The 114,276-nt window shown below is 51.2% G+C and carries 115 protein-coding genes and 2 tRNA genes (2 of these 117 cut by a window edge); 72 read left to right on the forward strand and 45 right to left on the reverse strand.

Features of this window, described 5'->3' with window-relative positions; genetic code table 11:
• From SE18_RS17885 to SE18_RS17920, 8 genes are all read right to left on the reverse strand, one after another.
• Positions 1–215: the beginning of a class I SAM-dependent methyltransferase gene (locus tag SE18_RS17885; protein WP_054535821.1), read on the reverse strand. The gene continues 556 nt to the left of window position 1, outside the view; only the first 215 of its 771 coding nucleotides appear in the window; it begins with the start codon at positions 213–215; the stop codon falls past the left edge of the window.
• Between the two features lie 25 nt (positions 216–240).
• The gene (locus tag SE18_RS17890; RefSeq protein WP_054535822.1) at positions 241–1,005 is read right to left on the reverse strand and encodes an HNH endonuclease; all 765 of its coding nucleotides are present in this window, start codon (positions 1,003–1,005) and stop codon (positions 241–243) included.
• 60 nt (positions 1,006–1,065) lie between these two features.
• Entirely contained in the window at positions 1,066–2,022 is a 957-nt protein-coding gene (locus SE18_RS17895) for an aspartate carbamoyltransferase catalytic subunit (RefSeq protein ID WP_054535823.1), read from the reverse strand.
• Between the two features lie 73 nt (positions 2,023–2,095).
• Positions 2,096–5,179: an AAA family ATPase gene (locus SE18_RS17900; RefSeq protein WP_083469992.1), complete on the reverse strand. Its 3,084-nt coding sequence runs from the start codon at positions 5,177–5,179 to the stop codon at positions 2,096–2,098.
• The gene (gene pyrR / locus SE18_RS17905) at positions 5,179–5,715 is read right to left on the reverse strand and encodes a bifunctional pyr operon transcriptional regulator/uracil phosphoribosyltransferase PyrR (protein WP_054535825.1); all 537 of its coding nucleotides are present in this window, start codon (positions 5,713–5,715) and stop codon (positions 5,179–5,181) included. The genes SE18_RS17900 and pyrR overlap by 1 nt, the downstream gene beginning before the upstream one ends.
• A 107-nt stretch (positions 5,716–5,822) precedes the next feature.
• Complete coding sequence (locus tag SE18_RS17910) at positions 5,823–6,539, reverse strand: dolichyl-phosphate beta-glucosyltransferase (protein WP_054535826.1); 717 nt, start codon at positions 6,537–6,539, stop codon at positions 5,823–5,825.
• A 364-nt stretch (positions 6,540–6,903) separates the two neighbouring features.
• Positions 6,904–8,202, reverse strand: a complete 1,299-nt coding sequence (fahA, locus tag SE18_RS17915) for a fumarylacetoacetase (RefSeq protein WP_054535827.1) — start codon at positions 8,200–8,202, stop codon at positions 6,904–6,906.
• The gene (locus tag SE18_RS17920) at positions 8,202–9,098 is read right to left on the reverse strand and encodes a hypothetical protein (RefSeq protein WP_054535828.1); all 897 of its coding nucleotides are present in this window, start codon (positions 9,096–9,098) and stop codon (positions 8,202–8,204) included. Before SE18_RS17920 ends, fahA begins: the two co-directional genes overlap by 1 nt.
• A gap of 227 nt (positions 9,099–9,325) precedes the next feature.
• On the opposite strand from SE18_RS17920, the gene SE18_RS17925 reads away from it, so the two are divergent.
• The 5 genes from SE18_RS17925 to SE18_RS17945 all read left to right on the forward strand — a co-directional run bounded on the left by SE18_RS17925 (position 9,326) and on the right by SE18_RS17945 (position 14,662).
• Positions 9,326–9,883, forward strand: coding sequence for an RNA 2'-phosphotransferase (locus SE18_RS17925; protein WP_054535962.1), 558 nt, complete (start codon positions 9,326–9,328; stop codon positions 9,881–9,883).
• A 129-nt stretch (positions 9,884–10,012) separates the two neighbouring features.
• Entirely contained in the window at positions 10,013–10,570 is a 558-nt protein-coding gene (locus SE18_RS17930) for a CvpA family protein (RefSeq protein ID WP_054535829.1), read from the forward strand.
• A gap of 42 nt (positions 10,571–10,612) precedes the next feature.
• The gene (locus SE18_RS17935) at positions 10,613–13,036 is read left to right on the forward strand and encodes an endonuclease MutS2 (protein ID WP_083469993.1); all 2,424 of its coding nucleotides are present in this window, start codon (positions 10,613–10,615) and stop codon (positions 13,034–13,036) included.
• A gap of 53 nt (positions 13,037–13,089) precedes the next feature.
• The gene (locus SE18_RS17940; RefSeq protein WP_054535831.1) at positions 13,090–13,470 is read left to right on the forward strand and encodes a hypothetical protein; all 381 of its coding nucleotides are present in this window, start codon (positions 13,090–13,092) and stop codon (positions 13,468–13,470) included.
• 91 nt (positions 13,471–13,561) lie between these two features.
• Complete coding sequence (locus SE18_RS17945) at positions 13,562–14,662, forward strand: sensor histidine kinase (protein WP_054535832.1); 1,101 nt, start codon at positions 13,562–13,564, stop codon at positions 14,660–14,662.
• Between the two features lie 33 nt (positions 14,663–14,695).
• Here SE18_RS17945 and SE18_RS17950 read toward each other — a convergent pair whose 3' ends face one another.
• The gene (locus SE18_RS17950; RefSeq protein ID WP_054535833.1) at positions 14,696–15,376 is read right to left on the reverse strand and encodes a deoxynucleoside kinase; all 681 of its coding nucleotides are present in this window, start codon (positions 15,374–15,376) and stop codon (positions 14,696–14,698) included.
• Positions 15,377–15,784: 408 nt separating this feature from the next.
• Here SE18_RS17950 and SE18_RS17955 point away from each other — a divergent pair.
• A tRNA-Thr gene (locus SE18_RS17955) sits at positions 15,785–15,860 on the forward strand.
• A gap of 30 nt (positions 15,861–15,890) precedes the next feature.
• Here the strand turns inward: SE18_RS17955 and SE18_RS17960 are convergent.
• The 3 genes from SE18_RS17960 to SE18_RS17970 form a co-directional block, all read right to left on the reverse strand.
• Positions 15,891–16,826 (reverse strand): YitT family protein, encoded by a 936-nt coding sequence (locus SE18_RS17960; RefSeq protein ID WP_201783510.1) that lies wholly within the window; start codon positions 16,824–16,826, stop codon positions 15,891–15,893.
• Positions 16,827–17,270: 444 nt separating this feature from the next.
• Entirely contained in the window at positions 17,271–18,824 is a 1,554-nt protein-coding gene (locus SE18_RS17965) for a sensor histidine kinase (RefSeq protein WP_054535834.1), read from the reverse strand.
• 112 nt (positions 18,825–18,936) lie between these two features.
• On the reverse strand, positions 18,937–19,419 hold the full coding sequence (locus SE18_RS17970) for a DUF2306 domain-containing protein (protein ID WP_054535835.1): 483 nt from the start codon (positions 19,417–19,419) through the stop codon (positions 18,937–18,939).
• Between the two features lie 199 nt (positions 19,420–19,618).
• Between SE18_RS17970 and SE18_RS17975 the strand changes: the two genes are divergently transcribed.
• Entirely contained in the window at positions 19,619–20,200 is a 582-nt protein-coding gene (locus tag SE18_RS17975) for an AhpC/TSA family protein (RefSeq protein ID WP_054535836.1), read from the forward strand.
• Between the two features lie 3 nt (positions 20,201–20,203).
• Here the strand turns inward: SE18_RS17975 and SE18_RS17980 are convergent, their stop codons facing one another.
• The 6 genes from SE18_RS17980 to SE18_RS18005 all read right to left on the reverse strand — a co-directional run bounded on the left by SE18_RS17980 (position 20,204) and on the right by SE18_RS18005 (position 26,192).
• On the reverse strand, positions 20,204–20,947 hold the full coding sequence (locus tag SE18_RS17980; protein ID WP_054535837.1) for a tetratricopeptide repeat protein: 744 nt from the start codon (positions 20,945–20,947) through the stop codon (positions 20,204–20,206).
• On the reverse strand, positions 20,944–21,957 hold the full coding sequence (locus SE18_RS17985; protein ID WP_054535838.1) for a vWA domain-containing protein: 1,014 nt from the start codon (positions 21,955–21,957) through the stop codon (positions 20,944–20,946). Before SE18_RS17985 ends, SE18_RS17980 begins: the two co-directional genes overlap by 4 nt.
• Positions 21,957–22,949, reverse strand: coding sequence for a vWA domain-containing protein (locus SE18_RS17990; protein WP_054535839.1), 993 nt, complete (start codon positions 22,947–22,949; stop codon positions 21,957–21,959). Before SE18_RS17990 ends, SE18_RS17985 begins: the two co-directional genes overlap by 1 nt.
• A 220-nt stretch (positions 22,950–23,169) precedes the next feature.
• Positions 23,170–24,090 carry a hypothetical protein gene (locus SE18_RS17995; protein WP_054535840.1) on the reverse strand — a complete coding sequence of 307 codons (921 nt, stop codon included), beginning with the start codon at positions 24,088–24,090 and terminating at the stop codon, positions 23,170–23,172.
• Positions 24,091–24,100: 10 nt separating this feature from the next.
• The gene (locus SE18_RS18000) at positions 24,101–24,988 is read right to left on the reverse strand and encodes a DUF58 domain-containing protein (protein ID WP_054535841.1); all 888 of its coding nucleotides are present in this window, start codon (positions 24,986–24,988) and stop codon (positions 24,101–24,103) included.
• Positions 24,989–25,214: 226 nt separating this feature from the next.
• Positions 25,215–26,192 (reverse strand): AAA family ATPase, encoded by a 978-nt coding sequence (locus SE18_RS18005; protein ID WP_054535842.1) that lies wholly within the window; start codon positions 26,190–26,192, stop codon positions 25,215–25,217.
• A gap of 314 nt (positions 26,193–26,506) precedes the next feature.
• Between SE18_RS18005 and SE18_RS18010 the strand changes: the two genes are divergently transcribed.
• From SE18_RS18010 to mtnP, 5 genes are all read left to right on the forward strand, one after another.
• Positions 26,507–26,989 carry a plastocyanin/azurin family copper-binding protein gene (locus tag SE18_RS18010; protein ID WP_054535843.1) on the forward strand — a complete coding sequence of 161 codons (483 nt, stop codon included), beginning with the start codon at positions 26,507–26,509 and terminating at the stop codon, positions 26,987–26,989.
• Between the two features lie 157 nt (positions 26,990–27,146).
• The gene (locus SE18_RS18015) at positions 27,147–28,226 is read left to right on the forward strand and encodes a PstS family phosphate ABC transporter substrate-binding protein (protein WP_054535844.1); all 1,080 of its coding nucleotides are present in this window, start codon (positions 27,147–27,149) and stop codon (positions 28,224–28,226) included.
• Positions 28,227–28,228: 2 nt separating this feature from the next.
• Positions 28,229–29,902, forward strand: a complete 1,674-nt coding sequence (locus SE18_RS18020) for a HAMP domain-containing histidine kinase (protein WP_054535845.1) — start codon at positions 28,229–28,231, stop codon at positions 29,900–29,902.
• Positions 29,903–29,928: 26 nt separating this feature from the next.
• Complete coding sequence (locus tag SE18_RS18025) at positions 29,929–30,321, forward strand: response regulator (protein ID WP_054535846.1); 393 nt, start codon at positions 29,929–29,931, stop codon at positions 30,319–30,321.
• Between the two features lie 98 nt (positions 30,322–30,419).
• On the forward strand, positions 30,420–31,280 hold the full coding sequence (gene mtnP / locus SE18_RS18030; protein ID WP_054535847.1) for an S-methyl-5'-thioadenosine phosphorylase: 861 nt from the start codon (positions 30,420–30,422) through the stop codon (positions 31,278–31,280).
• A 72-nt stretch (positions 31,281–31,352) separates the two neighbouring features.
• On the opposite strand, the gene SE18_RS18035 is transcribed toward mtnP, so the two are convergent.
• The 4 genes from SE18_RS18035 to SE18_RS18050 form a co-directional block, all read right to left on the reverse strand.
• Positions 31,353–31,508, reverse strand: a complete 156-nt coding sequence (locus SE18_RS18035) for a Flp family type IVb pilin (RefSeq protein ID WP_054535848.1) — start codon at positions 31,506–31,508, stop codon at positions 31,353–31,355.
• A 410-nt stretch (positions 31,509–31,918) separates the two neighbouring features.
• Entirely contained in the window at positions 31,919–32,074 is a 156-nt protein-coding gene (locus tag SE18_RS18040; protein WP_054535848.1) for a Flp family type IVb pilin, read from the reverse strand.
• Positions 32,075–32,174: 100 nt separating this feature from the next.
• Entirely contained in the window at positions 32,175–33,218 is a 1,044-nt protein-coding gene (locus SE18_RS18045; protein ID WP_054535849.1) for a sensor histidine kinase, read from the reverse strand.
• 64 nt (positions 33,219–33,282) lie between these two features.
• Entirely contained in the window at positions 33,283–34,479 is a 1,197-nt protein-coding gene (locus SE18_RS18050) for a beta-ketoacyl-[acyl-carrier-protein] synthase family protein (RefSeq protein WP_054535850.1), read from the reverse strand.
• Positions 34,480–34,585: 106 nt separating this feature from the next.
• Between SE18_RS18050 and SE18_RS18055 the strand changes: the two genes are divergently transcribed.
• The 36 genes from SE18_RS18055 (at position 34,586) to rpsI (ending at position 54,439) form a co-directional block, all read left to right on the forward strand.
• Positions 34,586–35,437, forward strand: a complete 852-nt coding sequence (locus SE18_RS18055) for a DUF72 domain-containing protein (protein WP_054535851.1) — start codon at positions 34,586–34,588, stop codon at positions 35,435–35,437.
• Positions 35,438–35,469: 32 nt separating this feature from the next.
• Positions 35,470–35,566 (forward strand) — tRNA-Sec (locus SE18_RS27240).
• A 267-nt stretch (positions 35,567–35,833) separates the two neighbouring features.
• Complete coding sequence (gene tuf / locus SE18_RS18060) at positions 35,834–37,036, forward strand: elongation factor Tu (protein ID WP_054535852.1); 1,203 nt, start codon at positions 35,834–35,836, stop codon at positions 37,034–37,036.
• 65 nt (positions 37,037–37,101) lie between these two features.
• Positions 37,102–37,410: a 30S ribosomal protein S10 gene (gene rpsJ / locus SE18_RS18065; RefSeq protein ID WP_041307187.1), complete on the forward strand. Its 309-nt coding sequence runs from the start codon at positions 37,102–37,104 to the stop codon at positions 37,408–37,410.
• A gap of 85 nt (positions 37,411–37,495) precedes the next feature.
• Positions 37,496–38,134, forward strand: a complete 639-nt coding sequence (gene rplC, locus SE18_RS18070) for a 50S ribosomal protein L3 (RefSeq protein ID WP_054535853.1) — start codon at positions 37,496–37,498, stop codon at positions 38,132–38,134.
• 10 nt (positions 38,135–38,144) lie between these two features.
• Complete coding sequence (rplD, locus tag SE18_RS18075) at positions 38,145–38,774, forward strand: 50S ribosomal protein L4 (RefSeq protein WP_054535854.1); 630 nt, start codon at positions 38,145–38,147, stop codon at positions 38,772–38,774.
• A 12-nt stretch (positions 38,775–38,786) separates the two neighbouring features.
• Positions 38,787–39,083 (forward strand): 50S ribosomal protein L23, encoded by a 297-nt coding sequence (gene rplW, locus SE18_RS18080; protein ID WP_012192435.1) that lies wholly within the window; start codon positions 38,787–38,789, stop codon positions 39,081–39,083.
• An 11-nt stretch (positions 39,084–39,094) separates the two neighbouring features.
• Positions 39,095–39,922 (forward strand): 50S ribosomal protein L2, encoded by an 828-nt coding sequence (gene rplB, locus SE18_RS18085; RefSeq protein ID WP_054535855.1) that lies wholly within the window; start codon positions 39,095–39,097, stop codon positions 39,920–39,922.
• Positions 39,923–40,070: 148 nt separating this feature from the next.
• Positions 40,071–40,358, forward strand: a complete 288-nt coding sequence (rpsS, locus tag SE18_RS18090; RefSeq protein ID WP_041304992.1) for a 30S ribosomal protein S19 — start codon at positions 40,071–40,073, stop codon at positions 40,356–40,358.
• A gap of 10 nt (positions 40,359–40,368) precedes the next feature.
• Positions 40,369–40,710: a 50S ribosomal protein L22 gene (gene rplV / locus SE18_RS18095; protein ID WP_012192438.1), complete on the forward strand. Its 342-nt coding sequence runs from the start codon at positions 40,369–40,371 to the stop codon at positions 40,708–40,710.
• A 75-nt stretch (positions 40,711–40,785) separates the two neighbouring features.
• A complete protein-coding gene (gene rpsC / locus SE18_RS18100) occupies positions 40,786–41,496 on the forward strand; it encodes a 30S ribosomal protein S3 (RefSeq protein ID WP_054535856.1) in 711 nt (236 codons plus the stop codon).
• A gap of 3 nt (positions 41,497–41,499) precedes the next feature.
• The gene (gene rplP / locus SE18_RS18105) at positions 41,500–41,937 is read left to right on the forward strand and encodes a 50S ribosomal protein L16 (protein ID WP_012192440.1); all 438 of its coding nucleotides are present in this window, start codon (positions 41,500–41,502) and stop codon (positions 41,935–41,937) included.
• Entirely contained in the window at positions 41,927–42,130 is a 204-nt protein-coding gene (rpmC, locus tag SE18_RS18110; protein WP_054535857.1) for a 50S ribosomal protein L29, read from the forward strand. Before rplP ends, rpmC begins: the two co-directional genes overlap by 11 nt.
• Positions 42,130–42,468, forward strand: coding sequence for a 30S ribosomal protein S17 (gene rpsQ, locus SE18_RS18115; protein WP_054535858.1), 339 nt, complete (start codon positions 42,130–42,132; stop codon positions 42,466–42,468). The genes rpmC and rpsQ overlap by 1 nt, the downstream gene beginning before the upstream one ends.
• Complete coding sequence (gene rplN, locus SE18_RS18120; RefSeq protein ID WP_054535859.1) at positions 42,465–42,833, forward strand: 50S ribosomal protein L14; 369 nt, start codon at positions 42,465–42,467, stop codon at positions 42,831–42,833. The genes rpsQ and rplN overlap by 4 nt, the downstream gene beginning before the upstream one ends.
• A gap of 72 nt (positions 42,834–42,905) precedes the next feature.
• Entirely contained in the window at positions 42,906–43,214 is a 309-nt protein-coding gene (gene rplX, locus SE18_RS18125) for a 50S ribosomal protein L24 (protein ID WP_054535860.1), read from the forward strand.
• Between the two features lie 165 nt (positions 43,215–43,379).
• Positions 43,380–43,919 carry a 50S ribosomal protein L5 gene (rplE, locus tag SE18_RS18130; protein ID WP_054535861.1) on the forward strand — a complete coding sequence of 180 codons (540 nt, stop codon included), beginning with the start codon at positions 43,380–43,382 and terminating at the stop codon, positions 43,917–43,919.
• Between the two features lie 63 nt (positions 43,920–43,982).
• Complete coding sequence (locus tag SE18_RS26865; protein ID WP_083469995.1) at positions 43,983–44,168, forward strand: type Z 30S ribosomal protein S14; 186 nt, start codon at positions 43,983–43,985, stop codon at positions 44,166–44,168.
• Between the two features lie 18 nt (positions 44,169–44,186).
• Entirely contained in the window at positions 44,187–44,585 is a 399-nt protein-coding gene (gene rpsH / locus SE18_RS18135; protein ID WP_012192447.1) for a 30S ribosomal protein S8, read from the forward strand.
• 55 nt (positions 44,586–44,640) lie between these two features.
• Positions 44,641–45,180: a 50S ribosomal protein L6 gene (gene rplF, locus SE18_RS18140; protein ID WP_054535862.1), complete on the forward strand. Its 540-nt coding sequence runs from the start codon at positions 44,641–44,643 to the stop codon at positions 45,178–45,180.
• Positions 45,181–45,249: 69 nt separating this feature from the next.
• Positions 45,250–45,615: a 50S ribosomal protein L18 gene (gene rplR, locus SE18_RS18145; RefSeq protein WP_054535863.1), complete on the forward strand. Its 366-nt coding sequence runs from the start codon at positions 45,250–45,252 to the stop codon at positions 45,613–45,615.
• A gap of 17 nt (positions 45,616–45,632) precedes the next feature.
• Complete coding sequence (gene rpsE / locus SE18_RS18150) at positions 45,633–46,181, forward strand: 30S ribosomal protein S5 (RefSeq protein ID WP_054535864.1); 549 nt, start codon at positions 45,633–45,635, stop codon at positions 46,179–46,181.
• Between the two features lie 2 nt (positions 46,182–46,183).
• A complete protein-coding gene (gene rpmD / locus SE18_RS18155) occupies positions 46,184–46,381 on the forward strand; it encodes a 50S ribosomal protein L30 (RefSeq protein ID WP_054535865.1) in 198 nt (65 codons plus the stop codon).
• Positions 46,381–46,833 carry a 50S ribosomal protein L15 gene (rplO, locus tag SE18_RS18160; RefSeq protein WP_054535866.1) on the forward strand — a complete coding sequence of 151 codons (453 nt, stop codon included), beginning with the start codon at positions 46,381–46,383 and terminating at the stop codon, positions 46,831–46,833. Before rpmD ends, rplO begins: the two co-directional genes overlap by 1 nt.
• Positions 46,834–46,938: 105 nt before the next feature.
• Positions 46,939–48,258: a preprotein translocase subunit SecY gene (gene secY, locus SE18_RS18165; RefSeq protein ID WP_054535867.1), complete on the forward strand. Its 1,320-nt coding sequence runs from the start codon at positions 46,939–46,941 to the stop codon at positions 48,256–48,258.
• A gap of 86 nt (positions 48,259–48,344) precedes the next feature.
• Positions 48,345–49,001 (forward strand): adenylate kinase, encoded by a 657-nt coding sequence (locus tag SE18_RS18170; protein ID WP_054535868.1) that lies wholly within the window; start codon positions 48,345–48,347, stop codon positions 48,999–49,001.
• A gap of 195 nt (positions 49,002–49,196) precedes the next feature.
• Positions 49,197–49,418: a translation initiation factor IF-1 gene (gene infA / locus SE18_RS18175; protein ID WP_012192455.1), complete on the forward strand. Its 222-nt coding sequence runs from the start codon at positions 49,197–49,199 to the stop codon at positions 49,416–49,418.
• 80 nt (positions 49,419–49,498) lie between these two features.
• Positions 49,499–49,615 carry a 50S ribosomal protein L36 gene (gene rpmJ / locus SE18_RS26870; RefSeq protein WP_083469996.1) on the forward strand — a complete coding sequence of 39 codons (117 nt, stop codon included), beginning with the start codon at positions 49,499–49,501 and terminating at the stop codon, positions 49,613–49,615.
• 12 nt (positions 49,616–49,627) lie between these two features.
• Positions 49,628–50,011: a 30S ribosomal protein S13 gene (gene rpsM, locus SE18_RS18180; RefSeq protein ID WP_054535869.1), complete on the forward strand. Its 384-nt coding sequence runs from the start codon at positions 49,628–49,630 to the stop codon at positions 50,009–50,011.
• Positions 50,012–50,053: 42 nt separating this feature from the next.
• Positions 50,054–50,467, forward strand: a complete 414-nt coding sequence (gene rpsK, locus SE18_RS18185) for a 30S ribosomal protein S11 (protein WP_012192457.1) — start codon at positions 50,054–50,056, stop codon at positions 50,465–50,467.
• A 158-nt stretch (positions 50,468–50,625) separates the two neighbouring features.
• A complete protein-coding gene (gene rpsD / locus SE18_RS18190) occupies positions 50,626–51,261 on the forward strand; it encodes a 30S ribosomal protein S4 (RefSeq protein WP_054535870.1) in 636 nt (211 codons plus the stop codon).
• 42 nt (positions 51,262–51,303) lie between these two features.
• Positions 51,304–52,299 carry a DNA-directed RNA polymerase subunit alpha gene (locus SE18_RS18195; protein ID WP_054535871.1) on the forward strand — a complete coding sequence of 332 codons (996 nt, stop codon included), beginning with the start codon at positions 51,304–51,306 and terminating at the stop codon, positions 52,297–52,299.
• A 14-nt stretch (positions 52,300–52,313) separates the two neighbouring features.
• Positions 52,314–52,661, forward strand: a complete 348-nt coding sequence (gene rplQ / locus SE18_RS18200) for a 50S ribosomal protein L17 (protein ID WP_054535872.1) — start codon at positions 52,314–52,316, stop codon at positions 52,659–52,661.
• 9 nt (positions 52,662–52,670) lie between these two features.
• Positions 52,671–53,498 carry a tRNA pseudouridine(38-40) synthase TruA gene (gene truA / locus SE18_RS18205; protein WP_054535873.1) on the forward strand — a complete coding sequence of 276 codons (828 nt, stop codon included), beginning with the start codon at positions 52,671–52,673 and terminating at the stop codon, positions 53,496–53,498.
• 102 nt (positions 53,499–53,600) lie between these two features.
• Positions 53,601–54,035, forward strand: a complete 435-nt coding sequence (rplM, locus tag SE18_RS18210; protein WP_054535874.1) for a 50S ribosomal protein L13 — start codon at positions 53,601–53,603, stop codon at positions 54,033–54,035.
• A 5-nt stretch (positions 54,036–54,040) separates the two neighbouring features.
• Complete coding sequence (gene rpsI, locus SE18_RS18215; protein WP_054535875.1) at positions 54,041–54,439, forward strand: 30S ribosomal protein S9; 399 nt, start codon at positions 54,041–54,043, stop codon at positions 54,437–54,439.
• Between the two features lie 346 nt (positions 54,440–54,785).
• On the opposite strand, the gene abc-f is transcribed toward rpsI, so the two are convergent.
• Positions 54,786–56,471 (reverse strand): ribosomal protection-like ABC-F family protein, encoded by a 1,686-nt coding sequence (gene abc-f, locus SE18_RS18220; protein ID WP_054535876.1) that lies wholly within the window; start codon positions 56,469–56,471, stop codon positions 54,786–54,788.
• A gap of 321 nt (positions 56,472–56,792) precedes the next feature.
• Between abc-f and SE18_RS18225 the strand changes: the two genes are divergently transcribed.
• The 4 genes from SE18_RS18225 to SE18_RS18240 all read left to right on the forward strand — a co-directional run bounded on the left by SE18_RS18225 (position 56,793) and on the right by SE18_RS18240 (position 61,736).
• Positions 56,793–57,611, forward strand: coding sequence for a sugar phosphate isomerase/epimerase family protein (locus SE18_RS18225; RefSeq protein WP_054535877.1), 819 nt, complete (start codon positions 56,793–56,795; stop codon positions 57,609–57,611).
• Positions 57,612–58,204: 593 nt separating this feature from the next.
• On the forward strand, positions 58,205–59,737 hold the full coding sequence (locus SE18_RS18230; RefSeq protein WP_054535878.1) for an aldehyde dehydrogenase family protein: 1,533 nt from the start codon (positions 58,205–58,207) through the stop codon (positions 59,735–59,737).
• A gap of 424 nt (positions 59,738–60,161) precedes the next feature.
• Positions 60,162–61,163 carry a hypothetical protein gene (locus tag SE18_RS18235; RefSeq protein ID WP_054535879.1) on the forward strand — a complete coding sequence of 334 codons (1,002 nt, stop codon included), beginning with the start codon at positions 60,162–60,164 and terminating at the stop codon, positions 61,161–61,163.
• Between the two features lie 9 nt (positions 61,164–61,172).
• Positions 61,173–61,736, forward strand: a complete 564-nt coding sequence (locus tag SE18_RS18240; protein ID WP_054535880.1) for a cob(I)yrinic acid a,c-diamide adenosyltransferase — start codon at positions 61,173–61,175, stop codon at positions 61,734–61,736.
• Between the two features lie 35 nt (positions 61,737–61,771).
• Here SE18_RS18240 and SE18_RS18245 read toward each other — a convergent pair whose 3' ends face one another.
• The 4 genes from SE18_RS18245 to SE18_RS18260 all read right to left on the reverse strand — a co-directional run bounded on the left by SE18_RS18245 (position 61,772) and on the right by SE18_RS18260 (position 66,860).
• Positions 61,772–62,383, reverse strand: coding sequence for a hypothetical protein (locus SE18_RS18245; RefSeq protein WP_054535881.1), 612 nt, complete (start codon positions 62,381–62,383; stop codon positions 61,772–61,774).
• 297 nt (positions 62,384–62,680) lie between these two features.
• Positions 62,681–63,823 (reverse strand): cytochrome P450, encoded by a 1,143-nt coding sequence (locus tag SE18_RS18250; RefSeq protein ID WP_054535964.1) that lies wholly within the window; start codon positions 63,821–63,823, stop codon positions 62,681–62,683.
• Positions 63,824–63,885: 62 nt separating this feature from the next.
• Complete coding sequence (locus tag SE18_RS18255) at positions 63,886–65,007, reverse strand: hypothetical protein (RefSeq protein WP_054535882.1); 1,122 nt, start codon at positions 65,005–65,007, stop codon at positions 63,886–63,888.
• Between the two features lie 296 nt (positions 65,008–65,303).
• Positions 65,304–66,860: a Gmad2 immunoglobulin-like domain-containing protein gene (locus tag SE18_RS18260; protein WP_054535883.1), complete on the reverse strand. Its 1,557-nt coding sequence runs from the start codon at positions 66,858–66,860 to the stop codon at positions 65,304–65,306.
• Between the two features lie 515 nt (positions 66,861–67,375).
• On the opposite strand from SE18_RS18260, the gene SE18_RS18265 reads away from it, so the two are divergent.
• The gene (locus SE18_RS18265; protein WP_054535884.1) at positions 67,376–67,870 is read left to right on the forward strand and encodes a ferritin; all 495 of its coding nucleotides are present in this window, start codon (positions 67,376–67,378) and stop codon (positions 67,868–67,870) included.
• A gap of 46 nt (positions 67,871–67,916) precedes the next feature.
• Here the strand turns inward: SE18_RS18265 and SE18_RS18270 are convergent, their stop codons facing one another.
• The 11 genes from SE18_RS18270 to SE18_RS18320 form a co-directional block, all read right to left on the reverse strand.
• Positions 67,917–68,471 (reverse strand): hypothetical protein, encoded by a 555-nt coding sequence (locus SE18_RS18270; protein ID WP_054535885.1) that lies wholly within the window; start codon positions 68,469–68,471, stop codon positions 67,917–67,919.
• A 123-nt stretch (positions 68,472–68,594) separates the two neighbouring features.
• Entirely contained in the window at positions 68,595–68,993 is a 399-nt protein-coding gene (locus tag SE18_RS18275; protein WP_054535886.1) for a MaoC family dehydratase, read from the reverse strand.
• Between the two features lie 260 nt (positions 68,994–69,253).
• Complete coding sequence (locus SE18_RS18280; RefSeq protein ID WP_054535887.1) at positions 69,254–70,753, reverse strand: acyl-CoA synthetase; 1,500 nt, start codon at positions 70,751–70,753, stop codon at positions 69,254–69,256.
• A gap of 178 nt (positions 70,754–70,931) precedes the next feature.
• Positions 70,932–71,954, reverse strand: coding sequence for a 3-oxoacyl-ACP synthase (locus SE18_RS18285; RefSeq protein ID WP_054535888.1), 1,023 nt, complete (start codon positions 71,952–71,954; stop codon positions 70,932–70,934).
• Entirely contained in the window at positions 71,951–72,982 is a 1,032-nt protein-coding gene (locus tag SE18_RS18290) for a branched-chain amino acid ABC transporter permease (protein ID WP_054535889.1), read from the reverse strand. Before SE18_RS18290 ends, SE18_RS18285 begins: the two co-directional genes overlap by 4 nt.
• A 12-nt stretch (positions 72,983–72,994) precedes the next feature.
• The gene (locus tag SE18_RS18295; protein WP_054535890.1) at positions 72,995–74,050 is read right to left on the reverse strand and encodes an alpha/beta fold hydrolase; all 1,056 of its coding nucleotides are present in this window, start codon (positions 74,048–74,050) and stop codon (positions 72,995–72,997) included.
• Between the two features lie 563 nt (positions 74,051–74,613).
• Positions 74,614–75,666 carry a branched-chain amino acid ABC transporter permease gene (locus tag SE18_RS18300; protein WP_083469997.1) on the reverse strand — a complete coding sequence of 351 codons (1,053 nt, stop codon included), beginning with the start codon at positions 75,664–75,666 and terminating at the stop codon, positions 74,614–74,616.
• Positions 75,667–75,678: 12 nt separating this feature from the next.
• A complete protein-coding gene (locus SE18_RS18305; protein ID WP_054535891.1) occupies positions 75,679–76,383 on the reverse strand; it encodes an ABC transporter ATP-binding protein in 705 nt (234 codons plus the stop codon).
• Positions 76,367–77,170 (reverse strand): ABC transporter ATP-binding protein, encoded by an 804-nt coding sequence (locus SE18_RS18310; RefSeq protein WP_054535892.1) that lies wholly within the window; start codon positions 77,168–77,170, stop codon positions 76,367–76,369. Before SE18_RS18310 ends, SE18_RS18305 begins: the two co-directional genes overlap by 17 nt.
• Positions 77,171–77,438: 268 nt before the next feature.
• Positions 77,439–78,788: a substrate-binding domain-containing protein gene (locus SE18_RS18315; RefSeq protein ID WP_054535893.1), complete on the reverse strand. Its 1,350-nt coding sequence runs from the start codon at positions 78,786–78,788 to the stop codon at positions 77,439–77,441.
• Positions 78,789–78,863: 75 nt separating this feature from the next.
• A complete protein-coding gene (locus SE18_RS18320; protein WP_054535894.1) occupies positions 78,864–80,135 on the reverse strand; it encodes an AfsR/SARP family transcriptional regulator in 1,272 nt (423 codons plus the stop codon).
• 485 nt (positions 80,136–80,620) lie between these two features.
• Between SE18_RS18320 and SE18_RS18325 the strand changes: the two genes are divergently transcribed.
• Together SE18_RS18325 and msrA are read left to right on the forward strand one after the other, a co-directional pair.
• Positions 80,621–81,166 (forward strand): DUF1697 domain-containing protein, encoded by a 546-nt coding sequence (locus SE18_RS18325; protein ID WP_054535895.1) that lies wholly within the window; start codon positions 80,621–80,623, stop codon positions 81,164–81,166.
• A 22-nt stretch (positions 81,167–81,188) separates the two neighbouring features.
• Positions 81,189–81,644: a peptide-methionine (S)-S-oxide reductase MsrA gene (gene msrA / locus SE18_RS18330; protein WP_083470004.1), complete on the forward strand. Its 456-nt coding sequence runs from the start codon at positions 81,189–81,191 to the stop codon at positions 81,642–81,644.
• On the opposite strand, the gene SE18_RS18335 is transcribed toward msrA, so the two are convergent.
• Together SE18_RS18335 and SE18_RS18340 are read right to left on the reverse strand one after the other, a co-directional pair.
• Positions 81,631–82,548 carry an NAD(P)/FAD-dependent oxidoreductase gene (locus tag SE18_RS18335; protein ID WP_054535897.1) on the reverse strand — a complete coding sequence of 306 codons (918 nt, stop codon included), beginning with the start codon at positions 82,546–82,548 and terminating at the stop codon, positions 81,631–81,633. The genes msrA and SE18_RS18335 overlap by 14 nt on opposite strands.
• Before the next feature lie 148 nt (positions 82,549–82,696).
• Complete coding sequence (locus SE18_RS18340; protein ID WP_054535898.1) at positions 82,697–83,269, reverse strand: 2'-5' RNA ligase family protein; 573 nt, start codon at positions 83,267–83,269, stop codon at positions 82,697–82,699.
• 157 nt (positions 83,270–83,426) lie between these two features.
• On the opposite strand from SE18_RS18340, the gene SE18_RS18345 reads away from it, so the two are divergent.
• Positions 83,427–83,852 (forward strand): hypothetical protein, encoded by a 426-nt coding sequence (locus tag SE18_RS18345; RefSeq protein ID WP_054535899.1) that lies wholly within the window; start codon positions 83,427–83,429, stop codon positions 83,850–83,852.
• Positions 83,853–83,908: 56 nt separating this feature from the next.
• On the opposite strand, the gene SE18_RS18350 is transcribed toward SE18_RS18345, so the two are convergent.
• Positions 83,909–86,290, reverse strand: a complete 2,382-nt coding sequence (locus tag SE18_RS18350) for an aldehyde dehydrogenase family protein (RefSeq protein WP_054535900.1) — start codon at positions 86,288–86,290, stop codon at positions 83,909–83,911.
• Between the two features lie 117 nt (positions 86,291–86,407).
• Between SE18_RS18350 and SE18_RS18355 the strand changes: the two genes are divergently transcribed.
• A complete protein-coding gene (locus SE18_RS18355; RefSeq protein WP_054535901.1) occupies positions 86,408–86,632 on the forward strand; it encodes a hypothetical protein in 225 nt (74 codons plus the stop codon).
• Positions 86,633–86,754: 122 nt separating this feature from the next.
• Here SE18_RS18355 and trxB read toward each other — a convergent pair whose 3' ends face one another.
• Together trxB and SE18_RS18365 are read right to left on the reverse strand one after the other, a co-directional pair.
• Positions 86,755–87,705, reverse strand: a complete 951-nt coding sequence (trxB, locus tag SE18_RS18360; protein WP_054535902.1) for a thioredoxin-disulfide reductase — start codon at positions 87,703–87,705, stop codon at positions 86,755–86,757.
• 115 nt (positions 87,706–87,820) lie between these two features.
• A complete protein-coding gene (locus SE18_RS18365; protein ID WP_054535903.1) occupies positions 87,821–88,729 on the reverse strand; it encodes a DMT family transporter in 909 nt (302 codons plus the stop codon).
• Positions 88,730–89,369: 640 nt separating this feature from the next.
• Between SE18_RS18365 and SE18_RS18370 the strand changes: the two genes are divergently transcribed.
• The 3 genes from SE18_RS18370 (at position 89,370) to SE18_RS18380 (ending at position 93,652) form a co-directional block, all read left to right on the forward strand.
• Positions 89,370–90,761, forward strand: coding sequence for a cystathionine beta-synthase (locus tag SE18_RS18370; RefSeq protein ID WP_083470005.1), 1,392 nt, complete (start codon positions 89,370–89,372; stop codon positions 90,759–90,761).
• A gap of 194 nt (positions 90,762–90,955) precedes the next feature.
• Positions 90,956–92,080 carry a galactokinase gene (gene galK / locus SE18_RS18375; protein WP_054535904.1) on the forward strand — a complete coding sequence of 375 codons (1,125 nt, stop codon included), beginning with the start codon at positions 90,956–90,958 and terminating at the stop codon, positions 92,078–92,080.
• A gap of 444 nt (positions 92,081–92,524) precedes the next feature.
• Entirely contained in the window at positions 92,525–93,652 is a 1,128-nt protein-coding gene (locus tag SE18_RS18380; RefSeq protein ID WP_054535905.1) for a hypothetical protein, read from the forward strand.
• A 41-nt stretch (positions 93,653–93,693) separates the two neighbouring features.
• Here SE18_RS18380 and SE18_RS18385 read toward each other — a convergent pair whose 3' ends face one another.
• Positions 93,694–95,235: an FG-GAP repeat domain-containing protein gene (locus SE18_RS18385; protein ID WP_236706900.1), complete on the reverse strand. Its 1,542-nt coding sequence runs from the start codon at positions 95,233–95,235 to the stop codon at positions 93,694–93,696.
• Positions 95,236–95,449: 214 nt separating this feature from the next.
• Here SE18_RS18385 and SE18_RS18390 point away from each other — a divergent pair, with 214 nt between their 5' ends.
• The 7 genes from SE18_RS18390 to SE18_RS18420 all read left to right on the forward strand — a co-directional run bounded on the left by SE18_RS18390 (position 95,450) and on the right by SE18_RS18420 (position 105,033).
• Complete coding sequence (locus tag SE18_RS18390; RefSeq protein WP_152976684.1) at positions 95,450–95,695, forward strand: hypothetical protein; 246 nt, start codon at positions 95,450–95,452, stop codon at positions 95,693–95,695.
• 498 nt (positions 95,696–96,193) lie between these two features.
• On the forward strand, positions 96,194–97,396 hold the full coding sequence (locus SE18_RS18395) for a 30S ribosomal protein S1 (RefSeq protein ID WP_054535908.1): 1,203 nt from the start codon (positions 96,194–96,196) through the stop codon (positions 97,394–97,396).
• A gap of 331 nt (positions 97,397–97,727) precedes the next feature.
• Positions 97,728–98,942 carry a glycosyltransferase gene (locus tag SE18_RS18400; RefSeq protein WP_054535909.1) on the forward strand — a complete coding sequence of 405 codons (1,215 nt, stop codon included), beginning with the start codon at positions 97,728–97,730 and terminating at the stop codon, positions 98,940–98,942.
• Entirely contained in the window at positions 98,939–100,054 is a 1,116-nt protein-coding gene (locus SE18_RS18405; protein WP_054535910.1) for a glycosyltransferase family 4 protein, read from the forward strand. The genes SE18_RS18400 and SE18_RS18405 overlap by 4 nt, the downstream gene beginning before the upstream one ends.
• Complete coding sequence (asnB, locus tag SE18_RS18410) at positions 100,018–101,907, forward strand: asparagine synthase (glutamine-hydrolyzing) (protein ID WP_054535911.1); 1,890 nt, start codon at positions 100,018–100,020, stop codon at positions 101,905–101,907. Before SE18_RS18405 ends, asnB begins: the two co-directional genes overlap by 37 nt.
• Positions 101,885–103,255, forward strand: coding sequence for a glycosyltransferase family 39 protein (locus tag SE18_RS18415; protein ID WP_054535912.1), 1,371 nt, complete (start codon positions 101,885–101,887; stop codon positions 103,253–103,255). Before asnB ends, SE18_RS18415 begins: the two co-directional genes overlap by 23 nt.
• Before the next feature lie 446 nt (positions 103,256–103,701).
• Positions 103,702–105,033, forward strand: a complete 1,332-nt coding sequence (locus tag SE18_RS18420; protein ID WP_083469999.1) for a heme o synthase — start codon at positions 103,702–103,704, stop codon at positions 105,031–105,033.
• 54 nt (positions 105,034–105,087) lie between these two features.
• Here SE18_RS18420 and SE18_RS18425 read toward each other — a convergent pair whose 3' ends face one another.
• Positions 105,088–106,644: a choice-of-anchor Q domain-containing protein gene (locus SE18_RS18425; RefSeq protein WP_054535913.1), complete on the reverse strand. Its 1,557-nt coding sequence runs from the start codon at positions 106,642–106,644 to the stop codon at positions 105,088–105,090.
• Positions 106,645–106,768: 124 nt separating this feature from the next.
• Between SE18_RS18425 and SE18_RS18430 the strand changes: the two genes are divergently transcribed.
• The 5 genes from SE18_RS18430 to SE18_RS18450 all read left to right on the forward strand — a co-directional run.
• On the forward strand, positions 106,769–107,374 hold the full coding sequence (locus SE18_RS18430; protein WP_054535914.1) for an MBL fold metallo-hydrolase: 606 nt from the start codon (positions 106,769–106,771) through the stop codon (positions 107,372–107,374).
• Between the two features lie 220 nt (positions 107,375–107,594).
• Positions 107,595–109,454, forward strand: a complete 1,860-nt coding sequence (gene malZ, locus SE18_RS18435; protein ID WP_054535915.1) for a maltodextrin glucosidase — start codon at positions 107,595–107,597, stop codon at positions 109,452–109,454.
• Between the two features lie 543 nt (positions 109,455–109,997).
• Positions 109,998–111,383, forward strand: coding sequence for an MATE family efflux transporter (locus SE18_RS18440; protein WP_054535916.1), 1,386 nt, complete (start codon positions 109,998–110,000; stop codon positions 111,381–111,383).
• Between the two features lie 410 nt (positions 111,384–111,793).
• Positions 111,794–113,533, forward strand: coding sequence for a peptidoglycan D,D-transpeptidase FtsI family protein (locus SE18_RS18445; protein ID WP_054535917.1), 1,740 nt, complete (start codon positions 111,794–111,796; stop codon positions 113,531–113,533).
• Positions 113,534–113,554: 21 nt separating this feature from the next.
• On the forward strand, positions 113,555–114,276 hold the 5' portion of the coding sequence (locus SE18_RS18450; RefSeq protein WP_054535918.1) for a M20/M25/M40 family metallo-hydrolase. The gene runs 361 nt beyond the window's last position; only the first 722 of its 1,083 coding nucleotides appear in the window; its start codon is at positions 113,555–113,557; its stop codon lies off the right edge, out of view.

Here is a 114,276-nt window from a genome sequence, read left to right on the forward strand (position 1 = left end):
TGCAACTGGCCTAAATGGTTGCGCTGCTCGTGCCATAAGCGCCCAGTGCCGCCGCCAAGCTCCAACACTCGCCCTTGCTTGGGCAATTGCATGGTTTCCCACAGCCAATCGACCCAATCTTGTTGGTTGGTGCTGAATCGCTCGTGAATCGCAATGCGGGCTTGAAGATTATTGCTGGTGCCATATTGCTGGGCTAATTGTTGGCGCATAGTCATAATCACGCTCTCCCATTAAACAATCCTAGCCTTGGAAAATATGCTGATTGTGGTAGCGCAAAAAGGCTGGATCAGGCTGAAACCGCGCAGGCAGTTTGATCTGCCGTTGATCGTAGGCCAATAATAGATCGTTTGTAGCCGAATTAGCTGAGGATTTGATGAGGGTTGCGGCGACCTGAATGCGATAGTCAGGAGTAATGGTGATCAAACCGCGATCAAAAGCTCGATCGTGTAATGCATTTAAGCAAAGTCCATTGTGCGGATTAACTCGTTGCTCAGCAGCATGTGCCCAGGGCACAATGTGGCTCGTATTCAGCAAACTAGGAATATTTAAGCCAGTAATGCAACAACGCTGATCATAGGCAGCGAGGACTATTTTACGGAAAAAGTGCTGATTCATGCGCACACGACGAAGTTGCGCACGCTCTAAACCTTCAATAATTGGCAACTCAAATAAACTTGTTGCAGGCGCTATTGTTTCTGGCTGCAAGCTTGCCAACAATTGTTCACTTTCCAAGGCCAAGGCTTCCCAATTATTATAGAACTCATTCCACACCAGCTCATCAGCTTTACTTCCATGGCTTGAACCAGTAATTCCACGTTGTTGTTCTTTGGGATCAAGGCTGGCGAAATTTCCTAGTTTGCGTGCAACTGCTCCTGGAGTACGCCCAATCAGCTGTGCTAGCTCGATAATTTGGGGATTTTTGGCATGCATCTTACCAAAGGGGATTTGGTAATAAAGATTGAGCACAATGATCAACTCATCACGCTGCCAAAGATTTTGGCTCATTGCGGTTATGCCCCCAAAAACAGCAGCCGCAAAGAAGCGTATTTACGGCTGCTTGATAACCTAAACCTGCTCGCTGCCAGTGGCAAGGTAGTAGAATAAGGCCATGCGCATGGCTACGCCGTTAGTAATTTGGGTTTCAATGACTGAGTGTGGGCCGGTCGCTACGTCGGGCATAATTTCAACGCCTTCGTTCATCGGGCCTGGGTGCATCACAATCACGTTGGAGTTGGCGCTGGCGACGCGAGTCGCATTCAAACCAAAGCGGCGGCTATATTCTCGCAACGATGGCAGCAAGCCACCTTCCATGCGTTCGTGCTGCAAACGCAAGGCCATCAGCACATCAGCGCCTTCGGCGGCGTGGTCGAGGCTATGCGAAATTTCGACCTTGGGCCAGGTGCTTTGCCAATATTTGGCTGGGCCAATTAGAGTTGGCGGGCCACAAACCACGACTTTTGCGCCCATTGTGGTGAGTGCCCACAAATTGGAGCGCGCCACGCGGCTATGTAAAATATCGCCAACAATCACGACTTTTTTATCGGCCAGCTCGCCCAGCCTTTCGTGCATGGTGAAGAGGTCGAGCAAGGCTTGGGATGGATGGGCGTGGCGACCATCGCCGCCATTAATCACCGAGCCACGGAAATGCTGGGCCACCAAGTAGGGCGCGCCACTTTGGCCATGGCGCATTACAATATAATCGGCGCCTAGCGCTTGCACCGTGCGCACCGTATCAACCAATGATTCGCCTTTTTTGACGCTGGTATCCTTGGCTCCAAGGCTCAGCACATTGGCCGAAAGCGCTTTGGCTGCTAGCTCAAACGATGAGCGGGTGCGGGTGCTATCTTCCCAAAACATATTGACCACAATTTTGCCGCGCAACGTTGGCACTTGCTTGACTGGGCGCTCCAAGATGTCTTTCATCTGGGTGGCGATGGTCAACAAGCTGCGTAGTTCGTCGGCACTCCAATCATCAAGATCAAGCACATGCCGACGGCGCGGAGTAGTGGTTGGCGAACTCATAGAAATTCTCCATCTATAGCAAGTTGCATATTAAGCAAAAGCGCTTAGGTTGTGGCCTAAGCGCCTTGACGATTTAGCGACGGGCTGGCAATGCTGCTCGCCAGCGTAACGCCGCTTCAATAAAGATATCAAGCTCGCCTGCAAGGGCGGCTTTGGGATTGGTATGCACGGTTTCGGTGCGCGGGTCTTTGATGGTTGAGCGTTTGCCCAAGTGGTAGCTGCGCACCACCGAACCCCAAGCATCGTCGCTTGGCTGAATAAAATCATCGAGCTTTTTCATTGCCAAGCGCGCTAGAAGCAGGCTGTGCAAGAGTTCGCGCACCGCTCGCTCGCTGCCTGCGCAGGCAAAGGCTGCCGTGCCACTATAGCGATGTAACGCTCGGCCAGTTACCCGCAGTTTGCGCAAAAAATAGCCGTCGGCGCGGGTATTATTAACCGTCGTTTCGATTTCGTTGCTCGCTGGGGCAGGCGTATCTTCGGTTGGTACTGGCAAGACCGTTATTTGCACTTGGGTCACGGTTTTGAGCCGTGGCTCGCCGCCAGTTTCGGCAATCCGATGGGTGCCTGCTTCGCTGCGCAATAAGCCAAAGGCCCCAGAGCCGCTAACTTGCAAGGTCACCCGAATCAGATTATCTTCTGCTGGCGTTTCGTCGATGACCTTGGCCTCAAAGCGCTTGCCCAGCGACCATTCCAAGTAGGCGTTGGCCAAGTTGCGTACCCAGCGCAAGCCAGCTTGGTCGCTCTCCAAAACGATATAGGCATCGTGCCAATCTTCTGGGTTGCTGAACAACATTTCTAGCTCAGCAAAGCGCAACTCGCGCTCAAGCCGTTTGGCCATGCGCATCAGTTCTGGGAACAAACGGCGTTCGTTGCGCTCGCGAATTCGTTGCAAAAGTTGATCTGCATCGTCATACAAACGCCGCAGATCGTCGCAACGGCCAACCCGCCGTGCTACATTGCTCAACTCAGCCAGCAAAAACTGCGCTTGATCGTGATCGTCCCAAAAGCTGGGGCTAGACATTTCGTCCATCAGCTCGGTTTGGCGTTCGCGCGCTTCGACCACATTCAACTGAGCGATCAGATGATTCAGTCGCTTGTGCAATTGCTCGATAAATAGCGCCGCTTCTTCGACGGTTTGGGGCAATTGTAGCGCTTGCTCCTCGGGCGAGGGCAACAGCGGCTCTTCATCATCATTCGCCACCCACGAAGCCTTGATTTGCTCGCGAGCTACGTATAAGCGCAACAAGCCATTGGTTTGCTCAGGGCGGGTCAGCAAGGCCGAAGCCAAGGGATAAGTGACCATCTTTTCGATTTGGCGTTTCAGATAGCGTGCGCCATAGCGAATGCTGTAGCCATGTTTAAGCAAAATATCCAGCACAGCATCGTCAAGCTCAACCTGCACATTGCGCCGCACCAAGCCTTCGCGTTCGAATAATTTGCGCATTTCGCGGGCGGCAATTTTGCGCATATCGCTTTGCGACAGTGGCTTGAAGAAAATCACCCCATCAAGCCGATTGATAAACTCTGGCGAGAAAAATTCTTCAGTTTCGCGCAAAACCCGCCGTTCGACTGCTTCGATGCCTTCGCGCGCTGCAAAACCCCAAGTTTCGCCTTGGACAATCGTCGCCCCAAAGTTGCTGGTCATAATGATGATCGTATTGCGCAGATTGATTTCCTCGCCCATTGCATTGACCAAAATACCTTCATCGAACAATTGCAAAAAGCGATTGAAAATCGAGCGATGGGCTTTTTCAAATTCATCAAGCAGCAGCACCGCAAAAGGCAAATTGATCAGTGCCATGGTCAGCTTGCCACGGCGCTCTGCGTCGCTATCGCCCCAGGTACGGCCAAATAATTGGGCAAAATCGTATTCGCCGCTGTAATCGGCCATATTGAAGCGCACAAAGCGTTCTTCGCTGCCAAATAAGGTTGAGGCCAAGGTTTTGGCGAGCTCGGTTTTGCCCACGCCAGTTGGACCAAGAAAGAAGTAAACGCCCATTGGCCGCGCCGGATCATGCAGCCGCGCTTTGAGCAAGGCCAACTTTTGGACCATGGCAATCACTGAGGGATCTTGGCCGAGCACGCGCTCGCTAAATGAACGGCGCAACGCAATTTCATCGAAGCGCTCATTTTCATCGAGCAATAATTTGGTGAGGCCAGTACGATTGCCAAAACATTCAACCACATGGCGCGGCAACACTTCTGGCTCCTGCTGGCGTTCAGCCAAGAGCAGCGAATCTTCGAGCAATTCAATTGCCTTGCCAGGGAAGGCTTGGTTGAGAATAAAGCGGCCAGCAATATCAATCGCGGTGGCTTGGCTGGCTGGCTCGATGGTTGCTCGGTTGCGATGGCGTTCGGCCACGTGTTGCACAATTTCGGCTACTTGCTCTGGCTTAGGAATCGCCAAATTTATCGCGGTAAACAAATCGGCGAACGATTCGCGATCGGCAGCGATGGCCTGCCAACGATCTGGCCGCGCTTCGGCGATAATTTTCAATTTGCCGTTGTGTAAATTTGATTCAAGTGCAGCAGCCAAATCATCATCATCATCATCGCCACGTTTAACCCCAGCCCCAACCGCTGCGTGAATATCGCGAATAAACAGCAACACAGCGCCTTGCTCAGCCAATTTGCCAAACAAGGTCGAGAGATTGGCGCGCCAGCCCTCGCCAAATTGCAAGCCCGCCAATAACGACGCAGGCGTCATCTCATACATTGGCAAATCGCGTAGTTTTTCGGGCATTTCTTGGGGCGTTTTGACCAAGCGCCGCACCAATTCATGCACCAAGGCGGTTTTGCCCGAACGTGCCTTGCCCAAGATAATTGGGTTGACATGATCCATCGAGGTTAATAATTGCTGGACTGCCAGCAAATCTTCTTCGCGCAAAAAGGCCGGACGCAACTCATCGCGTTCGGCGCGGGCGCGCAGATCGATGGTACAGCGGCTTAATAAATTGGCTAGTTCTTCATCTTCGACCATAATTCTCTGCTCATCTAACAATGGTGCAAGTTCATCAAGGGTCGCCAACAATGCAGCGGTTTCTGCGCGGCCATCTAATTGCAATGGTGCCACCGCTGCTCGTTTGCGCCGTGACCCAACGTGCTCCAAAAAGCGTGATGTCCGTCGCCGTCGTCGTGCTTGCCCGCTTCGCCCCATCAGTCCTCCTGCACAATTACAACACTATCTTGGGCTGAATCAATTTCACTGAGTTGCACATCAACCCGCTCATTTTTGGCGGTGGGAATATTTTTGCCCACAAAATCGGCGCGAATTGGCAACTCGCGGTGGCCGCGATCAACCAGCACTGCCAGTTGGATGGCGCTTGGTCGACCCCAATCGCTCAATTCGTTTAATGCGGCGCGGATGGTGCGTCCGGTATAGAGTACATCGTCGACCAAGACTACGACCCGCTTGCCCAATTCGGGCAAAATCGTGCGGCCTAAGATGGGTGCTGGCCCACGCGAATGTAAATCGTCGCGGTAGAGGCCAATATCCAGCTCGCCAACTGGCACTTGCACATGTTCGGTTTCGGCGATCATGGCGGCTAAGCGGCGCGCCAATGGCACACCCCGCCGATGAATCCCGACCAAGGAAACCAAACTTGCTCCAGCATTGCGTTCGACAATTTCATGGGCGATGCGTTTGAGGGCGCGGCGAATTTCCTCGTCATTCATCAACTGTTTGGGTGTCATCGATCTGCTCCTGCCAACCAACACTATCTGATCCGTCGCGTACCATCTATTGTAGCCCCGATTTGGTGCGAACGCTACCGCACAGCGACCTAGGGCGAATGAATGAGTTAGCCGCCCAAGCGCACCCGCACCAAGCCTTTAATATCTTGCCAGGCAGTTTTAACAATTTTGACCGTCGTGCCCAAATCTTCAATCCATTCAACAGGCACTTCAAAAATGCGATAGCCCCGTTTTTCTGCTTTGAGCAATAATTCTGTATCAAAAAACCATTCGTTATCGCGCACTGTTGGGATGAGTTCGTGGGCTGCTTGGCGGGTAATGGCCTTGAAGCCACATTGGGCATCACGAAAACGATGCCAAAAGAGCAGCCGAATTAAGAAATTGTAGGCGCGTGAGATCATTTCGCGCTTCCATTGGCGGGTTACAATCGCTCCGTGCATCAAGCGCGAGCCAGTGCCAAGGCTATAATCGCTGTGAATGAGGGCAGCGAGTAAGGGCGGCAAGGCACGGAGATTGGTCGAAAGATCAACATCCATATAACACAGCACATCTGCATTGCTTTTGAGCCATGCGGTGCGTAAGGCTCGCCCACGGCCCCGTTGCTCCAAGCGTTCAAAATCGACCTCGCCAGGAAAGCGGCTGCGCAAATCGTGGCAAATTTGAGGCGTGCCATCGGTCGAGCCATTATCGGCGACCACAATCTGCCAACGATACGGGCATGAAGCCTGCAAAAAATCACGCAGCGCTAAGACGCTTTGCTCGAGCTGCTGCTCTTCATTCAATACCGGAATCACGATATCAACGGAGTAGTCGGTGTGTGCCATACAACCTCGGAGAAACAACAAACCCCAAGCCGACGATCCGACCTAGGGCATGAGCGAAAATGCGCAAAAATTGCTATTAAGCTACACGCCTTCGCAGCCTCGCCGGACCGCATTTAAAGGACTGCTCGATTATAGTGGGCAGTCTAGGCGGTGTCAATCCTAGAAAGGATGAAGCATAAAGAGCATAGAGCAAAGAACATAGAGCATAGGAATGAGATTAATCGACGAAATGAAGGCTAGAGGTTGAGGGCTATTGGATTGTTTGAAATGCCAACAGATGTTGTGCTAGCCTACAGCTTTAGCACTCTGCGCCTCTGCGTTAAATATCGCCAAGTTTATGTTCTATGCTCTCTGTTCGATGTTCTTAATCTAAAACGACACCACGACACTCGCCAAAGCCAATTTTCAGGCCGTTGGCAGTGCCACACCAGCCACGAATAATCACTTCATCGCCAGCTTGCAAGAAACGCCGTTCCTCGCCGTTGCTCAGTTGAATTGGCTCTTGGCCCCGCCATGTCAATTCCATCAAACAGCCGCGTGAGTCTTTGCTTGGGCCGGAAATGGTGCCACTGCCCAATAAATCGCCAGGCTGGAGATTGCAGCCGTTGCTGGCATGATGGGTCAGCATTTGGCCAAATGTCCAATACATATCGCGAAAATTGCCAAGGCTCAGCACCTCGGCTGCTTGGCCAGCTTCGCGCATGTTGGCGGTTTGTAGGCTCACTTCAAGCACTACATCAAGGCCGCCAGCGCTGCGATTGGCTGGGCTATCCAAATAGGCTAGCGGGGCGGGATCGTCTGCTGGGCGTTCGAAGGCTGGGCAGCGATAAGGCGCAAGCGCTTCGAGGGTCACGACCCATGGTGAGATGCTGCTGATGAAATTTTTGGCCAAAAACGGCCCCAGCGGTTGATATTCCCACGCTTGGATATCGCGTGCCGACCAATCGTTGAGTAAGCAGACCCCAAAAACATGATCTTCAGCCTGCTCAATGCTAATTGGTTGACCAAGTTGATTGCCTTGGCCGACCCAAAAACCCAACTCTAGCTCATAATCGAGCAAACGACATGGCCCAAAGCTGGGCGCTGCTGCATCGGGAGCTTTGGTTTGGCCGTGTGGCCGTTTGACCTGCGTGCCACTCACCCGAATTGACGAGGCCCGGCCATGGTAGCCAATCGGCACATATTTATAATTGGGTAACAGCGGATTGTCGGGGCGGAACATTGAGCCAATGTTGGTGGCATGAAAAATCGAGGCATAGAAATCGGTGTAATCGCCAATTGCTGCTGGCAAGGCCATTTCGGCCTCGTCCTGGGCCAGCAACAACGGCTCCAACGCTGCTTGCAAGCCTGAGCCTTGACGCAACATGCGGCTCAATTGCACGCGAATGCTATGCCAAATCACAGGCGTTAAGCTCATTAATTGATTCAGATTACTGGCCCGACAGGCAGCTAACGTCGCGTGATCTAAATCGCTAAAATGCTCGGCTACTTGGCTCAAATCGAGAATGTCGCTGCCGATTGCCACGCCAATGCGCCATTGCTCGTTGCTAGCTTGACGGCGAAACACGCCAAACGGCAAATTTTGAATCGGAAAATCGGCTCCAGCGAGATTGGCGCTAGCTACCCAACTGCGCAATTCTGGATCATGGGTTTCATTCAACATTAATTGCTTGCTCCATAGGCCAAGGCTGGCTGCTCGCTAAAACTGGCAAATTCGTTAATTGGCTCCTCGAATGAGCATGAACCAAAGGCGATTAGCCCACTCTGGCGCACCGCTTGAACATCATCAGCTTCAAATTGCCAATTGCGCCAATTGAGGGTTTGTTGGCTAAACCTGATTGCGCTTGGATCATGCTCGATCAAGGCTGCAAGCACATCGTGATGGGCGGCCTCGGTTTGGAGCAAGGCGCTAGCTAACAAAAGATTAAGATAGCCATACATCCAGCCCTGATCGCTATCCGTTGCATAGGTCAGACGGTATTCGCCGCGCAACGGGTGATGCAAGCCAGCAGTTGCTTTGTATGCCACGCCATTGCTAATGCAGGCATGCAAAAAGCGCAGTATGTGTTCTGGCTCAGGAAAGGCAGCGGCGGTAATTCCCCCAGTGCGTAATTTGGCACGTAGCCCAGTGCTGCGCAGGGCGGCGATTAAGCTGCTTGGGTCGGGATCGTGGGGAATTTCAACGAAGACCGTTACCTCAGCGGGCAGCGCTGCATGAATTGCTGCAATTTGTTCGAGGCGGTCGGCCTTAATTTCAGCGCTATCAATCACCAACCAACCTGGGTAGTGCTGGTTAAGGGTCGGAATTTCAGCAAGTTGGGCTGGATCGTTGACTAAGAGGCTGATCGGCCAAGGCTGGCTTGGTTTGGTGCCAAGGCTGGCCTGCCATTCTGCAAGCCGACTATAGGGCAAAATAAAACGCGCTAGATAGCCGTGTTGGTTGCTAGAACGATAGCTGGCATAGTTGCTGGTGGCTTGATCCATGCTTAAAGCAGCTGGGGGGAAAAGCCCAGCATAATCGATTAAGCCCGTCAGCAGTGGTTCCCAAATCGGTGACATAGCCAAAATCCTCCACGTCATTGTGGGACATACGATACACGCTCATACTGCAAGTGTACGTGAATTGAGGAATAGGGGCAAATAGACTGATTGATTTGCATCGCAAAACCGAGGCGCGGTCTAAATCCAGAGACTGATGTCAAAAGCCTAAAGTTATGGTCAAATAAAGCTAGCCCTATAATTCAAGGAGCCAAATCAGCGTGTGGGGCAAAGGAGCCAAACCAGCCATGGATGAACGTCGATTTGTTCGGGTAAGTAAATATCTGAGTAAACATCTACGCCATCAGCCAGAGCGGTTGGGCTTGAGCCTTGAACACGGTGGTTGGGTTGCGGTCGATGCCTTATTAGCGGCCTGTGAAGCCAATAATTTTGCGATCACCAAAGCCGAGCTTGAGCAGGTTGTGGCTCACAACAACAAACAACGGTTTGGCTTCGACCAAACCGGCCAAAAAATTCGCGCCCATCAAGGCCATACGGTGACGGTCGATCTCGGGCTTGAGCCCCAACAACCGCCAGCCATGCTCTATCACGGCACGGCCAAGCACAATTTAGCGACGATTTTGCAAACGGGGCTACGGCCTATGCAACGTCAGCATGTGCATCTTTCACTCGATCGGGCAACTGCTTTGAAGGTTGGTGCACGCCATGGTCAAGCAGTTCTATTAATCGTTAAGGCCGAAGAACTCTTCAATGCTGGGCAAGCATTTTTTTGCAGCGACAATGGCGTTTGGCTTACCACTGCCATTGATCCAGCCTATCTGGAGCTAGCGAGTGAGGCTCGTTAGGCGTTTCTGAAGCGGTAGATCGGGCTATGCTATAATACGCCCATCGCGCTTTGGCCACCCATGATCCAGCAACATCAAAGGATTTTTCCCGATGTTTTGGTTCTGCGTGGGTAGATAAGGGACTTGCTCATGCCATTTGTAGACATTCTCTTGCTGCTATTCGTTGTGATTGGGCTCTTCTACGGGTTTTTTAAAGGCATGTTAAAGGTGGGGATTGCAATTATCGTCTTTTATCTGACGGTTGTGCTTTCATCACTCTATTATCGGCCACTGGCTTCGTTTTTAGGCAAAAATTCGTCAACACCATTCCCAGTTCTGGAAATGTTATCGTTTTTGACGTTGTTGTTTGTCTTGTTTTTTATTCTGCTTGCCGTTGCAAGTTATACCTTTCGATATCTTAATGTTGGGGGTAAAGCCCAATTTATCGATAAGGTGATTGGTTCATTCCTTGGGTTAATTCTTGGGGCAATGATCGCCAGTATTTTTGCAATGATGTTGCGGTATTTATTTACAACAAATGCAGCAGCAGTGCTCGATTTTCCAGCAATGAAGTTTTTGCAATCTAGCACCAGGGCTTCAGTTTTAAAAGATGTATTTTTAAATATTATCTTGCCGCTGATTTATGCCCCAGTTAGCCCAATTATGCCAGAAAGTGCTGATGCATTATTTCGGAGTGTTCAACGCTAATCGGGCGGTGCTTGCTGCACTTGCAATAGAAGAAGTTTCGTGATGATATCAGAAGTTGTACTCCAAACCCTTGAATTTGATAAAGTTCGTGATCAGCTTGCACGTCATGCTGCGTTTAGTGCAAGCCGTGAGTTGGTTGCGCAACTCCATCCATCAACCGATGGGCAGTGGATTCTCCAGGCGCAAATTCGAACGAGTGCCGCCCGTGCTTTAATTGAATCGTTTGCCGATGTCTCAATTGGCGGTGCTCGCGATGTTCGCCCTGCGGTAGAACATGCTCGTCGTGGTGGGATTCTTGAGGCGAGTCGGGTGCAAGAGATTGCCTCCACCTTGGCGGCAATGCGCCGCTTGCGTGGCCAAGTTCTGCGCAATCATCCTGATTTTGTGCCGTTGCATCCCTTGGCTGAGCAACTGCCCAATTTAGCCACACTTGAGCACGAAATTGAACGCACGATTGGCCCCGATGGCGAAGTTTTAGATAGCGCTTCTGCTGAATTAGGCCGTTTGCGCAGCGCTATTCGGGTGGCATTTAATCGTTTACAAGAACGCTTGCAGGCCATTATTAACTCATCGCAATATGCAGATGTGTTGCAAGAGCCAATTATTACCGTCCGTGATGGCCGCTATGTTGTGCCAGTCAAGGCGCCGCAACGGCGTGCTCTGCGCGGGATTGTTCACGATCAATCATCATCTGGCGCAACCTTGTATATCGAGCCATTGGCCACGGTTGAATTAAACAACCAGTGGCGCGAGCTGCAATTAGCCGAACGCGAAGAAATTCAGCGCATTTTGGCGGCGCTTTCGGGCAAAATTGCCAGCGAAGGCATGCCGATTATTCTTGGGGTCGAGGCAACTGCTGAATTGGATTTAGCCTTTGCTAAAGCCAAATATAGCATTAGCCTGCGTGCTAGCCAGCCATTAATCAATGCGCCTGCCCCAGCCGATGATTTACACCCAGAATCAACGGTTTCGTTGTTAAAAGCCCGCCATCCGTTGCTCAACCAAGATCTGGTTGTGCCAACCGATGTTTGGTTGGGCGGCCCCACCCAAATGATCATTATCACCGGCCCGAATACTGGTGGTAAAACTGTTGCGCTCAAAACCGTCGGTTTGATGGCGTTAATGGCTCAAGCTGGCTTGCACATTCCAGCTCATCAAGGCTCGCGCTTACCCATTTTTGGCAAAATATTTGCCGATATCGGCGATGAACAAAGCATCGAGCAAAGCCTCTCTACCTTCTCCTCCCACATGACTAACATCATTCAAATCTTGGATCGGGTAACTCCTGATTCATTGGTGTTGTTTGATGAATTGGGTGCAGGAACAGATCCGGTTGAAGGCGCAGCGTTGGCGCGGGCAATCATCGAACGCTTGTTGAATGTTGGTTGTTTGGCGATGGCAACCAGCCACTATGCTGAACTCAAGGCCTTCGCCTATAGTACTGATGGGGTTGAAAATGCCTCGGTTGAGTTTGATGTTGAAACCTTATCGCCCACCTATCGGCTTTCAATTGGCTTGCCAGGCCGCTCGAATGCCTTGGCAATTGCTGAACGCTTGGGGCTTAAACGCGATCTGATCGAACGCGCTCGGGCAACGATTAGCCGCGATAATGTGCAAGTTGAAGATTTGCTGGCCGCGATTCATCGCGAACGCTCAACTGCTGAAAGCGAAGCCGCCCGCGCTTTGGAATTGCGCGAAGATGCAGAGTTAGTCCGCGATCGCTTGAGCCGCGAATTATATGAGTTTGAACAGGATCGCGAACAGCAATTAGCCAGTTATCAACGCCAACTTGACGAAGAATTGCGCGAAGTGCGCGCCGAATTACGCCGTTTACGTGATGAATTTCGCTCAGTTTCGGTTAGCCGCCAATGGATGGAACAGGCTGAACAACGCCTTAATAGGGTTACTGAACGGGTTCCCCAACCTCCTATCCCACCCAAAGCCACAACTCCGGTTGTTCCCAAAGTTGCAATTGCCCCTGCGCCGCGCACCATCCAAGTTGGCGATCAAGTCTTTGTGAGCAGCGTTAAGCTTTCGGGCGTGGTCTTGGATTTGGATGAAGAGGCCAGCGAAGCCGAAGTCCAATTGGGCGGTTTTCGGTTGCGGGTTGATTTACGCGAGTTACGATTAGAAAAAGCTGGCACTGCCCCAACCCAAGCGGTGCAAAAATATATGCCTGCTCAGCGCATGATCAATACTCCACCACCGCCACCAAATGTTTCGATGCAGCTTGATATGCGTGGTTGGCGCGCCTCAGATGTGGAAAATCAGCTCGATCACTATCTCAACGATGCCTATTTGGCCAATCTTTCGGAAGTGCGTTTGGTGCATGGCAAGGGAACTGGGGCCTTACGCCAAGTCGTGCGAACGCTGCTCAAACGTCATCCTTTGGTCGAATCGTACAATAGCGGTAGCCAAGGCGAAGGCGGCGATGGCGTAACGATTGCCAAAATGTCCACTCGCTAAACCCCAACAGGGTTGAGTTTGCTCAGCCCTGTTGCTATTTTAGGAAACATGCTATGTATGTTGTGCCCTTCGACCGAGATAGCTATCAAAGTATCAACCAACACCTGTTGTGGCTTAGTTTGCTCAATGCTGGCTGGAGCGTTTGGGAAAACTATCAGCGTTTGCTGCTGAACGATTGGCTTTGGATTGGAGGGCTATTGGCTGGCTATACAATTCTGATTGGCTGGCTGCGCACCCAAAGTTTTTATCGCCGCCGCTTGGTCATCGATGGATTGTTGATTGTGCTGAGCATTGTCATGGGCATTATGGGAACGCTGCTTTTTATCAGGTTAAGCTCAATTGGCTTGCCATGGCCGTGGTTACGCCAAATTAGCGGGATCGTTGGATTACTGCTTTGGCAACAATGGCGCATGATTTCGCCTGAAGCAGGTTAATTTTGCTGCCAAAGAAGCACTTTTTTTGGTATGATCTCTGCAAGCTAGCGATTGTGGTTTTCAGCCAAATCTAGTGTGGGGCCAAGACGGCATGATGTATTCGGCAACGTGGTTACGGCAGCGCCATCGGCGGGTGATGCGTGGATTACGAACATACTTTGGCGTGCAATTAGTGCTTTCGGTTGGTGGTGCATTGTTGCTCTATTGGCTTGGCGAGCGGCCTGTTTCGCCCTTAATCATCGTTAGCGGGATTTTGATTGGGCTTTTGCTTTTGCCCCAAGCTCGGCGTTGGTTGCGCTGGCTATATATCCCCACTTTGTTGCTTACCGATTTGGTGCATGTGACGGCCTTGTTGTGGCTGACTCCCGCCGAGGCCTTGCAACGCGGCAGTTTATGGGCTTTGGCCTATATTCCGCTCTTGGTTGCTGCTGGGCGTTGGTGGAGCTATAGTGGCGGCGCAATGGCCCTAATTGCAATGTTGATTGCCGATGCTGCTGTGCTCTTTGGCCGTTTGGCGTGGCGCGATGCCTTGCCAGTCTTTATTTTTCAAGCAGTGACCGCAGCACTTGGCACGTGGGCGGCAGCGCATAACGAATGGCGCACGCGCCGTGATTTGTTGCATAGCGAAGCCTTTAATCTGAGTGAATCGCGGGTTAAAGAGCTAACCAAAAGCTACCAACAAACGATTCAGCAATTGCACAACCTACGTGAAGCCCCCGATTCGACGGCAATCGAACACCTGCGCCAACAATTGCACCGCAGTTTGCGCTCGGTTGGTGGCTTGCCATTGGCCCAACGCACCTTGCCTGAGGCCTTGGCCGCCGAATTGCGCACCTTCAAAACCGAAGGCAATTTGAATATTAACTTCACATGCGATGGCCACTTGCCTGTGCTCTCGCCAACTGCGACGGCCTACGTTTGGCGCGCCGCCCAAGAATTGCTGAGCAATGTACGCGAACATGCCCATGCCCAGCATCTAAATGTTGAATTATATGGCGATGAGGCGGTTGTGGTTTTGCAGGTTCGTGATGATGGCGTTGGCTTTGATCCTGAGCAATTGCGCAACGATCAGCATTATTCAAGTTTGGCGGCGCTGGCAACCCAAGCCGAAATGTATCATGGCAGCTTCGAGTTGCAATCGGTTCCGCATCAGGGCACAACGATTACCTTGCGGGTTGAAGGGCAGCATTAAGCCCAAGCTGATGTGCAGCTTGGGCTGTTTGGCTTATTCTTTGTCGCCTTCGATTGGCAAACGATATTGGAAATTGCTGCGGCGGCCAACTGCTTGACCAATAATCTCGATCACTTGCTGGCGATGATCATCGCGATTGACCACGTCCAAGTCGTCGGTTTCAATCGTCAGCACTGGACATAATTCAAAACGCCGCAACCATTCATCGTAGCGATTGTTCAAATGGTTCAAATAATCGGCGCTAATATTCATCTCGCTTGGCCGCGCGCGTTTTTTGATCCGCTCCAACAGCGTTGGCACCGAGCCGCGCAAATAGACCATCAAGGTTGGCGGCGTGGTCGATTGGATGAGCGCTTGGTAGAGCTTGCGATAGCTGCGAAAATCGCGATGGCTCATAATGCCCTGTTCCAACAAACCCTTGGCAAACACCTCGTAATCTTCGTAGATCGAGCGATCCTGAATTAGTGAGATCGGCGTATCGGCGATTTCGCGTTGTTGCTCGAAGCGTTGGGCCAAAAACCACATTTGCGAATGAAAGCCCCAGCGATGTTTATCTGCATAAAAATCATCAAGATAGGGATGATCGGCCACAAATTCGTAGTAGGGCTGCCAGCCAAACGCCCCGGCCAATGTCTCGACGAGGGTACTTTTGCCCACTCCAATATTGCCAGCCACGCTCAAATATAAATGCTGGCCGAAAAATGTATGTCCCATTGTGCTTCAATCCTTGTTCACATGCGAATTGTTGTTCTGCAACTAGTCCATTATAAAGTCAAAAAAGGGATGAAGGATGAATTATGAAGGATGAGTGAAATCAAAAGGCAAAAATCAGAAAAGAACAGAGAGCAAAGAGCATAGAACATAAGGATAGAGGACGAGCTTTGGGCTAGGAGGAAAATAATCTAATACATCTGTGCCAATCTATGGCTAACCCAAAGGATGAGGGATGAAAATTGACTATTCGTGCAATTCGTGCAATTCGTGGCTAAAAAATAATCTTCGCGATCTTCGCGTGCTTCGCGGTTCCCATCCTTCGTGCGCTTCGTGGCCTTCGTGGATCAAAACCCTCGGACGCTATTTGACAAGGCTGATGGGCACTGCTATAATTTTCAGCGCACATCAGCCGATGTAGCTCAGTTGGCAGAGCAACTGTTTCGTAAATAGTAGGTCACGAGTTCAAGTCTCGTCATCGGCTCCATGCAATCACTCGCTTCGGCGGGTGATTTTTTTATTCGGCCTTGGCGGGCCTGAAACCCTCGCCCAACACCTCAACGGCCTCGGTCATCACCACAAATGCCCGCGGATCGATGTTGTAAATCAGCTTTTTGAGAATTGTAATTTCTGCTTGGCTGATAACGCACATCAACACCGCTCGTTCTTGGCCACTATAGCCGCCCCGTCCTTCGAGCATGGTCACGCCACGATCAAGATCGTGTAACACTGCATCGCGAATCGCCTCTGGTTTATTTGAAACAATCAAGGCTGAACGGCCATCGCTAAAGCCTTCCAACACAATATCGATCACACGGGTTTCGATAAAAGCCAGCAATAAGGCATACAGCACTGGCGTTGCGCCGTAAATCCAGCCTGCTGCGCCAAAAACCACGACGCTGGCAATCAACATCGATTGACCTGGGCGAATGCCGCGCCATTGTTGCAACAAGCGCGCGACAATATCGACCCCACCAGTTGTGCCACCAACTCGCAACACCAAGCCTGTGCCAATGCCGCTTAGCAACGCACCATAGGCAATGTAAAGTAACGGTTCGCGCTGCACAAACTGACCAACTCGATTGGCTGTCACATCAATAAAGACCGAAAGCATAACCGTCGCGAAGATGGTGCGCAAACCAAACACAAAGCCGCCCAAACGTTTTAAGCCAACCAGAAACAGCGGAATGTTGAGTGCCAACGAGGTTATGCCAATTGGCAGGCCAAACAAGGTTTTGAGCATGGCCGCGATCCCAGTGACCCCGCCAAAAATCACATTGTTTGGTTCGAGAAATATATTCAAGGCGAGCGCGATACACAATGTACCAATCGTCATCACCAAATAATCACGCAGAATGCCGGGCATTTGTTCGCGGCGAATAGCTAAACGGTGCATAAACCCCTCAAGATGCTGATAGCCAACCAAAAAGACCACCTCAACCAGGTGGCGCATCAATGGCTCGCTATCAGGGTAGCTGTTGATGTCGCTATCCTACCGCGAAACTATTAATTTTCCAACCCATCTGGCTACGCCATTAGTCCTTAGCATCGAAAGGATGAAGGATGAATTATCAAAAGTCAGAAGTCAGAAGTCAAAAATCAAAAAAGAACATAGTCATTGGGGATCAGGTGTCAGTCGTTGGGCCAGCAAGAATTCAATCAAGATAATCTGCGGAATCTGTGGCCAATGCAAATGATGAAATCAAAAGTCAAAAGTCAAAAAGAACAGAGAGCATAGAACATAATCTTAAACATCTGTGCCAATCTGTGGCTAAAAAAGAAACTTTCGTGTAATTCGTGCAATTCGTGGCTAAAAAGCTTCGTGAATTTTCGCGCGCTTCGTGGTTAAAACAAATCCTGGCCCCAGCCCCCAACAACCGATCCCCGATCCCCACCATTACAACGGCAAACACAAGGTCAGCAACGTACCAGCAGTTGGTTGGCTTTGAATCGAGAGCGTGCCATGGATCAGTTGGGTGCGTTCGCGCATGCTGGTCAGGCCAAAGCCTCCGCTGGCGGTTTGCTGAACGGTGGCTAGTTCAAAGCCTTGACCATCATCGCTGACCGTAATTTGCAATTGGCCCGCAGCAACTGTTGAGCGAATTGCCACATGTTGGGCTTGAGCATGCTTCTCAACATTGCTCAGCGCCTCATTGACCACTCGCAGCACCTGAATCGCCATCTCGCTGGGCAAGTTAAGCGCTTGGCCATCGTGGCTATATTGGCTTTCAATATTGGTGCGCTGATGAAAGGTATCCACTAATTCAGCTAGCACATCGTTGAGCACCCGCCCATCAATTGCTGGCGCAGATAAATTCCAGACACTGCGGCGCAAATCGTGCAAGGCCGCTAAGGCCAAATCATAGGCTTTTTGTAAGCGAATTTGGGCCTTTTCTGGCTGATGCAGGTTGCGCATGCCAGCCTCAATTTGCAACCGCAAACCAGTTAATTGCTGGGCTAGGGTATCGTGAAAATCGCGCGCGAGGCGGTTGCGTTCGGCGAGGGTTGCCGAGAAGCGCGCTTGTTCGTAAAGCTGAGCATTATAAATTGCCAAGGCAGCAGCATCGGCAAATGGCTGAAGCGCTTGGCGCAAGGCTGCGTTGGCTGGCTCAGCACTCCAGCAGGTCAAACGTCCAATTGCTTCACCCTTGGCATGCAGCGCTATTTCGAGGCTATGTTGGTTTGGTTCGGGGCTGCCAATACTCGTTGCAATTCGCCATTCGTGATCTTCGCGTAGCGCAACCGTTACTGCTTGGGCGTTGGCAAGGGTGCGGCCTGCCTCGGCCACTTGAGCCAAAACTCGGCCTAAGGCTACTTCGCTCGATAAAGCAGCGGTAATCGCGCTAAGTTGCCGTAAGTAATCACGTTCTTGGGCCAACTCTTGGGCTAGTTGCTCAACTTGGTGGCGGGTCAGTACCGATTGATTGGTCACATAGCCAAACAAGGTGACGAATAAGAGTAAGACGATTTGGCTTGATAAACCAGAGAAGCCCATACTATTGAGCGGTAAGCCAGCTAAAATAAAACAGGCACTCATCAAAATTGAAATGAAGCCTGCAATCACCAGGGTTTTGGGCAATGGGTAGGTTCCAGCAATAAACACCATTGGTACCATAAAGGCAATTGGTTGGGTCGTAAAATCGCCGCTGATTAATTGCATCAAGGCTGCAAGGCCAAAAACCACACTAATTAACAATTGTGGATAGCGCCGCATGCGTAAACAAAACGGGGTTTCGGCCCAGAAAACCCGTTTGAGCAAAAAATAACAGCTGCCTGCTATAAGATAAACTCCTAAGCGCCAGCCATAGAGGCTGCCATTGGTCATCCCAATGATCAGCGGTACGATGCAGGCCACCAGCCCAGCAATAATTCCCGACCACGATAAACTCTGGCCGTGAATGCGATCTTGCTGGGTTTGTTGGTCGGTTGTGGTTGACTCAGGGAGCATCATAACCCATCTACTCTACTAAATCGGCCTCAATACGATAACATTCTTGCTTGCTTCAGCCCAACCCCTCGCCCATAATTGAGTTGCGGGGCGTGCAGGCGCTGAATGGTTTCATCTAATTGCTGGCCGGATTGCCCAATGGATTGGGCTTCGAGGCAAAGCCATAGCGTTGATCAAGCTTTTTGCCCACATATGGCAAGATAAAGAATGGCAAGGAAACTTCTGCCGCAAAGATCCAAAAGCTAATGTCAATGCCAATGCGCGCAATCAATTGGTTAAGGGTCGCCACACACACAAAGGCATACGATTGGCTCATCCATTGATAATGCAAGCGCAACCAGCGTCGTCCCAAACGTTTGCGCAAGAAAATTACGCTATAGGCGAAGGCCGCAGATGCCATGCCCAAGCCATTGAGTACATCTGGGGCAGTAATGCCTTGGCGGCTAATAATAATGCCAGTGCTAAACAAGGTGACCCAGCCAAGCAAATAGCCTTTGCCAATCCAGCGGTGAATTTTTGTGCCATTCTGCCAGCGATAGGCCGCCAAGCCCGTACCGAGTGCCACCAGTGCCCCAATAATATGCAAAACCAGAAACATTGCCCACCTCAACAGTAAAGAATCACAAATTCAATACTAGGAGTTTAGCAATCTGAGCGGGTTAGGCCATCAGTACTAAGTGTTATGGCCAAACTAGATCAAAAGAACTAGCCGAGGTTAACCATAATGTTACCTACTATTGTATGTCGGGCAATGCTATCGTATGCCTACTCCAATTTAAGCCACGAGGAACCTAGCGATGGATACAGCCCTGCCCCTGATTTCAATTCGCGACATGTATAACCAGAGTTTACCGTTTGGCTCATTATGGCGCGATCAAGCGGCGCTCTTGGTTTTTTTGCGCCACCCTGGCTGTGCGGTGTGTCGCAGCAATTTGCTTGATTTGTATGAGTACACTACAGCGTTTCGCATGTTGGATATTAATTTGGCAGTTATTACGATGGCTCAGCCAGCAGCAGCCCAAGCATTTGCCCGGCTCTATCGCTTGCCAATTCCAATCTATAGCGATCCTGAGCGCCAGATTTATCGGGCAACTGGGTTTGGTGAGGGGAGTTTATATCAAGTAGCCAGCCCGCAGGTGCTGTTGCATCAGGCTTGGCAATTTTTGCAGGGGCATTGGGTTGGGGGTGGCCAGGGCCAATCATTAACTCAATATGGCGGTCACGCCTTGATCAAAGCGCGCGCAACCGCCCCAAGTTATATCCACGTTGCCAACCCAATTTATCGTTATCCAGCGTGGCAAAGTGTCTTGGAATATACCCAAAAGCGTTTTTATGCCAGCGAAGAGCCAATGCCTACGCTGGCCCGCCAATTGGCCTAAATTCTACCAGCCTTCGTCGTCGCCGCCTTGGTTATCGCTGGGCTGGCCATCTGCGCCAACCGCATAATTATCATAAAGATCCTCACGATTGCGATCTTCGCTACGTTTCAATTGGTCTAACTGCCGCTCTGCTTCATCAGGGCTGATACTTGATGGTGGCGCTTGAGGCCGTTCTGGTGGTTGTTGACCACCGCCTGGCTCTTGCTCAGGTGGTTCTTGGCCATTCTGGGGCGGTTGATTCGGATCTTGCTGGCCATCCTGTGGCTGCTGCTGATTGGGATCTTGTTGATTCTGCGCTTGTTGCTGTTGTTGTTGTTGCTCTTGAATTTTTTTGGCTAACTCAAGATTATATTTGGCATCAAGGTCATCGGGATTAATGCGCAGGGTTTTTTTATAGGCATCAATCGCTTCGTCAAGCTCCTCGAGCCGAAAATGAGCATTGCCTTGGTTGTAATAAATAATTGCTTGGGTTGCTGGGTCAGCAGTTTGCAAGGCAGCATTTGGGGCTTCGACTGCACCCAAATAATCGCCCATTTGATAGCGCGTATTGCCCAAATTAACATGCGGCTCAGGCCGATCGGGCGCGAGCAAAGCTGCTTCTTTATATTGATTGAGCGCTTGCCCATAAACACCCTGCTCGTAGAGTGCGTTGCCCTCTGCATTGATATCGGCGGCAGACGGTGCCCCACAACCAGTTAGGGCTACTAACAGCAAGCCCGTGCTCACAATCGCTGGCGTTCGTTTCATGCCGTTGCCACCTTTCCTTGATCCAAGCGCCCAACATAGACATCAAGAACCAATAAGATAAAAGCAAGCCCTGCGAAAAGATAAAACCGCTCGCTATAAATTCGTCTGGTTTGATCGGCCATATCGACAGGCGCGCTTTGTTCAAGCACCGTTTGCAATTTGTCGAGATCTAACGAACTGCCATCGAAGTAAGTTCCCCCAGTTGCCGAGGCAATTTGCTCAAGCAATGGCTGGTTGAGCTTGCTAATCACTCGTTGGCCTTGATCTTCGACATAGCTGATGTTACCAAGTTCATCATACACCGGAATCTGGCCGCCAGCCTCGGTGCCCATGCCAATTGTATGAATCGTCAGGCCCATTTTGGCAGCTTCACGAGCGGCTGCAACTGCTTCACCATCTGCTTGCTCATCAGGATCGCCACCATCGGTAATCAAAATCATCGTGCGGCCTTCGACTTGGCCAATTGGAAACGAGCGCAAGCCCTCAGTGATCACTTCTTCAACATCGGTGCCACCAAGCGAAAGCCCGCGTGGATTGATTGGCTCGACCAAGGAGCGGGCCGCAGCAAGGTCGCTGGTCAAGGGAAATTGCACGTAGCTTGATGAACCAAACATCAGCATGCCCACCTGATTGCCGTCTAAGCGATCAAGCATTGCCAGCACAATCCGTTTGCTGGCATCGATTCGCGAGGGCCGAACATCTTGTGCGGCCATACTACGCGAGCCATCGAGCAACATCAGCACTTGCAATCCGCTGCGCTTGAGCGTTTCGTCGCCGCTGCCCCAAACTGGCCGCGCTAGGGCCACAATAATTAATCCGACAGCGCTCAGTTGCAATACCATGCGAATTCGGCGTTGGCGCTGTGGCTGCATCGAAAGCAACGAGGCAATCAGCCCAGGATCGCCCAGCGCCGCCCGATCGCGTTCTTCGGCGCGACGAGCTAGCCAAAACACGCCAGCCAAGGGCAGCAAGACCAATAAGAGCCATAAATTTGCAGGAACAAGTGCCATTAGCCAATACTCCGTAGGATCGTATTGCGTAGCAAAATTTCAAGCATCAAGAGCAATAATGCGCCTGCGGCCCATGGTTGCCAAGCCTCGGTGTAGCGCACCAATTTTTCGCTGGCAACTTGCGAGCGTTCCATTTTATCGATCGTAGCGTAAACATCGCGCAAGCCTTGCTCATCGCCAGCTCGAAAGAAAATGCCGCCAGTTTGTTCGGCAATGTCGCGCAGCGCTACTTCATCTTCGGCGGTTGGCGCAGGAATGAGGTAGGTTTCATCGCGCCACGCATCATGGACGGGATACTCGCCACCGCCTGGCTTGCCCACCAAAATCGTGTATACCCGTACATCCAAGGCCCGCGCAATTTCGGCAGCTTGGGCTGGCTCAATATCGCCACGATTACTTGAGCCATCGGTCAGCAAAATCACGACTTTACTTTTGGTAGTGCTGTTGCGCAAGCCATTAACCGAGTGCGCCAAGGCAGTGCCAATCGCTGTTCCGTCTGGGCGGCGCACCGTTTGAACTTGGCCCAACAAGGTTTGCAAAAAGTCATAATCAAGCGTCAATGGAACCTGGGTAAAGGCATTGCCCGAAAAAACCACCAAGCCAATGCGGTCATCTTTGCGACCCTTGATAAACTCGGCAATCACTTCTTTGGCTACGGTAATCCGATCTTTGGGGTCGAAATCGCCAGCCTTCATACTTAGCGAAATATCCAAAGCTAGCTGAATATCGATCCCTTCGCGCACGACCCGCTCGGAGCTTTGGGCATATTGCGGTCGCGACAAGACGACGACCAACAAGCCAAGCGCTGCTGCGCGCAGCGAAATCAGCAAAGGTCGCATGCGAATGCGCCACGATGGTTTGACCCCACGCAGCATCCCCAAATCGGAGAAGCGCATGGTGACGACTTCGCCCCGACTGCGGCGATACATGGCCCACCAAACAATCGGCACAATCGGTAACAACCAAAATAACAACGGATAGGCAAATGTCATAAGCAACTCAAGTAAAATCAGAAGGCAAAAATCAAAAGTCAAAATAATCAACGATGATGAAACAAATTTTCGATGCTAAATCAGCAAATTCATTATTTTGTACCCTTAGCCTTCTGAATTGAGTAAAAGTACAAATCTAAAGTCAAAACTGAACAATGCCAGCACCTAATCGAAGATACGATCCAATTTTGCCCTTTGACTTCTGACTTTTGATTTTATATCAGCGTGTTGCCAATATTGCTTGGCGGGCATTATCGATCATGGCGTGGGCTTCGATTGGGTTTGGTAATTGGCGGGCAAATTTTACGCCATCGGATTCAGCCAACAAAATCAATAATTGATCGCGGCGTTGTTGCATGCTTGGGTGCGAGAGCGCCAACCGCACTTCATTCGTCGTTCGCTCAAGCGCTGGCACCGAGAAACGATCGGTAATGAAGGTTCGCAACACATCGGCAATCAAGGCATAGTGCTCAACAATTCGGCCTTGGTCGATCAAGCCTAAGCTGCGAATGCGCTCAAGCTCAGTCATTGCGATGCCAAATGGATCGCGCACAGCTTGCGGGACGGCGGCTGGCACTGGGACTGGGCGATGTTTGCGGAAGTAGTTAATGGCCCACACTGCAAAGCCTGCCACCAACACTGCCAACAATGAAAGCCCGATGATTAACAAATAATTTGCTTGTTCATTCATAATCAATTGTGGTTTCAATGGTTTAATATCTTGGGCATTTTCATCAAGCACCGAGGCCACTTCGACGCTAACTGGCTGCGTATTGGCGCGGCCAGTGGTTCCATCGGGGTTGGTTATTTTGACCAATTGGGTTGGAAAGGCATGAATGCCCACATCCCAGTTGGTCAATTGACAGCGCCAGCCTTGGCGTAGCCCCTCGGCGACAGTTGTTTCGCTCAAGGGCGCACACTCGCGCACTTCCCATTCGCCAAACATTTTGGTTGGCATAGCGGGGAGTTCGCTTTTAAAGCCGTTGGGCGTGGTCACTTGCAATTCGTACTCGACCAAATCGCCAACCGTAATCTTGGTGCGGTTGAGTTGGGCACGCACGGCTACGGCTGGCTCGGCGGCTGCGACCGGCGCAATCCAGAGCAAACAACTTAATCCTAATAACCACCACAATTTTGCCATAGCTGTTCCTCTAGCCGCGTTCACGGCGTTTCATCCGTCGATTAAAGAAGCTTTGCAGCGAATCGGCATAGCGTCCATCGGTTTGTAAACTCATATGATCAACGCCAAGCGCGCGCAACTCGGCCACGTGGCTTTGATGCTGTGCTTCTGCCTGTTGTTCAAACATGGTGCGTAGTTTTTCGTTGCGCAAATCGACAACCAACTCTTGGCCGGTTTCTGCATCTTGCAAGCGCACCAAGCCAACTTTGGGCAATTTGCGTTCGCGTGGGTCTTCAACTCGAACCGCTACCACATCATGGCGTCGCGCGGTAATCCGCAACGGACGAATCCAATTATCCAGCGAGCGAAAATCCGAGATGATAAAGACTAAGGCTTTGCCTTCGACCACGTTATTCAGGTAATCCAAGGCTTTGGTGATATTCGTGCCACGATGCTTGGGATCGACGGTCAGCAGCGAGCGCACAATTTGCATCACATGGTTACGACCTTTGCGCGGTGGCACAAAGCGTTCGACTTCTTCGGTAAAGAGTAGCATTCCCACCCGATCGTTGTTGCGTACCGCCGAAAAGGCCAACGTTGCGCACAACTCTGCTTCTAGCTCACGTTTGAGTTTGCGGGTCGTGCCGAAATCTGCCGAAGCGCTCATATCAACCAGCAGCATCACGGTCATCTCGCGTTCCTCAACAAAGCGTTTGATAAACGGACGGCCTGTGCGCGCGGTCACATTCCAATCGATCGCACGAACATCATCGCCAGGTTCGTATTCGCGAATTTCATCGAACTCAACGCCACGCCCCTTGAAGCTGCTCATATACATGCCAGCAAACACACCAGTTACCAACTTGGTCGTTTTCAATTCAATGAAGCGCACTTGGCGCATGAGTTCTTGTAAGTTCATAAGTGTTGTTGGGGGTCGGGGGCTAGGGGTCGGGCGCCAGTTTGGCTTACCCATCAGCTAGTTCACGACCATATCCATATAAATCTAATCCACGAAGTTTGAAACCACGAAGAACGCGAAGGGCACGAAGGTTTCATCTCTCAAAATCCAGTGTCAATTCCTTACTAGGTTCTGACCCCTGAATCCTGACCCCTATGCTCTATGCTCTATGCTCTATGTTCTATGACTACGGTACCCGAACGCGATTGAGAATTTGGGCAACCAAGTTTTCCGACGTAATATTTTCTGCTTCTGCTTCGTAGGTTGCAATCAAGCGGTGGCGCAACACATCCAAGGCCATGTGCTTAACATCATCGGGCGTGACATAGGCGCGGCCTTGCAAGAAGGCAGCACCTTTGGCAGCCAAGGTCATAAAAATTGTGGCCCGTGGCGATGCGCCAAATTCGATGTAAGGCTTGATTTGGGCTAAACCATATTGTTCTGGCTTCCGAGTGGCAAACACCAAATCCAAAATATAATGCTTGACTCGATCATCAATATAAATTTGATGGAAAATCTTGCGCGCGTTATCAAGCTCTTCGATCGTCATGGTGGTGCTCATTGTGGGCGTGCTTGCCCCAGTCATGCGATTGAGAATTTCGTATTCTTCCTCGCGGGTAGGGTAATCGACCACAACTTTGAGCATAAAACGGTCGACTTGTGCTTCTGGCAAGGGGTAGGTTCCATCGTTTTCGATTGGGTTTTGGGTTGCCATCACCAAATAGGGGTGGGGCAATTTAAAGGTATCCGAGCCAATTGTCACTTGGCGCTCTTGCATGGCTTCGAGCAACGCACTTTGCACTTTGGCTGGAGCACGGTTAATTTCGTCGGCCAGCAAAAAGTTGGTAAAAATCGGCCCTTTTTTAATTGAAAAATCGCCAGTTCGTTGATTGTAAATTTGGGTCCCAATCAAGTCGCCAGGCAACAAATCTGGAGTAAACTGAATCCGTTCAAATTGGGCATGAATCCCTTCGGCCATACTTTTAACCATCAAGGTTTTGGCCAACCCTGGCACACCTTCAATCAATAAGTGGCCATTGGCCAACAAACCAATCAAGATGCGTTCAGCTAAGGCCCGCTGCCCAACAACAATTTTTCCTACTTCGCCAACGAGGCTTTGCAAGGCCTCGCCTGCGCGGCGTACATCGCTACTATTTGTTTCCAAGGTGAACCTCGCACGTCAACAACGGGTAGCCCAAGTTTTCTGTTGTGGATAATACCATAACCTTGGGCCAAAAACCTGCTTTTTTAGCTGCGTTTAAGCCAATTCTCACCATACTTAAGCTATGAAGAAACGATGAAGCTGCGCAGGCTTAACCCAATTCCACAAATCAGCAAAGCAAGCAGGCCAATTTAGACAATCAGGTTAATACCTGATACCCAGCCCCATGGGGGGGATGGTATACTCAATGTGAGCCTTCCAGCCGTTGCTATAACGCCAACGGTTGTTTTAATGATAACACTTGAAAGGATGCTTCTGTGAAGAAGTTGAGTTTTGCACTCTTGCTCGTCGTATCGCTAACTTTAGCCGCTTGTGGCGAAGAAAAAGCAACGCCAGCCCCAACTACAAATAACGGCGCTGCAACCAGCGCACCAAGCACCGGGGGCGGTAGCTCAGCAGTGACGATCGATGCTGCCGATGGTGGCACCTTGGCCTATAAAACTACCGCAGTTGAAGCAGCTGCTGGTGAAGTAACCGTTACCTTCAATAACCCAGGTGCTTTGGCCCACAACGTGGTCATTGTTAAAGCTGGCGAAGAACAACCAGCAGTTGATGCCTCAATGGCTTCAGCTCCCGACTTCTTGCCACCAGCCGATAAATCGTTGGGCCATAGCAAAACGATTGCAACTGGCGCAAGCGATACCTTTACCGTGAGCCTGCAACCAGGTACCTATAGCTTTATCTGTACCTATCCTGCTCACTATACCGCTGGCATGAAGGGTACCTTGACTGTCAAATAAGTAACGATCCAGCCTCGTAGCAACAATGCCCATGGAATTCCATGGGCGTTGCTTGTTTAAGCAACAGCCATCATTTTGCCGATTCTTAACCTCGATATGACCAACATTTAACAATTGGCGACTACCCTACAGGCTGTATAGTTTGTGGAGTGTGGCTGTGCTACAACGATTTCTTTTGCTTTGCTGCCTATTGACGCTGGCTGGCTGTGGTGCAAACACCAGTCAACCAACGGCTACAAGCCTCCCCGCAACCGCGACTCCCCCACCAACGACCCTCGCGCAAGCAACCCCGTCGCCTGCGGTAACCGCCAACCCTGCGTTGCGCGGCTCAATCGTGATCGATGGCTCAAGTACGGTGTTTCCCATTACCGAAGCAATTGCACGTGATTTTGCCCATATTGCGCCCAATGTACAAGTCCAATTAGGCGTGAGTGGCACTGGTGGCGGGTTTAAGAAGTTTTGTGCTGGAGAAACGGTAATCTCCGATGCTTCGCGGCCAATCAAACAGAGCGAAGCTGCCGAGTGTGCCGCCAATCAGATCGATTTTGTTGAAATTCCCGTGGCCTTCGATGGCCTTTCATTAGTTACCAATCCCAATAATACCTGGCTCGATTGCATTAAGCTGGCGGAGTTAAACACGCTTTGGCAACCAGCAGCAACCAATACCATTACTTCCTGGCAGATGATTCGTTCGACCTGGCCAACAACAACTGTGCAACTGTATGGCGCTGGCCAAGATTCAGGAACCTTCGATTATTTCACCAGCGCGATTGTTGGCAGCGAAGGCTCAAGCCGTAGCGATGTGATCAGCAGTGAAGACGATTATCTGATTGCCCAAGATATTGCTGGCGATCCCAATGGCTTGGGCTATTTCGGTTATGCCTACTACCGCGAATACCAAGATCGCTTGAAATTGGTCGCAATCGATGCAGGCAATGGCTGCGTGTTGCCTTCCGAGCAAACAATTGCCAATGGCTCATATCAGCCGCTTTCACGGCCAATTTTTATCTATGTTCGCGCCGATGCCTTGGATCGGGCCGAAGTTGCGGCCTTTGTCGATTTTTACCTGAGCGATTTACCGCGCGTGGTGGCGGCTGTGAAATATGTGCCCTTGCCAACCCGAGCTTATCAATTTGCCCAAGAGCGGGTGCAACAACGCAAACTTGGCTCGATGTTCGAGGGTGGCTCGCAAATTGGGGTTTCGATTGAACGCTTGCTTGAGCTAGAGGGAGAGTAGCAATGCGGCTTTCGTTTCGTACAAAATTGCTTGGTTCAATTGCCCTCGATTTGGCCCTCATGATCGCCTTGGGCATTTTTGCGTTAAATGGCTTTAGCAGCGTTTTCCAAAAAGCCTCGATGATCGAACAAATTACGATTCCTTCGCTTGATTTGAGCGATCGAATTAATTTTATTAGCACCAAATATCATGCCTTGCAGCTTGAGTATATTATCAACAACAGTGTTGCCGATAAAGCGCGTATCGAAGGTGAAATGCAAACGCTTGAGCAAGATATGCGCACGGCCTTCACTGCATACCAACAGCTTGATACCAGCATGGTCGAAGGCGAAACGCTCAATGCTGTCTCGATGGCGTGGCAGCGCTTTGTCCAAGCGACGAATGAGCAATTTTTGCCAACCGCACGGCTCGGCAACACCGGTAGCGTTCAACCAGTGCTCAATCGGCTCAATCCGTATTACGAAGATGTGCTGAGCGCAACCGATATTCTTGGCCAGCTGAGCCAAAATCAAGCCAACAATGCCTTAGCGTCGGTCGAGCAAACCTTTGAATCATCGCGCTTGGTGATTTATGGCCAAATTGCCTTTACCGTGTTGCTCTCTGGGGCAATTGGCTTGTTGTTGGCGACTCGCACTGCACGGCGGATTCGCAAGTTGACCGATGCTACGGTAGCAGTTGCTGGTGGCGACCTTGAGCGGATGGTTCAAGTTGGCGGCGGCGACGAACTGCAAACCTTGGCCAACAACTTCAACAGCATGGTGCGCAGCCTGCGCGAACATCGCGATATGCTTGAGCTGCGCAATGCTGAGCTGGCCGAAAGTTTGTATGTGCAGCAACAATTGACTGAGGATATTATTCGGCGCAAACAGGCAGAGGAAACTGCCTTGCGCGCTCAGGCAGCAGCCGAAGCTGCGAGCCAAGCCAAAAGTATGTTTGTGGCAACCATGAGCCACGAGTTGCGCACGCCGCTAAACGCCATTTTGGGCTATACCCAGCTGCTGCATCTTGGCGCCAAAGCCCGTGGCCAAGACGATGTGTTGCCGCAGCTGGAGCGGATTCGCTTGGCCGGCAAACATCTGCTGACCTTGGTTTCAAACGTGCTCGACTTCTCCAAAATTGAGCATGGCAAGATGAATCTTGATCTTGGCGAGGTGCAGCTTGCCAGCTTGGTTGCTGAAGTGATGGGAATTGTGCAGCCGCTAGCTGAAGCGCGGTTTGATCAACTCAAAACAGATTTTGCAAGTAGCAGCGTGGTGTATAGCGATGCTGGCAAAATTCGCCAGATTTTATTCAACCTGCTGAGCAATGCGATTAAATTTACCGAAGCTGGCACTGTAACCCTGCGAGTGTGGGACGAACAGCGAGCCAATGAGCCATGGCTGGTTTTTGCGGTCAGCGATACTGGCATTGGGATGGCTCCCGATCAATTACGGCGCTTATTTAAGCCATTTGTCCAAGCCGACGAATCGACCACCCGCACCTATGGCGGGACTGGTTTGGGCTTGGCGCTAAGTCAACAGCTTGCAGCGATGCTTGGTGGCACAATCAACGTCGAAAGCTGCCCCAATGTTGGCTCGACCTTTACGTTACAAATACCTGTTCAATGCCCAGCGCAAGCGGAATCGAGCTTGGTGATGGCAGCATCGCCATTGGTTAGTTCGAGCGTTGTGGCCTGATACCCAACCAACTTAGGAGGCTTCCCATGGGGATGATTTTAGTTGTTGATGATAATGGCGATAACCGTTTCCTACTGCAACAGATGTTATCGTTGAATGGCTATAGCGTGATTAGCGCCGTCAATGGCCAAGATGCGCTGGATAAAGTGCACAACACAACTCCCGATTTGGTGTTGATGGATATGGCGATGCCCGTTAAAGATGGTTGGACGGCAACCGCCGAATTAAAAGCCGAAAGCCGCTACTCGCATATTCCGGTGATTGCGGTGACTGGACATACAACCTACAATGAACTCTCGCGCGCCACTGCCGCTGGCTGTGTCGATCATCTCGAAAAACCCATCGACTATGAGGTTTTGGTCAATAAAGTGGCCCAATATCTAAAAAAAAATGAAAAACAGTTGGCGTTAGGCGCGTAGCCCTAATCGATCAATAATTGTTGGCCCTATCACCTAGGTGATGGGGCTTTTGGTGTGCGCTCTGCTATACTAGGCCAATAGACAACAGGAGGTAGTTTATGGAACCAATTAGCATTGGCATTATTGGCGGTAGTGGGCTTTATGCGATGGAAGCCTTGACCGACCGTAGCGAAATACAATTGACCACGCCATTTGGCGAACCTAGCGATGCAGTGATTGTCGGTAATTTGGCAGGCCAACGAGTGGCCTTTTTGCCGCGCCATGGTCGTGGCCATCGTTTTACGCCCTCAGAAGTTCCCTATCGCGCTAATATTCATGCGCTTAAACAATTGGGCGTGCGGTTTATTCTGGGTGTGAGTGCAGTTGGCAGCTTACGCGAAGAGTTGGTGCCTGGTCATTTGGTTATTCCTGATCAGACGATTGATCGCACGAAGGGTGTGCGCCCAGCGACCTTTTTTGGCGAAGGAATTGTGGCGCATGTGGCATTTGGCGAGCCAGTTTGCCCCCATCTGAGTGCCTTGGTGCGTCAAGCAGCGCATACTGCAAGTGGCACAACTGTGCACGATAGTGGCACCTATTGTTGTATGGAAGGGCCGCAGTTTTCAACCAAGGCCGAGTCTGAGCTGTATCGCAGTTGGGGTTGCTCGATTATTGGCATGACCTTATTGCCAGAGGCCAAACTTGCTCGTGAAGCCGAAATTGCCTATGCCAATCTTTCGTTAGTAACCGATTACGATTGCTGGCATCCTGACCATGATAATGTAACTGCGGCCATGGTTGTCGAAACCATCAACCGTAATGTGACGGCAGCCCAAAACACGATTGCCGCGTTAATTCCACTGATCGATCCTGCGGCGGTTTATCCTGCGCACTCTGCATTGGCGCATGCAGTGATGACTGCCCCCGAGGCAATTCCAGCTGCGGCGCGCGAACGCTTAGGCCTGTTATATCGCGGCTAAGTTAAAAAAAGCTGGTTAAACGCCAAGAACCGCACCAACTGGTGCGGTTCTTGGTTTGGTGCTTCGCGAAGCTTATTTCAAAGCGTCTGAAACGGTGTTCAATTTGTTATTGACGTTCTTGCCGAGCAAGGTCAAGACGGCGATAACGACAATAGCGATCAAGGCGAGGATCAAAGCGTACTCAACCAAGCCTTGGCCTTCTTCTTTAGCAAAAAATGAACGAAACATTGCGGTATCTCCTTGCGAGAAAGAAAATAATTACGATGTGTGCATCATAGCCGACTAAAGTCTGAATGACAATAGGATGCTGGTACTATCAAAGGGATGCCAATAATGGTATTTAATTAAGTTTGTTTTACCACCTCATGGCGTATTGAATACCGAACGTTTGACTATCAGAGTTGCTGGTGGCCCATGGGTAGCAGTGTGGCTGGGTTAATAATGTCTTAGCTGGGTGTTACTGAATATCATGCTATGCCTCGCCAGGCAATGGATTTGTTCAGTTGAGGCTTAGTGCCAAGCAGCTTTAAGCTGAATATGAAGCGGCGAAGGTTTCTGTGGTTAGCTTAGAAAAAAGCTGGTTAAACGCCAAGAACCGCACCAATTGGTGCGGTTCTTGGTTTGGTGCTTCGCGAAGCTTATTTCAAAGCGTCCGAAACGGTGTTCAATTTGTTATTGACGTTCTTGCCGAGCAAGGTCAAGACGGCGATAACGACGATAGCGATCAAGGCGAGGATCAAAGCGTACTCAACCAAGCCTTGGCCTTCTTCTTTAGCAAAAAATGAACGAAACATTGCGGTTCTCCTTGAGAGAAAGAAAATAATTACGATGTGTGCATCATAGCCGACTAAAGTCTGAACTACAATAGGATGTTAGTACTATCGTTAGGGGTGACTAGGGTGCAGGTACCACGGCCACAACCCGTGTCCCCCGGCCTACTGTACTTTCAATGCCCATCTGGCCACGCAACAAAACTTCTGCTTGTTGGCGGAGGCTGGCAATGCCCATATTGCGCTTGCCAGTGGGATCATTGAGAGTTTCAGCAACATGGAAACCAGCGCCATCATCCTCAATTGCAATTTGAATTTTGCTTGGATCGGCCTCAAGTATAATACGCACATGCGATGCATTAGCATGGCGTTGGACATTATTCAAGGCTTCTTGGACAAAGCGGAAAATGGTTACTTCATAGTGGCTTGGCAAACGTGATTCCAAGCCTTGGGCCATGAGATTGATTTCGATGCCGTTTTTATCGCCAAATTCTTGGCCATAGCGTTTGAGCGTTGGCAGCAAACCAAGGTCATCGAGGGTCATCGGACGTAGATCAAAGATAAACCGCCGTGTATCTTGCAACACAGTATTGATGGCAGTTTTAAGGCTGGCCATCTCTGAACGGGCTTGATTGGTGTCGTGGTCAAGAAAGCGTTCGCAGATTTCGGCACGGAGCACCAAGTTGCTCATCGATTGGGCTGGGCCATCGTGCATTTGCAGCGAAATCCGCAAGCGCTCTTTTTCTTGGGCCTGAATAATTGCCGCAATTTGCTCTTGTGGGTCAACTTGGGGCAAGTTTGAGATCGTCGTTTCGGCGACAACGCTCACTTCATCGAGGCTTTGAATCAATTTTTGCAGCGTATCTTGTTGCTCACGCAGCAATTGTTGCTTGGTTTGCAATTGCTCAACTTGGCTGCGCATCATTTGAACGCGGGTTTGAACCTCTTGGGCTGAGGTATAGAAGTTTTTAATATCAACTTTTTCGTAGCGTTCGAAATTAACTTCCATATCGCGACGGCGGCTAGAAACCGACATTTCGCGTTGCGACATTTTATCGACTTCTGCTTGATTTTGGCGAATCAAGGCATCGAGTTCGGTCATTTGGCGACGAATGCGGTCTTGTTGGTCACGCAATTCTTTTAATAATGCGTCTTTATCGGCTGCCATTGGCCCTCCAATTCGCTGGTGCTGCGTAAGAGAAATTATACTGGTGGCAAATTTGCTGCGTCAATTATACCCAGCGACGTAGCACTAAAACAGCGTTTGAGCCACCAAAACCAAACGATTCTTTAACGGCGAGATTAATTGGCTGTTTGCGTGCGCCTTCAACCACAAAATCCAAATCGCAATCTTGGTCGCCAGCTTGCCAATTGATGGTTGGCGGCAAGATTTGATCGCGCAAGGCTAAGATGGTGGCAATTGCTTCGAGCGCCGAGCTTGCACCCATCGCATGGCCGGTTGCGCCTTTGATCGCAGAAATTGGCACATGCTGCGCTCGTTGACCAAAGACGGCCTTAATGGTTGCTGCTTCAGCGGCATCGCCAAGCTTGGTGCCTGTTGCATGAGCATTAATATAATCGACATCGTGAATGCTCATGTTGGCCCGTTGCAAGGCTTTAGTTAAGGTTAATGTCTGATGTTCCAAATCTGGTGCGACGATGCTGCCGCTGGCGGTCGTTGCCGCAGAGGCAACGATCTCGGCAAGAATTGGGGCATTCCGGGCTTGGGCATGCTCAAGGCTTTCGAGCACAAATGCTCCAGCGCCTTCGGCCAGCACTAAGCCATTGCGATCGGCGCTAAATGGACGACAGGCGCGGCTAGGGTCGCTCACATCGGTTGCCAGCACACGCAATGGTTTCCAAGCAGCATACATACCTTTGGTTAATGGCGCATCGGAAGCTCCGGCAACAGCGGTTTCAATTACGCCAGCTCGAATCAGATCGGCGGCGATGCCAATTGCTTGCAAGCCAGAGGCGCAGGTTGCCGAAATCAAGGTGCTAGGGCCGTGTAAATCGAAGACTGTGCAGAGGTGCGGCAGCACAGCGGCTGGCATACAGGCTGGCACAGTATCGGCGCGCACTTTGCCATTGGTAAACCAATTTTCATAACATGCTTCGATTGTTGAAATCGTGGTATAGCCTGTGCCCCATAAGACAGCGGTATCTTTGGGTAGGCCTTGGGCCATGCTGATAGCTTGTTGCACCGCATGGTGGGCTAAACTGATCATGCGGTCTGGTTGGCGGCGATGGCTGGTGAGTAGTGGTAACGCGGGAGTTGCGCCACCAATCACCGGATCGTTATAGGGTGCTAGCTCGGGCAGTGGTTTAACCCCACTTTGGCCAGCGAGCAAGGCGGCCCAATACGTTTCAATATCATTCCCAAGGGCGCTGCAAATCCCGATTCCGCTGATGACAACTCGCTGTTTCATAGAGGCTCCTCTGCGCTGCCGACCTACCACAGGCTCCATTGACGTGGTATGGCTTGGTGGTTTCGGGGTTATGATGCTACGCTCATTGTAGCGGGGAGTGTATTCAATGTCGAATATTTATCTTGGCTGTGCGATTTGGGGCTATCGGCCTTGGGTTGGCCAATTTTTGCCCGCTGGTACGAGCAATGGCGATATGCTCAAGGCCTATGCTGAACGGCTGACGACGGTGGAAATTAATGCCACCTTTTATGCAGTGCCTGATCAGCCGACGCTATTGCGTTGGGCCAGCGATACGCCCAGCAACTTTCGTTTTTGCCCAAAAGTGCCGAGAGCGATTAGCCATAGCGGCAATTTAACCCAGCAGATTGCTGCAACCAAGGCCTTTGTAGCCCAAATGCAATTCTTGGGCGAAAAACTGGGGCCGATTTTTCTGCAACTTGGCCCAAGCTATAGCCCAGCCAATTTTGGCGATTTGCAAACTTGGCTCGCGGCGTGGGATCAGCGCGTGCCCTTGGCTGTTGAGGTCCGCCATCGGGGCTGGTTTGCAGCCCAAGCGGCCCAGCGTTTGAACGGCCTGTTGGCTGAACATGGGGTTGGGCGGGTGCTGGTCGATGTACGACCGATTAACACTGGGGTAACCAGCGATCAAGTCATTTTAGATGCGCGGCGTAAAAAGCCCACGGTTCCCTATCATGTTGATGTGACTGCGCCATTTGTGTTGTTGCGTTTTATGGGCCACCCAGAGTTGGCGATCGATCAGCCGCTGCTAGAGCAATGGGCAGATACAATTGTGGCGATGTTGAACGATGGCTTAACCGTCTATGGCTTTATGCATTGCCCGATTGAAGAGCGATCGCCAGAAATGTGCGAGATTTTAGCCCAAGCCTTGGTTGCGCGGGGCGTTGCGTATCCCTTGCCAACGCCGCCAGCGCCAATCCAACAACTTTCGCTCTTTTGATCAAACCAGCGCTTCGTGGTACTGTTGCCTGTGGGAGTACATGGGGTCTGGTGGCCTCGTCAGTCTTCAAAATTGGTCGGCGTTATGACGAATAACGTTGGTGTGTTCGATTCGCACGTACTCCCGCCAAAGCCTTGGTAGCAAGCCAAAATTGCCTGTAAACGCGTATTTGCGTTTCCGCCAAAAGGTGTGTTATAATCGGCTTTCGTGCGAGTTGTGACATTTAAACAAGTCAACTTTATCTGGGTAAGTGTACCCCGCACACCATAACGTAGAACCACGTAGGGAATGGTCAATTAAGGGGCCGCAGGGCGCGACTACCAATTTTCCATTCCTGTTCCGTTGTCTTTTTGTCAGCGGCTAACGGTATTTGTAATAGCAGGAGCCACAACCAACATGGCTAAGCAAAAGTTTGAGCGGAATAAGCCCCACATCAACATTGGGACGATCGGGCACGTTGACCACGGCAAGACCACCTTGACTGCTGCCATCACCAAAACCATGGCACTCCGTGGCCGCGCTGAATTCCGCGCTTTCGACCAAATCGACAATGCTCCCGAAGAACGCGCTCGTGGGATTACGATTTCGATTTCGCACGTTGAATACGAAACCGAAAATCGGCACTATGCCCACGTCGACTGTCCAGGTCACGCCGACTATATCAAAAACATGATTACCGGCGCTGCCCAAATGGACGGTGCGATCTTGGTGGTTTCGGCCCCAGACGGCCCCATGCCCCAAACCCGCGAACACATCCTCTTGGCTGGCCAAGTCGAAGTGCCCGCGATGGTGGTCTTTTTGAACAAAGTCGACATGATGGACGACCCTGAGTTGCTCGAACTGGTCGAAATGGAATTGCGCGAGTTGCTGACCAAGTACGGCTTCCCGGGCGACGAAATTCCGATCGTGCGCGGCTCGGCCAAAGGCGCCTTGGATAGCGCATCAACCGATGCGAGCCAACCAGAGTATCAATCGATCCAAGAATTGATGCAAGCGGTTGACGACTATATCCCAACGCCAGAACGCGCGATCGACAAACCCTTCTTGATGCCCATCGAAGACGTGTTCTCGATCAAAGGCCGCGGTACCGTGGTAACCGGTCGGATCGAACGCGGGATCGTCAAAGTTGGCGATACGATTGAAATCATCGGGATGGGCCCAGACGTGCGCACCACCGCCGTGACCGGCGTGGAAATGTTCAAGAAGTTGCTGGACGAAGGTCGCGCAGGCGACAACGTGGGGGCACTCTTGCGCGGGATTGAACGGACGGATGTGGAACGCGGTCAAGTCTTGGCGAAGCCAGGCTCGATCAAACCCCACACCAAGTTCAAGGCCGAGGTCTACGTGTTGAAGAAAGAAGAAGGTGGCCGCCACAGCCCATTCTTCAGTGGCTATCGCCCACAGTTTTACGTGCGGACAACGGACGTGACGGGTGCGATTGGCTTGCCCGAAGGCGTGGAAATGGTGATGCCAGGCGACAACATCCAAATGACGGTGGAGTTGATCGTTCCGGTTGCTATCGAACAAGGCTTGAAATTTGCGATTCGTGAAGGTGGCCGCACCGTGGGTGCTGGTATCGTGACCGAAATCATCGCATAAGCTATAAAACGGCTGGCAGGTGTGCCCGTCACACCTGCCTTCTTTTGCGCTTAGGAGTAATGACGTTGGCAAAGCAAAAAGTTCGCATTCGCCTCAAGGCGTATGACCACAAGATCTTGGATCAGTCGGCACGCCAGATCGTGGATGCGGCAGAACGCACCGGTGCCCAGGTCGCTGGCCCAGTGCCGTTGCCGACCAAGATCGAAAAATACAGCGTGTTGCGCTCACCCTTCATTGACCGCGACAGCCAAGAACAGTTCGAAATTCGGACCCACAAACGTCTGATCGACGTGATCGATCCAAGCCAGCAAACGATCAACGCCTTGATGAAGCTGAACTTGCCCGCTGGTGTGGATATTGAAATTAAGCTCTAATCGGGAATCCCGCTTGGAGCCATAGCCAATACGGCTGGGCTTGGTCGCCCAGAGGCTCCGCACGCTATGGACTAAGGAGTAACCAATGCTCAATGGTATTTTGGGTCGCAAAATTGGCATGACCCAGATCTTCACCGAAAAAGGTGAAACCATTCCTGTCACCGTGATCGAAGCTGGCCCATGTGTGGTCACCCAACTTCGCACCAAGGACAAGGATGGCTATGAAGCAGTCCAACTCGGCTTCGGCGAAATCAAACCACGAAAAGTAACGAAGCCAATCCAAGGACACCTGAAAGCTGCTGGTCGGCTGGTTCGCTTCATGCGCGAAGTGAAAACCACCGACTTGAACGCACACACTGTCGGCGACGTGGTAAATGTTGATATTTTCCAACTCGGCGAAAAGATTGATGTCGTCGGCACAAGCAAAGGTCGCGGTTTTGCTGGTGTTGTTAAGCGCCACGGTTTCCGTGGTGGCCCAGCAACCCACGGTCAAAGCGACCGCCATCGCGCCCCAGGCTCGATTGGTTCAGGTACCACGCCAGGCCGCGTATGGAAAAACATGCGTATGGCAGGCCGTATGGGCAATGATCGCGTAACCGTTCAAAATTTGGAAGTGGTAAAAATTGACCTTGAACGCCACGTAATCTTAGTTAAAGGCTCAGTGCCAGGCGCTAAGAATGGTTTGGTGATGGTCTCACGGGCAGCTAAGGCCACGAAGAAATAGGAGTTGACGCATGGAAGCCAAGCTTTATAACCAAGCCGGTCAAGCTATCGGCACGCTTGAGCTGCAAGACTACATCTTCGGCATCGAGCCTAACATTCCCGTGATGCACCAAGCAGTCATTCGCCAACTGGCCAATGCACGTTTGGGCACTCACAGTACCAAGACTCGTGGTGAAGTACGTGGTAGCACGCGCAAGTTGTATCGCCAAAAAGGTACCGGTCGCGCTCGCCAAGGCGCTATTCGCGCCCCCCATCACTCAGGTGGTGGTGTTGTTCACGGGCCAAAGCCCCGCAAGTACACCAAAGATATGCCGCGCAAAATGCGGCGCTTGGCAGTACGATCGGCACTTTCGGTCAAATATGCAGATAACCAAATCATTTTCTTAGATGATTTGAGCATGAATGCACCAAAAACCAAAGACTTCCTGGCTTTGTTGAAAAACTTGCCTTTAGTCGGCGAAAAAACGCTGGTGGCATTGGGTGAAAAGAGCGATAACATCACGTTATCAACCAGCAACTTGCCAAATGTCAAGACCTTGTTGGCAGCCTACCTGAATGTTCGGGATCTGTTGAACTACGACACCTTGATTTTGCCCAAGTCGGCACTCAGCGTTGTTGAAACAATTCTGGGCAAAAAGTAGGAGATGCAACCGATGAACGCGCACGATATTATTATTCGCCCCGTCATCACCGAAAAAAATACGGCGTTGATGGAAGAGGGCAAATACACGTTCGAGGTGGCACAAGAAGCCAACAAGCCGATGATCAAGGCTGCTGTGCAACAGATTTTCAACGTCAACGTGAAAGCTGTTAACACCATGAATGTCAAGGGTAAGTTGAAAGTTCGCCGGACTCGCAATGGCCAACAAAGTGGCTACAGCCGCAGTTGGAAAAAAGCCATCGTTACGTTGGCTCCAGGCGAACGGATCGAAATCTTCGAAGATCTCTAGGAGGTTATGCAGTGGGCATCAAACGCTATAAACCGACATCGCCTGGTCGGCGTGGCATGACTGTCTCGGACTTCGCAGAAATCACGAAGTTCGAGCCAGAAAAAGCACTTACCGAACCCTTAAAGAAACATGCTGGCCGTAACAACCACGGCCACATTACCACCCGTCACCGTGGTGGTGGCCACAAGCGCCGCTATCGCTTGATCGATTTCAAGCGCAAGAAATTTGATATTCCAGCAAAAGTAGCGGGGATCGAGTACGATCCAAACCGCTCAGCGAATATCGCTTTGTTGCACTACACCGACGGCGAAAAACGCTATATCATTGCCCCATTGGGCTTGAAAGTTGGCGATATGTTGATGGCTGGCCCCAACGCCGAAATTCGGGTTGGTAACGCTTTGCCATTGGCCAACATCCCAATCGGTTCGCAAATTCACAACATCGAATTGACCCCCGGTCGTGGTGGCCAAATGGTGCGGAGTGCTGGTAACACCGCCCAATTGATGGCCCGCGAAGGTAACTACGCCACTGTGCGTTTGCCATCTGGCGAAATGCGCATGGTCCATATCAAGTGTATGGCTACCTTGGGTCAAGTCGGCAACGTTGATCACCAAAACATCATGATTGGGAAAGCTGGTCGCAGCCGCTGGTTGGGCCGTCGCCCAGTCGTGCGTGGTTCAGCAATGAACCCTGTTGATCACCCACACGGTGGTGGTGAAGGTCGTGCCCCAACTGGGATGAACCCCAAAACCAAATGGGGCAAGCCAGCAATGGGCAAAAAGACCCGCCACAACCCCCGCACCGATCGCTTTATCGTGCGGACGCGCAAGCAAAAATAAACCCTGGGGAGCGCTTCGTTGTGATGGCGCTCCTCACCTTGGAGCAAGGGCGGCTTGGCCGCCGCTGCACTGGGTTGCGATAACTCGTGCAGCGCCTTCTCCCTCGTGAGTAGTGACAACAACTACTGCAACTAAAGGAAGGAAACGAATGTCTCGTTCAACCAAAAAAGGTCCATTCGTTGACGTTCGGCTCTTGAGCCGCGTTGAAACGATGAATCGTGGCAATGAAAAGCGCCCACTCAAAACGTGGTCACGCGATTCAACCATCTTCCCTCAGATGGTTGGCCATACGATCGCTGTCCATGATGGCCGCCGCCACGTTCCAGTGTATATCACTGAAAACATGGTTGGTCATAAGTTGGGTGAATTCGCGCCGACCCGCACATTCCGTGGGCACGGTGGCAAAAAGGCCGACAAGCGCGGCAAATTAAAATAAGAGGTGCGCAATGCAAGCTAAAGCCATTCTGCGTAACTTCCGCATGTCGCCGCAAAAAGTTCGGCTGGTTGCCGACCTCGTGCGCGGTAAAAATGTGACGGAAGCGCTGGGGATTTTGCAATATCTGCCCCACAAGGCAGCCCCAGAAATTGCCCGCGTGATCAAGTCGGCCAAGGCCAATGCCGATCACAACTATCAAATGTCACCCGAGGATCTGGTCGTTAAAACGATTATGGTCGATGCTGGCCCAGTGCTCAAGCGCTACATGCCGCGTGCTCGTGGCCGTGGTGATCGTATCTTGAAGCGTTCGTCACACATTACCGTGATCGTCGATGACGGCGAAGTGTTGTAAAATCAACATTCAGAAGTCAAAATTCAAAATTGACCTTTGATTTTTGACTTTTGACTTTTCTCTAAGGAGGATCTCTTGGGTCGTAAAGTGCATCCGAATGGATTCCGCCTCGGCATCATCAAAGATTGGAAATCGAAGTGGTTTGCCGAGCGTAACTATACCGAACAACTGCACCAAGATTTGGCACTGCGCAAATATATCGAAGGTGCCGATGAGTTGAAAAACGCTGGTGTAGCCCACGTTGATATCGAACGCTCAGCCAACCGGGTTGAAGTGACCATCCACACGGCGAAGCCAGGGATCGTCATTGGCAAACGTGGCGCAAACGTCGATACACTCAAAAACCAAATTGAAAAACTCACAGGCAAAAAGGTGCGCTTGAATATTCAAGAAATTCACCAGCCTGAATTAAATGCTTACCTGGTGGCCGAAAGCGTTGCTGAACAAATCAGCAAACGGGTTTCACACAAACGCGCCATGAAGCAAGCAACCCAACGCGCCATGCGGCTTGGTGCCCAAGGCATCAAAGTCAAATGCTCAGGCCGTTTGGGTGGCGCTGAAATGAGCCGCTCATTGTGGGAACGTGAAGGTCGGGTGCCGTTGCACACCATTCGCGCAGATATCGACTACGCATTGGTGCACGCTCACACCACCTATGGCCGGATCGGGGTTAAAGTTTGGATTTATAAGGGCGATGTGCTTGGTCAACGCGAACGCCAAGCTGCTCCAGCAGCAGCCGCAGCCGATGCACCAAAAACCAACACTCGTTCGGGCAAGGGGTCGTAAACCATGTTAATGCCCAAGCAAATGAAATATCGCCGCCCACACCGCCCTCGAAATATCAAGGGTATTGCTCAGCGCGGCGCGACGGTGGCTTTCGGTGATTTTGGGTTGGTCTCACTCGAAGCAGGCTGGATTACCAGCCGCCAAATCGAATCAGCCCGCCGGACGATCACCAACTACGTTAAGCGGGGTGGTAAAGTTTGGATTCGGATCTTCCCAGATCGTCCAATTACCCAAAAACCTGCTGAAACGCGGATGGGTTCTGGTAAAGGTTCAGTTGAATACTATGTCGCAGTGATCAAGCCAGGTCGCGTGTTGTTCGAATTGAACGGCGTGCCCGAAGATGTGGCCCAAGAAGCACTGCGCCGCGCTGCCCAAAAGTTGCCTGTTAAGTGCAAATTCGTAACCAAGGCATCGCAGGAGGTTGGCTCAAATGAAGGCTAGTGAACTGCGCGATATGAGCAATGCTGATTTGGAAAAGTTGATCAACGATAACAAACAAGAGTTGTTCACCATGCGTTTCCAAAAATCAGTTGGCAAATTGACCAACACCGCTCGTGTGCGGTTGTTGAAAAAAGATATCGCCCGCGCCAAAACGGTCATCCACGAACGCAGCTTGGTGGCGGAGGGGAATTAATGAACGAGCATTTAGCAACAACTGACAGCCGCAAACAAAAAGTTGGCCGCGTTGTCAGCAGTAAAATGAACAAAACCGTGGTGGTTGCAGTCGATTACCTGCGCCCCCACCCGTTGTATCGCAAAACCGTGCGCCAAACCAGCAAGTTTTACGCTCACGATGAAAACAACGAATGTCATGTAGGCGATACCGTGGTGATTGAAGAAACCCGCCCCTTGAGCAAGCTCAAGCGCTGGCGTGTGGTCGAAATCGCCAAAAAGAATCGCCGCGAAGGCTTGAATGTCTTGCGCCAAGACGTTGTAACCGTTGAAGGCGAAACCGAGGAGGCCTCGTCGTGATCCAGCAAGAATCTCGGATGCGGGTTGCCGATAACACAGGCGCCAAAGAGCTGCTGTGTATTCGGGTGCTCGGTGGTACCAAGCGTCGCTACGCTAGCGTTGGCGATACGATCATTGCAACCGTCAAACAAGCCAACCCAGGTGGTTCGGCTAAAAAAGGCGAAGTTGTTCGTGCCGTAATCGTGCGGGTCAAAAAGGGCTACACTCGCCCAGATGGCTCGATGATTCAGTTTGATGATAATGCAGCCGTCATTATCAACCAACAAGGCAACCCTCGCGGCACGCGTATCTTTGGGCCGGTCGCCCGTGAATTGCGCGAAAAACAGTTTATGAAGATCATCTCACTTGCTCCAGAAGTGTTGTAACATTCTTCACGAGCTGTGGTACAATACAACGCTTGTGGGCAACCGCATAGCGTTGACTATGGAGGCAAAACCATGCACGTCAAAAAGGGCGACCGCGTAGTGGTACTTAGTGGGCGCGAAAAAGGCCGCGAAGGTGTAATCAAGCAGTCTTTGCCCAAAAAAGAACGCGTCGTCGTTGAAAATGTCAATATTGTTAAAAAACACGTCAAGCCGATGGGCAATCGCCAAGGCGGCATCTTAGAAGTTGAAGCTGCGATGCATGTCTCAAAAGTCATGTTAATTTGCCCAGCTTGTGGTAAGCCCTCACGGACTGGCCACCGCGTCAACGACGAAGGCAAAAAAGTGCGTGTTTGCAAGCAATGCAATGCCGACGTTGCCTAATTTGGCAAAGTCGAAGACAAATGAGCAATGAACAACCTTTAGTTGCTGACTACTCATTTGGTACGGAACTATCGTATTTTCCATCTGGGCTGGCGCAGTTGTGCCGCAACCGTTTGGTAGCCTTGGTTACCAATGCTGTCGCCGAACCCCAGAAGTGAGGAACCCATGGCACGTCTTAAGGATGTCTATTTGAAGACCGTGGCTCCTGCATTGTTCAAGGACTTTGGCTTTAAGTCCCCAATGCAAGTGCCCCGTATTACCAAGATCGTCATCAACATTGGCTTAGGTGAAGCGTTGCAAAACCCCAAAGCGGTGGAAGCAGCAATTGGCGATTTGACCATGATTGCAGGTCAAAAACCAGTTGTGACCCGCGCTAAGAAATCGTTGGCAGCCTTCAAACTCCGCCAAGGTATGCCGATCGGCGCAATGGTAACGCTGCGCAATGAACGCATGTACGATTTTTATGATCGTCTGGTTAACTTGGCGTTACCCCGTATCCGCGACTTCCAAGGCTTAAGCCGCAAATCGTTCGATGGTCGCGGGAACTACAGTATCGGTATTCGGGAACAAATCATCTTCCCTGAAATCGAATACGATAAAGTCGATAAAATTCGTGGGCTTGAGGTGGCGATTGTTACCACCGCTCCAAACGACGAACAAGGCTTTGCTTTGTTGAAGGCGTTGGGCATGCCGTTTCGTGACTAGAGTTGGCAAGGGACTACAGGGGTAGTCAACCGACAACTCGTAACTGGGAGGCCAAAACAGTCTATGGCTAAGAAATCGATGATCATCAAGGCGAATCGCGCACCAAAATTTTCAACGCAGGGATACAATCGCTGCAAGCGCTGTGGTCGGCCTCGGGCGTACATGCGAAAATTTGGTATCTGCCGGATCTGCTTCCGCGAGTTGGCTTCACAAGGCCTAATTCCCGGTGTAACAAAATCAAGCTGGTAGAACCAGGAGGACGAGCTAGTGAGCGTTAATGATCCAATTGCCGACCTGCTGACACGCATCCGCAACGCGGGTATGGCACGTCACCAAACAGTGACGATCCCATTGTCGAAAATCAAGCGCGGCATTGCTGAAATTTTGCAAGCCGAAGGCTATATTAAGAGCTTTGAGGTTCAAGAAGGCACACCATTCTCAAACTTGGTGTTGACCTTGAAATATGCTGCTGACCGCAAGCCAGTGATTACCGGCTTGAAGCGGGTTAGCCGCCCAGGCTTGCGGGTCTACACCAAGCGCAACGAGATTCCTCGCGTGCGCAACGGTTTGGGCTTGAGCATCCTTTCAACTCCTAAAGGGTTGATGACCGGCGATGCTGCTTGGAAAGCAGGCGTTGGCGGTGAAATTGTTTGTTACATTTGGTAATACTAAACGAGGACAACGGTAGGATTACCGTCATCACTCGTGGAGGAAATGACCCATGTCACGTATCGGTCGCAAACCGATTGAAGTTCCAGCTGGTGTAACTGTGAACGTCGACAGCGATAATGTTGTCACGGTCAAAGGCCCCAAAGGAACCTTGAGCGAAGCAATTCGCCCTGAAATTACGGTGAATATCGATGGCGCAACGGTAGAAATCACCCGCGTCAACGATAGCCGTCAGGCTCGCGCATTTCACGGTCTCTCACGGACGCTGGTCGCCAATATGGTTGACGGCGTGACCAAGGGCTTTGAAAAAACGCTCGAAATGAATGGTACAGGCTATCGCGCTACCCTTGATGGCAAAATCTTGGTGCTTTCGCTTGGCTTCTCGCACCCAGTGCGGGTTGAGCCATACGAAGGCAACAGCTTTGAAGTAGCTGAGCGCCGGGTTGTGATCAAAGGCCCCAACAAGCAAAAAGTTGGCGACCAAGCAGCGAACATTCGCAAGCTGCGTCCACCCGAACCCTACTTGGGCAAAGGCATCAAGTACAGCGACGAAGTGATCCGCCGCAAGGCCGGTAAAGCTGGTAAGAAGTAGGCTGTTGGCGGCGGCGTAGCGTGACCCCACTAACGCGCCGCCTAACCCACCTACAGGAGAAATATAGCAATGTCGAAATTTTCATCCCGCGAATTGCGCGCCCGACGGCATCGTCGGCTTCGTGGCCAACTGAGTGGCACACCTGAGCGCCCACGCTTGAATGTGTTTCGCTCAGGCCTGAATATCTATGCCCAAGTGATCGATGATCTCGCTGGTCATACGCTTGTTTCCGCGTCGACGATCGATACCGAATTACGCGGCAGCCTTGGTGAGCAACGCAAACTCGAACAAGCCCATTCAGTTGGCAAGGCCGTTGCAGAACGCGCTCGCGCCGCTGGGATTACCAAAGTGGTGTTCGATCGCGGTGGCTACAAATATCACGGTCGTGTGAAAGCTGTTGCCGAAGGGGCACGCGAAGGCGGACTTGAATTCTAATCAACTCTGGAGGCAACGTGGCGAAGCGAAATCGATCAAACGCTGACGAAGTTGAACTGGACGAACGAGTTGTCCAAATCAACCGGGTCGCGAAAGTGGTCAAGGGTGGCCGCCGCTTCAACTTTAGCACCGTCGTAGTCGTTGGCGATGGCAACGGCAATGTCGGGCTAGGGATGGGCAAGGCTTCTGAAGTACCTGAAGCTATTCGCAAGGGTGCTGAATCAGCTAAACGCAATATGATCGCGGTTTCGGTTATCGGAACCACCATTCCCCATGAAATTGTGTCAACCTATAAAGCATCCAAAGTGTTGCTTAAACCAGCTTCAGCTGGTACCGGCGTTATCGCTGGTGGTGGCGTGCGCGCCGTGCTTGAAGCCGCTGGCATCAAGGACGTTCTGACCAAATCATTGGGCAGCAACAACTCAGTCAATGTGGTGCGAGCTACGTTGAAGGCCCTTTCTGAATTGCGCACTCCGCAAGAAGAAGGCCGCCGCCGTGGCCGTGCTGCATCGTCATTCCGCCTGAGCGGCCAAAGCCGCGCCGTTATCAGCGGTACGGAGGAATAACGATGGCAACCTTACGTATTACGTATAAAAAAAGTTCAATTGGCTATAGCCAAGCGCAAAAAGATACCGTTCGCTCGCTCGGTTTGCGCAAATTGAACCAAGTGGTCGAGCTTCAAGATACTCCAGTTGTCCGTGGGATGATCTTCAAGATCAAGCACTTGGTAACTGTCGAGGAAGTGACTGCGACGGAGGCCAAGTAATGAAATTGCACGATCTGAAGCCAGCACCAGGCTCAACCCGCAAAACCAAGCGGGTTGGTCGTGGTCATGGTTCGGGCAAAGGGAAAACCTCTGGTAAAGGTATGATGGGTCAAAAGGCTCGTTCAGGGCCAAACCCATACCCACACTTTGAAGGTGGTCAGAATCCTTTGGTCCGCCGGATGCCCTACAAGCGCGGCTTTACCAACATTTTCCGGGTCGAATATACCATCGTTAACGTTGGCGATTTGACCGAATGGAACAATGGCGATGTAACGCCAGAAACCCTGCGCGAAGTCGGCTTGATCAAAAACCTCAAGCAACCTATCAAAGTCCTCGGCGATGGCGACCTGAACGTAGCCCTCAAGGTGCGTGTCCACAAGGTTAGCGCCAGCGCTCGCCAAAAAATTGAGGCTGCGGGCGGTTCAGTCGAATTGATTGACGCTGCCGCCTAAACAATGGTGATGCGATGACCTTCTTTTGCGACGGCGTAGCGGGCTTTGCCCAAGGCTACGCTGTTTGCAAATGAAGGTCATTCGTGCATTACACAGGAGAATTCCATGCTTCAAGCTGTGGTCAACGCACTTAAAATCGCCGAAGTGCGCAAGAAGATTTTGTTCACCCTGATGATGCTGGTGATCTTCCGCTTTATCGCGGCTATTCCAGTTCCAGGGGTCGATACAGCCGAACTTGATCGGTTGTTCAATGGTCAGTTGCCGTTAAGCGATTTGGCAAACTTCCTCAACTTGCTCTCTGGTGGGGCGTTGCGGCAGTTCTCCGTTGCAGCGATGGGGGTCTATCCCTACATCACGGCCCAAATTATTATGCAGTTGCTGATCCCGTTGATCCCAGCGCTGGAGCAATTGAGCAAAGAGGGCGAGCAAGGTCGCAATCGGATTCAGCGCTACCAATATTTCCTCACCGTGCCCTTGGCTTACCTCCAAGGCTATGGCCAAATTAAATCGCTGATCAACAGCGGGATCAATTTGTTTGGCACCTTGAACTTCAGCATTACCCAAAACTTCTTCCAAACTTTCTCGATCTTGACGATTATGGTCGCTGGCTCGATGTTCTTGGTTTGGATGGGCGAGTTGATCGACGAACGTGGCATTGGCAACGGTCTCTCGATGATTATCTTCGGCGGGATCGTGACCGCGCTGCCAAGCATGGTCTATCAAGCAATCACCACTTCAAGCTCAGGCAATAACGTGATCGGCGGGATTTTGCTGCTGATCGTGACCTTGGCTACCGTGGTTGGGATCGTCTTGATCACCGAAGGCCAACGCCGCATTCCAGTTCAATACGCCAAGCGCGTGCGTGGCAATAAGGTCTATGGCGGTCAATCGAGCCACTTGCCGTTGAAGGTTAATATGGCTGGGATGATTCCCTTGATCTTCGCCCAAAGCATTTTGATTTTCCCCAGCACCGTTGCTTCTTACTTCTGGAAGCCTGATGGTACTGGTTTCCTCAATGGCATCGCGAACTTCTTCGTTAACAGTTTTGGCCCCAATGGCTTGGCCTTTACCTTGGCGATGTTCGTGTTGGTATTGCTCTTCACCTATTTCTATGCCTTGGTGATGTTTAACCAACAAAACTTGCCTGAAATGTTGCAACGCAATGGTGGCTTTATTCCTGGCATTCGCCCAGGCCGCAACACCGAAGTCTATTTAACCAAAGTGCTTAACCGCATTACCTTGATTGGCGCGGTTGGCTTGGCTGTGGTTGCTGCCTTGCCCTACTTTGTGCAACAAATTACAGGCTTGCAAATTGGCTTTAGCAGCACCGGTTTGTTGATTGTGGTTGGTGTGGCGGTCGATACCATGCGCCAACTCGAAGCTCAAATGATGATGCGCAATTACGAAGGCTTCATCTCGCGCTAAGAAACGCTACCTGCTTTTGGCAGGTGGTGCTACGGCGAACAAAGGCGTTCGCCGTTCTTTGCTGACTCACCGAGGAGCACTATCCTATGAACATCATTTTGCTTGGTTCGCCCGGAGCTGGCAAAGGAACCCAGGCAACTGAGTTGGAAGCAGCAACCGGCATGAAGCACATCGCCAGCGGCGATATGTTTCGGGCTGCTGTGCGCGAAGGCACACCACTGGGAACACTCGCTCAATCGTACCTCGATAAAGGCGAGCTGGTGCCCGATGATGTTGTGATTGGCATGGTTTTGGAACGGGTGCAACAACCAGATTGCGCCAATGGGGTGATTTTCGATGGTTTTCCACGCACCCCCCAGCAAGCCGAAGCCCTGCAAGCAGCTTTAGCTGAACATAACGATGCGATCAATGCTGTGTTGTTGTTGCATGTCGATAAAGATGTGCTGATTCAACGGGTGATTGGGCGCTGGACTTGCAGAAAATGTCAAGCTGTATATAATACATACTTCCGAGCACCAAAAGTCGAGGGTGTTTGTGATCTCTGCGACGGCGATTTGTACCAACGCAGCGATGACAACCTTGAGACGATCAACCATCGACTTGATGTTTATGCAGCTCAAACATCGCCGCTGATTGCCCATTATCGCACGCAAGGCATCTTGCATGAAATTAATGGTCTAGGCGAGATTGACGATATTACTGCACGCATGGTTCAAGCAATTGAATCGGCAAAGCCGTGCTAAATTTGTGGTATAGTAATAGGTACCGATGCAGAAGCATGGGCCGATGGCCTATGCTTCTAGCTTGCTGCGTATGCTATACACCGTCGTCTGACGTATTGCACAGCCCAGTGACGGATTATTCTTTGGGGCAATCGCGCACCACTCGCAACGCATGCGACCATTGCCACCGCTGATGTGCTAGTTTTAAGGAGTCATATGGCCAAGAAGAAGGATGTCATTGAGGTCGAGGGCGTTATTACTGAGCCACTGCCAAACGCGATGTTTAAAGTAGCGTTGGATAACGGGCTGGAAGTATTAGCACATGTCTCTGGCCGGATTCGGATGAATTACATTCGGATTCTGAAAGGTGACCGCGTGTTAGTTGAACTCTCGCCCTATGATCCAACTCGTGGCCGTATTACTTATCGGTACAGATAACACACTGACCACCGCAACCAATGCCTCTGGCCGAAGCGGACGGAGGGTTGGATTGTTGTGTGTCTACGAGCGAGGTTCCGATGAAAGTCCAACCATCAGTCAAACCACGCTGCGAATATTGCCGGGTCATTCGTCGTAAGGGCGTTGTCCGTATCATTTGCAGCCGCACCCCGAAGCATAAGCAACGGCAAGGCTAAGAGGAGCATCGAATGGCACGTATTTCAGGGGTTGATATTCCCCGCAACAAACGGGTGGAAATTTCCCTTACCTACATCTATGGGATTGGGCGCACCACCAGCAGCGAAATTCTGGCGCGCACCAATATCAATCCAAATGTTCGGGTCAAAGATTTGACCGAAGACGAAGTAATTCGTTTGCGCGAAATCATCGACCAAGATTACACCGTTGAAGGCGATTTGCGCCGGGCTGTTCAATTGAACATCAAGCGTTTGATGGACATTGGCTGCTACCGTGGGATTCGCCACCGCAAAGGCTTGCCATTGCGTGGTCAACGCACCAAAACCAACGCCCGTACCCGCCGTGGTAAAAAAGGCGCAGCAATTGGTGGCAAGAAGAAAGCTACCAAGAAGTAATTTCCTGAATTTTTATTTTCAACGCTATTTCGGAGGCCTTGAATGGCGAAACAAGCAAAAGCGGGAGCAGCTCGCCGCCCTCAACGCGGTCGTCGCCGTGAGCGTAAAAATGTGCCTCGTGGCCAAGCTCACGTCCAAGCGACCTTTAACAACACGATCGTTACAATCACCGACCCAGCTGGCAACGTGGTTTGCTGGAGCAGCGCTGGCGCAAGTGGCTTCAAAGGCTCACGCAAAAGCACGCCCTACGCAGCCCAAGTAACTGCCGAACAAGCAGCCCGCAAAGCCATGGATAACGGCATGCGCGTGGTTGAAGTGTATGTTAAAGGCCCTGGTGCTGGCCGTGAATCAGCAGTGCGCGCACTGCAAGCGACTGGCTTGTCGGTTATTGCAATCACCGATGTTACGCCAATCCCACACAATGGCTGCCGCCCACCAAAGCGCCGCCGCGTGTAATGGCTTCGCGGCAGCATGCTGCCGCGGAAGTGTGTAGTAGCAACGCCACGACTAAGATACGTGAGCAGGATGAAGCACGGCTGTTCCTATACGTGGAAATAGGAGTCGGTGTGTAAACTGCCTTGGCAATTAGGAATTGCGAAGGGACAAACAAGAACATGGCTCGATATACTGGTCCAGTATGTAAATTGGCACGCCGCGAAGGCGTTGACCTAATGCTCAAGAGCGGTAACAGTGGCCGCAAGGTGCTTGAGCGCCGTGGGAGCCAGCCCCCTGGTCAACATGGGGCTTCAGTCCGACGACGACAATTGTCTGATTATGGTGTTCAGTTGCGTGAGAAGCAAAAAGTTCGCCGCATCTATGGTGTTTTGGAACGTCAGTTCCGCCGCTATTATGGCATTGCGACCCGTACCACCGGCCAAACCGGTGCTGTGCTCTTGCAAATTTTGGAACGTCGCCTCGATAATGTGGTGTTCCGCTTAGGCTATGCGGTTACCCGCGCCCAAGCTCGCCAGTTGGTCAACCACGGTCACATTACCGTGAATGGCCGCAAAACCGATATTCCTTCAGCCTTGGTTGAAGTTGGCGATGTAATTGGCGTGCGTGCAGAAAGCCGCAAACGCGATTATTTCAAAGATCTCGAAGAAACCAAACAACTGAACCGCGTGTCACCACCAAGCTGGTTGTCACTTGACGCTGGCAAGTTGGAAGGGGTTGTGCAAACCTTCCCTTCACGCGAGGAGTTGGATATGTCGATTAACGAGCAGTTGATTGTTGAATTCTACAGCCGCTAATCGGACGTAATCGGTATCACTATCCCAGCAGGAGGCGGATACGTGCTAGACATTGCAATGCCCAAACTCGAATGTGTCGCAGCGGCGGAGAACTATGGGCGGTTCAAAATTGAGCCACTGGATCCCGGTTACGGGCATACCTTAGGGAACGCGCTGCGGCGGGTGTTGTTGTCGTCCATCCCTGGGGCAGCGGTCATCAAGATTAAAATTGATGGGATTTTCCACGAGTTTTCGCCAATTCAAGGCGTGCGTGAAGATGCTACCGAGATTGTGTTGAACGTTAAAGGCATTCGTTTGCGCTCCTACGCCGAACGCCCAGTCAAGATGATTTTATCCAAGACTGGCCCAGGCGTGGTGCGCGCAAGCGATATTGAATGCCCTTCAAACGTGGAGATCGTTAACCCCGATCACTACATCGCAACCCTCGATAGTGCCGATGCTCGCTTGGACATGGAGCTGACCGTCGAACGTCACCGCGGCTATCTGCCAGCTGAAAATCGTGACCCGGTGCCGATTGGCGAAATTCCGGTGGATGCGATCTTCACGCCGGTGCACAAGGTTAATTACGTTGTGGAACATACCCGCATTGGCGGGATGACCGACTTCGACCGCTTGTTGCTTGAAATTTGGACTGATGGCACGGTCAAGCCAGGCGATGCCCTGAGCTACGCCGCGCAAGTGCTGGTCCAATATTCATCGATCATCGCCGATTTCAATCGCTTTGACGATGAACAAGAACAAGTTGGCGATGCCAACGGTCTGGTGATTCCCAGCGAGATCTACGACATGCCGATCGAAGATCTTGACCTTTCAACCCGCACCTACAACTGTCTCAAGCGTGCTGACATCACCAAGGTGGGTCAAGTGCTGGAGATGGACGAGAAGCAACTGCTGGCTGTGCGGAACTTGGGGCAAAAATCAATGGACGAAATTCGCGAGAAATTAATCGAGCGCAATTTACTGCCAACCTTGCCTTTCAACTCCGCTATTCTGAACACCAATGTCGCTGCCCGTCTGAACGACGGTAGCGCTGAATAGACGAGGATCGTTTCATGAGACACCGTAAGTCTGGCAAGAAGATGGGCCGGCCAACGGCTCAGCGCAAAGCCTTATACCGTAGCTTGATGATTGCCCTTATCGAGCACCGCGGCATTACAACCACTGATGCTAAGGCCCGCGCTGTTCAACCAGAAGTTGAAAAATTGATTACATTGGGTCGCTTTGATACTCCCCACAATCGCCGGATGGCGCTTTCGAAGCTGCACAGCAAGAATGCCATGAACCTTTTGTTCCAAGTGGCTCCTGCTTACGCCGAACGCCCAGGTGGTTACACGCGGATTGTCAAAATGGGCTTCCGCAAAGGCGACGCTGCGGAAATGGCTCGGATTGAATTGGTCTAAGTTTGCCGTATGAGCCGTACTTTAGCATTGTGTTTTGAATATGTCGGCACTGCTTTTTGCGGCTCGCAATGGCAACCAGGCGGTCGCGCCGTGCAAACGGAGTTGGAGACCGCTTGGCAACGATTAACAAGCGATAATGGGCGTTGGATTTTTGCCGGTCGAACCGATGCAGGAGTTCACGCCCTAGCCCAAGTCGCCCATATCGTCAGCACGACTGACCGGAGTTTGGATACAATTGCCAAGGCAATGAATGCCATTACGCCATCAGATATTAGTGTTCACGAAGCATGGGAGATGCCAACTGGCTTTCATTCCCGCTTTAGTGCTCGTCAACGAACATATCGCTATGTTTTTGATAGTGCACCTGCACCCTCGGCCACGCTCAATGGGCGGGTGCTGCGCCTCGATCATCAACTTGATTGGGCGGCGATGCAGGCGGCCTTGGATACGCTGATTGGCATTCACGATTTTGCGGCGTTCGCTGGCGCTGGTCACGAAGGCTCAACCATCCGCAACTGTTATTTGGCGCAATTGCGCCCAGCAGAGTGGCTTGGCCGCCCAGTGACTGTCCTGCATTTGCAGGCTAATGCTTTTCTGAAGCATATGGTGCGCAATATCGTTGGCACTTTACTGATGGTTGGCGCTGGCAAGCTTTCATTGGAAGCTTGGCTGGCAATTATCGCCAGTCGCGACCGTCGGAACGCAGGACCAACCGCGCCCCCACAAGGGTTGTATTTAGAGTCGATTGGCTATGACCCAGCACTTCAGCCATTGGCGACAAGTTCACGCTGGGATGGCACGACCTATTTTCGGACGTATCAAGGCGAAACGGTGTGAATACGGGCAGTTTGCCAACGCTTCTCACCGCCACCCTTACAACGATTTGTGAACATGCCAGCGTGGCATAATTCACAATTCATACACGAGGAATTCAGCAGCATGAAGACTTATAGCCAAAAAGCTTCGGAGATTCAGCGCGAATGGCTGGTCGTCGATGCAGAAAATCAGGTGCTTGGTCGGCTCGCGACCCAAATCGCAACCCTGATTCGCGGCAAACACAAGCCAACCTACACGCCTAGCATGGATGGCGGCGATTTTGTCGTCGTGGTCAACGCTGAGAAAATTCGCGTTACCGGCGATAAAGCCAACCAAAAAATTTACTATCGCCACTCGAACTTTCCTGGTGGTTTGAAGCGCACCGCTTATAAAGTGATGATGCAAACCCACCCAGAGCGGATCATTTACTTTGCGGTTAAAGGCATGTTGCCACGCAATCGCTTGAGCCGCCACATTATCAAGAAGTTGAAAGTGTATGCAGGTGCAAGCCATCCCCATGCATCACAATCACCTAAAACCTATGCGGTGAAAGGTTAATCCCGATGAGTGAACAACGCTATTTCCAAGGCACTGGTCGCCGCAAGACCGCTGTGGCCCGGGTCCGCTTGTATCCTGGCACCGGTGAGTTCGTGGTCAATGGCCGCACCTCAGAAGAATTCTTCGGTGGTCGCGCGCTGTACCAACAATTGATTCGCCAACCATTGTTGGCTGCCAATCAATTGGGCTCGTTCAATGTGTTGGTCAAGGTTCGTGGCGGTGGCGACACTGGCCGTGCCGAAGCTGTACGCCACGGCGTAGCTCGCGCTTTGGTCGATGCTGATGCAGCATTCAAGCCAATTATGCGCGCTGCTGGCCTCTTGACCCGCGACGCTCGTAAAAAGGAACGGAAGAAACCAGGTTTGGTTAAGGCTCGCCGCGCCAAACAATACACCAAGCGGTAAGTTTTTTACCCTTTGGTGTCCGGTTTCCCCCAGCCACGGAGCTTCGGTTCCATGGCTGGGGTTGGTTTTTTTAGGGGTCAGGGTTCAGGGGCTAGGGGTCAGGGTAACAAAACCACGAAGAACAGAGAGCATAGAATAAAGAGCATAGAACATAAAGGCTGTAGGCTAAGGGCTATCGCGAATAAGTTGTAATACTAAAAGCCAAAAGCCAGTAGCCATTCTTCGTGTTCTTCGTGTTCTTCGTGGATCAAAATCTTAACGCAGAGCTGTAGAGTTAAATTTTCGATCCCCAACCCCCGCCAACCGATCCCCATTTCCTATGTTCTATGTTCTATGCTCTTTGTTCTTATTTTTTGGCTTTGGCCTTGGCTTTGACCACAACTGGCTCAATGACTGGTGGTGGCGGGGCTTTGCTAGCCTCGCGCCAAGCACTATAGCCACCAAGATGGGCGCTTAGGCTGCCATCAGCCACCGCCCACACTCGATCCACCACCCGATCAAGGAAGTAGCGGTCGTGCGAAATCACGATTACCGTGCCATCGTAGCGCTCTAAGGCATCTTCCAAAACTTCAACCGAATCAATATCCAAGTGGTTGGTTGGCTCATCGAGAATCAAGCAATTGGGCTTGGCTAACATCAACAAGGCCAATTGTAGTCGCGCGCGTTCGCCGCCAGAAAGCGAGCCAATCGTTTGGCGACATTGATTGTAGCTGAACAAGAAGCCACCCAAAAATGCCACCGCTTGGCCTTCATACATCGAGCGTGTCAGGCGCACCACGTCAATCGGAGTTTGGTTGTGATCAAGGGTCTCAACGCCTTGGGCAAAATAGCCAATTTCGATCGACGGCCCAACCCAAACCATGCCATCGCTTGGCTCATATTGGCCATGCATCAGCTTGCCCAACACGCTTTTGCCAGAGCCGTTTTGGCCGATAATTCCAACCCGCTCGCCACGCCAAATTGTTTGCTCGATGCCAAGCAGCACCAAATCATCACCGAAACTCATGCTTACATCGCGTAGGTCGATGATTTTCTGGCCACCGCGTTGCTCGGAGCGTAGGCTCAAGCCAACTTTACGGCGTTCGAGCACTGGCTTTTCAACTTTATCCAGCTTGTCGATTTGCATTTGCTTGACCCGCGCTTGCTTGATATGGCGCTCATTTGGCACCATCGAAGCCCACAATTGAAAACGCTTAATTGCTTCTTCTAAGCGATTAATTTCCTTTTGCTGCGCCACAAAATCTTGCTGCTGGCGTTGCAAAGCCAATTGGCGATTAACAGCGTAGGTTGAATAATTGCCAAGCCAGAGGCTGGTTTTGCCATCTTCTAAATGAACCACACTGGTGATAGTTTCATCGAGCAAATAGCGATCGTGAGCCACAATCACCACAGCTCCACTAAACTCACGAATTGTTGCTTCCAAAAATTCGCGCCGATTCAAATCAAGGTGGGTTTCTGGCTCGTCGAGGAGTAATAAATCAGGCCGCTGCATCAAACAGCTTGCCAAGCCAATCATTTTGCGTTGACCACCGCTGAGGGCACTGGTTGGCAAATTCAAATCATTGGCATCAAAGCCAAATTGCTGTAAATAGCCGCGCGCATCGTTGGCGAGCATCGAGCCGCCAAGCTCCTCGAATTGGTTCAACAAGCGGCTATGCTGCTCTAAAACCTGATTCATGCGTTTGAGGTCGTTGGCGATAGCTGGCTCGCCAAGTTGGGTTTCGCAAGCCTGAATCTGGGCTTCTAGCTCAGCAAGATCAGGCCGGGCAGCCATGACGGTTTGCATTGGGTTGCGTTGATCGCCAACAATATGTTGCGAAAGATAGGCGATGCGCAAGCCTCGGCGGGTAGTAATTAAGCCTGCGGTTGGGGTTTCGAAGCCCGCCAATAAACGCAGCAAGGTTGATTTGCCTGCGCCATTCGCACCAACCAAGCCAATCCGTGCTCGTTCGTGAATTTCCCAATTCAATCCGTTTAAGATGCTGCGACCGCCAACGCTGTAGTGTAGATTTTGGGCACTTGCAATAATCATTCGGGCAACCTCCACAGTAGGGGGCAGCACTATGCACAGCGATCAAAAAAAGACTAGGGGCGCATAATGCTGCCCCTAGTCTTGATCAGTTGGTTTCAATTACCAATTGGTTCAGATTTTAGGCGCAGCTATCCTGTCTGCGCCTTTGTTGAACCCTTTCCGTGCGTGAATCACGCCCATAAATGCATTGAAAACCATGATCGTCTTCCAATCTATAATCCAATATGTCGGTTAGGATAGCACACGCCACCAAATGGCGAAATCGGTCTTTAGGCCGAATCGATCATCAAGCCAAACCCATTTATTATAGCGAGGAAGCATATGAGTCTATTAATTGGCCTAAATGGGCGTTTTTTTGAGCAAAATTGGCGTCCAGCGCTTGCTGAAATTGAGTTTGCTGCTGCCAATGATTTTGCCTGCATTCAGTTTCAGGGTAAGCCAGCAGGCTTGCAAGCAACCGCCTTGGGAGCCGATTTTGCCAGCATTCGCCAGCAACTTCAAGCCAAGCGCGTTATGGCGGTAATGGAAATAGCCATCAAAATTGAGGCCAATGGACGCTCAGCAGCAGGCCAAACCCCGCTTGATGTGCTCGAAGCCAATTTGCCTGCCATCAATGGCTTGGGCTGCGAGTATGTGCATTGGCATTTGTACAATTTGCCAGCCTTAGAGCCAGCGCAGGTTGCCGAGCTAGAAATTGCCCTACAAGCGCAATTTGCAGCAGGCGTGGCCTTGGGCCAGCAACATGGCTTTCGATTTGGCTTTGAGCATAACGACCCAATTTTGCGCTTGTTTACGACGCCGCAAGCCTGTAGCCAGCTTTTGGAGGCTGTGCCATGTTTGGGCTTTGTGTGGGATTTTAATCATACCCTACCTGAGGATTTGGCTGGTTTTTTGGCGCTGATTCCACGCATGAGCATGCTGCATATTTCCGACACGCCGTTACCTGAAGTTAATTATCATCTGCCTTTGGGGATGGGTACGCTTGATGTTGCTGCTTATTGCCAAGCGTTGCTTGCGGCAAATTTCCATGGCCCAGCTATTTTAGAGATTGGGGGCTTGCCCAAATCTGGTGGCTATGGGTGGGATACAGATGTGGCATTAATTGATTCGTTACAACGCTTGCAGTCAGCTTTGGCGTAGTCTATTGGCAGTTTATTCAATTAATTTTTTAATGCAGAGCCGCAGAGGGAGGCGAGGGTTCAGGGATGTTTGGCTCTCGGCGTTGATTTTTTCGATCAATCTCCGCTATCCCATAGCCCAAAGCCTATAGCCATTTCATTCTTCGCGTTCTTGGCGGTTTCGTGCCCTAACCCCTGAACCCCGATTCCCAATCGTTTCGCCACCCTTCCGTCCCTCCGCCGGAGGGAGACGCAGGGGTTTTCAGCCCCTGCACCCCAAATATTTGTGCGGTGGAATGTTGTACTTTTTCTACATCCCCAATGATTGTTCTTCAAAAGATTTTATCCACGAAGGACACGAAGAATAAAACCGCGAAGAACGCGAAGATCACGAAGGTTAAGATTTCTTGCCACAGATTCACCCAGATTTTTAGGATTGGGCTTTATGTTCTATGTTCTATGCTCTTTGTTCTATATTCTGCTTTTGGCTTCATCCCTCATAATTCATCCTTCATTCTTTACTCCCCCAATCGCCACGTGACACCTTGCGTCATAAACCTGCTTAGGGTATGATCAAGGCATAACGACTGTGCGCCTTCAACGGAGAACGCCAAGATGACTCAATCAGATAGCCTGCGCGCTTTTGGCCTGTATATTGACGGAGCTTGGGTCGCGGCCAGCGATGCTGCGAGTGAAACCCTGTATAACCCTGCGACGGGCGAGCCAATCGCTCAGGTGGCGCGGGCAACCATCCACGATATTGATCGAGCGGTTGATGCTGCGCGAAAGAGTTTTGATATTGGCTCGTGGTCGCAAATGCGGCCTGTCGAACGCGCCAAAGTTCTCGAAGCAATCGCCGATGTGCTCGAAGAAAACACCGATGAACTAGCTGAACTCGAAACCCTCAACGGCGGGGCGACGCTCCGCAAAAGTTCATGGCTCGATATTCCGGTTGGCATCGAGCATTTGCGCTATTTTGCCGATTTGGCGCGCCAACATCCAATGCAAAGCTTGCCCTACATCGATTTTCCTTCGCCAAGTGCCAACGCTGTTTGGCGCGAACCAATTGGGGTCTGCGGGCAAATTATCCCTTGGAATTACCCCTTTTTGATGGCGATTTGGAAGATCGGTCCAGCCTTGGCCGCTGGTAATAGCCTCATCCTCAAGCCTGCTTCGTTAACCCCAGTGAGCGCCTTGCGCATGGCCGAATTGATCCACGAGGCCGATTTGTTGCCCCATGGGGTTTTTAATGTGGTGACTGGGCCGGGAAGCTTGGTTGGCGAACGTCTGACCAGCCATCCAAAGGTCGATAAAATTGCCTTTACTGGCTCGACTGAGGTTGGCCGCCAGATTGCCGAAGTGGCAGGCCGTAATCTCAAACGAGTAACCTTGGAGCTTGGCGGTAAATCGCCAGTCATTGTGTTGCCCAATGCCGACCTTGATTTGGCAGTTGATGGGGCAATTTGGGCAGCGTTTATGCACTCTGGCCAAAGCTGCGAAGCTGGTACACGCTTGCTCTTGCCCGATTCGCTGCACGATGAGTTTGTTGAACGCCTTGTTGCGCGGGTTGAACAATTGGTGCTTGGCGATCCGCTTGATCTGACGACTGATTTAGGCCCGTTAGTTTCTGCGGCCCAAAAACGCGCTGTCGAAGCCTATATTGAGCTAGGCATTCAAGAGGGTGCGACCTTGCGCTGTGGCGGGGTTGGCAGCGACGATCCTGCGCTTGCCAATGGCCATTTTGTGCGGCCAACGATTTTTACCGATGTGAATAATCGGATGCGAATTGCCCAAGAAGAAATTTTCGGGCCTGTGCTCTCAGTTATTCGCTATCAAACAGTTGGCGAGGCAATTACGCTAGCCAACGATACCAATTATGGGTTGGCTGCCAGCGTTTGGAGCCGCGATTTGCAAGATGCCCAAGAAGTGGCGCGGGCAATTCGGGCTGGGACCGTTTGGATCAACGATCATCATTTGATCAATGCCAAAGCACCATTTGGTGGCTACAAAGATAGTGGGATTGGCCGCGAGTTGGGGCCAAATGCGCTTGATGCCTATAGCGAAATTAAGCATATTCATACCGACTTGACCCAAGAGCGCACCCGCCGTATTTGGGTCGATATTGTCACGCCTCGTCTCGACGACTAAGTTAAGAAGGATGAAATATGAGGGATGAAGGATGAAGGAGCAACGTTTTTAACCACGAAGAACACGAAGGATTATGATTTAGTGCTATCCTCGGGTTCTTCGTGGCGAGAATGATTTAGATTTATGTCATAGCTTCTCGGCTACGAACCACGACATATGAGTTTCATCGATCAAAGATTGCTTTCCAAATCATGTCCTTTAGGGGGTGCAGGGGGATGAAAATCCACTGCGTCTCCCGCCTCAAGGCGGGACGGAAGGGTGGTGATCATCATTTGATGAAACTGTTCACTATTTAGTTAGTAATTGGCCTTGAGTAGGGAATGGGAAAATACTCAATCCATATAGTTCTGAGATTCTAGAGCCATAAAACATGCTTAACCAAGCCTAAGCTTGCAGATTGGCTGGCCATGATATGATGGCAGCCATGATGATACAGTCGTTGAGCGAGCTTTACCCTGATTTACGGCGTTTGCGCTTTGGCAGCATCGTGTATGCCTTGCTGACTGATACCACGCCCGAAAATCAACAACATCGATTGATTCTTGATGCAGCGTTGCAGGAAGCAGGCAGCCGTGGTTGGCTGACGCCTGATGTTTTTGGCCGCCTACGAGCTGGCGATGATGCAGTGGTGCTGTCGATTCTCGATGAATTGTTGATTGCCCAAGCCTTGGATCGGGCTAACTATAGTTTGCAGTTTAACCCGCCCGGCGAAGGTCGCCATGTTGGCGAGTTGCTGATCGAACGGGGCGATCTCCGTTCGTTTGTTGAAGTTAAGTCGTTGTTACCAGCAGAAGCGGTAGTTTTAGCCCAAACAACCTTGGCCCGCTTGCGCGATTTGGCCAGCACTATTCCCTTGGCGGCGCGCTTAACCCTTGAAATTACTCATCATCCGAGTAGCGGCATTAGCCATCGCGAGGTGCGCCGCTATTTGCATGTTTCAGCTGAGCAAATGTTGAGTGGCTGGACGCATCCCGCTGCCTATACGCATAGCTCGGGCATTTATCTGCGACCTGTTGCTTGTCAGCCCTTGCCAGAGACCGAGCATTTACAAATTGTGCTGCATCAAGATGATTACCCTGGCTTGGCGCGGCGCGCACATCGCGCTTGGTGCGACCGTTTGTGGCGCGCGATTCGCGGTGGCTATACCCAATTGCCCGCTGGCGAGCCTGCGGTGATTATCGTGGTTGATCATGCTCAGCCTGCGCCGCTGCTTGAGGCTTGGCTCACGCCATTAAGCGATATGCTGCGCATGGGCGCGCATCATCGCTTGAGCGCAGTAATTCGAATCGAGCTGGCAAGTTTGCGCAGCGGCCAGCCAGCGCTTACAATTTTTCACAATCCACGGGCCAGTAGCCCGTTGCTGAGCCAACCAATTCTTGGCCAACCAGAAATACATCTTTCAATTTTGAATCCTGAAACATGGTGAGGACGAATCATGCCCCGAATAACCAAAGTTTATACACGAACTGGCGATAGTGGCACGACCGCGCTTGGTGGCGGCCAACGTGTGCCCAAGGAATCGTTGCGGGTAACTGCTTTTGGCACGGTCGATGAGCTTAATTCGCATCTCGGCGTAGCCTTGGCGGTTGGCGTGAGCGAACGGCTCCAAGCTCCGTTGCAAGCCATCCAAAACGAATTGTTTCACCTTGGCTCCGACCTGTGTATGCTCGAAGAAGATAAACAGAAATGGCCGATTCCGCAAATTGAGGCGCGGCATATTGATGCGCTTGAACACTTGATGGATGAATTGATGGACAAAGTTGGCCCGTTGGAGAATTTTATTCTGCCTGGTGGTTCGCAAACTTCAGCCCATTTGCATGTTGCGCGCACCGTGTGTCGCCGCGCCGAACGCGATGTGGTGGCGCTAAGCCGCGAAGAAACCATCGGTAGCTTTGTGATTAAATATCTCAATCGGCTTTCCGATGCGTTGTTTGTGATGGCCCGCTATGAGAATTTTGCCCGCAATATTCCCGATGTCATTTGGGATAGCCGCGCCTGAGGTATACGCCGATCATGGCCAAAACCATGATCGGCTTAATTATAGCCAATGTGTTGGCGAATCGCGGCGTTGAGCCAGGCGCTAAATTGGCACATACGCCAATCGTTGCATGGCTCGCAGATCAGATTAAATGCGTTAGCCCCAGTTTTGGCCTCGTAAATGTGGAGTTTGTTGACGGCGTAGCGCACTAAATCGGGGGTTGCGGTTAGCGCTGCGACCATGCGCCGCACTGCATGCTGTTCAATCAGGCGTGGCTCTAATTCGTGCAGCGAATGATCAAGCAGCTCTAAAACGGCGGTTAGGGCCACCGCCAGCAAACAATGGCGCTCACGATCATACAAAAGGGCATGGGTTGGTTGCTCACCAAAGACATTACCAAAGGCCAATTGTGGGTTCAACAAACAAGCGTCGCGTAAATCTTGGATGAAATTCATGTGCCATAACCCAGCCTCAGCCACCAGCCAGCCATCATTGGCAATCGCAATCAGATGATTGTAGGCTGTATGCCACCACCAGCATAAAAACCGCGCTTCGCCATGATAATCAAGCAGCGCCGCAAAGCTCCAAGCAGCCTGCGGTGATGGCAATGGCACTTCAAGCACAATTCCACCACCGACCAACAAGGCGAGTTCTAAGTTGATAATCATAGGTCACCTGCGATCGTTTGCAGGTCAGCGAGCCAGCAGTAGTCCATTAACTGAGCACGCAAAACGAGAATGTTTCGACTACACACAGCCATAGCCTCATCCTTGCAAAAGAACGAACCCCAAATCGGCTATTCCCTGATCTAGAGCTTTAGGATATTGCTAATTATAGGATGAGCCAGCAAAAAATCATAGGTGAATTTTGGTATGAATCCCAATCCGTTTAAATCATTTGGGCTATGATTTAAACGGATTGGTTAATATTTTTAATTATATGCCATGAATTTGTTTAGTTTGGCTTTATTCGTTGGTGGTGATTACCACTGGCAGATTTTTGACTCCAAAGGTAATTGGGGTTGGAATTGGCTCTAATTGGGCATCTGGTTTAATCGCAATCGTTTCAACGCGTTTGATTAAGGCTTCCAAGGCCAATTTGCCTTCAAGCCGAGCCAGCGGCGCGCCTAAACAATAGTGAATGCCATGACCAAAGGCAATGTGTTGGTTACCTTTGCGATGCAAATCGAAGCTGTCGGCGTTGGGGAATTGGCTTTCGTCGCGGTTGGCCGAGCCAATTACCGCCATAATCCGTTGGCCAGCAGGAATCGTTACGTCGCCAATTTGTTGATCGGCATGGGTATGGCGGGGCATAGCTTTGACTGGCGAATAATAGCGCAGCGTTTCATCCAAAACATTTGGAATGAGGCTTGGGTTGGCGCGCAATTCGGCGTAAATTGCTGGCTGCTCGCTAAATACGCGCACTGCATTGCCTAACAAGTTGGTGGTCGTTTCATTGCCTGCAACCAACAACAAGGCGCAAAAACCAATCAAATCCATATCCGAGAGCGATTCGCCATCGATTTGGGCTTTGAGCAAATCGCTAATCAAATCTGCTCGTGGCTCGGTGCGGCGCTGCTCGATCATGCTATACAAATAGCCCCCAAATTCTTGGTAGATTGGCACAATTTCGGCCATATTGGGGTTGTTCGACGAGGTGATGATTTGTTCAGTCCAATATTTGAACTTATCTTGGTCTTCGCTGGGCACGCCAAGCATTTCGGCGATCACGGTCATGGGCAAGGGCGTGGCAAAATCGCGAATGAAATCTGGCTCGCTTTGGGCCAACATGTCGTCGAGCAAGCCATTGACCAAGCCATCGATCCGCTCATGCAGTTGCTCGATCATGCGGGGGGTAAAGGCCAAGTTGACCAACGAACGCAACTGGCGATGGCGTGGTGGGTCGGTCATCAACATGCTATTAGCAAACATATTCATGCCATCGCCACGGTCTGGTGGAGCCGAGGAGAAATGTTCGTAATCGGTCATCACCTGCTTGACATCAGCATAGCGAAAGACCACCCACGAGCCAATTGTTTGATCAAAATAGACCGGATTTTGCTCGCGCATGGTTTTGAACCATGGATACGGATTTAACAGTGATTGCATGAAACTCACGAGAGTTCTCCTTCCGACTGAAACAACACAATCTTTAGTATTCTACTGCTAGATTATGAATCTGGCTCGTTTGGCGTTTTGCCAAGGCGTAAGAGAGTTGTGGCTTGCCATGCGTTGCTTGTTCCTAAGCGCGTAATCAGCTTTTGACCTAGCAATTCGTTGCATGCTTTTTGAAATTGGGCTTCGGTGATTTTGCCAAGCCAGCCTTGGCGCAACAGCGTATCCAACAAATCGCCATAGCTCCACAGGCGTGGTTGTTGCAGCGCCAAATTGCGCAAGGCGGCGACAATTTGCTCGTGTTGCTGGCGGCGCAATTGGCTTTTGCTAGGCAGGGCTGGGTCGAATAAGCCAATTTGCTGCGGATTACCAGCATTATTGAGCAACGCTTGGGCTTCGGGGTTCTCAAACAATGCGCCTTCAAATTGATACAAAGCTTGGTTGAGCGGCAAAACCAACGAACGATCGCTGGTTGCAATCAGCAGATCGTACAATTTTTGACCCCATGTGGTATGGATTGCACCAGCAGCAGCCCAGCGCCAGCGCGAGCCTTTGAGTTCGCTCAGTTGTTGAAGATAGAAGCTTTGCAAGGCTGACAGCACAGTTTCGCTTGGCGATTCGTTCACAATTGTTCGCCAATTACGGCTGGCAAACAGCTGATCAAGCTGACGCTCAGTTTGAGTTGGTTGCTGTTCGCGCTGGGCCAGCAACTCTGCAAGGGCTGCTTGATCAAAACGCAGCAGCAGATCGGTGCGGGCCAATCGCCGTGCTAATTGATCGAGGCCATTGCTGATTGGAATCAGGCCAATATCGCCATCGAGCAGAATTAGGGCTGGGTTGGCGGCCAAATGGCTGGTTAGTTGGTTGAGATTAAGCTGGTCAGGGGGCCAATAGTTGAACTGTTGCTCGCTGGCTTGCTGCCATGCCACCTGTTGTTCGGGGCTGGTGGTGCGCACGATGATCTGGACTGCGGCGTTGAGTTTGTTGGCAAGCTGTTGATAGTGAATAGCTGCGCCAGCAGTTGCCAAACGTCCGTTGCCATACTGCACCGCGCCCGCTTCGCCATCAAAAATCACCAATTGTTGGTGTGGCGAGAGGCTCGGCACCACGAGCGGCAGATAGCTTTGGACAAGGCTGGCTTTGCGTTCAGACCAACGTTGGGCTTGCGATTGCAACATAGGGTTACTCGTAGCAACAAAACCACTTCTCTGTATGCTACCACGAGCAACCCCATTTGCCTATCGATTTTTAGGGCTTATACGTTTCTTTAGCTACGCATCTACTAGGCGGAGAGAATGTAGATTTTTAATCAATTATTGACCATCAACATTCATCGGTTGTCACCACCCTTCCGTCCCGCCTCAAGGACGTTTGTTGGAAGGCAATAGCCTGCTGATAAACCTCTTATAGCGCGGCTTGGAGCAGAACACTATAAATAACCTATCTAGAAGGGTGAAAAGTCAGGGAACTAAGTTTATGGTTGCAAGACGTTTTCGTCGCCTTCGACGGTCATAACGACGTTTTTAACTTGGGGAAATTGTTTCAAGGTAAAGTCGACTTGGGCTTGGAGTGATTCTAGGTGCATCGCGCCACCGCCCCATGCGCGCATTTCGCGGCTCCAATCGACATAGGCGGTATCGCCTTCGATGCGCACTGAGCGCAGATAAACCCGTCCCGTCCAGCCAGTTTTATCGCCAGCATAGTCGGCAACCGCTTTAGGGCTTGGAATGGCAGTGCTATAAGCTGCATCTTCGCCGACTGGACCCCAAACCAACTCGCGGAGGGCGGCGCTGGCAACACTGGCAGTTTTGGGCAAGGTTCGAACCCCATTGATTGAGCCTTCGCCTGCTAACCACGAGACCTCAACCGTGGTAGTTGGTTGGCTGGTCAGATCGAGCATGCGCAGATTTTGGGTTAATTCAACCGAACCATCAGCTTTGACCAATTCGAGGATTGCACCTTGGGTTGGCAACTCTGGTGGAGCCGTATCCCACGTCAAGCTCAGGGCCAAATAGCCATTATAGGCTTGGGTATTTTGTTCCAACAACGTGCCATCGGCATAGCGCAAGCGCACGGTGTAATTATCGCTGCTCAAGCCAACGGCCTCAACGTGCAATGGCAAGAAGGCGCTGGTTTCGGGCGCTGGCTGCGCCATGTAGGCACCGGTGCCTTCCCATTGTGGCAAGGTAACGGTCGATTCAGCTTGGCCAACGACCGCACCATCTTTTGGTGAGGTTGTATAAGCAATTACGCGACCGATGCGTTTGGTTAATGGCGCTTGGAAATTAATGCTGCCACTAAAGGTTCCTGCTGAGCCATATTCGCCATCGGCGGTGACGCTGGTTTGGCCCAGCAAATGCAATTCGCTATCGTACACTTCAATCACCACATTTTTTTCAAATGGCATTGCCGAGAGCGTGCCTTTGAAATTCAAGGGATTGCCAACGACCGAGTTCATCGCTGGCTCAGTCAATTCGATCAAAATGGCTTGCTCAGGGGCTTGGGTTGCTTCGGCGCCAACTGGAGCAAATTGCACTGCTTGCTCAGCAATCGTGCGATAGGGCAATTCGCCGCTCATATCGTCTTCGATGACCTTAATTACACCTTTGCCTGCTGCTGGCGGCGTGAAGTCAACCGTCACATCGAAGGTGGCGCTGCTGCCATATTCGCCAACTGTGCTAATTGGGCCTTCGTAGACTGTGCTGCCATCTTCTGCTTGTATCAGCAAGCGCAAGGTTTTTTCGAATGGCGTGAGCACAATCGTGCCTGCAACGCGCACCGATGTGGTTAAGAGGGCATCTGCTGGTGGTGCGCTTAAGTTAATTTGGTTGGCCGTGGCAACCGTGGCCTGTGGGTTGGTGGTTGCTTGCGGCGCGGTGGTTGGAATGCTGGTTGCTGCCGAGCCACTGGCGATGGTGGCCGTGGCTTGAGCTGGTAAGTTGCTGGTTGCTGCTGGCGTGTTGGTTGCTGGAGTTTGGCTGCTACAGGCTGCCAGCAACAAGGCCAAGCTCATATATTTCAATGAACGCATTGAGTAATTCCTCCTACAAATACACACTAAATGTAGCAATTAATCATAATTTAGGCCATGGCTAGCAACTGAAGTGCATCTGATAAAAGGATGAATTACGAATTATGAAGGATGAAGCTAAGAACAAAGAGCATAGAACATAGAACATAAAGGCAGAAGGCAGAAATCAAAAAGGTTTAACGCAGAGGCGCAGAGGGAAAATAAAGGATGAAGGATGAGGGATGAGGGATGAAGAACACAAAGCAAAGAACATAGGGGTTGGGGATCGAAATCAACGCAGAGGCGCAGAGTATTTATGGCTTTTGGCTGGCGGCTATTGGCTATCGGGAGTAGGAACAAAATCAAAAAAATCTGTGCTAATCTGTGGCTAAAAATAAGCTTTCGCGCTCTTCGTGGTTCCATACTTCGTGCTCTTCGTGTTCTTCGTGGATCAAAAAAGACCTTGTTTTTCAGCGCTAGATAGCCTAAACTAGCGATAGTCGCAAGAATCTTGCTAGCGAAGGAGTTCGCAACCTATGATTAATCCAACTATTGAAGCCGCAATTAACGATCAAATCAAGCATGAATTTGAGTCGGCCTACTTGTATCTTTCGATGTCGGCCTACTTCGAATCGGTTAATTTGGGTGGCTTCGCCCATTGGATGCGCTTGCAATACGAAGAAGAAACCGAACATGCCATGAAATTGTTCGATTATTTGCACGATCGCGGCGGGCGCGCCGTTTTACAAGGCTTTGAACAACCTCAATCAAGCTTCAACTCATCGCTTGAAGTGTTTGAGTTGGCATTGCACCACGAAGAAAAAGTTACGGCCTTAATCAACTCGCTCTACGATTTGGCAATCAAAGAGAACGATCATGCGACCCAAATTCACTTGCAATGGTTTATTACCGAGCAAGTCGAGGAAGAAAAAAGCGCCTCGGATGTGGTCGAAAAGCTCAGGATGGCTGGCGATCACCCAGGTGCTTTGTTCTTGTTGAACGAACAACTGGGCAGCCGCGCCGCTGAATAGCGCTTGCTCGTAGGAGGAAGGCACGCAAATCCTGCGTGCCTTTTTGTTATTTAGTCTTGATTCTTGCCCGCCAACGCCACACGATCAGCAGCACAATTGCCAAGCTATTTAAGCCAATTGAGATATTTTTGAGCATAAAGCTCCATGTCCAAAGGCTGGCAACGCTTGGCAATTGGCTTGGATATTGGCTCAACATCAGCGCTTCGCAGATATTCTCGCTATAATCGCCAAGTAAATAAAGACTAGCTAAGCTTGGCAGCCAGCGTTGCCAACCAGCCTGTTCACGAGTAAGCCAGAGCAGCGTCAGGCCGAAACAGAGCCAAACCTCTATTGGCAGCAGCATATCGGGCAAAATCAGCCACAAATGGCTGCTACGCTGCACGCCATAGTTGCCGATCAATTCATAGGCCAAGGCTGGGGTAACGCTAGTTTTGGCCGAAAAAGCATTCGCCCCGCCGCCCAAATCCAATAAGCCATAGCCGCCAGTCCACGAATGAAACATTGTTGCCAGTACATTGCTAAGCACCAATAAGCTTATCGCTAGGCCAAAGGCCCACCAAAGCAGGCGCGGCTGGGCAAATTTTTGCAAAAATTTGGGCATTGCTCGTTCCTCGCTACTCACAGAATTATTGCAATTCAGAGCATAGCGATGTGAGCAACTACCTGTCAAGCCCGAAACAACCGCTCAATTCGAGTGGCCTTGGAACTGAGTTGCAATCGGCAATTAACTTGGCAGCAGTACGATCGCCTCGCCTTCAATCAAGGTTTTGCCTTCTTCGTTGAGCACTTTGGTGATTAATGTGGCGATTGGTTTATCGTCGCGTAGGCTTTTGATTTCGGCATAAGCCGTGACCGTATCGCCAATGTACATCGGGCTGCGAAAAGCTAAGCTTTGGTTGAGATAAATTGTGCCTGGGCCTGGCAAATGCATGCCAATTACTGCCGAAATCAGGCCAGCGCCAAGCATTCCATGGGCAATCCGTCGCCCAAAGCGCGATTCACGGGCCGCAATTTCATCAATATGGACGGGGTTGGCATCGCCTGAAATGCCAGCGAACAAAATAATATCGGCTTCGGTAATCGTTTTGCGCAACTTTGCGCTTTGACCAATTGTATAGCTCATTTGTAAAATCCTTTAAGTAGAAGGGTTCAGATGTCAGGGGGCAGGGGCTAGAGAAATTGGATTTGCCGAGGCTGAAACCACGAAGAGCACGAAGAGCGCTAAGAATTTCAAACTCAATGTGGAGAGCATATCCCTTCACCCTTCACCCTTCACCCTTCATCCCTCATAATTCATATTTTTGAAGCTCTGCGCCTCTGCGTTGAACCTGACCCCTAGCCCCTGAATCCTGATACCTATGCTCTATGTTCTATGTCTCTGTTCTAATAGCCAAACAGCTTGCGTAGCTCGTGCTTAACGACCTTGCCACTAGCGTTGTGCGGTAGCTCGGGCAGAAAATAAATTGATTTGGGGGTTTTGTAGCTGGCGAGGCGTTCACGACAGAAGCCAATCAACGTAGCCTCATCAAGCTGCATACTTGGCCGCACCACCACCAAGGCCCGTCCAACTTCGCCCCAACGCCCATCGGGAATGCCAATTACCGCGCATTCTTGCACGGCTGGGTGTTGATAAAGCACGTTTTCAATTTCGGCAGGGTACACATTCTCGCCGCCAGAAATATACATATCCTTTTTGCGATCGACGATGTAGAAATAGCCTTCTTCATCAACCCGCGCTAGATCGCCAGTGTAGAACCAGCCTTTTTGCAAGGCTTGGGCGGTTGCAACCGGATTGCGCCAATAGCCATTGCAGACCGTCGGCCCGCATAAAATCAATTCGCCTATGCTGTTGGTTGGCACGTCGCGGCCAGCCTCATCAACAATTCGCGCATCAAGGTGAAAGATCGGCTTGCCAACCGAGCCAGCCTTGCGAATCGCATCTTCGGGGTTGAGTGTGAAGCAATTAACCGACACTTCGGTCAGGCCATAGCCTTGGCGAAACGGAATATTGCGTTGTTGATAGGCCTCAATCAAGGGAATTGGGCATGGTGCGCCGCCAGCGATGCAAAAACGTAGGCTGCTGAGGTTGGTTTGGGCAAAATTCGGCGCTTGTAGCAGCATCTCAAACATGGTTGGCACGGCAAAAAAGATCGTTACATTCTCGCGCTCAATCAATTCCAAGCAGCGCTTTGGCTGCCAATCGTGCATCAAGACCATCGTGCCGCCAGCATGCAAAATTGGCAAGGTCAGCACATTCAAGCCGCCAGTGTGAAATAATGGGGTGTGAATAATGCTCACATCATCGGCGTGCAAATCCCAGCCAACATTCGTATTCAACGAGTTCCATACCAGTACTCGATGCGAAAGCACAGCGCCTTTGGGTGCGCCAGTCGTGCCCGAGGTATACAAAATCAGGTGTGGATCATCGAGATCGACCGCTTCGCTGATTGGCAGATCGCTGGCTTGGGCCAAAAGCTGCTCGTATTCAGCGCCAAATTGCACACCCTGCTTGAGCGGGGTTTGGCTGCGCAGCGTTGGCAGCATTGGCGCAAATTGCTGATCGTAGAGCAACACGCTGGCGGCGCTATCTTTGAGCATATAGATTAATTCATGCTCAGTTAAGCGCCAATTTAATGGCACTAAAATCGCCCCAAGCTTGCCAGTGGCAAATACAGCGTCGAGGTAGCCAATTTGATTTTTGGCCAAAATTGCCACCCGATCGCCTTTGCTTACGCCAAAACGCTGGCGCAAACTGGCAGCCAAACGGTTGGCGCGACTATTCAATTGGCGGTAGCTATAGCGCTCGCCATCGCGGTCGTCAACCAGCGCTATTCGCTCTGGCGTAAGCAACTCGCGCTTGCCAAGCCAGTCACCAATGTACATTGCAATGCTCCTTTAGAAGAACATAGAGCAAAGAACATAGAACATAGTGGGATAGCTTCAAAAACTGCTTGAATGCGTTTCGATGAAGAAATTCTATGAACTAGGTTCTTTTATTGCTTATTCTTCAGAATTCATAGTTTGCCTTTAGTCCTATGCTCTATGTTCTATGCTCTTTGCTCTACTTTCCCCAACGCACGGCGCTTGCGGCCCAAGTATAGCCAGTGCCAGCACCTGCCAACACCACCAAATCGCCAGCTTTGAGCAAGCCACGTTGCTGGGCCAAATCAAGCGCCAATTGCTGATCAACCGATTGAATATGCCCATAGTCATCAAGGTAGATCGCTTGATCGGGGCGTAAGCCTAAATCGTGCAATAAGCCATTGTGAAACGATGGCTTCATATGGGTAATCGCCAAAAAATCAATATCTGAGCACTGATAGCCAGAACGCGTGACTGCTTGATCGATCACTTTGACAAAATTAGGCTGCGACACCAAGCCCAAACGATCGCGCATATCTTCAAGCTGTAAGACATCAAGTTGATGGTAGCCTGCATCGACCGTGGCTTGGCTGGTAGGGAAGCGTGCTCCACCACCGCGCATCACCACATTTTCGCTAAACGAGCCATCGACCAGCACCGCCGATTCGAGCACTTGGTTGGTTGCATAATCGCGCCGAAGCAACATTGCCGATGCGCCAGCCCCAAAGTTAAACATAAAGCGCGCTTGTTGGTTGTCGTAACTCACCAGTTCGTTTTCGCGGGCCGCCGAAACCAGTAGCACATTGCGCAACAGTGGGTCAGCGCGCATCTGATCGCGGGCGGTTTTGATCGCGACTGGCGAGCCTGCGCACAAGGCATAAATCTCGTAGGCATAGGCATTTTTGGCGCCAATCAGATGTTGAATTTTGGCTGCCGCCGACCACACGACATAATCTTTGTACTCGCTGCCGTGATAGATGATCAAATCAACATCCAACGGGTCGAGTTCGGCGCTAGCCAAGGCTTTGCGTGCTGCCTCAGCCGCCATTGCCGATGGTGTGTCGTGGGCTTCGGCCAAGTGTTTTTGGCGAATACCCAGCTTTTCGATCACCACGGCTTCGGGGATGTTGGCGGCTAGGCCAATTTGGCTCGCAGTTTCAATCGCCGCTGGCAGATAGGTCGCGATTGCAGCAATGCCAATTGGCGGAAATTCGTAACTCATGATTCTGCCTTTGGTTTCATGGCTTGACGCAGGCGTTCGACTGAGCTGCGGCTGGTTTTGCCGCGTAGCTTGCGAATCGCCCCCATCAAGCCAGCAGGGAAGAACAACACCAGCACCACATACACGATGCCAAATACTAAGTCGGGGCGTAACCAAGCTGGTAAGAGCGCTTGCATAAATTCGCCTTTGAGGCCGTGATCCAGCAAGCGGATGGTCGCAGCGCCGAGCATTGGCCCAATCAGCGTGCCAATCCCACCGATGATCGTCATCAACAAGGCTTGGATGGTGAGATTGACGCTGAGCATTTCGAAGCTGGCACTTTTTTCATACAGCACCATCAACATTCCTGCCAAGGCCGCAATTGTTGATGAAATTGAAGTTGCCAATAATTTGAAATGCAGCGTGTTATAGCCCAAGGCCGTGGCGCGTGGCTCGTTCTCGCGAATCGCCACAAACACGCGGCCAGTTGGCGAGTTGATCAAGCGCCGCGCCGCATAATACAGCCCAACCATACATGCCAAGGTCAAAAAGTAAAAGCGTAGCCGATAGGTCGTGGCATCAATCGCTGCGGGCACGACAATTCCTTGCAAGCCAATTTCGCCGCCAGTAATCGGCTTGAGCTTGGGATCATCGGCTTTGAACAGGATGAAGAAAATCTCGGCCAGCGCAAGGGTAATCATTGAAAAATACACCCCGCTAACCCGCAGCGATAATGCCCCGACTGCTGCCCCGATAGTTGCACCAACCACGATCACTGCTGCAATCACAATTAGCATTGACGGCGGCTCTGCTTGGCGCAGCAAAATTGCAGCGGTATAGCCGCCAGCGCCAAAAAACAGCGCATGGCCAAACGAAATCATGCCGGTGTAGCCCATCAATAAATCGTAGCTCAGGGCATAAATCGCCAGAATAAAAATCTGAATAAAGACCCCTTGCCAAAAGCGGGTCGTATCGGCGGCAAAGGCAAATGGCAAACTTGCCAAGCCGCCAATCGCCACAAGTGGCAGCAGTGGGCGCAAACGCTGCATAGCAAACCTCGCCTAAACCTGAGTTAGAAAATCAAGCAATGCCGTGTTGAACAAACTTGGTTGTTCGATGTGGGGTGAGTGGCCGCAATTGGCCAATACCGTTTCTTGATAGTCGCCACCGTGGGCGGCGTAGTTTTCGAGCACTGCCCGCATTTGGCCAACCATCGGCTGGGCTGGATGAGTTTCCGCGCCAGGCCAGCCTGGAACTAAGCCCAATTGACCAAGCATACATAAATCAAACATCGAAGCATCGGAGACAATTTGGTCTGCATCGCCGCGAATCCAGAGCACTGGCGGTTGTGGCTGAATCGTGGCAAAACTGCTTTGGTTGAGATATTTGGGCGAGAGCGCATTGTTTACGCCGCCTGTACCTGGCGCAACCAGCGGCCAGTTTTCTGAGGCTACCAAATCGCCCGGGTAATTTTGGGGCGAGCAATAGGTCTGAAGCATTTCATCAACAAACATATCCTCGCGGCTTGAGCGGAACGGTGGCTTGAAGTAGAAGCTATTCATAATCGTGCGTGGCGAAACTGGGCCAGCGCCGCGATCTTGGTTTTTGAGCGCTTCGACGAAGGCTGCATTGGCGGTGCCGCCGCCGCTGCCAGCGTAATCAGGGCTATTGGGCTGGCCATCGTGGCCGTGAGTGCCGCCGTAGCCATAGGGCGAGCCTGGCGCAACGAGTGTCAGCGAACGCACATTCGCGGCGTAATCGAGGGCATATTGCAAAATGATATTGCCGCCCAGCGACCAACCAACCAAGTGTGGTTGGCGCAGATTGAGGGTTTGCAACAGGCTATCGAGATCATCGCTGAAGTCGCGTACACCACGAGTTGCATCAAGCGGCAAGCGCTCCGAGCGGCCATAGCTGCGCAGATCGGGAGCAATTACATAATAATCATCGGGCAAGACCAGCATCAATTCTTCCCAAAAACGGGCTGCTGAAACATTGCCATGCACCAGCACAATTGGCTGATTGTTGGGATCGCCACGCTCAAGCACATGCATCGCCAAGCGAGGCGTTTGGACTACACGGGCGGTTAATCCGGCTAACAATGGTGGATTGAGCATGGGTTTTCTCCGTAATAGGTAGGGATCGGGGGCTAGGGGCTGGGGATCAGGATTTCATCCTGTGCCAACCGCCTGTTGCCAACTCCAATGATTTTCCGGTAGCCATTAGTCCAGAGACTATAGCCATGGTATGTTTCTCCACCCTTCCGTCCCTCCACTGGAGGGAAACGCAGGGGGGGCATCCCCCTGCACCCCCTAATATTTGGGTTGTGGATTATCGCTGTTGCTTCTGGTTCCCCATTCTTCGTGCTCTTCGTGGTCGTCGCGGTTCCGATCCTCGATGCCTAGTTTTTCTTGCAATTGAGTTTCGCCACCCTTCCGTCCCTCCGCTGGAGGGAAACGCAGGGTGGGGCATCCCCCTGCACCCCCTAATATTTGGGTTGTGGATTATTTTTAAGTTTTCTTCACCCTACCATTTGTGATATTCGTGGAATTCGTGGCTAAAAATCATCTTCGCGGTTCCGCTAGCCAAAAGCCTAGAGCCTCATCTCTTTCTCCCCTTCGTAGAATTTGTGGCTAAGAACTTAACTTAGCGTTCTTCGCGCACTTCGCGGTTTCCACCCCTATTGTTTATTGAAAATTCCGCCTGGTTTGAGCAAGAGCACAACCGCCATTACCAGCACGGTTGAGGCCGAGGCGATGGCGGTTGGTAGGCCAGTTTCGAGTACCAAATGGTCGCTAAAAGTTCGAGCTAGCCCAATCAACAAGGCTCCTGCTGCCGCGCCGCTATAGCTGCCCAAGCCACCAATCACCACCACGATAAAGGCGAAAAGCTGGTATTCCAAGCCCATTTCGGGATAAACCCCAATAAACGAGGCTGCTACCGCGCCGCCCAAAGCCGCCAAACCGCTACCAAAGCCAAAAACCCCAGTAAATACGCGCCGCACGTTGATTCCCATCGCTTCGACCATGGCGCTATCCTGCACACCAGCCCGAATCGTGAGGCCAATCCGTGAGCGCCGCAGCACCAAGGCAATAATTACTGCCAGCGAAACGCTCAGGCAGATCAAAAATAGGCTATAGCTGGGAAATCGCCGACCCAACAGGCTGAGGCTTTCGGTCAACATCGGTGGCTTGATTGGCGCACGGCTGAGCGAACCCCACGCCGGAATCGTGCGCACCAAGGCATCAAACACAAACACCAAGCCTAAGGTCAGCAGCACTTGGTAGATTGGCCGTTTGTAGAGCGGGCGAATCAGGCTGATTTCGATGAGGCTGCCAACCGCTGCACCCACCAAGGCTCCCACAATCAAGCCGATGATAAAACGCAGATTGCCGCTGGCGATGGTGAGCGGCCAATGGCCTGGGTATGCAGGGTCAAGCCATTGGTTGCATGTCCAAGCGCAGTAGCCACCGAGCATAAACAGCGAGCCATGAGCAAAATTCAGCACATCCATCAAACCGAAAATCAGCGATAATCCAGCAGAGAGCATGAAGTAGATTGCCGCCAAGGTCAAGCCTGGCAACAAAATGCCAGTGATTAATTTGGGCCAACTGGCGGGCGCAACCACCAACACCGTGGCGAAAATCAGCACAAAGACAGCTGGAATAACCAACGGCGCTAAACGTTCGCGCAAGGGTTTGGTTTGAATTGTCGGGGGAGCAGCAACAGCCATACTCAACACCTTTTAGGCAGCACCAAGGTAGCGCTGAATTAATTGGGGATTGCCCCGCAGCGCCGTCATCGTGCCATGATCAACAGTTCGGCCATCATCGAGCATATAGTAGGCTTGGCTGATGGCGCTGGCCATCCGAAAGTTTTGTTCAACCAACACCACCGTGGTATGTTCGCTCAGCGCGGTAATTGCTCGCATCATTTGTTCGATAATTACTGGTGCAAGGCCCTCGCTTGGCTCATCAATCAATAGCAGTTGGGTTTCAGGAACCAAGGCCCGCGCAATTGCCAACATCTGTTGCTGACCACCAGAAAGTTGGCTGCCGAGCAACCGTTCGAGCCGCTGCAAATCGGGAAATAGGCTGAAGATCAAATCGCCGCGTCGCCGTAAATCGCCCCGTTTGCGTTCAGCCAAAATCAAATGCTCAGTTACGGTCAAATCGCGGAAAATTGCCCGATGCTCTGGCACATAGCCAATGCCTAATTGGGCAATTTTGAAGGTGCGCAAGCCATTAATTCGTTGGCCAGCAAAGCGAATTACGCCAGTTTGGGGCGGCGTTAAGCCCATAATCGATTTGAGGGTGGTGGTTTTGCCAGCGCCGTTGCGCCCAAGCAGCGCGGTAATGCTGCCTTGCTCGGCCTGCAACGAAACATCATGCAAAATATGATATTGCCCGATGAAGGTCTGAATTTGCTCAACTTCAAGAATTGGTGTCATGGGCGACCTCGTGAGGCTGGCTTAGCACATCGTCATACAATTCGCCAAGGTAGGCTTGCTGCACCCGTTTATCTGCTGCAATCGCTTGGGGCGTGCCTTCGGCCAAGACGCTGCCACCATGCATCACCGTAATTTGATCCGAAATGCTCATTACCACATCCATGCGATGCTCAACCAAAATAATCGTATGTTGGCCGCTTTGGCGCAGTTGCTGAATAATCTCAATCAATTCGGGCACTTGGTTGGCGGCCATGCCAGCAGTTGGCTCATCGAGCAGGAGCAAGCGGGGTTCACTAGCCAGCAACAAGGCTAATTCAAGCTTGCGTTTATCGCCGTGGGGCAAGGCACTGGCGAGCATATGCTCAACGCCGCGCAAACCAACTAACTTGAGCGCGGTTTGTGCTCGCTCGTGGTAGCGCTGAAAACGATCGCTATGCTGCCAAAATTTGAAGGTATCGCGGCCCCGTGCTTGAGCAGCCAAACGCACATTTTCGGCTACCGTCAGCGATGGAAACAAACTGGTAATTTGGTAGGCGCGGCCAATACCAAGGTGAATCATACGGTGCAAGGGCTGGCCGGTAATATCGTTGCCAGCAAAAAATACCTTGCCGCGGCTGGGCTTAATCGCGCCGCTAATCATGTTGAAGAAGGTCGTTTTTCCGGCCCCATTTGGCCCAATAACCGAATGAAACGAGCCTTCTTCAACTGCGATGCTTACATCACGCACCGCCTGCAAACCACCAAACGAGCGCGAAAGATGGTCAGTTTTCAGCAAAACGTTTGGCATTGAAAATTCCTTTGATTTGCTAGTTGAGGGATGGGGATTCTTTCAAGGATAGGTTTTTAATCAAGTATTGGATCAAAGAATTGATTGGTGATCACCGCCCTTCCGTCCCGCCTCAAGGCGGGAGACGCAGGGGGCTTTAATCCCCCTGCACCCCCTCAAGGACAATTAGTGGCTATCATCCATTCACTGATGAACCAAAGAATTGCTGTTCGAATTGTAAAATCCAGATCCTAACCGATCCCCGACCCCTAACTACTGAACCCTCGGCTTACTTCGTCACCATCACTGGCGGGGCGGTTTGTTCAGCAGTGCGTTCTTGCAGCAACTCAAAGAACTTCGCATCAGGATCGCTGGTGCTGATCAATTTGACCATGTACATTGGCTGAAGCGCTTGATGATCGTCTTTGCGGAAGGTGTAGGTACCTTTTGGTCCTTCAAAGCTCATGCCTTCGAGCGCTGCGATCAACGCATCGGCGTTGGTATCGCCCTTGGTTGCTTCCAAACCGCGCACAGTTGCAATGCCCGAGGCCATGCCTCCAGCGGTAAAGAGATCAGGGTACGAACCATATTTGGCTTTGTGCTGTGCAACCAACCAATCGTTGACCTCATTTTTGGGTAAGGTGTAGTGGTAGGCGATCATGCCAACCGAGCCAACCGCATCGGCATAAACCATTGGCATAGTCACGTTATCGCCAAAGCCGGTTGCCAAGGTCAATTTATCGAGCACGCCTTGCTCTTGCATTTGCTGGAACAAACGTGGGAAGTTCGAGCCAGCCCAGGTGACCATCAAGACTTTGGCCTGTTTTTCGTCGGCGGCATCAAGCAATTTTTGCAAGTATGGCGTAAAGTCGGTTGTATCGGCGGGAATAAACACATCATCGGCGACGAAGGTTCCACCGTTGGTCTCGATGATCGAGCGCCACGATGCTGCTGAGCCTTTGCCAAAATCGGTGTCAGGAGCCAATTGTACAAACTCTTTGCCAACGTTCTCGACCATGTATGGGCCTGCGGTCAAGGCATCTTGCAAGGTATTGCGGCCAGTGCGGAAGACAAAACGATTGAAATTCGAGCCAGTAATTTGTGGCCCAGCTGCCGGATCAATCATCGCAATGATGTTGTTTTCTTTGGCAATTTCAATCACGGTTAATGCGCTGGAGGTCGAGGCGCAGCATTGCAATAATTCAACGCCATCTTTTTCAATCAGCTCGCGAGCCAATTGACGAGCGCGTTCTGGGTTGTTTTCATCATCTTTGACAATCACTTCAATGGGGCGGCCAGCAACTTGCATCGTGCCGTTGGTGGCATATTCCAAGCCCAACATAAATCCATTGATTTCTTGGCTGCCATACAGCGACAAGGCTTTGGATTGATCGGTGATCAGCCCAATTTTGATTGGTTTGCCATTCGCGGCAGCGCTAGCGCTGGTTGGCGCAGCGGTTGGTTCGGTGCTTTCTGTGGTTGCGGCGGGAGCGGTCGTCGCGGGAGGAGCTTGGGTGGCTTGGGCCGATTCGCTGGTCGGATTGGTGGTGGTTGGCTCAACTCCGGTGCCACTGCTACAGGCAGCCAACAGCTGAATTGCAGTAACCAGAATGATCAACATCGAAATCAAACGCTTCATTACGTGCGTCCTCCTTTGGACTATGCAATTGAAGTAGCTCTCACTTCAGCATAGCAAAGGCTAGTTACACTTGAGTTACACTCGTTGCAGCGTTTGTTCTGCTTGCTGATAGGCCGCTTTGGTCGCAGCCAGCGGCGCTAAGCCCAAATCGTGCTCCAGCGTTTGTTGGCAGCGCTGGTAGCTGCGTTGCAATTGTTGGCGCTTGCCAAGCTGAGCATAGGCCATAAAACTTGCTTGATAGGCAGTTTCTTGATAGGGATCAGCGTGCAGCGCCGCCTCTGCCCATTCCAAAGCCTCGTTTGGCTGGTGTTCGGCCAGCAATAAGTGGGCCAGATCGCAGGCAGCTTGCACATACTTTGCCCGCAATTGTTCACGCAGCCCATTAGCCCAATCGCTGTACAAACAATCGCCCAAAAAATCGCCAGCATACATATTGAGCGCTTGGCGATAGCAATTAATCGCCTCTGGTCGATTGCTGGCTTTGGTTGCGCGCTGGAGCAATTGCTCAAAACGCAGCAGATCAAGCTGAATCGGCGCGGTATCAAGCGCCAAGCGATAGGCACTATGGCGGCGTTGAATATAGCTTGAGGCTTGGCGCGTTGGGCGCTCTGGCTCCAACACGGCGGTTAGCGCATTCAGCGCCACTTTAAATTGGGCTTCTGCATGGCTTGGCGCTAAATCTGGCCAAAACAGCTCGCAAATTTGCTCACGCTGTATCCATTGGCCACGCTGGGTAATTAACATGCCCAGCAAGGCAATTGCCGATTTGCGGCCCCAATTGATAATCTCACTTGAGCCACGCCATGCTCGCAGTTGGCCAAAGGCTTGCACATGCAACACATGCGGGGCTTGCCAATGGCTTGGTGGCAAAATCAAGTTTGCCTGTTCATGAATAATAATCCCGCTGCTGGCTGGCTCGCTGCCAAGTTGGTCAAGCTGTTGGAGCGCATTAATCCGCGCCTCGGTCATCACCAACATACCAAGCGAGATAATGGTGTGGGTGCGTTCCAGCCACCACGCCAAGGCTTCTGGCTCATGCTGCAAGGCTTGTTTCAAAAATTGGGTCATCACGTTGGTCGAAAGGTGCGTTACCAACATGCTATGGACTGGTGAAATGCCTTGTTGCGCTCGTTGCACTGCTACATTGCGCCAATAATCTGCATACACCGAGGTTGTGCCTTGGGCCAAATCAATCTCGATTGAATGAATCGCGTTGTAGAGCGCCATTTTGACATGCTGCTGCGGCAAACTGGCATACACAGGCACATGGTTCGCAACAATTTGCGCAGAAACATGGTCAACAAAATCGGGCAAGAGTTGGTGAAAAACACGTACTACCTGTTGCATACGCTACTCCTCAGCAGTGAGGTGATGGTTGGTCGAAGCAGTTGGGGTTATTTAAGCATTGAAGCAATATTATAGCAGAGCTACGAAAAGGATGAGGGATGAAGAACAGAGAGCAAGAACATAGCGAAAGGATGAAGGATGAGGGATGAGGTGCTCGGGATCAGGGGCTAGAGGTCGGGGATCGGATTTTTAACGCAGCGGCGCAGAGGGATGAGGCTATCGGCTGTAGGCTATGGGCTGTGGGAAGCATAATCAGAGATGAGGCTATCGGCTGTAGACTATGGGCTATGGGTTAGTGGAAAAAGAATCAAAAAAATCTGTGCCAATCTATGACGAAAAACTTAACCTTCGCGCTCTTCGCGTTCTTCGTGGTTTCCGTCCTTTGTGCTCTTCGTGCTCTTCGTGGTTAAAAAAACTCTGCGCCGCTGCGTTAAAATCTCGCTCTCTGGTATACTCGTACATATTTGCTAAAAAGCGAGGCAGCGATGAGTACAGTTGCTTTTTTACGTGCGATCAACATTACCAACCATTTTGTGAAGATGGAAGATTTGCGCGCAGTGTTGGTTAATCAAGGTTTTGAGAATGTCCAGACCTACATTCAATCGGGCAATGTGGTCTTCGCTGATCCAACGATCAGCTATGCAGAGGCCGAAACATTGATTAATCGCCAGCTTGAGGCCCGTTTTGGCTTTGCAGTCGAAACATTTTTGCGCTCAGCCAGCGAGTTGGTCGCGCTTGAACAAGCTTGCCCATTCGAACCAAGCGAAATCGACCCCAAAGCCGCGTTATATTTGACCTTTGTGCGCCATGAGCCTGATGCAGAGGCCCAAGCCCGTTTGGCCAAACACCAAAACGAATTGGATACATTTCGCATTACTGGGCGCCATGTCTGGTGGCTGCGCCATAAACAGGTTGGCGAGAGTAAGTTTAGCGGCGCGAAATTAGAACGAGCACTCAAACAAGCAGGAACCGCCCGCAATATCACCACAATTCGTGCTATGATCACTAAATATGGCTTTACAAACGCCTAAACATCAAGCCAAAGGTGGGCATATGCACGAGCGAATTATTGTTGGGGCTGGCTGTTTTTGGGGTGTCGAAGAAGCGTTTCGTGCCATTACAGGTATCATCCAAACCCAAGCGGGCTATGCTGGCGGCTGGGTTGAGCATCCAAGCTATGAGGATGTTTGTGCTGGCACGACTGGCCATGCAGAGGTCGTGCAATTACAATTTGATCCAACGATCATCAGTTTGGCAACGCTATTGAACCACTTCTGGGCAATGTTGGAGCCGCCGCTCGATTCCGATCCACAATATCGACCGCTGATTATTTGCAGCACTGCCGCCCAGTTGGAGCTAGCTCTGGCCAGTAAGCTAGCGCAACCGCGGCTTGCCGATCTCAGGATTGAAATCTTAATCGATCTGCCGTTTTATCCCGCCGAGGAGTATCATCAACAATGCTACAGCAAATGGCGCATGCGCTTCGAGCGCAGAGCTAAAGCTGTTTAATCAGATCTTGAATCAGTTCGTGATTGATGCCAGCGCCTGCCATCGCTCCCCCAGCAGCGGCATTGATTGCTTGTTGCATGCCTGCGGTGGCATCGCCAGCAGCATATACGCCCGGCACGCTGGTTTGGCCAAGCATTTGAACTTTGATCAAGTTTGGCATTTGGGGATTGTCGGAAACTTCGCAGCCTAATTGGGCTGGCAATTGGCTGCGTTGGCGTTGGGGCACACCAATCAACAAGCCGCTGCGGGCTAATGGCTCGCCTTGGTCAAAAACCAAATGAGTCAATTGGCCATTGGCTTGCTCAATGCCCACCAAGCGATCTTCGCGAATTGGCAGGTTGAGTTTGGCCAAGATTCGGCGTTGTTCTGGGCTAAGTTGAGCCTCGCCATTGGTACAAACCACCAAATCGCTGCTCCAGTTTTGCAGCAAGGTTGCGACATGAAACAGGCGATCTGCATCGGACACTAAGACCGCCAACGGTTGATCGCGCACTTCCCAGCCGTGGCAGTAGGGGCAGTGAAACACGCTCGATCCCCATAATTCGGCCATGCCTTCAATTGCTGGCAATTCGTCGATCACGCCTGAGGCAATTAATAATTTGCGGCTACGTAATTCGCTGCCATCATCAAGCGTCACCACAAAGCCGCCATCAATCGCTTGAGCATGCTCGGCAGTGGCAAACCGTACTTCCACACTTGGATAAGGCTTAAGCTGATCGCGGCCAATTTGGCGTAGCTCTGCTGGCAAAATCCCATCCCGCGAAAGAAAATTATGCACGCCAGGCGATTGGGCATTGCGCGGCTGCTGGCTATCGAGCACCACAACGTTACGCCGCGCCCGCCCCAACACCAAGGCTGCACTCAAGCCAGCAACGCTGCCCCCAACAATAATCACATCAAGCATTCTAGAACTCCTTATTGATACTTGATATCAATATATAAGAATTTTGTTGAATTGTCAAATTTGTAATGATCGTTATAGTGAATAAGCATTGCGCTATTCTATTAGAAATAACAGCTCAAGGACGCTTCGGAGTTGGATCAATGTCAGCCTAGCTGTTGTCGTGGCTTGATGGAGCAGCCAATGGGTATTGGGCAACATCGATCACAGCGGGCGGAATGAGGATTCCGATACCTTCAATCATGCCATCAATGGCTTGCCAGTGCTGAGCGCACGTCTCGACGATCGCCATAACCTGGGTTGATGTTTGCCCTCGTGCAAGGGTACAATGCGGCATCCAAGCGTTCTCGCCCAAATGATGTGCATATTTGAGTGGCGCACTGCCGAGCGCTGCACATGCCGTGAGGAGTGCGCTATGGAGTGTGAGTAATGGTGCAGTTACTCGTGGCGCAAGGAAGACAACTCCCGTCTCTGGAAAGATACCCAGAGCATGCAACCGGATAGGAAACGCCTGCTGTGATTGGGTGAATTTTTCCAGCAATTGCTGATAGGTTGTCCAATCACTGGTGTCATAGGCCGCTAGCGTGATATGCGGGCGATGGCCATGAATCCCTGGTAGCGAAATTCCAGCATCTGCAAGCACATGCCACAGGCGATTAATGGCTTGCTCAGTTGCTCGATCAAAATAAAGGGTAAGAAAAATTGTTGTTGGAGAATTGGTCATGGCTCTACCTAGTTTGCCGCCTATGCTATACGGATTCTCTCATACTAGATGATTATAGCATCGTAAATAGAATGAATATAGCACATAGAGATTGATACTAAAAGTGATGTTTAGAGGTTCATGACTAAGTTGAGATTATTAGGAGGAGGGCTTAAAAATGTGGCTGCGCTTAAGCAGTAGCGTTATCCAAATAATCCTGTTATTGCTGATCATTAGTGGTTGCACTGCCTCAAACCCGACCAGCCAACCAACAGTTGGGTTGGTATTCCCCCAAGTACGGCCTAAAAGTATTGGCCAAGTACCGCAAGCCATTGCCAGCGGCGAACTGATTATTCGGGGTAATTGCTTGCGGCTAGAGCCTGCCAATAATCAAGTAAGCTACCTGATTATTTGGAATGATCAATTTCGGCTTGAAAAAACGACGATCAGCGACCTCAAAACCGCTCAGCAGGTGGTTGGTGGTTCAGAGGTACGGCTTGGTGGTGGTGAGGTTCAGCCAGAATTTTTCACGCATTTGATGGCTCCACTCAATAATGCGTGTAGCGGCCCATATTGGTTTGCCACCGAGATTAATCCAAACTAAAACGAACAAGCCCGACTCCTGGATTGGAGTCGGGCTTGCTTGGTTCAATTCGGCGATTATGCGCCGTAGGGAACCCAGATATTTTTGATTTGGCTAGCGTGGCGCAAAAATTCTTCGCCCTCGCCAACTCGTCGATCGAGCCAATCGCGGCTTTCGCCGTAGTTGACCCAAGTTTGTTTGAGGTTGCCAATTGAACTGCGCTCAACCAAGGCGCTGCCCTCAGCACTGCCCCAATACCACAATCCATCAACGTCGTTGTGCTCGGCCAGCACTTTGGCCAAGCTATCGCGGTCGCCAGTGATGATGTTGACCACGCCAGCAGGCACGTCGCTGGTATCCAGCACTTGATACAAATCGGTGGCTGAAAGCGGGTGTTCTGCTGATGGAATGAGGATCGCGCTATTGCCCAAGGCGATGGCTGGCGCAAGCAGCGAAATTAGGCCCAACAATGGATATTCGTTTGGACAAACCAAGCCAAGCACGCCGATTGGCTCGACCATGGCGAGAGTTGCGTTGCGCACTGGCGTGGCATGCACCGCGCCATCATATTTATCGGCCCACGCTGCGTAGGTAAATAAGCGCTCGATTGATGTTTCAACTTCAAGCTCTGCATCGGTACGGCCTGTTTGTTGGCGAATGCGTTGGGCAAATTCGCTGGCGCGTGCCCCAAGGTTTTCGGCCAAGAAATAGAGCACTTGCGCGCGGTTGTAGGCGGTTGCTGCCGACCAGGTGTTGGCTGCGCTACGGGCCACTTCGACCGAATTGCGAATATCTTTGCGGCTGCCATCGCCAACTTCGCCCAGAGTTTCGCCGTTGCTACCAACCACAATGCGGCTATAGCCTGAATCGGGGCGGGCTTGCTTGCCGCCAATATAGATTTTGGGTGTGCGATCAAGCGCTGGCAGGCCATTGCTCACAGGGCTGGCAACTGCTGGTGCGGTTGGGCTAGCCTTAGTTTTGAGCTTCTTCACCTCAGATTTTTTGAGGTATTCGTATAAGCCTTCTTTGCCACCTTCGCGACCGTAGCCGCTTTCACGATAGCCGCCGAAGCCTGCTGCTGCATCAAACAGATTGGTGCTGTTGATCCAAACCACGCCTGCTTTGACCCGGGCTGCGGCGTGGAGCGCGACGTTAATATCTTCGCTCCAAATGCTAGCGGCCAAGCCAAAACGGGTGTTGTTGGCGATGGCAATCGCTTCATCAGGGGTGCGGAAGGTCATTGTGACCAAGACTGGCCCGAAAATTTCGACTTGGGCCAAGGTTGAGGCGGGAGCTACATTGGTAAACAAGGTTGGTGGGTAAAAATAGCCATCGGTTGGGCAGGCCCACGATGGTTGCCATTTTACTGAGCCTTCTTGCTCGCCTTCGGCCACGAGTTGCTCAATTTTTTGCAACTGAGCTGGCGCAACAATCGCCCCAATATCAATCGCTTTATCCAAGGGATCGCCGATGCGCAATTGCTCCATGCGGGTGCGCAACTTGCCAATCAGCTTATCGGCGATGTTTTCTTGCACCAACAAGCGTGAGCCAGCGCAACAAACTTGGCCTTGATTGAACCAAATCGCATCGACCACGCCTTCGACCACGCTATCGAGATCGGCGGTGTCATACACGATAAACGGCGATTTGCCGCCAAGCTCCAAGGAAAGCTTTTTGCCAGTGCCAGCGGTGGCGCTGCGGATAATTTTGCCAACCTCGGTTGAGCCAGTAAAGGCAATTTTGGCAATATCAGGATGCTTGACGATTTGCTCGCCAACTTTGCCATCGCCAGTGACGATGTTAACTACGCCTTTGGGCAAGCCAATTTCATGGCAAATTTCAGCAAACGCCAAGGCGGTTAATGAAGTCCATTCGGCGGGCTTCAAGACCACTGTGTTGCCCATGGCCAAGGCTGGAGCAATCTTCCAAGCCAACATCAACAATGGGAAGTTCCACGGAATAATTTGGCCGACCACGCCCAACGGCTCGTAGCCTGCCAAATCGCTCTCTTGCAACTGCGCCCAGCCAGCGTGATAATAGAAATGGCGCGCAACCAGCGGAATATCAATATCGCGAGTTTCGCGAATTGGCTTGCCATTGTCGAGCGTTTCGAGCACTGCAAAGCGCCGCGAATGCTTCTGGATTTGGCGCGCCAAAGCGTACAAATAGCGTGCGCGCACATGGCCGCTGGTTTGCGACCATGCAGGAAAAGCCGCCTTGGCAGCAGCCACAGCAGCATTAACTTCATCGCTGCTGGCTTGGGTTACTTGCGCCAACACGCTGCGATTAGCAGGATTGATCGAATCAAACAAGCGCTCGTTGGCGGCTTCAGTCCATGTACCATTAATATATAGCCCGAAACGACGGCTATGGGCATCTAGCCACTCGTGGGCAGGAGCAGCTGCTTCTGGGGCGGGGCCATAGCTCATTGTTTCGTAAATCTCCAGCAATGTGCTCATCGTCGAGTCCTCGTGTGTGTTATTCAGTCGTTTTGTGCCATCCTAACAGGCTTAAGCGATTCACGCAAAGGAATCGTTGCAAGCTAATGCAGGCTTTTACGCTTCGGAGGAATTGCTGTGAATCAGGAAGTTGTCGATCGGATTCCATTTGAAATCCAGCAACGGATTGTCTACGATTTTTTATTGTTGCGCGAGGATATTCAACCTTCGATCAGTGTGCTCGTTAGCTACCGCAAGCTACTCCAAGTGGCTCCAGCAACGATTACTCCCGATAATTGCCAGCAATTCATGCAATCAATTGATCAGGCAATCGAACAGCTAGAATGGTGCTATCAAACCTAGCTTAGAAAATTGCAGCAAGAATGAAATTTCAATGTTTGAGCTTTATTGATTGAAGCTATAAAAAGAGGGCCGAGGAATAGTTAATTCCCCGACCCCCAACAACCGATCCCCAGCCCCCAGTTTTACCACTGCGCCAAGCTGGTTTGTTCGTGCTCGATTTGATCCAAGAACCACGAAGCTTCCATTGCCGCCATACAACCGCTGCCAGCGGCGGTGATTGCTTGGCGATAGACGTGATCTTCGACGTCGCCAGCCACGAACACTCCAGGAATATTAGTGCGAGCGCGGCCTGAGCTTACGATGTAGCCATTTTCATCCAAATCGATTTGATCTTTGAACAACCATGTGTTGGGAATATGCCCAATGTAGGGGAACACGCCATCGGCGGCAAAGGTTGATTCCTCGCCAGTTTTGACATTTTGCAAGCCTACGCCTTCAACCTTGACCGTGCCTTCAATCTTGGTTACCACGGTATCCCAAATAAACTTAATTTTGGGGTTATTTTGGGCGCGTTCGATCAACACTGGGTCGGCGCGCAATTGGTCGCGGCGATGGATAACGTGCACTTCTTTGGCATAGCGAGTCAGGAATAAACTTTCATCCAAGGCACTATTGCCGCCGCCAACCACGACCAAGGTTTTATCGCGGAAGAAGAAGCCATCGCACACAGCACAATAGGAAACGCCGCGATTGGCCAATTCTAATTCGCCTGGCACGCCCAATTTGCGGGGCGAAGCGCCAGTTGAAATAATCAAGGTTTCGGTTTCGACAATCGTGCCGTTATCAATATGCAGCTTGAAAGGCCGTTCGCCCAACTCAACTTTTTCGACAATTCCATCTAAAAAGTGGGTGCCAAAACGGGCTGCTTGTTTTTCCATTTTATCGGCTAAATCAAAACCATTAATCGCATCGGGGAAGCCAGGATAATTTTCAACTTCGCTGGTGGTGGCAATCAAGCCGCCAGGCTGAATCCCGCGAATAACCAACGGGGTTAAATTGGCCCGCGCAGCATATAGCGCCGCTGTCAACCCTGCTGGCCCCGAACCAATCACGGTTACTTTTTGCTTTTCCATCTGAATAAGGCTCCTTTGTTGGCAGCATCCCCGCATTTCCAGTTGGCATGGTCGCTGCATGTCGCATCAGTATAGCACGACTTATTGCTAGTATACATCAATTTTGTAATAAACGCTACACTTTATTGTTTGATGCTGCTTTTTGAGTATTTACCAGCCAAATGCCGCCAATTACCAAGCTACCGCCAACGATTTGAAAAATCTGCAAAGGCTCGTTTAAAAGCGGAATTGAGATGAGCGCGGTCAAAACAGGCTGGCCCAACAAGCTCACCGACGCGGTGGCAGCTTTAATGTGGCCAAGCGCATAATTAATTGCCAGCCAGCCGCCAAGGTGCGAAACCAAACCCAAGCCAAGCAACGACCACCACGTTTTGGCGCTAAAGCCAACAATGCTAAACCCGCCGATCCAGCACATTAAGCCCAAAATCACCACGCTCACGACGATGCCCAAAGTCATAAAGGTGAGGGTATCAAGCTCGGTGCGGGCGCGTTGGGTTGTTAGCAAATAGGCTGCATAAAAACCACCAGCTGAGATCGCCAGCAAATCGCCACGGCTGATCGTGAGCTGCTGCACATTCTCGCCCATAATCACCACCACGCCAATGAGGGCAATCGCCATGCCCCACCAAAAGCGTTGCGGCAAGCGTTCGCGAAAAATCAGCCACGCCCCCAAGCCAACCCACAACGGCGCGTTATTGGCAAACAAGGTTGAATTGGCTGCTGAAGTCAGCAAAATTGCCGTGTTCCACAAGGCCAAATCGAAGGCGAAAAAGACGCCGCCTAGCAGTGAAAGTCGCGTTGCCTGCTTGGGCAGATGTTTGGGCCGTTTGGCAAACCACCATGGCACTAAAATAAGCGCTGGAATGAGCATGCGATAAAAGGCCGAAACCGGCCCTGGCACAGCAGCCCATTTGACCCAAATCGCCGATAGCGCGATACAAACAATTCCAATTGCGAGCGCCACATAGGCCCGCCACGGAATTTCTACTCGATTTTGATTGGTTGAGACTTGCACTGCCTGCATCAAGCACCTGTTATCTACACACCCTAGGTTGTGCACGTATTCGTATATGCCAATATGGCCAGTGTACCATGAAGAGCAGAGAGCAAGGAAAAGGCAAAAGGCAGAAGGCAGAAGGCAGAAGGGATGCGGCGCTTGGCTATAGGCTGAGGGCTTTGGGGGCTTGAAACATCAATCTGTGGAATCTGTGGCTAAAAAACTATTCGTTTCATTGGGGGGCGGGCTTTTAACACAGCGGCGCAGAGAACGATGGCTTTGGGATATTGGCTGAGGGCAATTGGAACAATAATCTGAGTCAATCTGTGGCGAAAAGCTTCGCGATCTTCGCGTGCTTGGCGGTTTTCATCCTTCGCGTGTCTTCGTGTCCTTCGTGGATCAATGCTTCCCCAACCCCCAACAACCGATCCCCAAATCCTATGTTCTATGCTCTTTGTTCTATGTTCTCACCTTCATCATTCATCCATCGCTTTGCGCCGCTACGTTAAAAACCCAATTTTGTCATTCCATGGACTTAAATTTCAGCCCTCATAATTCTTCCTTCATACTTGGTTTGTGCTACCATGAGGCGAAGCTTTTGCTTGCAGCAATGAATTTTTACGATTAGGATAGAAGCATGACTGATCAATCACCGCAGGAGCACCCAATGACAGAGACGGCAACAATGGCGATGCCGCAAATTCACGACACCATTTTGGACGCGATCGGCAATACGCCCTTGGTTCGGTTAAATCGCGTCAATCGTGGGGTTCGCGCCCAAGTCTTGGCCAAAGTCGAATACATGAATCCAGGCGGCTCGGTCAAAGACCGCATTGGGATTGCCATGATCGAGGATGCCGAGCGCTCAGGCCGCCTCAAGCCAGGTGGCACGATTGTTGAACCAACCAGCGGCAATACCGGCGCGGGCTTGGCAATCGCTGCGGCAATTCGTGGCTACAAAACGATTTTCGTAATGCCCGACAAAATGAGTGACGAAAAAATTCGTTATTTGCGTGCTTTAGGCGCGAAGGTTGTCATTACGCCGACCGCCGTCGAGCCAGATGATCCACGCTCGTATTACTCGGTTTCCAAGCGCTTGGCCGAAGAAACACCCAACGCAATTTTGGCTGGCCAATATTGGAACCAAGCCAACCCCGATGCCCACTATCGCTCAACTGGCCCCGAAATTTGGCGCCAGACCGCTGGTAAAATCGATGCCTTTATTGCTGGCATGGGCACGGGCGGCACGATTAGCGGCACAGCTAAATTCTTGAAAGAGCAAAATCCCAATATTCAAGTTGTCGGTATCGATCCAGTTGGCTCGTTGTATACCGAATATTTCCGCACTGGCCAGCTTGGCCCAGCCTTTGGCTACAAAGTCGAAGGCGTCGGCGAAGATTTCTTGCCAACGACCATGCACTTCCAATATGTTGATGATGTGGTGCAAGTTGGCGATAAAGAATCGTTCGTGATGACCCGCCGCATGGTGCGCGAAGAAGGCCTGTTTGTTGGCGGCTCGTGTGGCATGGCTGTGGCTGGCGCAATGCGTTGGTTGCGGGCGCAAAATTGGGACGAAAGTAAAACCGCAGTGATTTTGCTGCCCGATTCTGGCGTGCGCTACATTAGCAAAATCTTCTCCGACGACTGGATGCGTGAAAATGGCTTCTTGGAAAGCGAACCAATTAGCCAATTGCTCGATATTCGGCCTCGGGCGGTTATTTCGGCTAAGGCAACCCACACGGTTGCCCAAGTTATTCAAGATATGAAGGCCAACGATATTTCGCAAATGCCAGTCGTTCGCGATGATGGTACCTTGGTTGGCTTGATCACCGAAGTCGATTTGTTGGATTACCTGCTTTCGGGCGCTGGCCAAATGGATCACCAGATTAGCGATATTGTCAGCAGCGCCGTGGCAACCGTTGGGCCAGATACCAGCATCGATGCCTTGACCGAAGTATTTAGCCGTGGTCAAGTAGGCGTTGTGGTCGATGAATCCGAGGTTGTGCGCGGGATCATCACCAAAATTGACATGATTGATTATTTAGCGAATAAGGCATAAGATCTAGCCGATCGCTTTCGTGCGTTGGCTTGCAAGATCAGCTTTGGCGCATCCCATCAGACAGTTGCGATCAGCACCCAGCTTTAAGTTTGGGTGCTGATTCTGCATTAATCCTCTGCTGGACTCCGCTTAACTAGGCATTGCTCCTTGGCCAGCTAACGTACTCATCAATAGATATTTGGAGCATTTTGGTTATGACCGAGGTTAATGCTGGCTTTTTTGTTCGTTCGCCTGGGCGAGTTAATTTAATTGGTGAACACACCGATTACAACGCAGGCTTTGTGATGCCACTGGCGCTTGAGCGCGGCACGACCTTTCAAGTACAGCCCCGCGCCGATCAGCAATTGATTGTGCATGCCTTACGGTTTAATGCCCATGATCAGGCCGATTTGGCCAATTTGGCCGCCGGAACCCATGGCGATTGGCGCGATTATGTGCGGGGCACTGCCCAAGCGCTGCTCGATGCTGGCTATCAACTACAAGGTGCTGAGATTAGCATCGATGGCGATTTGCCCTTGAGCGGCGGGCTAAGCTCATCTGCCTCGCTGGAAGTTGGCTTGGCATTTAGCCTTTTGCACGCCCAAGGCATCACGATTGCCCCAACCGAATTGGCCAAAATTGCCCAGCGCGCCGAGATTGAATATGCCCACGTCAATTGTGGGATTATGGATCAACTTTCGATTGCCGCAGGCGTTGCTGGCCATGCTACTCTGATCGATTGCCGCTCCTTGGCGATCGAGGCTGTGCCGATTCCTGCCGAAGTTGCGGTGTTGGTGATTGATAGTAACGTGCCACGTACCTTGGCTGGCTCGGCCTACAATCAACGCCGCGCTGAATGCGAGCAAGCAGTAGCGATTTTGCAACAGCTTGACCCAAGCATTCAAGATTTGCGCGATGTCAGCAGCGATTTGCTGGCCCAAGCTGCCGACCAAAATTTGTTTGATGATGTGATTTATCGACGTGCCCGCCACGTTGTGAGCGAAAATGAGCGCGTGCATAAGGCCGCCGCTGCATTTCGGGCTGGCGATTTTGGCTCTGTTGGCGCGTTGATGAACGAATCGCATTGGAGTTTGCGTGATGATTATGAGGTCAGCGGTCCAGAGCTTGATCAGCTGACCGAACTGTTGCGCGAAATGCCAGGGGTTTGGGGTGCGCGGCTTACTGGCGCTGGGTTTGGCGGCTGTTGTGTAGCCTTGGTCGAAGCGCCTCAGGTCGATGCGGTGATTGCCGCCTTAGCCCCAGCCTATCAGGCAGCGACTGGCCGTACATGCGAAGCATTTAGCACCAAAGCATCTGCATTAACTGTTGAAAATAAATAAACGTATTTAACGCAGAGGCGCAGCGAGCAAAAGGATGAGTTATGAGGGATGAAGGATGAAAATTCTAAATCTCGCTCAAAACTACTAATCAACCCTCGTTTTCGCAATTTAAAAATTCTGCGCCTCTGCGTTAATATCGTGGTTCAAATTAAACTTGTGCAAAAGAGATTAATGTAGAGGTGCAGAGAAGAAGAGGCTTTTGGCTATGAGCTATCGAACATTAGGTGGAATAGCAACAGCATCATTTTTTGCCCCAGAGTGCACAGATTCGTTGGTTGCTGTTCCCATAGCCGATAGCCATGAATCCTTCGTGCGCTTCGTGTTGTTCGTGGTTAAATGGCTCTTTCCTCAACTCCCGACCTCATTTCTTATGCTCTCTGTTCTATGTTCTCTGTTCTTCAAGGTATACAATATCCCCAAGGATCTGCAAGCGTCGAGGGTGCTATGACAATGATCGAGGGATTAATCAATCTTGGGGTGTTTTTGATCGGGTTGGTAATTGTGGCCTTCACGCTATTTAGCGCAATTCGTATGGTGGTATTGCCACGCGGCGATAATGTGTGGCTGACGCGCAGCACGTTTCGGCTGGTGTATGGCTGCTTTTTGTTGCGTTTGCGCCGAATTAGCAACTACGAACAGGCTGATCGGGTGTTGGCGTTTTATGCACCAGTGGCGTTGTTAATTATTCCCGTGGTTTGGATGGTGTTGGCGATTACAGGCTTTACCTGTATGTTTTGGGCGGTTGGCGAACATCCATGGAGCAAGGCTTTTTTGCTCAGCGGCTCTTCAATGTTGACCTTAGGTTTTGCGCCTGTTGATTCGACGATTGAAACGATTTTGGCCTTTTTGGCGGCGACAGTGGGCTTGGGCATCGTTGCGTTGTTGATTGCCTATTTGCCAACGATGTATGGCGCGTTTTCCAAGCGCGAAGAAGCAGTGACCTTGCTCGAAGTGCGGGCTGGTACGCCACCATCGGCAATTACTATGATTCAGCGTTATCAACGGATTCATAATTTGGAGCGTATGCCTGAACAGTGGGCGGCTTGGGAACTCTGGTTTGCCGAGCTAGAGGAGAGCCACACGACCTTTGCAGCCTTGGCGTTTTTTCGCTCGCCCCAGCCTTATCGCTCGTGGATTACCGCTTCGGCGGCGGTCTTGGATGCAGCAGCGTTGGCAGTTTCGACGCTGGATATTCCGCGTCAGCCGGATGCCGATTTGTGTATTCGGGCTGGCTATCTGGCGCTGCGGCGGATCGCCGATTTATATATGATTCCCTATAATCCTTCGCCCCATGCAGACGAGCCAATTAGCATCACCCGGGCTGAGTTTGATGTGGCGTGTGCTGAATTGGCCGAGATTGGCGTGCCGCTCAAAGCCGACCGCGACCAAGCGTGGCGCGATTTTGCTGGCTGGCGGGTCAATTATGATCAGGTGCTGATCGAATTAGCCAAATTGGTGACTGCTCCGCCAGCGCCGTGGACAGGCGAGCGACCATTACCACTCTGTTTCAATATGCCGCGCTTTGGCAACAAACGCCGTCAATTGGCTAAAGAACCAACAGGCTCGATTTAAAAAACAAACCGCGCATTATGAAAAATGCGCGGTTCGTTTGTTTAACGGGTATATTTGCCGTTGCGATAATTATTTTGGCGTGCGGTTGGCCACGGCATCCGATCCAGCCGATAGGTTGCGGGCGTAGCCCAAACGTATAGCACGCCGCCCTTGCTATGGGCCAAAATCTCAGTCTTGCCATCGCGATCCAAATCGGCCAAGGTTGGGCCAGCAGAAATGCCCTTAAAATTGGTGCTATTTGGCTCGTAGGTAAATTTCAGCGGGTAAGGGGCTTGGTTTACGCCGCTGGTATTGAGTGCATACAAGCGCACATAGGTATTGGCGGTCGTATCGAAGCTATAGGTGCCAAAGACAATATCGACCTTGCCATCGCCCGTCACATCGCCAATTGCAACCTCACTGGCATAGAGTTTTTTGCCGCTGGTGTAATTAAACGACCACAATTGAGTTCCATCATGCTTGTAGGCGCGAATTGTGCCGTCGTCGTAGGTCACAACAATTTCTAATTTGCCATCGTTTTCAAAATCGGCTAAGGCCACAGGATTGTTGGGCGTGAAATAATTGGCTTTGAGCGGTCTGCCGACAGTTTTGCCAACCGACCAGCCTGTTTTGCGTTTGCCATCGGCGCCAACGACCAACAAAGCGCTTGAGGTTTGTTCGTGGTTGCTCAGCGGATCGCGCACCTTGCCCGCAAAGACAATCTCTTGCTTGCCATCGTTATCTAAATCGCCGATTGCTGGGGCAACGCGGGTATATTCGATGTATTTATCTTTGCCCCAGGTGCGTTTAGCTTCGTCGAGATAGGTTTGCAAGGGCCAGCCAGGCAGCAATTGGCCTTTGCCATTGTAGGCATAAAAATATAGCTCATCGCGGCCCATCAAAATTTCGGCGAAGCCATCATTATTAATATCAGCAGCGCTGACTTGGCCAAACGCACCGGAGCCTTTGTGCGAGGAGGTGGGAAAGCCCGTTACAGTTGCACCATTGTACGACCAAGCATACAAATTGGGCGCATAATTCGTATCGCTGCCAGCTTCGTTGGTGGTAATCCCAATCACTTCCATGCGCGAATCGCCCACAATATTGGCAATTGTCACGCTCATAAATTCTGGCTCGTTGCCGTTGGTGATATTGGCCCAAGCCATTTCACGTGGCCAGCCGCTGCGAATTTTGCCCTGATAATCAAAGACAAAGACTTTGCCGCGTTTGCCAGCGGTTGCGGCGCTGCCCCGGGTTCCGGCCACCACTTCGAGCTTGCCATCGTTATCAATATCGCCAATTGCGAGTGAGCTATTGATCCGCGGATCGTTATCGCAGACCGTGCCAGTTTTCCATGGAAAGCCTGCTAGCTCCTTGCCCAGATGATCCCAGCCCCAAATACAGCCGGTGCTATCGGCGGTCAAGACCTCTAAATTGCCATCATTATTCAAATCGACAACACTGGGTGAGGCAAAAAAACTGCCATATGGCTCGGAATCAGGAAACCCTGCTTTATAGGGTACAGTTGATTGAGCCTGAACTGGCTGAATCAATAAACCAATTAACAACACACAGAACAACATCCCTAAGCGTCGATACAACACTCCTTACCTCCTAATTGATGAGATGATGGGGAACAATGGAAACAACACTGTCTCTTCTAGATGGAGTTGCTGGATATACTATGGAGTGTAGCATAATTAAGGCTTAAACTTATGAATATTGATTAACATAAGCTGCGAATTTTTAATAATTAATCAGCAAAATCACGGCATTGCTTCTGCTATAGCCAACGCTAGGATAACCAAGGAGGCTTTTATGCACTGCCCAAAATGCACAAATGCAATGACCACCTCTGCTTTGGTGACCCCAGATGGGGTTGAAATTATGGTGCTTGGCACCTTGGCGAGCGGCCATCGGCCACTTTCGGCCCAAGTTTGTAGCGCCTGCGGCTACACCGAGCTGTATGCGGCCCAATGGACCGAAGAAATTCAACAAGCGCGTGAAACCGCTGTTTTAGAAGCCGAGCCAATTGCGGTAGCCAGCGCCGAACCAGCCTTGTAGCCCTTTAACGTCCAGCATAGCTTGCTGGACGTGCCCTTTTGGGGATGGAATGCTAATGGATTAGGATTAAATGGCTAACTCCAAAGATTAATTGAGATTTGACATTCGCTGCTAACCTACGTATAATTGCAGGCGCGTAAAAACCATTAAATTTCGTTGATCGTAGCCTTACGTCTCTGTGAGTCGTGGTTGTGCTGATAACCAGCGAAGGAGAACACAGCGTTTCGTGTTTCCCCAAAATCACCGTCAAACAAAGATGCATTTCGCGCAAAGCACGATCACGTGATGCGCTTTTTTAACGCCATTTTTTCAGCTGAACAGTCAGCGGGCGACCTCGCTGTTTGGCGTTGACTATAGATGCAACTTTGGTGTGGCAGCACGTAAATCCTCATTTCTACGCAACGCCCCCGAATGAAGCTCTCCGAATATTTAACTTGGTCGCATTGGCCTAACCCTGTGAGCTTGCTCGCAGACCCATCAAAACTAATTGGAGACCCGATGACAGTGGACACCGAAAGCATGGATGCCGTTCAAGATTGGACGACACTGCTTGCTGAGTACGATTATCAACGCCCAGAACGCGGCCAACTGCGTGAAGGTATCGTTATGCGCGTCGAAGACAGCCAAATCTTGGTTGACATTGGCGCAAAGCACGAGGGCGTTATCCCTAACCAAGATCTGCGGCGCTTGCCACCAGAAATGGTTAGTGGCATCAAGAACGGTGACACACTGCAAGTGTACGTGATGGAGCCAGAATCAAAAGAAGGCGAACTGGTTCTGTCACTCAACATGGTGCAGGTTGAGCGCGATTGGCAAGAAGCCCAAACGATGCTCGAAAATGGTCAAATCATCGAAGCTGGCGTTGTTGGTTTCAACAAGGGCGGTTTGTTGGTTCAAGTTGGCCGTGTGCGCGGTTTCGTACCAGCCTCACAAGTTGTCAACTTGCACAGCCGCACTGGTACCGAAGGTCAACAAAGCGCTATGACCAAGATGGTCGGCCAAAATATTCCTTTGAAAGTTATCGAAGTTGATCGCGATCGCAATCGCTTGGTACTTTCAGAGCGGGCTGCTATGCAACGCTGGCGCCAATCGCAAAAGGAACGCTTGCTCGAAACCCTCGAACCAGGCGCAGTGGTCACTGGTCGGGTCAACCAACTCACCCCATTCGGTGCATTCATCGATTTGGGCGGTGCTGATGGTTTGGCTCACATCTCAGAACTTTCATGGCAACGGGTTAACCACCCACGCGAAGTCTTGCAACCAGGCCAAGAAGTCCAAGTGTATGTCTTGGAAGTCGATCGCGACCGCGAACGGATTGGCTTGAGCTTGCGCCGTTTGCAGCCAGATCCATGGGCAACCATCGATCAACGCTACGACCTCGGCCAATTGATCGTTGGTGAAGTAACCAACATCGCTCCTTTCGGCGTGTTTGTACGCGTTGAAGAAGGCGTTGAAGGTTTGATCCACGCTTCAGAATTGACCGAAAACGGCCAATCGCCAGACTCGTTGCAACAAGGCCAACAAGTGCAAGTGAAGGTGATCAGCCTTGATCGCCAACGCCAACGCCTTGGCTTGAGCTTGCGTCGCGTCGATGGCGATGGTGAAGCCGCTGAAGCAGCAGCAGCTCCTGTAGCTGACGTTGTTGAAGCGAACACCGAAACCGCTAGCGAAGCAACCACTGAAGAAGAAGTTGGCGCATAAGATCGTCTGACGATTTTGGGCAACGGGCTGTGTCGTTTTGGCACGGCTCGTTGTTTTTTAACTGGGGATTGGGGGTTGGAGGTCGGGGCCAGACCATTTAACCACGAAGGACACGAAGAGCACGAAATATGGCTATAGGCTCTGGGCTACAGGCTTTTGGCTATCGGAACATTATTTGTGAAATTCGTGCAATTCGTGGCTAAAAAACGGCTTTTGGCTATGGATTATGAATTATGGAAATAATAATCTGAGCTAATCTGTGACAATCTGTGGCTAAACATGCTCTATGTTCTATGCTCTCATAATTCCCGATCCCTAACAACCAAATTCTATGCTCAAAACACTCTACATAACCTACGATGGCTTGCTCGACCCGCTGGGCCAAACGCAGATTTTGCCTTATTTAGAGGGCTTGGCTGTGCAACACGGCCATCGATTTGTTATCCTCTCGTTTGAAAAAGCTGAACGTTGGGCGGATGTTGCGCGGCGGCAGACGATCATTGAGCGTTTGCAACGCCATAATGTTGTGTGGCTCCCGTTGCGCTACCATCAACGCCCAACTCTGCCCGCAACCTTATATGATTTAATGCTGGGGCTGTGGACGGCAATCATCGCTGTGCAACGCTATCAGATTCAAGCGTTGCACATTCGTTCAACTGTGCCGCTGACGCTTGGATTGTTGCTCAAACGCTGGTTTAAGCTACCTTTGCTCTTCGATTTGCGCGGCTTTTGGGCCGATGAACGGGCCGATTTGGGCATGCCACGCACTGGCTTGCTTTATCGCTTGCTCAAAAAACTAGAGCAAACTGGCCTCAATCAAGCTGAGCAAATTGTAAGTTTGACCAAACAAAGCTTGCGCTATTTAGCCGAGCATAGCCATAATCCACAAATTGCCGAGAAAACTACAGTTATTCCATGCGCCGCCAATTTGCAACGCTGGCAGCGTGACGAACAAGCGCGAACGCGGATTCGCCACGAATTGGGTTGGCAAACAAAGCAGATTGTAGTTTATAGTGGCTCACTTGGCGGCGGCTATCGCAGTGCCGATTTGGCCGAATGTTTTGCCACCTGGCTGCAAAGCGAGCCAAATTTGCGTTGGTTGGTGCTTTCCAATCAAGATCCACAGCCGTTGATCAAGGCCTTGCAGCATTTGAATGTCCCCGCCGAATCTTATACAATCCGCAGTGTAGCGAGCAACGATGTGGCGCAATGGCTGAGCAGCGCCGATGTTGCGATCTCGTTAATTACGCCGAGCTATGCCAAAATTGCCTCGTCGCCAACCAAATTTGGCGAATATCTGGCCTGTGGCTTGCCGATTTTTAGCAACGCCGGCATTGGCGATAGCGAAGAATTATTTGCCCAAGGCGTGGCGATTAAAATTGCTGATTTTAGCGTAGCTGCCTATCAAATAGCCTGGCAACGCTATCAAGCCCTGCGCCAACAGCCCGATCTTGCTCAACGCTGTCGAGCTTTTGCCGAACGTGAGTTTGATTTGGCGAGCGCAATCGAACGTTATGCAGCCTGTTATCGTGAGTTAGAACGATGAACCAAGCGCACTCTGTGCTTTGCCTGACAGCCTATCAACCAATGCTGACAGCCAGTGTGCGCTATCGAATTATGCCCTATGCGCCAGCTTTGGCCGCAGCGGGAATTGCCTTGAACTATGTGCCTTTCGCCACCCCACGGCTTCAGCGCTTGCTCTATCAACCAAAGCGTTATCCCCAGAAAATGGCGGCTATGCTTGGCTCGCTGGTTCGATGGCTGGCCAAATTGCCCCGCCAACCAGCAGCAGTGATTGTGCAACGTGAGGCGGCGTTAATCGGTGCTCCAATCATTGAGCGTTGGTTTAGTCGGCGCGTGCCAGTTATTTTCGATTTTGATGATGCAATTTTTTTTCCGACCGATCCCAAGCGTAGCATCAATGGCTGGCTGAGCCGTTTAGCGCGACCAACCAGCAAAACCGATCAATTATTGCGGTTTAGCCACATGGTTTGGGCGGGTAATGCTTATTTGGCCGATTATGCGCGGCGTTTCAATCCCAATGTGCATATTATTCCCACCGTGGTTGATTGCCACCAATGTCAGCCGCGATCTGTGCCAAGCCCGCACATTTGCACGCTTGGCTGGATTGGCAGCCATTCGACCGCCCGCTATTTGGAGCAACTGCGACCAGTATTGAGCCAGCTCGCCGAGCACTATCGCTTTCGCTTGCTCGTGGTTGGAGCGGCGCAAGCAATCGAGATTGCAGGCGTTGAATGCTTGAATCTCGATTGGCAACAAGCCCGCGAATGGTACGATTTTCAGCAAATTGACATCGGGCTTTATCCGATTGAAGCAGATTTGTGGGCCGAGGGCAAATGTGGCCTCAAAGCAATTCAATATGGCGCGGCGGCAATTCCTAGCGTGTGCAGCGCAGTTGGGGTTAATCAACAGATCATCGAGCATGGCCAGACCGGATTTTTGGCGACAAATCCTGCCGAATGGGCTGAATATTTGGGTCGTTTGCTCGAAGATAGGCAATTGCGTCTGCAAATGGGCAACGCAGCGCGCCAAAAAATCGAGGCCGAATACAGCGTGCAGCGCTATCAAACCAAGATTGTGGCAGCACTCAAGGAATGTTTATGTGTGGAATCTGCGGCATCGTCAGCACAAGCCTAATCGAGCCAAACACCATTCAGGCAATGAACCAACAATTGAGCCATCGCGGACTGGATGGAGCAGGAATTTGGCAAGCGCCAAGTTGTCAGTTAGGCCATCGGCGCTTGGCAATTATCGATTTGGCGACTGGCGATCAGCCATTGAGCAGCCCCGATGGCGCTTGGCAGTTGGTGTTCAACGGCGAAATTTATAATTTTCGGGCTTTGCGCCAGCAATTGCATGGGCTTGGCTATCAATTTCGCACCAACAGCGATACTGAAGTGTTGCTTGCCGCCTTGATCGAATGGGGCGAAGAGGCCTTGCCACGACTTGAAGGCATGTTTGCCTTTGCGGCCTGGCACACGCCAAACCAGCGTTTGTGGCTGGCTCGCGATCGCTTGGGCAAAAAACCGCTCTACTACAGCCAAACCAACAATGGCTTGGTGTTTGGCTCAGAAATCAAAGCCTTGTTGGCGTATCCTGAGCTTGAGCGCAGCTTAAATCCACAAGCGCTTTCAGCCTATTTGACCTATGGTTACGTGCCAAATCCTGCGACGTGGTATGCCAAGATTCAGCAACTTGCACCCGGCCATGGCTTGGTTTGGCACGCTGGCAGCATTCGTGAATGGCCTTGGTGGCAGGCTCGCCAGTTTGCTCAGCAGCCACGGCTCAAGGTTTCGGCCAAGGCTGCGATTGAACAAACGCGCCAGTTGGTTAGGGCCGCAGTTGAAAAACGCTTAGTTAGCGATGTGCCATTGGGTGCGTTTCTCAGCGGTGGTTTAGATTCGAGCATCGTTGTGGCCGAAGCACAAGCATTGCTCGGCCAGCAATTGCAAACCTTCAGTATTGGCTTTGCTGGTGGCGGTTGGTACGACGAAAGCGCTTATGCTGAGTTGGTTGCTAAACAGCTTGGCACCAAACATCATTGCTTTATGCTCGAGCCAAATGCAATTGTTGAATTACCACATGTGCTCGCCCACTACGATGAGCCATTTCTCGATTCTTCGGCCTTGCCCATGGCCTTGCTCAGCCAAATGACCCGCGAACATTGCACGGTGGCCTTATCGGGCGATGGTGGCGACGAGGTGTTTGCTGGCTACGAGCGCTTTGGCGCTGGTCTCTGGACGCAGCGCTACCACCAATTGCCACGCCTACTACGCCGTAGCATTGAACAAACAATCGCTGCGCTGCCAAACCCCAAGGCCAACCAGCGCTTGGCTCGGCTCAAACGGGTGGTGGCAAAAATCAAATTGCCGTTAGCGCAAGGCTTTCCGCGCTGGCTCATGGCGTTTACCCCAGAAGAATTGGCGGATTGGGGCGTAGTTGAGCTTCAGCCAAGCACTGCCGAACACTATCGCCAAGCAACGGCAGGCGTTGCTGATCCGTTGGCGCAGTTGTTGTGTTATAACCTTACTAGCTATTTGACCGATGATCTGCTGGTAAAAACCGATCGCATGAGCATGGCCTATGGCTTGGAAGTACGCTCGCCATTTTTAGATCAGCATTTGGTTGAGTGGGCTTTGCAATTGCCAGCCCATCTGCTGTGGCGCGGTGGGCGCGGCAAATGGTTGTTGCGCCAAGCCTACGCTGAACGCCTGCCTAAAACAATTCTTGAGCGGCCAAAACATGGCTTTGGCGTGCCGCTTGATGCGTGGTTTCGCCAACAACTTAAACCCATGCTGCACGATTATTTACTGGCTGATGCGAGTAACATTCAGCAATGGCTGGCCAAACCCAAGCTTGAACAACTTTGCAAAGCTCATTGGGCTGGTACAATCAACGCAGGACATCAACTTTGGACATTGCTCAGTTTAGAACTATGGCTGCAAACTCATCACCAAATGAGGCCAGATGCGCACAATTATGTGGATTAAGAATCATCGTTGGCTTAGCTCGTTATTGGTTGCCTGCCTTTGCTTTGGCTTAGGCGGCGTGGCGGGCTTGATGCCGCTGCGTTATTTGGCTGGGATGGCATTTTGCCTTGGCCTGACAGCGCTGGCTTATGGCTGGGTTTGGCTGATTAGCAAGCCAGACGAGTTGCGCAGCATGCTTGTGCTGTGTTTTGCGGCGATGGGCTTGCGTTGGGGAGCCAGCTTTGCGCTGGAATTTCTCTGGCCCAGTTTCGAATCGCTGAGTGATGGCGCAGCCTATGGCCCGCATGCCATGGCAATTGCCCAAGCATGGCGGCTTAATTATTTTGCTAGCTACGAAGCGGTGGTTGCTACGCCAGTTGGCGCGCCTGGCTATGTTTATTTTTCGGCAGTGCTTTTTTGGCTGTTCGAGCCAAATACCTTGCTGGTGAAGTTGGCCAATGGATTGTTTGCAGGCATGGCGGCGGTCTACACTGCCAAATTAGGTAACCACTTTTTCGATCAGCGAGTTGGGCGTTTTGCGGCAATTTGGATGCTCTTTATGCCCTCGCTGGTGCTCTGGACTTCGCAAAACCTCAAAGATAGCGCGGTAGTACTACTTTCGGTCTGGATTTTGTATGTTGCCAGCCAAGGTTTGCGCTCATCGCTCTGGCAAATTCCCTTGTTGGTGGTGCTGATTGGGGCTTTGATGAGCGTGCGCCGCGAAACCTCGATTGGCATTGGTTTGATGATCGCCTTGACGATTGGCTTTCAGCAAACCCGCCATTGGCTGACCCGCTTGAGCTTGAGCGTCATAACTATTGTGGCTTTGGGTTTGGTGCTTTCAGGCAGTGGTTATGGCTTTTTGGGCAGCGATTATCTGCAAGAGCGGCTTTCGCTGAGTGCAATTGCCGAAAAGCGCGAGGCCAACTCGACTGGCACAGGCACAATTGAAAATACGATTGATACGACTACGCCGCTTGGTTTTGCGCGCTATTTGCCAATTGCCTTGATTAATTTTTGGTTGCGGCCTTGGCCGTGGGAAGCGACTAAAAGCACCGCCCAGTTGTTGACGATTCCCGAAGCGGCGTTGCTGTGGTATCCGCTGTGGATTTTGGCGATGCTTGGCATGCTGTTGGCATGGCGTAGCCGTTGGCGCGAAACGATGTTACTGTGGTTGTATTTGTTGGCTGGCAGTGCTGCGGCTGCGCCGCAATATGGCAATTTTGGCACAGCCTACCGCCATAGGGTGCAACTGTGGCCAATCTTCTTTTTGTTTGCTGGCTATTGTTGGTATCGTTGGCGCGATGCGCGAATGGAGCAACGCCAAGCAAGAACTGTTTATAGACCGAGCATCGAGCAACGAACATAGGGGCTGGGGATCAGGGATCGGGGGCTAGAATAACCGAAACCGCGAAGGACGCGAAGGACGCGAAGAACGATTATTTTTTAGCCACGAATTGCACGAATGGTGCTTTTTTTTGCCACAGATTGGCACAGATTATTGTTTTTATTCCCTATAGCCAATAGCGTGAACCTTCCAATTATGTTCTATGCTCTCTGCTCTATGTTCTTACTCCTTTCCTCTGCGCCTCTGCGTTAAAAAACTAGTTGGATTTTTTGCCATAGATTGCCCAGATTCGTGGAATTATGTTCTATGCTCTATGCTCTTACGCAAGCCTCTAAAATCTGCTAAGCGTTTGACACTCCGAAATGGCTATGCTATATCTTTGAGAGAACATAATCAATGGTATCATAGCGAGCAGCCGTTCAAGCGGAACGGCCTGTTTGTTAGCGCGTACAAAGGAACCGAGGCCTATGCCGGCTCTTGCCACCCCTGAACAAAAAAATGAGGTCAGTGCAGCAATCAGTGAACGCTTGCCTGCAAAGCCTCGCGATTCGTTTCGTCCGACCGCAGCCTTGACGGCGGTTTTTAGTGCTTTAACAACCGTCAATAGCCTATGGTGGGTTTTGAGTCCACAGCATACGCTGGCTCCGGTCGTATTTGGTTGGTTGTTGGTTTGTGGCTTGTTGGGCTTGATCTCGGTGGTCGGCTCAGCGCGAGCTGAACATCGGCCAATTCAATGGCTCACCTGGATTGCCCAGCCCTTGGGCATTGCCGTGATTGCCTTGGTCAATACCACCTATGCAGATTGGGTTGGTTGGGCCAATTTGGCGTGTGCCGTGGCAACCACCATCGTCACTGGCTTCATTGCCTATTTGGCCTATCACAGCGAAATCAGCACGCCCAAAAATCAAACCAACAGCAAATTAGCCGATTTTCGGGTCTTGATGAAGTTTCGGATTATTTCGCTACTCTTGCTGACCACCCTCATTCCCATGTATTTGGCGAATGGCGGCGAGTGGCCCAAATTTTATATTGTGGTGTTGACCTTGCTTGGTGGCACGTTGGCCGCAGGCGGGGCCAATGCGATCAATATGTTCTACGATCGCGATATTGATGCAGTGATGAGCCGCACCAAAAAACGCCCCTTACCGAATAATCGCTTGACCCAATGGGAAGTTTTGGGCTTTGGCCTGACGCTCAGCGTGTTATCGTTCTTGGTGCTCTTGCCAGTTAATTTGTTAACTGCAATTTTGGCGGTGAGCGGCATTTTCTACTACGTGGTGATTTATACCATGTGGCTGAAGCGTACCACGGTGCAAAATATTGTGATTGGCGGTGCGGCTGGGGCAATTCCGCCAATGGTTGGTTGGGCTGCTGGCACTGATATTAACTTGTTTGTGGATAGCCCAATTAAGTGGCTGCCCGCAGTGTTTCTGTTTGCCATCGTCTTTTACTGGACTCCACCACACTTCTGGGCCTTGGCAATTATTCGACGCGAAGATTATGCCAAAGCTGGCGTGCCAATGTTGCCAGTCGTCAAAGGCGAGGCCGAAACCCGTCGCCAAATTGTGCTTTATTCGTTCATTATGATTGCGCTTTCGTTTATGTTGGTTTCGTTACAAGTGGTTGGCTTGTTGTACCTTGGCTTGGCCATGGTGCTGGGCGCAATTTTCTTGTATTACGCCGCCAACATGATGCGTGACCACTCGCATGCCGCTGCATGGAAGCTCTATCGCTATTCGTTGCTCTATCTGGCGCTTTTATTTGTGGCCATGGGCATCGACCGCGCCTTGCTCGGCTAAATTGGCTGCAATCAAACCCGCTTGTCTTCATCCAAGGCAAGCGGGTTTTTGCTTTTAGTTGGGTTTGCTCGCCAGCGGCAGATAAATAGTATGGCTTGGGCTAAATGGAGCACCATTATATTCAAATGCGCCAATGTCACAGGTTCCCTCCCGCGTATACCCACGCTGATCAAGCCCAATACATGTTGCAGGATTGCCTGCATTGATCGCTGGACTGCCAGCAGGCAAGGCTGCGGTTTTGGTCGCGCCACCGTTATTGGCGAGGCTGCCAAGGCTCAACTCAGGTGTGCGAATCCCGCTCGTACAGTTGGTTTCGTTCCAGAAATTAGGGTTGGGATTTTTGGGCGGATACTGCATATTATTGCCGCCATCAATCAATGCGTTGGTACAATGTTGCATAATCTTGATAGACCAATCGGTTGAGTTGTGGGCAAACAGCGTATTGCGAATAGTGATCGTTTGGCCTGCGATTGCGCCGCCATTGAAACCAGCATGGTTCTGGGCAAATGTTGCGTTGGTAATATCCACCGCTGCGTTATTGTTGACTGCCAAGGCTCCGCCATTGCCTTTTTTCCATTCTTCAGCATCAGGATAACTACGCGGATCGGTTGCATCATTGGCATAAAAGGTTGTGTTGCGGATGGTTGCTGGGGCATCGACCCATAAACCGCCGCCTTGGCCAATGGCTTTATTGCCTTCGAGCGTCGAATTGTTGATAAAGAGGCGTTCGTTGCTTACACCAGCTGCGGCAAAGCCATACCAAATTGCTCCCCCAGTGCCAGACCAATTGGCTGATGAAGCGTAGGTCACGCTATTATTGCTAAAACTCGAACGCTCAATTGTGGCGGTTTCGTTGCTATACAAACCAATAAAAATCGCGCCGCCATGGTTGTTGCTGGTGTTGCCTATGTAGCTATTGTTCTGGAGCATAACGCCATCGGGGCCGCCATCGGCGGGCGATCGTGTTCCATCGATGTAGATTGCCCCACCGCCGCCACAATCGCCATACTGATTGATCGCAGCAGTATGCATGGCGCTATTTTGCTCAAAGCTGCTATTGCTAACCACCAAGTTGGTGCGCAAGCTATTAATTGCGCCGCCATTATTAGCCCGATTGTTGATAAACACGCTCCGATCAATTGTTGCCCGACTGCCGCCACCAATGAAGATTGCCCCGCCACCATCGCAGGCCGCACTATCTTTCGTCGCTTGATTGTTTTCAAAATGCACATTGCTGATGCTCAGCGTATTCCAAAAGCCAATTTTGAGGCCCGCGCCTTGATCGCTCGTGTGGCCATTGCGAATCGTTAAGTTGCGCAGGCTAATGTTGAGGTGATTGGCGCTGCGCAGCAAGCGCCGCGTATTCTGACCATCAAAAATTGCGTTGTTATTGCCGTTGATTTCGGTAGCTTGGTTAAGCATAAGTTCGTTGCTAAATATAAGCACGGTTGGGCTGCTACAATTGATATTGATGGTGCCGCCAGCGCTGATTGCTGCGCTAACCGCCGCCGAATTACAATCAACCAGCTGGCTGCTGGCTTGAGAATTGCTCGGCCATAATCCAGCCAGCAACCCAAGCAGCAAGAGAATTCGCCCAAATAATAAAACCATCGAACACTCCTTAATAATGAATTAATTCATATGATACTGCACCATACCAAAACAATGCTTTTTGGTGCATACCATTACCATTGGGTGCATTTGAATCTATAATGAAGCAAGGAGGAAACTTGTGATGGAATTACGACACCGCGCCGTTGGGCCATGGCCAATGAACACGTATGCTTTGGTTTGCCCACATACCAACCAAAGTGTGCTGATCGATCCCGGGGCCGACCCCGCGCGCTTGCAGGCGATGCTCAACAACACTACGCCGATTGCAATTTGGCTAACTCACACCCACAACGACCATATTGGCGAAGTTGCTAGCATGCGCCAACGTCTGAATGTGCCAGTGCTTGGCCATCCAGGGCCGCAAACTCGGCCTGTGCCACTTGATGATAGTATCAGCGATGGTCAGCTTTTGACGGTTGGTCAACACACAATCAAGGCCGTCTACACGCCTGGGCATACTGGCGATATGGTTAGTTTTTTGGTCGCTGATAGCCCAATTGCGATTGTTGGCGATACGATTTTCGCTGGCGGGCCGGGCCGCACCTGGTCGGCTGCCGATTTTCAAACGACCTTACAAACCCTGCGCAACATCATCCTAAGCTGGGATGATCAGCTGATCTGTTATGCTGGCCATGGCCCAGAATTCAGCTTAGGCTCAATTCGCCCCAAAATCGAAGCCTTCATCGCCCGCGATCACGGCGATTTCTACGGCGACGCTGAGTGGTAAGAGCTGGGGTCGGGGATTGGTTGTTGGGGAGCGGGAATTATGAGAGCATAGAACATAGAGCATAAGGAAATTGACATTGGGATAGCAAGGATCGGTTAGAAACTTAATATCGCTATAGCCAAAAGCCGATAGCCATCAGACTATAGCCAATTGTCTGCTATTAATGCTCTCCGATCCCCAGCCCCCAGCAACCGATCCCCATTAGTAACGAGAAACACCAATGCACTATCCAACTTGGACGCGCGCTGTTTACCACGATGGTTCGGCGCTTTATCTTCAACCAAGCCAGCCTTATACGATTGGCCAAACGGTGACGCTGCGGTTGCGCAGCTCTCTTGATGCGCCAATTAGCCAAGTGTTTATTCGGCTCTGCCCTGATGGCGAGCAAACCTTTGTGCTGATGCAACCTGCCGAACGCACGCTAACAGAGCAATGGTGGCAGGGTAGCATTACGCTCTCAATGCCACGCACTGGCTATCGCTTTTGGCTGATGACCGAGCACGGCGGTTGGTGGCTTTCGGCAGCGGGCATACAACGCTCAACGCCAACCGATGCGACAGATTTTAAGCTCTTGGCCGACTATCACGCCCCAACTTGGGTGCATTCGGCAGTGTTCTACCAAATTTTCCCCGATCGTTTTTGTGATGGCGAGCCGAGCAATAATGTGGTTGCTGGCGAGTATAACGTGTATGGCGTGCCAGCTATCGCCCGTCAGTGGGGCGAAACGCCGCAGAAAGCAACTGGTGGCGTAGAATTTTTTGGCGGCGATTTACAGGGCATTACCCAAAAGCTTGATTATCTTGATCAGCTGGGAATTAATGCGCTGTATCTTACGCCGATTTTCACTGCGCCATCGAACCACAAATACGATACCGCCGATTATTTGCAGATCGATCAGCATTTTGGCGGCGAAGCGGCCTTGGTGGAGTTGCGCCAAGCCAGCCAGCGCTACCAGATGAAATTAATGCTTGATATTGTGCTCAATCACTGTGGCTATACCCATCATTGGTTTACGGCGGCCCAAGCAGATGCCAAGGCGCCAAGCGCCGATTATTTTTCGTGGATCGAGCATCCCAACGAGTATGAATCGTGGCTTGGCCATCGTTCGTTGCCCAAACTCAATTATGCCAGCCAGGGCTTGCGCCACGCAATTTATGGCGCTGAGCAATCGATTGTGCGCCATTGGTTGCGCCAACCATATGCGATTGATGGCTGGCGGATTGACGTGGCAAATATGTTGGCGCGCCAAGGCCCAAGCCAATTGGGGCATAAAATTGGTCGCGCCTTGCGCCGTTCGGTCAAAGCTGAAGCTCCTGAGGCCTACTTGCTGGGCGAACATTTCTACGATGGCAGCAACCATTTGCAGGGCGACGAACTCGATGCCAGCATGAATTATCGCGGTTTTACTTTTCCAACCTTGCAATGGCTGGTTGGCTTCGATATGGCCTCGGTTTGGAATTTGGCCTGGGAAGATCGGGCCTTATTGCCAAGCGAAGCCTTGGGTGAGCAATGGCTCGCGTTTTTGGCGGTTATTCCATGGCAAATCGCCTTACAACAATTTAATTTGCTCGATTCGCACGATACGCCACGTTTGCTGACGATTGTTGGTGGCAATTTAGCGTTGCATCAGGTTGCGGTAACCTTGCAAATGAGCTTTCCTGGCGTGCCATGCATTTATTATGGCGATGAAATTGGGCTGCAAGGTGGCGGCGATCCCTATTGCCGTGGCTGTATGCCGTGGGATGCCCAAGCTTGGGATCACGAACTGCTCGGATTTTATCGCCGCTTGATTGCATTGCGCCGCAGTTCGAGTGCGCTAAGCGTTGGCGGGTTTCAATTATTGCTGGCCGAGGGCGATACGGTGGCGTTTATGCGGCGTAGCGTTGATGAATGTTTGTTGATTGTTGCGCAACGGGCTGCCACCAACATTCCATCAATTCCAATGCTGGCAACAGGCCTCGCCGATGGAACTGTTTTTGCGCAGGTTGACGAGCTAACTGAAATTACCATTGAGGCTGGCGCGTTGCAATTGCCCCAAACTGGCATTGGCGCAAGTATTTGGCGCATGCTAAGAACATAGAACACAGAGCATAGAACATAGGGATCTTGGGATCGGTTGTTGGGGTTTGGGGAAGCATTGATCCACGAAGGACACGAAGGGCACGAAGGATGAGGCTATTGGCTGTAGGCTATGGGCTATCGGAAGCATGGTTGGAATTCCCATGGTAACCAATAGCCAAAAGCCCTCATCTTCTGAAACCACGAAGAGCGCGAAGATCGCGAAGGTTTCTCATTTCCTCGTCCGTACATTTCACCCTTCATATTTTTGAATCTCTGCGCCGCTACGTTAGTAATTGATCCACTAAGGGCACGAAGCACGATTTTTTGCCACAGATTCACACAGATTTTTGGGATTATGTTCCTGCTCCCCGATAGCCATCAGCCAATAGCCATATGTTCTCTGCGCCGCTTCGTTAAAGGTTTGATCCCCGATCCCTGAACCCCAGCCCCTAATCCGTATGTTCTATGCTCTCTGTTCTATGTTCTTCTTTATCCTTCATACTTTCTATATCTTCTGCTATTATGCATATATCGACATATTGCATGAGGTAACGGACAAATCATGGCAATTCCAGTAGGCGCAACTCGGGGGCGCAGCAGCCAACGCAGCGCTGTATTAAAGTTGGGCTTGCCAGCAGTGGGCGAGCAATTATTGAGCTTGATGGTAGGCTTGGTTGATACCTATGTGGTAGGCCACTTGAGCCTTGAGGTCGCAACCGCCAATGGCTACGATCGCCAAGTTGCGTTGGCGGCAACTGGCATTTCGAGCCAAGTTACATGGACATTAATTACCTTTTTTATGGCGGTTGCTCTTGGCAGCACGGTGGTAATTGCGCGCTTCATTGGGGCTGGCGAGCGTGAACAAGCCAACCAAACCTTGCGCCAAGGCCTGATTATTGGGCTAGCAATGGGCTTGCTTGGGCTGTTTCTCGCCTACGCCTTTGCGCCGCAATTGATGGATTTGCTTGGCGCAAACGACCAAGTGCGACGTTATGGCGCTGGTTATTTGCGCATTTCTTCTTTATCAATGCCGCTGATGGCGATGCTCTATGTTGGCAATGCGGCCTTGCGTGGCTCGGGCGATACCCGCACGCCGCTCAAAGTGATGTTGGTGGTCAATGGCATTAATGCAGTTTTATCGTTGCTCTTGGTCAATGGCTACCTTGGTTTTCCAGCGCTCGGCATCAACGGCGCAGCTTTTGCGGCCATGAGCGGGCAAGGAGTTGGTGGCTTAATCGTCCTTGCAACCTTGATTCGCGGGCGCTCAGGCTTGCACCTCAATCAAATTCCACGGCCTAATCGCAATTTGATGTGGCGAATTTTACGCCAAGGCCTGCCGTATGGTGCTGAACAATTTATTTTTCAGGCAGCATTGTTGATTTTCATCCATTTGATCAACGATATTGGCACGGCGGCCTACGCTGCCCACAACACGATCATCACGATTGAGAGCATTTCGTTTTTGCCTGGCATGGGCATGGCGGTGGCGGCAACGACCTTGGTTGGCCAGCATATGGGCGCAAATCAGCCCCAAGCAGCCAGCGAAAGTGGCTTCGAGGCTTTTCGTCTAGGCGCAATCTTTATGAGCGCAATTGGCTTGCTGTTTGTGATTGCGCCAGAAGTGTTTCTGCGCTTTTTTGTGGCCGACGAAGAAGTTGTACGTTTGGCGGCCTTGCCCTTGCGCATGGTTGGTTTTGCCCAGCCAGCCTTGGCGGCCAATTTCATCTTCAGCGGCAGTTTGCGCGGCGGCGGCGAGCCAAAATGGCCTTTGATTAGCAAAATGCTGAGCGTTTGGTGCGTGCGCTTGCCCTTGGCTTGGCTCTTGGTCAAACACTTTGATCTTGGCTTGAATGGTATTTGGCTGGCGATGTGTACCGATTTTGCGGTGCAGGGAACCTTGGCTTGGTGGCGCTTCCGCCAAGGCAAATGGCAAAGTGCCAAAGTCTAGCAAAGGATGAAGTATGAAGGCTGAGGGATGAAGCGTAAGAACATAGAACAGAGAGCATAGAGCAAAGGCAAAAGGCAGAAATCAAAAGGCAAAATGAGAGCAGGGAAAAGAGAAGTTGGGGATTGGGGATTGGAGGTCAGGGGCTTGGCTTTGGGTTCGCAGCAGAAAGATAAAAAATCTGTGTAATCTGTGGCGAAAAAACGTAGCCTTCGCGTTCTTGGTGGAGCAAACCTTTAACGCAGCGGCGCAGAGGGATATTAGGTGGATTCCAATAGCCAATAGCCAAATCCGGCTTTTGTTTTTGCCTTCTGCTTTTTGCCTTTGCTACTGCCTTTTCATCCTGCTTTCATTGCGGCTGATCCATTTAGCTTTATAATGGAACTACGTTTTGGTTACAGGAGAGCGGTCGCATGCAGCGTTTCTTGAAATCAGTAGCTGGGTTAATCGCGGTTGGCTTGATCATCTATGGCATGGTGCCGTGGTCAAAAGAAGAGCATTGGCTGCCATGTTTGTGGGCTGCCACGTTGCTTGGTGGTTTTGCAATTTGGCCGATTCGCACCCAACGTGCCACCGGAATTTATACTGCAACCCAAAACTTAGCCTTGTTTATGATCATTGGCTTTACGATGTTGACGCTGCAATTGCTGCGGACGCAAGTTATTCGTGCCGATGAAATTTATAATCGGGTCGTGGCTGAGGACGATGGCAATGTTACCAGCAATATTCGGCTTGTGCGTAGCACCAACCGAATTAAGCGCGGGGCGATTTTCGATTCGCAAGGCGTGACCTTGGCCGAAAATGTGATCGTTTCGGATAATCGCTCCTATCGTACCTATCCAATTGCCAATCAGTACGATATGCGGGCGTTTGGCCATACTTTGGGCTACGTCAGCAGCATCTATGGCTTGTATGGCTTGGAAAGTAGCTATAACGAATATTTGGCTGGTGGCAAGGGCAATAGCTGGCAAAATTTGCAAAATCAGCTGTTTAGCCGTCCCCGCGAAGGCAATAACGTGCAGCTCACCATCAACGCCCAACTGCAAGATCGCGCCTTCAAGGCGCTCGATGGGCGGGTTGGCTCGGTCGTGGTGATCGACGTAAAAACCGGCGCAATTCGGGCCATGGTTAGCACGCCTAGCTTTGATCCATCGCAATTGACCTTACGGCTTGATGCAGAAGATTATGCTGCCGAAAGCGATCGGGTGGTTAATTATTGGAACTCGTTGATTAGCGATGAATCACGGCCCTTGGTGTTTCGCTCAACTCAAGGCCAATATCCACCAGGCTCGACCTTCAAAACGGTCACAGCGATTGGGGTTTTGAATAATCCCGATGTTGGCAAGCCTGAGGAAATTACCTGCCCGAACGAATTGTTCCCGCAAGAGGGCGTCAGCGTGCCAGTGGTCAATGCTGTTGACGACGAGGCTGGCTATATTGCCCAGAAATATGGCCAAAAGTTTGGGCTTGATGGCGTGTATGCCTTCTCGTGCAACACCGCCTTTGCTCAATATGGCATTCGCTTGCAAAGCGAGGGCCGCAATTTGCTTGAAGATCAAGCGCGGCGCTTCCATATTTACCCCGCCGATGAATTGCCTGACACTGGCGATCTGACCGACTTGCCATCAGCGCCAAGCCAACTCTATGGCGGCGAAGATGGCGATGATTGGTGGAGCCAGCCAGTGGCAATTGCTGATACCGCTTATGGCCAAGGCCGCTTGTTGGTTACGCCGCTCGAAATGGCGATGATCACGCAAGCCATTGGCAATAACGGCGATATGATGAAGCCCTATTTGGTCGAACGGGTGACTACGCCCCAAGGCAGCGAATTGTATCAAGCCCGCCCGCGCAAAATCGGCGATCCAATGAGCGTCGAAGTTTCGCAGCGGATTCGGGTTTCGATGAAAGCTGTGATTGAACAAGGCTGGTCGGGTGCAACAGTGGCAGGCGTACCAGGCTATAGCGTTGGCGGCAAATCGGGCACTGCCGAAAATCCGCTTGGCGCACCGCACGCTTGGTTTATTTCGTTGGCTCCGCTCGACGATCCCAAATATGCGGTGGCGGTGATGGTTGAGAATGGTGGCGAAGGCACCAGTGTTGGCGGCTCGTTGGCAGGCATTGTCATGACCGCAGCGCTGGAAATCAATCCATAAGCGTTTTTTGAAGGATTTTTCATGGCTATCAATCAAGAGCGGCTGCTCGATACGTTTTTTACTTTGGTTCGAATCGATAATCCATCTGGTGGCGAAGCCGCCATGGCCGCGCATTTGATCGAGCGCTGCCAAGCATTGGGCTTAAGTTGCGAGCAAGATGCAATTGGCAATGTGATTGCCCGTTTGGCCGGGGCTGGCGCTCCGTTATTGCTGAATGCCCACATGGATAGCGTTGCGCCCTGTCATGGCAAAGAGCCAGTTTTGCGCGATGGCAATATCTATAGCGCTGGCGATACAGTGCTTGGAGCCGATGATTTGGCTGGTGTGAGCGCCTTTTTGGAAGGTGTGCAAGCTGTGATTGAATCGGGCAAGCAGCATCGCGCCATCGAATTAGTTTTTACGGTACAAGAAGAAACTGGTTTGTATGGGGCGCGTGCGCTCGATTATAGCCAGCTACAAGCGAAACAAGGCTTGGCCTTTGATTTAAATGGCGATGTTGGCGCGATCTGTGTTGGTTCGCCAGCCCACGATTCGTTTACCGCCACGATCACTGGGGTTTCGGCCCACGCTGGTGTTGCTCCCGAAAAAGGCATTAGCGCAATTGAAGTTGCGGCGCATGCGATTGCCGCCATGCCTTTAGGCCGACTCGACGATGAAACAACCGCCAATATTGGCTCGATTCAGGGCGGCAAGGCCAACAATATCGTGCCTGATTTGGTGATAGTCAAAGGCGAGGCTCGTTC

It is taken from the genome of Herpetosiphon geysericola, from assembly GCF_001306135.1.
Taxonomy (GTDB): domain Bacteria; phylum Chloroflexota; class Chloroflexia; order Chloroflexales; family Herpetosiphonaceae; genus Herpetosiphon; species Herpetosiphon geysericola.

Excerpts from the sequence above, each read along its gene's own strand:
- SE18_RS18345 (WP_054535899.1), top strand. The coding sequence starts at position 83,427 with ATGTGGCTGCGCTTAAGCAGTAGCGTTATCCAAATAATCCTGTTATTG.
- SE18_RS17960 (WP_201783510.1), bottom strand. The coding sequence starts at position 16,826 with ATGCGCCACCTGGTTGAGGTGGTCTTTTTGGTTGGCTATCAGCATCTT.
- SE18_RS18380 (WP_054535905.1), top strand. The coding sequence starts at position 92,525 with ATGACAATGATCGAGGGATTAATCAATCTTGGGGTGTTTTTGATCGGG.
- SE18_RS17935 (WP_083469993.1), top strand. The coding sequence starts at position 10,613 with ATGATATCAGAAGTTGTACTCCAAACCCTTGAATTTGATAAAGTTCGT.
- SE18_RS18055 (WP_054535851.1), top strand. The coding sequence starts at position 34,586 with ATGTCGAATATTTATCTTGGCTGTGCGATTTGGGGCTATCGGCCTTGG.
- SE18_RS18295 (WP_054535890.1), bottom strand. The coding sequence starts at position 74,050 with ATGCTCAATCCACCATTGTTAGCCGGATTAACCGCCCGTGTAGTCCAA.
- SE18_RS18320 (WP_054535894.1), bottom strand. The coding sequence starts at position 80,135 with ATGCAACAGGTAGTACGTGTTTTTCACCAACTCTTGCCCGATTTTGTT.
- SE18_RS18440 (WP_054535916.1), top strand. The coding sequence starts at position 109,998 with ATGGCAATTCCAGTAGGCGCAACTCGGGGGCGCAGCAGCCAACGCAGC.
- SE18_RS18245 (WP_054535881.1), bottom strand. The coding sequence starts at position 62,383 with ATGATTATCAACTTAGAACTCGCCTTGTTGGTCGGTGGTGGAATTGTG.
- SE18_RS18400 (WP_054535909.1), top strand. The coding sequence starts at position 97,728 with ATGCTCAAAACACTCTACATAACCTACGATGGCTTGCTCGACCCGCTG.
- SE18_RS17900 (WP_083469992.1), bottom strand. The coding sequence starts at position 5,179 with ATGGGGCGAAGCGGGCAAGCACGACGACGGCGACGGACATCACGCTTT.
- SE18_RS18170 (WP_054535868.1), top strand. The coding sequence starts at position 48,345 with ATGAACATCATTTTGCTTGGTTCGCCCGGAGCTGGCAAAGGAACCCAG.
- SE18_RS18265 (WP_054535884.1), top strand. The coding sequence starts at position 67,376 with ATGATTAATCCAACTATTGAAGCCGCAATTAACGATCAAATCAAGCAT.
- SE18_RS17925 (WP_054535962.1), top strand. The coding sequence starts at position 9,326 with ATGGATGAACGTCGATTTGTTCGGGTAAGTAAATATCTGAGTAAACAT.
- SE18_RS17910 (WP_054535826.1), bottom strand. The coding sequence starts at position 6,539 with ATGGCACACACCGACTACTCCGTTGATATCGTGATTCCGGTATTGAAT.
- SE18_RS18270 (WP_054535885.1), bottom strand. The coding sequence starts at position 68,471 with ATGCCCAAATTTTTGCAAAAATTTGCCCAGCCGCGCCTGCTTTGGTGG.
- SE18_RS18255 (WP_054535882.1), bottom strand. The coding sequence starts at position 65,007 with ATGTTGCAATCGCAAGCCCAACGTTGGTCTGAACGCAAAGCCAGCCTT.
- rplX (WP_054535860.1), top strand. The coding sequence starts at position 42,906 with ATGCACGTCAAAAAGGGCGACCGCGTAGTGGTACTTAGTGGGCGCGAA.
- SE18_RS18025 (WP_054535846.1), top strand. The coding sequence starts at position 29,929 with ATGGGGATGATTTTAGTTGTTGATGATAATGGCGATAACCGTTTCCTA.
- SE18_RS18430 (WP_054535914.1), top strand. The coding sequence starts at position 106,769 with ATGGAATTACGACACCGCGCCGTTGGGCCATGGCCAATGAACACGTAT.
- SE18_RS17950 (WP_054535833.1), bottom strand. The coding sequence starts at position 15,376 with ATGGGACATACATTTTTCGGCCAGCATTTATATTTGAGCGTGGCTGGC.
- rpsK (WP_012192457.1), top strand. The coding sequence starts at position 50,054 with ATGGCGAAACAAGCAAAAGCGGGAGCAGCTCGCCGCCCTCAACGCGGT.
- SE18_RS18235 (WP_054535879.1), top strand. The coding sequence starts at position 60,162 with ATGATGATACAGTCGTTGAGCGAGCTTTACCCTGATTTACGGCGTTTG.
- SE18_RS18285 (WP_054535888.1), bottom strand. The coding sequence starts at position 71,954 with ATGAGTTACGAATTTCCGCCAATTGGCATTGCTGCAATCGCGACCTAT.
- rplV (WP_012192438.1), top strand. The coding sequence starts at position 40,369 with ATGCAAGCTAAAGCCATTCTGCGTAACTTCCGCATGTCGCCGCAAAAA.
- SE18_RS18325 (WP_054535895.1), top strand. The coding sequence starts at position 80,621 with ATGAGTACAGTTGCTTTTTTACGTGCGATCAACATTACCAACCATTTT.
- SE18_RS17975 (WP_054535836.1), top strand. The coding sequence starts at position 19,619 with ATGGATACAGCCCTGCCCCTGATTTCAATTCGCGACATGTATAACCAG.
- rplD (WP_054535854.1), top strand. The coding sequence starts at position 38,145 with ATGGAAGCCAAGCTTTATAACCAAGCCGGTCAAGCTATCGGCACGCTT.
- SE18_RS17930 (WP_054535829.1), top strand. The coding sequence starts at position 10,013 with ATGCCATTTGTAGACATTCTCTTGCTGCTATTCGTTGTGATTGGGCTC.
- SE18_RS18395 (WP_054535908.1), top strand. The coding sequence starts at position 96,194 with ATGACAGTGGACACCGAAAGCATGGATGCCGTTCAAGATTGGACGACA.
- trxB (WP_054535902.1), bottom strand. The coding sequence starts at position 87,705 with ATGGAAAAGCAAAAAGTAACCGTGATTGGTTCGGGGCCAGCAGGGTTG.
- SE18_RS17895 (WP_054535823.1), bottom strand. The coding sequence starts at position 2,022 with ATGAGTTCGCCAACCACTACTCCGCGCCGTCGGCATGTGCTTGATCTT.
- SE18_RS17995 (WP_054535840.1), bottom strand. The coding sequence starts at position 24,090 with ATGGCAAAATTGTGGTGGTTATTAGGATTAAGTTGTTTGCTCTGGATT.
- SE18_RS26865 (WP_083469995.1), top strand. The coding sequence starts at position 43,983 with ATGGCTAAGAAATCGATGATCATCAAGGCGAATCGCGCACCAAAATTT.
- pyrR (WP_054535825.1), bottom strand. The coding sequence starts at position 5,715 with ATGACACCCAAACAGTTGATGAATGACGAGGAAATTCGCCGCGCCCTC.
- truA (WP_054535873.1), top strand. The coding sequence starts at position 52,671 with ATGAGCCGTACTTTAGCATTGTGTTTTGAATATGTCGGCACTGCTTTT.
- SE18_RS18415 (WP_054535912.1), top strand. The coding sequence starts at position 101,885 with ATGCGCACAATTATGTGGATTAAGAATCATCGTTGGCTTAGCTCGTTA.
- fahA (WP_054535827.1), bottom strand. The coding sequence starts at position 8,202 with ATGTTGAATGAAACCCATGATCCAGAATTGCGCAGTTGGGTAGCTAGC.
- SE18_RS18390 (WP_152976684.1), top strand. The coding sequence starts at position 95,450 with ATGCACTGCCCAAAATGCACAAATGCAATGACCACCTCTGCTTTGGTG.
- SE18_RS18040 (WP_054535848.1), bottom strand. The coding sequence starts at position 32,074 with ATGTTTCGTTCATTTTTTGCTAAAGAAGAAGGCCAAGGCTTGGTTGAG.
- SE18_RS18445 (WP_054535917.1), top strand. The coding sequence starts at position 111,794 with ATGCAGCGTTTCTTGAAATCAGTAGCTGGGTTAATCGCGGTTGGCTTG.
- rplF (WP_054535862.1), top strand. The coding sequence starts at position 44,641 with ATGTCACGTATCGGTCGCAAACCGATTGAAGTTCCAGCTGGTGTAACT.
- SE18_RS18035 (WP_054535848.1), bottom strand. The coding sequence starts at position 31,508 with ATGTTTCGTTCATTTTTTGCTAAAGAAGAAGGCCAAGGCTTGGTTGAG.
- SE18_RS18425 (WP_054535913.1), bottom strand. The coding sequence starts at position 106,644 with ATGGTTTTATTATTTGGGCGAATTCTCTTGCTGCTTGGGTTGCTGGCT.
- SE18_RS17890 (WP_054535822.1), bottom strand. The coding sequence starts at position 1,005 with ATGAGCCAAAATCTTTGGCAGCGTGATGAGTTGATCATTGTGCTCAAT.
- secY (WP_054535867.1), top strand. The coding sequence starts at position 46,939 with ATGCTTCAAGCTGTGGTCAACGCACTTAAAATCGCCGAAGTGCGCAAG.
- infA (WP_012192455.1), top strand. The coding sequence starts at position 49,197 with ATGGCCAAGAAGAAGGATGTCATTGAGGTCGAGGGCGTTATTACTGAG.
- malZ (WP_054535915.1), top strand. The coding sequence starts at position 107,595 with ATGCACTATCCAACTTGGACGCGCGCTGTTTACCACGATGGTTCGGCG.
- SE18_RS18275 (WP_054535886.1), bottom strand. The coding sequence starts at position 68,993 with ATGAGCTATACAATTGGTCAAAGCGCAAAGTTGCGCAAAACGATTACC.
- SE18_RS18340 (WP_054535898.1), bottom strand. The coding sequence starts at position 83,269 with ATGACCAATTCTCCAACAACAATTTTTCTTACCCTTTATTTTGATCGA.
- SE18_RS18280 (WP_054535887.1), bottom strand. The coding sequence starts at position 70,753 with ATGTACATTGGTGACTGGCTTGGCAAGCGCGAGTTGCTTACGCCAGAG.
- SE18_RS18420 (WP_083469999.1), top strand. The coding sequence starts at position 103,702 with ATGCCGGCTCTTGCCACCCCTGAACAAAAAAATGAGGTCAGTGCAGCA.
- rplM (WP_054535874.1), top strand. The coding sequence starts at position 53,601 with ATGAAGACTTATAGCCAAAAAGCTTCGGAGATTCAGCGCGAATGGCTG.
- rpmC (WP_054535857.1), top strand. The coding sequence starts at position 41,927 with ATGAAGGCTAGTGAACTGCGCGATATGAGCAATGCTGATTTGGAAAAG.
- SE18_RS18225 (WP_054535877.1), top strand. The coding sequence starts at position 56,793 with ATGAGTCTATTAATTGGCCTAAATGGGCGTTTTTTTGAGCAAAATTGG.
- SE18_RS18020 (WP_054535845.1), top strand. The coding sequence starts at position 28,229 with ATGCGGCTTTCGTTTCGTACAAAATTGCTTGGTTCAATTGCCCTCGAT.
- rplW (WP_012192435.1), top strand. The coding sequence starts at position 38,787 with ATGAACGCGCACGATATTATTATTCGCCCCGTCATCACCGAAAAAAAT.
- rpmD (WP_054535865.1), top strand. The coding sequence starts at position 46,184 with ATGGCAACCTTACGTATTACGTATAAAAAAAGTTCAATTGGCTATAGC.
- galK (WP_054535904.1), top strand. The coding sequence starts at position 90,956 with ATGACCGAGGTTAATGCTGGCTTTTTTGTTCGTTCGCCTGGGCGAGTT.
- rplP (WP_012192440.1), top strand. The coding sequence starts at position 41,500 with ATGTTAATGCCCAAGCAAATGAAATATCGCCGCCCACACCGCCCTCGA.
- SE18_RS18310 (WP_054535892.1), bottom strand. The coding sequence starts at position 77,170 with ATGCCAAACGTTTTGCTGAAAACTGACCATCTTTCGCGCTCGTTTGGT.
- SE18_RS18335 (WP_054535897.1), bottom strand. The coding sequence starts at position 82,548 with ATGCTTGATGTGATTATTGTTGGGGGCAGCGTTGCTGGCTTGAGTGCA.
- rplE (WP_054535861.1), top strand. The coding sequence starts at position 43,380 with ATGGCACGTCTTAAGGATGTCTATTTGAAGACCGTGGCTCCTGCATTG.
- rpsQ (WP_054535858.1), top strand. The coding sequence starts at position 42,130 with ATGAACGAGCATTTAGCAACAACTGACAGCCGCAAACAAAAAGTTGGC.
- SE18_RS17970 (WP_054535835.1), bottom strand. The coding sequence starts at position 19,419 with ATGTTTCTGGTTTTGCATATTATTGGGGCACTGGTGGCACTCGGTACG.
- rpsD (WP_054535870.1), top strand. The coding sequence starts at position 50,626 with ATGGCTCGATATACTGGTCCAGTATGTAAATTGGCACGCCGCGAAGGC.
- mtnP (WP_054535847.1), top strand. The coding sequence starts at position 30,420 with ATGGAACCAATTAGCATTGGCATTATTGGCGGTAGTGGGCTTTATGCG.
- SE18_RS18370 (WP_083470005.1), top strand. The coding sequence starts at position 89,370 with ATGACAGAGACGGCAACAATGGCGATGCCGCAAATTCACGACACCATT.
- rpsS (WP_041304992.1), top strand. The coding sequence starts at position 40,071 with ATGTCTCGTTCAACCAAAAAAGGTCCATTCGTTGACGTTCGGCTCTTG.
- SE18_RS18000 (WP_054535841.1), bottom strand. The coding sequence starts at position 24,988 with ATGAACTTACAAGAACTCATGCGCCAAGTGCGCTTCATTGAATTGAAA.
- SE18_RS18050 (WP_054535850.1), bottom strand. The coding sequence starts at position 34,479 with ATGAAACAGCGAGTTGTCATCAGCGGAATCGGGATTTGCAGCGCCCTT.
- SE18_RS18230 (WP_054535878.1), top strand. The coding sequence starts at position 58,205 with ATGACTCAATCAGATAGCCTGCGCGCTTTTGGCCTGTATATTGACGGA.
- rpmJ (WP_083469996.1), top strand. The coding sequence starts at position 49,499 with ATGAAAGTCCAACCATCAGTCAAACCACGCTGCGAATATTGCCGGGTC.
- rpsM (WP_054535869.1), top strand. The coding sequence starts at position 49,628 with ATGGCACGTATTTCAGGGGTTGATATTCCCCGCAACAAACGGGTGGAA.
- SE18_RS18305 (WP_054535891.1), bottom strand. The coding sequence starts at position 76,383 with ATGACACCAATTCTTGAAGTTGAGCAAATTCAGACCTTCATCGGGCAA.
- asnB (WP_054535911.1), top strand. The coding sequence starts at position 100,018 with ATGTGTGGAATCTGCGGCATCGTCAGCACAAGCCTAATCGAGCCAAAC.
- rplO (WP_054535866.1), top strand. The coding sequence starts at position 46,381 with ATGAAATTGCACGATCTGAAGCCAGCACCAGGCTCAACCCGCAAAACC.
- tuf (WP_054535852.1), top strand. The coding sequence starts at position 35,834 with ATGGCTAAGCAAAAGTTTGAGCGGAATAAGCCCCACATCAACATTGGG.
- SE18_RS18290 (WP_054535889.1), bottom strand. The coding sequence starts at position 72,982 with ATGCAGCGTTTGCGCCCACTGCTGCCACTTGTGGCGATTGGCGGCTTG.
- SE18_RS18405 (WP_054535910.1), top strand. The coding sequence starts at position 98,939 with ATGAACCAAGCGCACTCTGTGCTTTGCCTGACAGCCTATCAACCAATG.
- SE18_RS18240 (WP_054535880.1), top strand. The coding sequence starts at position 61,173 with ATGCCCCGAATAACCAAAGTTTATACACGAACTGGCGATAGTGGCACG.
- SE18_RS17940 (WP_054535831.1), top strand. The coding sequence starts at position 13,090 with ATGTATGTTGTGCCCTTCGACCGAGATAGCTATCAAAGTATCAACCAA.
- SE18_RS18300 (WP_083469997.1), bottom strand. The coding sequence starts at position 75,666 with ATGGCTGTTGCTGCTCCCCCGACAATTCAAACCAAACCCTTGCGCGAA.
- rplR (WP_054535863.1), top strand. The coding sequence starts at position 45,250 with ATGTCGAAATTTTCATCCCGCGAATTGCGCGCCCGACGGCATCGTCGG.
- SE18_RS17945 (WP_054535832.1), top strand. The coding sequence starts at position 13,562 with ATGATGTATTCGGCAACGTGGTTACGGCAGCGCCATCGGCGGGTGATG.
- msrA (WP_083470004.1), top strand. The coding sequence starts at position 81,189 with ATGCACGAGCGAATTATTGTTGGGGCTGGCTGTTTTTGGGGTGTCGAA.
- SE18_RS18045 (WP_054535849.1), bottom strand. The coding sequence starts at position 33,218 with ATGGCAGCCGATAAAGACGCATTATTAAAAGAATTGCGTGACCAACAA.
- SE18_RS18315 (WP_054535893.1), bottom strand. The coding sequence starts at position 78,788 with ATGAAGCGTTTGATTTCGATGTTGATCATTCTGGTTACTGCAATTCAG.
- SE18_RS17990 (WP_054535839.1), bottom strand. The coding sequence starts at position 22,949 with ATGACATTTGCCTATCCGTTGTTATTTTGGTTGTTACCGATTGTGCCG.
- SE18_RS17920 (WP_054535828.1), bottom strand. The coding sequence starts at position 9,098 with ATGTCACCGATTTGGGAACCACTGCTGACGGGCTTAATCGATTATGCT.
- SE18_RS18365 (WP_054535903.1), bottom strand. The coding sequence starts at position 88,729 with ATGCAGGCAGTGCAAGTCTCAACCAATCAAAATCGAGTAGAAATTCCG.
- SE18_RS17965 (WP_054535834.1), bottom strand. The coding sequence starts at position 18,824 with ATGATGCTCCCTGAGTCAACCACAACCGACCAACAAACCCAGCAAGAT.
- SE18_RS18350 (WP_054535900.1), bottom strand. The coding sequence starts at position 86,290 with ATGAGCACATTGCTGGAGATTTACGAAACAATGAGCTATGGCCCCGCC.
- rplQ (WP_054535872.1), top strand. The coding sequence starts at position 52,314 with ATGAGACACCGTAAGTCTGGCAAGAAGATGGGCCGGCCAACGGCTCAG.
- SE18_RS18250 (WP_054535964.1), bottom strand. The coding sequence starts at position 63,823 with ATGCAATCACTGTTAAATCCGTATCCATGGTTCAAAACCATGCGCGAG.
- abc-f (WP_054535876.1), bottom strand. The coding sequence starts at position 56,471 with ATGATTATTGCAAGTGCCCAAAATCTACACTACAGCGTTGGCGGTCGC.
- SE18_RS17985 (WP_054535838.1), bottom strand. The coding sequence starts at position 21,957 with ATGGCACTTGTTCCTGCAAATTTATGGCTCTTATTGGTCTTGCTGCCC.
- rplC (WP_054535853.1), top strand. The coding sequence starts at position 37,496 with ATGCTCAATGGTATTTTGGGTCGCAAAATTGGCATGACCCAGATCTTC.
- SE18_RS18260 (WP_054535883.1), bottom strand. The coding sequence starts at position 66,860 with ATGCGTTCATTGAAATATATGAGCTTGGCCTTGTTGCTGGCAGCCTGT.
- SE18_RS17980 (WP_054535837.1), bottom strand. The coding sequence starts at position 20,947 with ATGAAACGAACGCCAGCGATTGTGAGCACGGGCTTGCTGTTAGTAGCC.
- rpsI (WP_054535875.1), top strand. The coding sequence starts at position 54,041 with ATGAGTGAACAACGCTATTTCCAAGGCACTGGTCGCCGCAAGACCGCT.